This window comes from Streptomyces sp. NPDC058620 (assembly GCF_042717135.1).
Taxonomy (GTDB): Bacteria; Actinomycetota; Actinomycetes; order Streptomycetales; family Streptomycetaceae; genus Streptomyces.
In genome coordinates, this window is the sequence record NZ_JBHXQO010000005.1 from 149,614 (window position 1) to 258,852 (window position 109,239).

103 protein-coding genes and 2 pseudogenes (1 of these 105 only partly in view) are annotated in these 109,239 nt (G+C 69.1%); 68 read left to right on the plus strand and 37 right to left on the minus strand.

The annotated features are described in order from the left end of the window. From ACFWSK_RS08260 to ACFWSK_RS08335, 16 genes are all read right to left on the minus strand, one after another. On the minus strand, positions 1-668 hold the 5' portion of the coding sequence (locus tag ACFWSK_RS08260; protein WP_383783063.1) for an ATP-grasp domain-containing protein. Its footprint begins 556 nt before the window's first position; the window shows 668 of its 1,224 coding nt (coding positions 1-668); its start codon is at positions 666-668; the stop codon falls past the left edge of the window. Between the two features lie 56 nt (positions 669-724). Further along, positions 725-1,063: a hypothetical protein gene (locus ACFWSK_RS08265; protein ID WP_097242940.1), complete on the minus strand. Its 339-nt coding sequence runs from the start codon at positions 1,061-1,063 to the stop codon at positions 725-727. A gap of 36 nt (positions 1,064-1,099) precedes the next feature. Next, on the minus strand, positions 1,100-2,341 hold the full coding sequence (locus ACFWSK_RS08270) for an MFS transporter (protein WP_383783064.1): 1,242 nt from the start codon (positions 2,339-2,341) through the stop codon (positions 1,100-1,102). After that, positions 2,338-2,853 (minus strand): hypothetical protein, encoded by a 516-nt coding sequence (locus ACFWSK_RS08275; protein WP_383783065.1) that lies wholly within the window; start codon positions 2,851-2,853, stop codon positions 2,338-2,340. Before ACFWSK_RS08275 ends, ACFWSK_RS08270 begins: the two co-directional genes overlap by 4 nt. Beyond that, positions 2,850-3,743, minus strand: coding sequence for a winged helix-turn-helix transcriptional regulator (locus ACFWSK_RS08280; RefSeq protein WP_185300770.1), 894 nt, complete (start codon positions 3,741-3,743; stop codon positions 2,850-2,852). The genes ACFWSK_RS08275 and ACFWSK_RS08280 overlap by 4 nt, the downstream gene beginning before the upstream one ends. A 30-nt stretch (positions 3,744-3,773) precedes the next feature. After that, positions 3,774-4,193 (minus strand): hypothetical protein, encoded by a 420-nt coding sequence (locus ACFWSK_RS08285; RefSeq protein ID WP_383783066.1) that lies wholly within the window; start codon positions 4,191-4,193, stop codon positions 3,774-3,776. Between the two features lie 12 nt (positions 4,194-4,205). Further along, positions 4,206-4,634 (minus strand): hypothetical protein, encoded by a 429-nt coding sequence (locus tag ACFWSK_RS08290; protein ID WP_383783067.1) that lies wholly within the window; start codon positions 4,632-4,634, stop codon positions 4,206-4,208. Next, positions 4,631-5,089: a hypothetical protein gene (locus ACFWSK_RS08295; RefSeq protein WP_383783068.1), complete on the minus strand. Its 459-nt coding sequence runs from the start codon at positions 5,087-5,089 to the stop codon at positions 4,631-4,633. The genes ACFWSK_RS08290 and ACFWSK_RS08295 overlap by 4 nt, the downstream gene beginning before the upstream one ends. 61 nt (positions 5,090-5,150) lie before the next feature. Beyond that, positions 5,151-5,498, minus strand: a complete 348-nt coding sequence (locus ACFWSK_RS08300; RefSeq protein WP_053928736.1) for an SH3 domain-containing protein — start codon at positions 5,496-5,498, stop codon at positions 5,151-5,153. A gap of 198 nt (positions 5,499-5,696) precedes the next feature. Beyond that, the gene (locus ACFWSK_RS08305; RefSeq protein ID WP_383783069.1) at positions 5,697-6,416 is read right to left on the minus strand and encodes a hypothetical protein; all 720 of its coding nucleotides are present in this window, start codon (positions 6,414-6,416) and stop codon (positions 5,697-5,699) included. A gap of 57 nt (positions 6,417-6,473) precedes the next feature. Next, a complete protein-coding gene (locus ACFWSK_RS08310; protein WP_383783070.1) occupies positions 6,474-7,151 on the minus strand; it encodes a hypothetical protein in 678 nt (225 codons plus the stop codon). Next, on the minus strand, positions 7,148-7,609 hold the full coding sequence (locus ACFWSK_RS08315) for a GNAT family N-acetyltransferase (RefSeq protein ID WP_097242947.1): 462 nt from the start codon (positions 7,607-7,609) through the stop codon (positions 7,148-7,150). Before ACFWSK_RS08315 ends, ACFWSK_RS08310 begins: the two co-directional genes overlap by 4 nt. A 38-nt stretch (positions 7,610-7,647) precedes the next feature. Then, entirely contained in the window at positions 7,648-8,361 is a 714-nt protein-coding gene (locus ACFWSK_RS08320) for a DUF3631 domain-containing protein (RefSeq protein WP_383783071.1), read from the minus strand. Further along, positions 8,358-8,843 (minus strand): hypothetical protein, encoded by a 486-nt coding sequence (locus tag ACFWSK_RS08325; RefSeq protein WP_383783072.1) that lies wholly within the window; start codon positions 8,841-8,843, stop codon positions 8,358-8,360. The genes ACFWSK_RS08320 and ACFWSK_RS08325 overlap by 4 nt, the downstream gene beginning before the upstream one ends. Next, positions 8,840-9,472, minus strand: coding sequence for a DUF4913 domain-containing protein (locus tag ACFWSK_RS08330; protein ID WP_097242950.1), 633 nt, complete (start codon positions 9,470-9,472; stop codon positions 8,840-8,842). The genes ACFWSK_RS08325 and ACFWSK_RS08330 overlap by 4 nt, the downstream gene beginning before the upstream one ends. 204 nt (positions 9,473-9,676) lie before the next feature. After that, positions 9,677-10,432, minus strand: coding sequence for a DNA-methyltransferase (locus ACFWSK_RS08335; protein ID WP_383783073.1), 756 nt, complete (start codon positions 10,430-10,432; stop codon positions 9,677-9,679). A gap of 523 nt (positions 10,433-10,955) precedes the next feature. On the opposite strand from ACFWSK_RS08335, the gene ACFWSK_RS08340 reads away from it, so the two are divergent. From ACFWSK_RS08340 to ACFWSK_RS08575, 48 genes are all read left to right on the plus strand, one after another. Continuing rightward, positions 10,956-12,074, plus strand: a complete 1,119-nt coding sequence (locus ACFWSK_RS08340; RefSeq protein ID WP_383783074.1) for a C40 family peptidase — start codon at positions 10,956-10,958, stop codon at positions 12,072-12,074. Between the two features lie 140 nt (positions 12,075-12,214). After that, positions 12,215-12,532 carry a DUF6112 family protein gene (locus ACFWSK_RS08345; protein WP_383783075.1) on the plus strand — a complete coding sequence of 106 codons (318 nt, stop codon included), beginning with the start codon at positions 12,215-12,217 and terminating at the stop codon, positions 12,530-12,532. After that, a complete protein-coding gene (locus tag ACFWSK_RS08350) occupies positions 12,532-13,212 on the plus strand; it encodes a hypothetical protein (protein WP_383783076.1) in 681 nt (226 codons plus the stop codon). Before ACFWSK_RS08345 ends, ACFWSK_RS08350 begins: the two co-directional genes overlap by 1 nt. A gap of 35 nt (positions 13,213-13,247) precedes the next feature. Further along, positions 13,248-14,621: an ATP-binding protein gene (locus tag ACFWSK_RS08355; RefSeq protein WP_383783077.1), complete on the plus strand. Its 1,374-nt coding sequence runs from the start codon at positions 13,248-13,250 to the stop codon at positions 14,619-14,621. An 87-nt stretch (positions 14,622-14,708) separates the two neighbouring features. After that, the gene (locus tag ACFWSK_RS08360; RefSeq protein WP_383783078.1) at positions 14,709-16,181 is read left to right on the plus strand and encodes an SCO6880 family protein; all 1,473 of its coding nucleotides are present in this window, start codon (positions 14,709-14,711) and stop codon (positions 16,179-16,181) included. 57 nt (positions 16,182-16,238) lie between these two features. Beyond that, positions 16,239-16,709, plus strand: a complete 471-nt coding sequence (locus tag ACFWSK_RS08365; RefSeq protein WP_383783079.1) for a DUF6238 family protein — start codon at positions 16,239-16,241, stop codon at positions 16,707-16,709. Between the two features lie 23 nt (positions 16,710-16,732). Then, positions 16,733-17,275, plus strand: coding sequence for a hypothetical protein (locus ACFWSK_RS08370; RefSeq protein ID WP_383783080.1), 543 nt, complete (start codon positions 16,733-16,735; stop codon positions 17,273-17,275). 45 nt (positions 17,276-17,320) lie between these two features. After that, positions 17,321-18,835: an ATP-binding protein gene (locus ACFWSK_RS08375; protein ID WP_383783081.1), complete on the plus strand. Its 1,515-nt coding sequence runs from the start codon at positions 17,321-17,323 to the stop codon at positions 18,833-18,835. 530 nt (positions 18,836-19,365) lie between these two features. Next, on the plus strand, positions 19,366-20,133 hold the full coding sequence (locus ACFWSK_RS08380; RefSeq protein WP_383783082.1) for a hypothetical protein: 768 nt from the start codon (positions 19,366-19,368) through the stop codon (positions 20,131-20,133). Between the two features lie 125 nt (positions 20,134-20,258). Next, complete coding sequence (locus ACFWSK_RS08385) at positions 20,259-20,726, plus strand: hypothetical protein (RefSeq protein WP_383783083.1); 468 nt, start codon at positions 20,259-20,261, stop codon at positions 20,724-20,726. A gap of 291 nt (positions 20,727-21,017) precedes the next feature. After that, complete coding sequence (locus tag ACFWSK_RS08390) at positions 21,018-21,815, plus strand: hypothetical protein (protein ID WP_383783084.1); 798 nt, start codon at positions 21,018-21,020, stop codon at positions 21,813-21,815. A gap of 17 nt (positions 21,816-21,832) precedes the next feature. Beyond that, on the plus strand, positions 21,833-22,351 hold the full coding sequence (locus ACFWSK_RS08395) for a hypothetical protein (protein ID WP_383783085.1): 519 nt from the start codon (positions 21,833-21,835) through the stop codon (positions 22,349-22,351). 669 nt (positions 22,352-23,020) lie between these two features. After that, entirely contained in the window at positions 23,021-23,542 is a 522-nt protein-coding gene (locus ACFWSK_RS08400; protein WP_383783086.1) for a hypothetical protein, read from the plus strand. Between the two features lie 79 nt (positions 23,543-23,621). After that, positions 23,622-24,356 carry a glycosyltransferase family 2 protein gene (locus ACFWSK_RS08405; protein ID WP_383783087.1) on the plus strand — a complete coding sequence of 245 codons (735 nt, stop codon included), beginning with the start codon at positions 23,622-23,624 and terminating at the stop codon, positions 24,354-24,356. Positions 24,357-24,404: 48 nt separating this feature from the next. Further along, a complete protein-coding gene (locus ACFWSK_RS08410) occupies positions 24,405-25,214 on the plus strand; it encodes a DUF317 domain-containing protein (RefSeq protein ID WP_383783088.1) in 810 nt (269 codons plus the stop codon). A 54-nt stretch (positions 25,215-25,268) separates the two neighbouring features. Next, positions 25,269-26,453 carry a hypothetical protein gene (locus ACFWSK_RS08415; protein WP_383783089.1) on the plus strand — a complete coding sequence of 395 codons (1,185 nt, stop codon included), beginning with the start codon at positions 25,269-25,271 and terminating at the stop codon, positions 26,451-26,453. 68 nt (positions 26,454-26,521) lie between these two features. Then, positions 26,522-26,926: a hypothetical protein gene (locus ACFWSK_RS08420; RefSeq protein ID WP_383783090.1), complete on the plus strand. Its 405-nt coding sequence runs from the start codon at positions 26,522-26,524 to the stop codon at positions 26,924-26,926. Then, positions 26,923-27,273 carry a hypothetical protein gene (locus ACFWSK_RS08425; RefSeq protein ID WP_383783091.1) on the plus strand — a complete coding sequence of 117 codons (351 nt, stop codon included), beginning with the start codon at positions 26,923-26,925 and terminating at the stop codon, positions 27,271-27,273. Before ACFWSK_RS08420 ends, ACFWSK_RS08425 begins: the two co-directional genes overlap by 4 nt. 326 nt (positions 27,274-27,599) lie before the next feature. Further along, positions 27,600-28,343, plus strand: coding sequence for a hypothetical protein (locus tag ACFWSK_RS08430; RefSeq protein ID WP_383783092.1), 744 nt, complete (start codon positions 27,600-27,602; stop codon positions 28,341-28,343). A 49-nt stretch (positions 28,344-28,392) separates the two neighbouring features. Then, a complete protein-coding gene (locus tag ACFWSK_RS08435) occupies positions 28,393-29,649 on the plus strand; it encodes an MFS transporter (protein ID WP_383783093.1) in 1,257 nt (418 codons plus the stop codon). A gap of 125 nt (positions 29,650-29,774) precedes the next feature. After that, a complete protein-coding gene (locus tag ACFWSK_RS08440; RefSeq protein WP_124264746.1) occupies positions 29,775-29,996 on the plus strand; it encodes a hypothetical protein in 222 nt (73 codons plus the stop codon). A gap of 195 nt (positions 29,997-30,191) precedes the next feature. Continuing rightward, complete coding sequence (locus ACFWSK_RS08445; protein WP_383783094.1) at positions 30,192-31,334, plus strand: AAA family ATPase; 1,143 nt, start codon at positions 30,192-30,194, stop codon at positions 31,332-31,334. Then, positions 31,331-33,130 carry a hypothetical protein gene (locus ACFWSK_RS08450; protein WP_383783095.1) on the plus strand — a complete coding sequence of 600 codons (1,800 nt, stop codon included), beginning with the start codon at positions 31,331-31,333 and terminating at the stop codon, positions 33,128-33,130. Before ACFWSK_RS08445 ends, ACFWSK_RS08450 begins: the two co-directional genes overlap by 4 nt. An 82-nt stretch (positions 33,131-33,212) precedes the next feature. Further along, complete coding sequence (locus tag ACFWSK_RS08455; RefSeq protein ID WP_383783155.1) at positions 33,213-33,662, plus strand: hypothetical protein; 450 nt, start codon at positions 33,213-33,215, stop codon at positions 33,660-33,662. 109 nt (positions 33,663-33,771) lie between these two features. Further along, the gene (locus ACFWSK_RS08460) at positions 33,772-34,188 is read left to right on the plus strand and encodes a hypothetical protein (protein ID WP_383783096.1); all 417 of its coding nucleotides are present in this window, start codon (positions 33,772-33,774) and stop codon (positions 34,186-34,188) included. Beyond that, on the plus strand, positions 34,185-34,958 hold the full coding sequence (locus ACFWSK_RS08465; protein ID WP_383783097.1) for a hypothetical protein: 774 nt from the start codon (positions 34,185-34,187) through the stop codon (positions 34,956-34,958). Before ACFWSK_RS08460 ends, ACFWSK_RS08465 begins: the two co-directional genes overlap by 4 nt. After that, positions 34,955-35,851, plus strand: a complete 897-nt coding sequence (locus ACFWSK_RS08470) for a hypothetical protein (protein ID WP_383783098.1) — start codon at positions 34,955-34,957, stop codon at positions 35,849-35,851. Before ACFWSK_RS08465 ends, ACFWSK_RS08470 begins: the two co-directional genes overlap by 4 nt. 21 nt (positions 35,852-35,872) lie before the next feature. Beyond that, a complete protein-coding gene (locus ACFWSK_RS08475) occupies positions 35,873-36,586 on the plus strand; it encodes a hypothetical protein (RefSeq protein ID WP_383783099.1) in 714 nt (237 codons plus the stop codon). Positions 36,587-36,616: 30 nt separating this feature from the next. Further along, entirely contained in the window at positions 36,617-37,372 is a 756-nt protein-coding gene (locus ACFWSK_RS08480; protein ID WP_383783100.1) for a hypothetical protein, read from the plus strand. Then, complete coding sequence (locus ACFWSK_RS08485; RefSeq protein ID WP_383783101.1) at positions 37,369-38,031, plus strand: hypothetical protein; 663 nt, start codon at positions 37,369-37,371, stop codon at positions 38,029-38,031. The genes ACFWSK_RS08480 and ACFWSK_RS08485 overlap by 4 nt, the downstream gene beginning before the upstream one ends. Before the next feature lie 26 nt (positions 38,032-38,057). Continuing rightward, positions 38,058-38,462: a hypothetical protein gene (locus ACFWSK_RS08490; RefSeq protein WP_054102506.1), complete on the plus strand. Its 405-nt coding sequence runs from the start codon at positions 38,058-38,060 to the stop codon at positions 38,460-38,462. A 49-nt stretch (positions 38,463-38,511) separates the two neighbouring features. After that, positions 38,512-38,814: a hypothetical protein gene (locus ACFWSK_RS08495; protein ID WP_383783102.1), complete on the plus strand. Its 303-nt coding sequence runs from the start codon at positions 38,512-38,514 to the stop codon at positions 38,812-38,814. A gap of 30 nt (positions 38,815-38,844) precedes the next feature. Continuing rightward, a complete protein-coding gene (locus ACFWSK_RS08500) occupies positions 38,845-39,234 on the plus strand; it encodes a hypothetical protein (protein ID WP_383783103.1) in 390 nt (129 codons plus the stop codon). Continuing rightward, on the plus strand, positions 39,231-40,037 hold the full coding sequence (locus tag ACFWSK_RS08505) for a DUF317 domain-containing protein (RefSeq protein ID WP_383783104.1): 807 nt from the start codon (positions 39,231-39,233) through the stop codon (positions 40,035-40,037). Before ACFWSK_RS08500 ends, ACFWSK_RS08505 begins: the two co-directional genes overlap by 4 nt. Further along, positions 40,034-40,867, plus strand: a complete 834-nt coding sequence (locus ACFWSK_RS08510) for a DUF317 domain-containing protein (protein ID WP_383783105.1) — start codon at positions 40,034-40,036, stop codon at positions 40,865-40,867. The genes ACFWSK_RS08505 and ACFWSK_RS08510 overlap by 4 nt, the downstream gene beginning before the upstream one ends. Positions 40,868-40,915: 48 nt before the next feature. Then, the gene (locus ACFWSK_RS08515) at positions 40,916-41,266 is read left to right on the plus strand and encodes a hypothetical protein (RefSeq protein WP_097921932.1); all 351 of its coding nucleotides are present in this window, start codon (positions 40,916-40,918) and stop codon (positions 41,264-41,266) included. Beyond that, positions 41,263-42,090 carry a DUF317 domain-containing protein gene (locus ACFWSK_RS08520; RefSeq protein WP_383783106.1) on the plus strand — a complete coding sequence of 276 codons (828 nt, stop codon included), beginning with the start codon at positions 41,263-41,265 and terminating at the stop codon, positions 42,088-42,090. The genes ACFWSK_RS08515 and ACFWSK_RS08520 overlap by 4 nt, the downstream gene beginning before the upstream one ends. A gap of 68 nt (positions 42,091-42,158) precedes the next feature. Beyond that, positions 42,159-42,596, plus strand: coding sequence for a hypothetical protein (locus tag ACFWSK_RS08525; RefSeq protein WP_383783107.1), 438 nt, complete (start codon positions 42,159-42,161; stop codon positions 42,594-42,596). 158 nt (positions 42,597-42,754) lie between these two features. Beyond that, the gene (locus ACFWSK_RS08530) at positions 42,755-43,546 is read left to right on the plus strand and encodes a DUF317 domain-containing protein (RefSeq protein ID WP_383783108.1); all 792 of its coding nucleotides are present in this window, start codon (positions 42,755-42,757) and stop codon (positions 43,544-43,546) included. A gap of 46 nt (positions 43,547-43,592) precedes the next feature. Next, complete coding sequence (locus tag ACFWSK_RS08535; protein WP_383783109.1) at positions 43,593-45,386, plus strand: type IV secretory system conjugative DNA transfer family protein; 1,794 nt, start codon at positions 43,593-43,595, stop codon at positions 45,384-45,386. Between the two features lie 80 nt (positions 45,387-45,466). Continuing rightward, complete coding sequence (locus ACFWSK_RS08540; protein ID WP_383783110.1) at positions 45,467-46,231, plus strand: hypothetical protein; 765 nt, start codon at positions 45,467-45,469, stop codon at positions 46,229-46,231. A 121-nt stretch (positions 46,232-46,352) separates the two neighbouring features. After that, the gene (locus ACFWSK_RS08545; RefSeq protein ID WP_383783111.1) at positions 46,353-47,105 is read left to right on the plus strand and encodes a hypothetical protein; all 753 of its coding nucleotides are present in this window, start codon (positions 46,353-46,355) and stop codon (positions 47,103-47,105) included. A 266-nt stretch (positions 47,106-47,371) separates the two neighbouring features. Further along, a complete protein-coding gene (gene trpA, locus ACFWSK_RS08550) occupies positions 47,372-48,169 on the plus strand; it encodes a tryptophan synthase subunit alpha (protein ID WP_383783156.1) in 798 nt (265 codons plus the stop codon). Next, positions 48,162-48,635: a hypothetical protein gene (locus tag ACFWSK_RS08555; protein ID WP_383783112.1), complete on the plus strand. Its 474-nt coding sequence runs from the start codon at positions 48,162-48,164 to the stop codon at positions 48,633-48,635. The genes trpA and ACFWSK_RS08555 overlap by 8 nt, the downstream gene beginning before the upstream one ends. 96 nt (positions 48,636-48,731) lie before the next feature. After that, positions 48,732-49,604, plus strand: coding sequence for a hypothetical protein (locus tag ACFWSK_RS08560; RefSeq protein ID WP_383783157.1), 873 nt, complete (start codon positions 48,732-48,734; stop codon positions 49,602-49,604). Next, on the plus strand, positions 49,601-50,866 hold the full coding sequence (locus ACFWSK_RS08565) for a DNA cytosine methyltransferase (RefSeq protein ID WP_383783113.1): 1,266 nt from the start codon (positions 49,601-49,603) through the stop codon (positions 50,864-50,866). Before ACFWSK_RS08560 ends, ACFWSK_RS08565 begins: the two co-directional genes overlap by 4 nt. Then, positions 50,867-51,982 (plus strand): DnaB-like helicase N-terminal domain-containing protein, encoded by a 1,116-nt coding sequence (locus ACFWSK_RS08570; RefSeq protein WP_383783114.1) that lies wholly within the window; start codon positions 50,867-50,869, stop codon positions 51,980-51,982. It begins immediately after the preceding gene. 333 nt (positions 51,983-52,315) lie between these two features. Then, positions 52,316-52,666, plus strand: coding sequence for a hypothetical protein (locus ACFWSK_RS08575; protein ID WP_383783115.1), 351 nt, complete (start codon positions 52,316-52,318; stop codon positions 52,664-52,666). On the opposite strand, the gene ACFWSK_RS08580 is transcribed toward ACFWSK_RS08575, so the two are convergent. The 6 genes and pseudogenes from ACFWSK_RS08580 to ACFWSK_RS08605 form a co-directional block, all read right to left on the minus strand. Continuing rightward, entirely contained in the window at positions 52,661-53,089 is a 429-nt protein-coding gene (locus ACFWSK_RS08580) for an NUDIX domain-containing protein (RefSeq protein WP_383783116.1), read from the minus strand. The genes ACFWSK_RS08575 and ACFWSK_RS08580 overlap by 6 nt on opposite strands. Before the next feature lie 669 nt (positions 53,090-53,758). Next, positions 53,759-54,236, minus strand: a pseudogene (locus ACFWSK_RS08585) (DUF5655 domain-containing protein); the annotation flags it as partial. A 55-nt stretch (positions 54,237-54,291) separates the two neighbouring features. Then, complete coding sequence (locus ACFWSK_RS08590; protein ID WP_383783117.1) at positions 54,292-54,696, minus strand: NUDIX hydrolase; 405 nt, start codon at positions 54,694-54,696, stop codon at positions 54,292-54,294. A 104-nt stretch (positions 54,697-54,800) separates the two neighbouring features. Then, positions 54,801-55,739 (minus strand): FAD-dependent oxidoreductase, encoded by a 939-nt coding sequence (locus tag ACFWSK_RS08595; RefSeq protein ID WP_383783118.1) that lies wholly within the window; start codon positions 55,737-55,739, stop codon positions 54,801-54,803. Between the two features lie 4 nt (positions 55,740-55,743). Further along, entirely contained in the window at positions 55,744-56,313 is a 570-nt protein-coding gene (locus tag ACFWSK_RS08600) for an isochorismatase family cysteine hydrolase (RefSeq protein WP_383783119.1), read from the minus strand. Positions 56,314-56,338: 25 nt separating this feature from the next. Further along, positions 56,339-57,412, minus strand: coding sequence for a helix-turn-helix domain-containing protein (locus tag ACFWSK_RS08605; RefSeq protein ID WP_383783120.1), 1,074 nt, complete (start codon positions 57,410-57,412; stop codon positions 56,339-56,341). Between the two features lie 273 nt (positions 57,413-57,685). Here ACFWSK_RS08605 and ACFWSK_RS08610 point away from each other — a divergent pair, with 273 nt between their 5' ends. The 14 genes and pseudogenes from ACFWSK_RS08610 to ACFWSK_RS08675 all read left to right on the plus strand — a co-directional run bounded on the left by ACFWSK_RS08610 (position 57,686) and on the right by ACFWSK_RS08675 (position 69,623). Then, a complete protein-coding gene (locus tag ACFWSK_RS08610) occupies positions 57,686-58,153 on the plus strand; it encodes an NUDIX domain-containing protein (protein ID WP_383783121.1) in 468 nt (155 codons plus the stop codon). Between the two features lie 3 nt (positions 58,154-58,156). Further along, positions 58,157-58,804: a hypothetical protein gene (locus tag ACFWSK_RS08615; RefSeq protein WP_383783122.1), complete on the plus strand. Its 648-nt coding sequence runs from the start codon at positions 58,157-58,159 to the stop codon at positions 58,802-58,804. After that, complete coding sequence (locus ACFWSK_RS08620) at positions 58,801-60,600, plus strand: DUF4254 domain-containing protein (protein ID WP_383783123.1); 1,800 nt, start codon at positions 58,801-58,803, stop codon at positions 60,598-60,600. The genes ACFWSK_RS08615 and ACFWSK_RS08620 overlap by 4 nt, the downstream gene beginning before the upstream one ends. A gap of 45 nt (positions 60,601-60,645) precedes the next feature. Beyond that, the gene (locus ACFWSK_RS08625) at positions 60,646-61,221 is read left to right on the plus strand and encodes a phosphoribosyltransferase (RefSeq protein ID WP_383783124.1); all 576 of its coding nucleotides are present in this window, start codon (positions 60,646-60,648) and stop codon (positions 61,219-61,221) included. Next, positions 61,218-62,375, plus strand: a complete 1,158-nt coding sequence (locus tag ACFWSK_RS08630; protein WP_383783125.1) for a glycosyltransferase family 9 protein — start codon at positions 61,218-61,220, stop codon at positions 62,373-62,375. Before ACFWSK_RS08625 ends, ACFWSK_RS08630 begins: the two co-directional genes overlap by 4 nt. Then, a complete protein-coding gene (locus ACFWSK_RS08635; RefSeq protein ID WP_383783126.1) occupies positions 62,372-63,508 on the plus strand; it encodes a hypothetical protein in 1,137 nt (378 codons plus the stop codon). Before ACFWSK_RS08630 ends, ACFWSK_RS08635 begins: the two co-directional genes overlap by 4 nt. After that, entirely contained in the window at positions 63,493-64,254 is a 762-nt protein-coding gene (locus ACFWSK_RS08640; protein ID WP_383783127.1) for an SDR family NAD(P)-dependent oxidoreductase, read from the plus strand. The genes ACFWSK_RS08635 and ACFWSK_RS08640 overlap by 16 nt, the downstream gene beginning before the upstream one ends. Next, positions 64,247-64,879, plus strand: a complete 633-nt coding sequence (locus ACFWSK_RS08645; RefSeq protein ID WP_383783128.1) for a histidine phosphatase family protein — start codon at positions 64,247-64,249, stop codon at positions 64,877-64,879. The genes ACFWSK_RS08640 and ACFWSK_RS08645 overlap by 8 nt, the downstream gene beginning before the upstream one ends. Positions 64,880-65,044: 165 nt before the next feature. Then, entirely contained in the window at positions 65,045-66,589 is a 1,545-nt protein-coding gene (locus tag ACFWSK_RS08650) for a serine/threonine-protein kinase (protein WP_383783129.1), read from the plus strand. Positions 66,590-66,694: 105 nt separating this feature from the next. Further along, positions 66,695-67,561, plus strand: coding sequence for a DUF317 domain-containing protein (locus ACFWSK_RS08655; protein ID WP_383783130.1), 867 nt, complete (start codon positions 66,695-66,697; stop codon positions 67,559-67,561). Beyond that, positions 67,513-67,686, plus strand: coding sequence for a hypothetical protein (locus tag ACFWSK_RS08660; RefSeq protein WP_266396823.1), 174 nt, complete (start codon positions 67,513-67,515; stop codon positions 67,684-67,686). The genes ACFWSK_RS08655 and ACFWSK_RS08660 overlap by 49 nt, the downstream gene beginning before the upstream one ends. A 9-nt stretch (positions 67,687-67,695) precedes the next feature. Next, complete coding sequence (locus ACFWSK_RS08665) at positions 67,696-68,907, plus strand: JmjC domain-containing protein (RefSeq protein ID WP_383783131.1); 1,212 nt, start codon at positions 67,696-67,698, stop codon at positions 68,905-68,907. Beyond that, positions 68,817-69,179, plus strand: a pseudogene (locus ACFWSK_RS08670) (aldo/keto reductase); the annotation flags it as partial. The gene ACFWSK_RS08665 and the pseudogene ACFWSK_RS08670, both read left to right, overlap by 91 nt. A 60-nt stretch (positions 69,180-69,239) precedes the next feature. After that, positions 69,240-69,623 carry a hypothetical protein gene (locus ACFWSK_RS08675; protein WP_383783159.1) on the plus strand — a complete coding sequence of 128 codons (384 nt, stop codon included), beginning with the start codon at positions 69,240-69,242 and terminating at the stop codon, positions 69,621-69,623. Here the strand turns inward: ACFWSK_RS08675 and ACFWSK_RS08680 are convergent. The 9 genes from ACFWSK_RS08680 to pglW form a co-directional block, all read right to left on the minus strand. After that, the gene (locus ACFWSK_RS08680) at positions 69,611-70,450 is read right to left on the minus strand and encodes a hypothetical protein (protein WP_383783132.1); all 840 of its coding nucleotides are present in this window, start codon (positions 70,448-70,450) and stop codon (positions 69,611-69,613) included. The two genes, ACFWSK_RS08675 and ACFWSK_RS08680, sit on opposite strands and share 13 nt — an antisense overlap. Positions 70,451-70,983: 533 nt before the next feature. Then, positions 70,984-72,150 (minus strand): helix-turn-helix domain-containing protein, encoded by a 1,167-nt coding sequence (locus ACFWSK_RS08685; RefSeq protein ID WP_383783133.1) that lies wholly within the window; start codon positions 72,148-72,150, stop codon positions 70,984-70,986. Between the two features lie 6 nt (positions 72,151-72,156). Beyond that, entirely contained in the window at positions 72,157-72,960 is an 804-nt protein-coding gene (locus ACFWSK_RS08690; protein ID WP_383783134.1) for a hypothetical protein, read from the minus strand. 156 nt (positions 72,961-73,116) lie between these two features. Then, the gene (locus ACFWSK_RS08695) at positions 73,117-75,276 is read right to left on the minus strand and encodes a DEAD/DEAH box helicase (RefSeq protein WP_383783135.1); all 2,160 of its coding nucleotides are present in this window, start codon (positions 75,274-75,276) and stop codon (positions 73,117-73,119) included. A gap of 53 nt (positions 75,277-75,329) precedes the next feature. Next, entirely contained in the window at positions 75,330-76,679 is a 1,350-nt protein-coding gene (gene brxD / locus ACFWSK_RS08700; RefSeq protein WP_383783136.1) for a BREX system ATP-binding protein BrxD, read from the minus strand. A gap of 121 nt (positions 76,680-76,800) precedes the next feature. Further along, positions 76,801-79,719, minus strand: coding sequence for a BREX-2 system phosphatase PglZ (gene pglZ, locus ACFWSK_RS08705; RefSeq protein WP_383783137.1), 2,919 nt, complete (start codon positions 79,717-79,719; stop codon positions 76,801-76,803). Continuing rightward, a complete protein-coding gene (locus tag ACFWSK_RS08710; RefSeq protein WP_383783138.1) occupies positions 79,719-83,612 on the minus strand; it encodes a phage resistance protein in 3,894 nt (1,297 codons plus the stop codon). The genes pglZ and ACFWSK_RS08710 overlap by 1 nt, the downstream gene beginning before the upstream one ends. A gap of 23 nt (positions 83,613-83,635) precedes the next feature. Beyond that, positions 83,636-87,394, minus strand: a complete 3,759-nt coding sequence (pglX, locus tag ACFWSK_RS08715; protein ID WP_383783139.1) for a BREX-2 system adenine-specific DNA-methyltransferase PglX — start codon at positions 87,392-87,394, stop codon at positions 83,636-83,638. A 63-nt stretch (positions 87,395-87,457) separates the two neighbouring features. Further along, positions 87,458-92,110 (minus strand): BREX system serine/threonine kinase PglW, encoded by a 4,653-nt coding sequence (gene pglW, locus ACFWSK_RS08720; RefSeq protein ID WP_383783140.1) that lies wholly within the window; start codon positions 92,108-92,110, stop codon positions 87,458-87,460. A 465-nt stretch (positions 92,111-92,575) separates the two neighbouring features. Here pglW and ACFWSK_RS08725 point away from each other — a divergent pair, with 465 nt between their 5' ends. From ACFWSK_RS08725 to ACFWSK_RS08735, 3 genes are read left to right on the plus strand one after another with little or no spacing between them, the layout of a single operon-like run. Continuing rightward, a complete protein-coding gene (locus tag ACFWSK_RS08725; RefSeq protein WP_383783141.1) occupies positions 92,576-93,775 on the plus strand; it encodes a hypothetical protein in 1,200 nt (399 codons plus the stop codon). Further along, on the plus strand, positions 93,772-97,131 hold the full coding sequence (locus ACFWSK_RS08730; protein WP_383783142.1) for a hypothetical protein: 3,360 nt from the start codon (positions 93,772-93,774) through the stop codon (positions 97,129-97,131). Before ACFWSK_RS08725 ends, ACFWSK_RS08730 begins: the two co-directional genes overlap by 4 nt. 5 nt (positions 97,132-97,136) lie before the next feature. Beyond that, positions 97,137-99,905, plus strand: a complete 2,769-nt coding sequence (locus ACFWSK_RS08735) for an RNaseH domain-containing protein (RefSeq protein WP_383783143.1) — start codon at positions 97,137-97,139, stop codon at positions 99,903-99,905. A 417-nt stretch (positions 99,906-100,322) separates the two neighbouring features. Here the strand turns inward: ACFWSK_RS08735 and ACFWSK_RS08740 are convergent, their stop codons facing one another. Then, positions 100,323-101,216, minus strand: coding sequence for a DUF5655 domain-containing protein (locus ACFWSK_RS08740; RefSeq protein ID WP_383783144.1), 894 nt, complete (start codon positions 101,214-101,216; stop codon positions 100,323-100,325). 748 nt (positions 101,217-101,964) lie between these two features. On the opposite strand from ACFWSK_RS08740, the gene ACFWSK_RS08745 reads away from it, so the two are divergent. Continuing rightward, entirely contained in the window at positions 101,965-102,222 is a 258-nt protein-coding gene (locus tag ACFWSK_RS08745; RefSeq protein WP_383783145.1) for a helix-turn-helix domain-containing protein, read from the plus strand. Positions 102,223-102,981: 759 nt separating this feature from the next. Here the strand turns inward: ACFWSK_RS08745 and ACFWSK_RS08750 are convergent. The 5 genes from ACFWSK_RS08750 to ACFWSK_RS08770 form a co-directional block, all read right to left on the minus strand. Continuing rightward, the gene (locus ACFWSK_RS08750) at positions 102,982-103,527 is read right to left on the minus strand and encodes a GNAT family N-acetyltransferase (protein ID WP_383783146.1); all 546 of its coding nucleotides are present in this window, start codon (positions 103,525-103,527) and stop codon (positions 102,982-102,984) included. Between the two features lie 40 nt (positions 103,528-103,567). Next, positions 103,568-104,458, minus strand: coding sequence for a hypothetical protein (locus tag ACFWSK_RS08755; RefSeq protein ID WP_383783147.1), 891 nt, complete (start codon positions 104,456-104,458; stop codon positions 103,568-103,570). Positions 104,459-104,782: 324 nt separating this feature from the next. Beyond that, complete coding sequence (locus ACFWSK_RS08760) at positions 104,783-105,988, minus strand: hypothetical protein (protein ID WP_383783148.1); 1,206 nt, start codon at positions 105,986-105,988, stop codon at positions 104,783-104,785. Next, positions 105,985-106,338 (minus strand): helix-turn-helix domain-containing protein, encoded by a 354-nt coding sequence (locus ACFWSK_RS08765; protein WP_383783149.1) that lies wholly within the window; start codon positions 106,336-106,338, stop codon positions 105,985-105,987. The genes ACFWSK_RS08760 and ACFWSK_RS08765 overlap by 4 nt, the downstream gene beginning before the upstream one ends. Before the next feature lie 16 nt (positions 106,339-106,354). Further along, the gene (locus ACFWSK_RS08770; RefSeq protein WP_383783150.1) at positions 106,355-107,101 is read right to left on the minus strand and encodes a tyrosine-type recombinase/integrase; all 747 of its coding nucleotides are present in this window, start codon (positions 107,099-107,101) and stop codon (positions 106,355-106,357) included. A gap of 289 nt (positions 107,102-107,390) precedes the next feature. On the opposite strand from ACFWSK_RS08770, the gene ACFWSK_RS08775 reads away from it, so the two are divergent. Continuing rightward, positions 107,391-108,644: an IS256 family transposase gene (locus ACFWSK_RS08775; RefSeq protein ID WP_383783151.1), complete on the plus strand. Its 1,254-nt coding sequence runs from the start codon at positions 107,391-107,393 to the stop codon at positions 108,642-108,644. A 14-nt stretch (positions 108,645-108,658) separates the two neighbouring features. Further along, entirely contained in the window at positions 108,659-108,985 is a 327-nt protein-coding gene (locus ACFWSK_RS08780; protein WP_383783152.1) for a hypothetical protein, read from the plus strand. The last annotated feature ends 254 nt before the right edge of the window (positions 108,986-109,239 follow it).

The following is a 109,239-nucleotide window of genomic DNA, read 5'->3' on the forward strand; positions in this document are numbered from 1 at the left end:
AGGGTCTTGCGGGTGACGGCGACCGCGGTGGTGTGGCCGCGGTAAGTGACGCACTCGACGCTCACTTCCGGGCCGTCGAGGAATTCCTCCACCAGGACGTGGGTGCTTTCGATACCGTCGCGCGCTCCCGCCGAGGCGAACTCGAAGCCGGCGGGCAGTTCCTCCACGCGGTCCACGCGGATGACGCCGATGCTGGCGGCGCGGGCAGCGGGCTTAAGGACGATGGGGTAGCCGATGGTCTCGGCGGCAAGCGCTGCCTCCAGCAGTGTGCGTGCGGTCATGGAGGAGGCCGAGGGGACTCCGTGCCGGGCGAACAAGGTGCGGGCGGTGGCCTTGTTGCGGGCTGCCTCCATCACCTCCGGGCTGTTCGTGGGCAGGCCGAGCCGGCGTGCGAGGCGGGCGGTCTGGGTGAGGTACCACTCGGTCCACGTCGCCACGCCAGCCAGCTGGTGGCGGTCGGCCAGGGCCCGACCGGCCTGGGCGAGCGCCTCGGCGTCGTCGGGGTCGGCGATCTCGAAGTCGCTGATGAATTCCTTTTCCCACGTGGGCTCGCCGGGGGTGATCAGCACGATGTCGTAGGACGCGGCGACGCTTTCGAGACAGTAGCCGCGGTACGCCTGCGCCTCCGATCCGGAGGTCGTCGTGACGAGGATGGTGCGAGAGGGCATGGAGGCACTCCAAAGTGGATGAGCTGAGGCGTAGTTGAGAGATGACGCGCAGGAGTTCAGGGGGTGCGGCGGCGGCGCAGCTCGAAGGCGGGAGCCCAGTGGGGGTGGTCCTCGATCAACTTGCGGGCGTAGAACGCGGTGTAGTTGTTGTTGAGGCCGCGCACGCCCTGGGGCAGCCGCCACCGCAGTTCTTCGAAGAGGCCCTTGAGCCCGATGCGGGTGGCGCCGGCGGCTATCCGCTCGGCGGTCAGCCGCTCCAGGGCCCGGTAGACGTAGGGGTGCTCGCAGTCGAAGGCCAGGAACTGGTCGGTGAGCGTGGGCCGGGAGCCGGCGCGAAGCGAGGGACGAAACACCGGCAGTACGGTCTGGGTCGCCGTGGCGTCGGTCGTGGGCATCGGATAGGTCTCCAAGGTGAACGGTGGGGCGGCCGGTCAGGCGAGGGAGGCGCGCAGGCCGGGAAGGGTGCGCAGGCGCGCGAAGGCGATGAACAGGCCGAGGGCCTGCAGAACGGCGCAGCCGATGATCACGTGGCCGAGCAGGGTGGGTGGCACAGCGGCAATGAGGACGCCGGCCACCGGAAAGGGCAGCAGGAGGACGAGGATCGTCAACGAGAGGGTGCTGCCGAACACCTCGGCGGGGATGAGGTGGGAGCGCAGGGTGCGCAGTACGACGGTCATGCCGCCCTCGCCGGCCATGAGCACCGCGATCAGCACGAGGTACGCGGTGTAGGTGTGGGTCAGTGAGACGGCCAGGCAGGCGCTGGCGGCGATGGAGGCGGAGAGAGCACCGACCGGCCATAGGCCCCACCGGTCGATGGCGCGTCGGCAGACGGCGACCGTGACCAGTGTTGCTGCGGCGGCTACGGACCAGATCACACCCACGTCGGCGCTGGAGTGTCCGAGCTGCTTGACCACGATGACCGGGGCCGCGGCCTGGAGGAGGCCGACTGCCAGGTTCGACAAGGTAAGCCCGGTGATCAGCCAGGCCAGCGCGGGGAGCGACTTGAGCGTTGTCCAGCCGGTGTGGAGCCCTTTGAGGATGGGCTCCGGAGCAGTGGTGCGCTGCTGGGCGGGTTGCCGGGGGGCGAACGCGCAGGCGAGGAGGGAGAAAGCGGCGATCGTGGTCAGCATCCCGGATGCCCCGGCCTGCTCCAGGAGCAGGCCGGCGAGTGCGGGGCCGGCCAGGGTGCCGACCTGGTCGATGCCGAGCAGTACGGACTGCACGCGGTGGGCACGCTCGCCGGCCGCGCGGCTGGCCACGCCGCCCGCGGTTTCGGCGGCGATGTAGGAGAACTCTGTGAGCACGCCGGTCAGGGCGGCGAGCGCCATGACCGTGATGGTGGTGCTGAGACCGCCCTGTAGTTCGGGCAGGGCCAGCGCGGCGGCCAGGACGACGACTGCTCGTGACCCGGAGGCGAGGCGGAAGACGCGGGTGGTGCCGTAGCGGTCGGTCATCGCCCCGGCGAGAGCGAAAGCGCCGAGGCGCGGGATCCACTCCAGCGCGAACGCGAGACCGGTCAGTGCGGCGGAGTTTGTGGTGGCGAGCACCAGCAGGGGGATGCCGTACGTGGTCATGGCGAACGCGCCGGCGTCCATGCTGCGGGGCAGGTAGATGCCGCGCAGCAGGGTGGGGACCGGGCGGCGGGCATGCCGCGGTCCGACACGGGTTCTCACGCAGCGCGCCCGCCTTCCGCCGGCTCCTGAGAGGAGCGGGCGTCGGCGTGATCCAGGGCGCGGGGGTTGGACTGCAGCCAGTCGGTCAGGGCATTGCGAGGTGCCGATGGCTCCGGCGACGGCCCGCTCGGGTGCGGGTCGCGGCTGTGCAGCTGGAGGGTGTGCTGAACCCGGGTGACGAAGTCGACGGTGACGGCGGGGAATTGGCGGGCGCGGGCCCAGCGGGCCGCGGTGTCGTAGACCTCGGCGAGGGCCTCGCCGCTCTCGGTGAGCCGGTAGCGGTCGGGGGTCGTTTCGTCGGAGTGGACCAGGTGGAGGGCGCGGGCGGTGTCGATGGCGTGGCGCAGTTGCCCGGGAGTGAGGTCGCCGAAGGCACCTTGCAGGCTGCCGCGCCGGTGGCTGATGGGCCCGTTGTCGTCGATCTCGGTGATCAGGCGTATCAGGCCAGGCAGGGTGAGGGTCCGAATGGCGCGGCGTTCGCTCAGGAGGCTGTCGTGCAGGGCGCGGGTCATCGGCGCGGGCCTCCTGTCGGGGAGACCGGACGGGCGGGTATCTGGTGGGAGAAGAGGTCGCCCGTTTTCCACGCCGGGCTGTCCGAGGCCGTGGTGGTCAGGGCGGGGCCGGCGGACCGTACTGCGGGAGCTGCGGGTGTCGTACGCCGCGACGGGGTGGTCGCCCAGGGGCCGGAACGGTTCTGCGACGGGGCCGGGCCCTGCCCCCGAGGTCGGCGGGCATCGGTCTCGGCGGGCGGGGCGGCGGCCCAGGCGGAGATCGCCTGGAAGACGGGGGAAAGTGCCCGGCCGCTGGCGGACAGCTGGTAGTCGCCGGAGCCGCTGGCCGTGATGAGGCCGTCGGCGGCAAGTCGCTCCAGCGGCTTGTAGACGGCGGTCAGCCCGTAGCCGGGCATGGCTTCGGTGGCCAGGGTCTTGGCGGTCGCGCTGCCCCGGGCCTGCAGGGACCACAGGATCGGGGTGGCGTGCCGCGGCGCGATCAGGGCGAGCGCGTCGTCGATGTTCTGGGCCGGCGGGATCCGCTCGGGCTCTATCTCGCCGGTGGTCTTGTTGGCGACCGTGTCCTTCTCCAGATACGTGTCGCCCCAGGACGCGATCGTGGCGAGGACCGGCATCAGAGCAGCGCCGCGGCTGGTGAGGCCGTAAGTGACGTGGCGTGGGGCGTACTCCGTGCGCTCGACCACGCCGGCGCTGGTGAGGTGGCGCAGCCGGGGGTGGAGCTGGCCGTCCGCGAGCCACGGGAGCCGGGGCTTGATCTCGGCGTAGCGCAGTGTCTGCGAGGAGAGGGTCATCAGCACCCACACGCTCCAGCGCGGGGCGAGGAGATCCAGGGTCTTGGTGACGCCGGAGAGGTCGTGCGATGCGGAGGGGGGCGGCGCGGTGGTGGCCAAGGAAGGGGCTCCTCAAGCGGTACGAGTGGATCAGCGGGTGCGGGAGGCGGCGGCCGTCGGGGCTGCGGGCACGGGCGGAGCCGGGGGTTGGGTGTCCGGGGCCGTGGCGCGGCGCAGGCCGCCCAGGACGGCGCCGGTGCTCTTGGCGTAGGCGTCGCGGGTGGCGACGGACTCCGCGATGCGGCGGGCGCAGTCGAGGATGTGGCCGGCGTCGAACTGGCCGATCTCCCTGTCGGGGGAGGTGAGTTCGCGCAGGCGTTCCAGCTGGAAGGCGATGTTGCGTTCGGCGAAGGCCAGGGCGCTGTGGTTGCCGGTCAGGGCGGCGAGCAGGGTGCTCTCGGGGGCGTCGGCGAGGGCTTCGAGTTCAGCGAGCGGCTGTCCGTACAGCGCCTCGATGCGCTGGGCGAGGATCTGGGAAACGGCGTGGGCGGGGTCGTCTGGCTGGGGCAATCGGTGTGGCTTTCAGGGGCGTCGGGCCTGCACCGCCCCGGCTCGGGGTCCGGGCGGGGCGGGTGGCGCTGTGGCGGTGACCTTGGGTCGCGGCCCGGCGCGCGGAACGTTCGGGTGGCTCGGCGGCGGCATGGTGAGGAGCAGCTCGTCGAGGGCGGATCCATAGAGGTCGCAGTTGGCCTCAGCGGCCTCAATCCACTGGTCGTGACGGTGCAAGTCGTCGCTGGACAGCTCGCCCATCTGGCAGTCGGACTCGGCGATGTTGTGCACCCGTTCCAGGTGCTCCTCGGCGACGGCGAGGAAGCTCCGCAGCTCCAGTGCGCACTGGAGTGCGGCATTCGCCTCACCGCAGGCTGACTGCGCGTACAGCGCGTCTACTTCGGTGCCGAACGCTTCCTGCAGTGCCGCATCGCGGCTGGTCGATTTGTCGATGACGCTCACCGTGCTGTCCCTCGCGCTGTCGTGTTCCGCGCGCTGGGCAGTGTGGGCGGGGAGGTGGGCAGGGCCGGAGCACGGCGGGTGGCGGGGGACGCGCCGCGCCACGTGCCGGGGCCTCGCTTGCCGGGTGCGTTGGGGTCGAGGAGGTAGTTCACGACCATGGCGCGGCCGTCGCGGGAGGCGACAGCGGAGTTGACCTGGTGGGCCAGCTCCATGACGGGATCGTCGAGTACGTCGGCCGGCTGGGTGCCCAGGGCCTCGACGAGCGCGTCTTCCGCGGTGTCGAGTGCCTGCTGCGTTTCGGTGAGCAGGCCGTGCCAGTGCACGAGGGTGGTGGCCTCGGGGTTGGCCTGCGGTGCCGCCTCAACCGCCCGGCGCAGGTCGGCGATCGGCATCTGGAATCGGTCTTCGATGCGCTCGGTGAGGACGCTCATCACGTCTTCGCTGGTGTCGGGCACAGCGTGGCTCCCTTCATTTCGAGGATTCCGGTGCAGGAATGGGAAATTGGGGCGCGGCTGGTTAGTCCAGGCACATGTAGACGGTCCGGTAGACGTACGTGCCGGACACCCAGCCCGTTACGCCGGTCTTCTTGTCCGTGATGTAGACCCACGAGCCGGTCTTGGTCTTCTTGTGGACGGTGAACTTGTGGGTCCGGTAGAGGACTCCGACGGCAGTCGATTTCGACGACGCCTTCGAGCGGATGGTGACCGCGCTGGTCCCGTGCACCTTGTACGGGTCTGCCTTGTGGCACGAGGTGGAGGCAGCGACGGCGCCCGGAGCTGCGGCGTTGGCGGCCGTAGCGGTGACGGCGGGCAGCGCGAGTGCCGCACAGACCGCTGCGGCAGCGGCAACGCGAGTAATGCGCACGGAGTTTGTCCTAACTGGCGATGGAGAGGGGATGCGAAAATAGCCCCAGGCGGATGCCGTACGGGCTGATAACAAGAGTCCGCAGAATCCCCGGTTTCGGTAACCGGGGATTGCGTGCTATGTTCCGCGCCGCCTCACACGCATTTCGCGGCATTCTGTCGGTCTCGAAGAGAGAAAGGGGTGTGCGCTGAGGGGAGTTCAGCGGCTCGGTCCGCGCGGCGGTGCGGGGCGGGCCGGCACGCCGGTAGCCGCAACAGTGGTGTGCCGGGCCGCAGGTGAGGCTGCGGGCAGCGGCGGCTTGTCGCCCCTCCAGTGCGCTTCCCACCACTGGGTGGCGGCCTCGAACGTCTGGAAGCCGCCTTCGCGCAGCGTGTGTGTCCATGCGTCGCTGTCGACTTCTTCCAGCAGCACGCGGAAGGGCAGCGCCGCCTTCTCGTCGAGGGCCCGCAGCAGCACGGTGGTCTCGATCGGCTCGCTGTCGTACGTGTAGCTGGTGAGCAGCGCGAAGTGGTCGCCGTCACTGCGCAGACGCTTCTCCAGCGCGCGGGTGGCGTCGTTCGCGGGGGCGGTGCCCATACCGTCGGGCAGGAGGATCTCCTCCTCGGGGCAGCCGCGGGCGACGAGCCAGGACTGCGCCATGGACGGCAGCGGCAGCATCTCGGTGGCGAAACGGAAGGTGCGGGTCGCCCGGTCGCGCTTGAGGTGCAGGGCGGCGATCTGGGGTTCCCCGGGGATACCCCAGGTGACGGCCCGGTTGTGCATGACGAAGAAGCTGTGCTCTCCGTCCGCGCTGTGGTGCTCGGCGAGCACGGTCATGTCGTCCTGCTCGATGCCGATGCTCCCCCAGAACTGTTCGGCGACGTTGTTGTTGACGGCTTCGTATCCGTCGAGACGGAAGTCGGGTTCGTAGCTGGGCATCGTGGCTTTCGTTCGATGACGCCTGGGCGCCGTGCGCGTGGCGTGCACGGCGCCCGTTCAGCGGCGGGGACGGGAAATGGCTGGAAGGGCCGGTGGCGGAGAGGGCGCGGCACTGGGTGGGCCGGCGCGGCGGGGAGCGGTCAGGGCGGCTCGGCCGGCGTCGGTGAGGGTGACGGGCTGTCCGGCTTGCATCGGGTGCGAGCTGTCGCGCTCCACGAGGCCGTGCGCCTCCAGGCGCTGCAGCTGGGTGTAGGAAATACGGGTGCGCGTGGGCGTCGCCACGGCCAGCCGGTGGGTGACGAGGTGTTCGTGGAGCTTGGCGCCCTGGGCGATGGCCAGCAGGGCCGCGACGTCCTTGGTCGGGATCTGTCGGGGCACCTGCCGCAGAGCGCCGGCCTCGATCGGCTCCAGAGCGGCGGCGGCAGTGGTCTGCTTCGCCTCTCGTAGGCGGGCGGCCTGGGCCAGCTGGTCGAGGGTGCGGTCGATCCGGGCGAACAGTGCCTGGTCCACGGGCAGATCGCTGGAGGCGAGGCGGGCGAGCCGGACGCGGTAGAAGCCGACGTCCCGCTCGGCCGCCACGAGGTCGCGGTGAGCATCTGCCAAGGCGGCGTGCGGTGCGTCGAGGAGACCGTCGTCGCGGTGCTGCCGCAGTTCCTCGACGCTCCGGCCCATTGCGGTCTCGATCCGGTGATCGAGGGCGGTCCGGGTGAGCCGGTCGGAAGGGGATGAGGTCATGGCGGAGGGATTTCTGGATCCGGAGCAGACGCGTCCAGAGCGACGCGGACCTCGACGTACGCGCCGTCGCGGGTGTGCCGGGTCGGGCCCAGCCTGTCCATGAGGCGGAGCATCGCTGTGTTGGACGCCTGCGTGAACGCGGCGAGGGTGTGCGCTCCGCGCGCGCGGGCGACGGCCGATGCCTGCCAGGCAAGGGCCGTGCCGATGCCCTGACGGTGCCGGTCGTCGGCGACTTGCAGTCCGAGGTCGGCGACGCCTGGCTCCCGGCTGACGGGCCCGACGCAGACGAGGGCCAGTGGCCGCCCGTCGGCGCCGAGCCCGATCCAGCATCTGGCCTGGTCGAGCAGCCGTGTCAAGTCACGGGGCAGGAGGCGAGTCCGGCCCCAGCGGCGCAGCAGGTTCGCCTCGGAGCACTGCTCGTGGAAGGCGGCGACCAGGTCCCCGTCCGCCGCCGTCACCAGGCGGGTCTGCGCAAGGGCGGGGTGCGTCAGCAGGGTCAGTCCGCGAGGGCGCCCAGCAGGTCCGCGCGCCGGAACGCCCGGTAGCGGCTGCCGTCGGCCGCCCGCGGCCTGTGGGACTGGACTCCGTGGGAGCGCCGCAGGATCAGGGACAGCCGCAGAGCGTTGAGGTCGGAGTAGCGCCAGCGCGCATCGGCGTGACCGGGCAGTTCACGCAGGCGCTCGACCAGCTCCGCGGAGCTGACGTACTCCGGGGAGCCGTGGGCGTCGAAGACATCGAGGCAGGCGTGGACGATGGTCTGCGGGCGACTGGGACAGGACAGGAAGTCCTCGACCGCCTCCTCGTGGAGGTCGTCGAATTCGTCCATGCCCTCCATGCCCTCCAGGTCCTCGAAGTCGTCGAAGCCCTCGAAGTCCGGGTCGAAGTCGGGCTCGTCGTCCTCCGCCGGGTCGTACTCGCCCGGCGGGTCGGGCTCGAACGCGGCGGCGCAGCAGCAGGAGGTGGACAGCAGTGCGCTCAGCTCGGCCCCCGCTGCCATGCGCTCGACGAGCAGGTCGGTCAGCGTGTCCAGCTGCTCGCCGGCGCTGACCCCGGGCAGGTCGGCGGCGGCCAGCTCGGCGAGCTGCCAGTCGAGTTCCTGGATCTCGACGAACACGTTGAGGATGGCGCGGTGCTGCGGGTTCTCGGTGACCTCGGCCGGCGCCAGTACGGCGGCGGCGATCTGGTCGATCAGGGTGGGGAACTGCGTCAACGAACAGGGCCCTTCAGGGGTGGGGAGGCGGGGCGGGGAAGGCCGGGCACCGCATAGGGCGGTGGACCGGGCTTGGGTACGGGCTGCCGCGTGGTCAGCTGCGGTGAGCGGGTGCGAGCGGCATGGGGGCGCTCTCCGAGCGGGCGCCGCCTGATGCCCAGGCGGGCACGGGCGGTGTCGTACACGTCGTGGGCCTCGCGCGGACGTACGGCCACGACGTGGATCTCGGTGGTGTGCGTGGAATTCGCGGGCGCCGGCCGCTGGGCGTAGACGATGCGCCAGGCGTTGCGGTGATCGACGTAGACCTTGCGGCATCCGACGAGATCGCGGGTGAGCTTGGTGCCGAAGAGGCGTGCGTCGACCACGTCCTGGAGCTGGGCGAGGGCCAGGTCCCGGATGTCGCATGGGGCTTGGAGCAGGTCGGTCAGGGCGCGGGGGTCGAAGGAGAGGCCGAAGGCCGGCCGGTCCTCGCGGCCCGTCATCCGTCGGCCTGGCCGAGTTCGCTGTTCTCCTCGGGCTCCTCGGGCTCCTCGGTCGTGGTGGTGGTCCGGTTCGAAGGCGGCGGGCCGGGCAGCAGGCGGTGCGCGGGCCGGTCCGGGTCGGTCATGCACGCGGACAGCGGACCGCCGGCCGCCCGCACGGTGGCCATGGCGTGGGTGAGAAAGTCCCGGTGCCAGACGAACAGACCGGCCGGCCCCGCCTCCGGGTCCTTGTGCTGCTGGTAAGCGAGCCATAGTGCGTGGAGCCAGGCGACGACATCAGCGTGTTCCTGCCACTGCTCGCACCACGGGGCGGCGGTCGTGACCTCCGCCCCGTAGACCCGGACGAGGAAGTCATCCACCCAGTCGGACAAGGAGTCCAGTTCGTCTTCGTACTCCTCGCCCTCCAGCTCAAGGATCGGGCGGGGCTCGGGCGGGGCTGCCGGAGACGGCAGGCCCGCGAACCCCGACATGCCCGGCATCCCGAAGGCGCCGAACGGCGAGTCCGCAGGCGGTGGCGCGGAGGCGAGGCTGTCGAGCTGGCGGGCCTGCTCCGCGGACTGGTCCAGCAGTTTGCGGACGCTCGCCTCGATGCTTTCCAGGTCGGAGTCCGGAAGCCGGACCGGTTCCATCTCCCTGTCGTCCGGGGGGTTTATGGATTCAGGCACGAAAAGGGGCCTCCTTGAGCCGCAGCCATAGGGCGTGAATTACGGCTCCTACCATCCGGAGAATCACCGGTTTCGGTAACCGGGACTTGGCTGGTATAACTCTGCGCGCGGCACGAGCGGGCACATACAGAGCGCGCTCCGAGGCGCGCCGCCTCAGCAGAAGATGCCTCAGACCGTGAGAGTCAAGTCATCCTGGGTAAGGGTCTGTTGCTGCGCCTCGGTGAGCCGGTCGGCAGCGATCTCGGCATAGGTCTTGCTCTTCTCGACACCGATGAAATCGCGGCCCTCCAGCAGGGCCGCGACGCCGGTCGAGCCGGATCCGCAGGTGAAGTCGAGCACCGTGCCTCCCGGTGGAGCGATTTGTACCAGCTCACGCATGACGGAGACGGGCTTCTGTGTGATGTGCTGCCGAGCCTTGCCGCTGGGCTGCGAGGCGCTGTAGAGGCCGGGCAGATAGACGGGATTGCGCGCTGCGTCGATCGGTCCGTTGCTGGCCCAGATGATGAATTCGCAGTTCTGGGTGAAGCGTCCCTTCTGCGGCCTGGCCTGCGGCTTGTGCCAGGCGAGCACGCCGCGCCAGAGCCATCCGGCGGCCTGGATGGCATCCGTGGTGATGGGCAGCTGCCGCCAGTCGGTGAACAGCAGCGCCGTGCCGCCGACCTTGGTGAGCCGGTGCGCCTCGGTCATGATCTGGGTCAGCCAGAAGCCGTAGCTCCTCTGGTCCATGTTCTCGCCTGTGAAGTCCGGCAGCTCGTGCCCGGCGTCGGCGGAGGTGTACTTCTGCTTCGCGGACCGGGAGGTCCTCTCCTTCGCCGTCCGCCCGCCGCTGTTGTACGGCGGGTCGGTGATCACGGAGTCGACGCAGTTGTCCGGCAGCTCGGCGAGGACGCCGAGTGCGTCGCCCTGGTGCAGGGAAAAAGGCAAAGAGATACCCCAATTCGGTTCGGGTGGCGTGGGATAGACGCTCCGGCTCGCCTGGATGAGACCCGTTGGACCGAATGCGGGCAAGAAGGCTCCGCGGTCCGCGCAGCGGGGAGGCGAGGGAGGAGCCAAAACTGTAGGGCACGATCCCCGGTTGAGCGCTATCGACGCCGAAAACCCCGAGATAGAGCCTCGGCCAGAGGCGATTTCGGCAACCGGGGATCCGCCCTTACTGTTTTGGAACTGCCCGACGAACACCGTCGATGGCACATCCCCGTCCCTGCCTTCACGGAGATTTCCCATGTCCTGGCACACCTGACCCGACGCCCCGTACCGGTGCGAGCGGCAACTCGCACTAGTGCACCCGGGCCCCGATCTACCCACCACCCCGGCCGTCGCGCCCTTTCCTCAACGACGCACGCGCCGCCGGGACTTCACCAAGGACCTCGCTTGTGACATCGCTCTACCCTCCCCTGCCCGCTCACCGTCCGCCGGCCCATGACCGTCTGCCGGGAGGCAGGCCGGATTGAAGGGCATAGCCGCCGGCATCGGCGTCGTCGTCCTCTCCCCCCTGCTGCTCGCCGGCACCGCCATGATGATGGCGTCCTCCAGTGAAGCCGCGACCACCGCTTCGTTCAGCGGATGCCTGACCGGCCTCGACACCGCCGAGGTGACCAAGGAAGTCACCAAGATCCTCGACGGTGCCTCCGGCAAGGACATCCACATCCAGGGCCTGGACCTTCCGGCCGAGCAGATCCCCAACGCACAGACCATCGTGGCCACCGGCCTGAGCCTCGACGTGCCCAAGAAGGGCCAGTTCGTCGCCATCGCCACCGCGATGCAGGAGTCGCGGCTGCGCAACCTCAACTACGGAGACCGGGACAGCCTCGGCCTCTTCCAGCAGCGCCCCAGCCAGGGGTGGGGCACCGCACAGCAGATCCGTGACCCGGTGTACGCGTCCGAGCAGTTCTACAAGCATCTGCTCAAGGTCGACGGCTGGCAGCAGATGAAGGTCACCCAGGCCGCACAGGCTGTCCAGGCATCTGGCTACCCGGACGCGTACGCGCAGTGGGAGGACCTCGCCACCGCGCTGCAGAAGGCCATCGCCAAGACGTTCCCGAACGCCGACAAGGACGAGCCCGCAAAGGACACGGAGTCCGCGTCCGGCGCCGGCACCTGCACACCGGATAAGGACGGGACATCCTTCGGACGGATCCCCGAGGGCAGCGTCCCGAAGGGATACAAGATCCCAAAGGATGCCGACCCCAAGGCACGCACGGCCATCGAGTGGGCCATGCACCAGCTCGGCACGCTCTACCAGTGGGGTGGGTCGTGCACCGACTCCCACGGCCCTGACCCGATGGGGCGCTGCGACTGCAGCTCGCTGATGCAGCAGGCGTACGCGCACGCCGACGTCAAGCTCACCCGCACCACGTACACGCAGGTCAACGAGGGCAAGGCCGTCTCGGCGAAAAGCCTCAAGCCCGGAGACCTGATCTTCAGCCGCGGCACCGCCGCCCGGCCCGAGCATGTCGGGATGTACATGGGTGAGGGCCTCGTCATCGAGGCACCACGCACATCCAAGCCCGTCCGGATCACTCCGATCAAGGACTGGGACATCCTCGCCGCGCGCCGCGTCCTCTGACGCCGCACGCCGCCCGGACACCACCCGGGCGGCCCCCGCCGGGCCCACCTCTGGCGCCCCGCGCGCCGATCCCCCCTTCCTTCACCTCTCTTTCGCCGGCCTCTGGCCGGCCCGCGCACGCAAGGAGCCCTGCCACACCCATGCCCATACCTCTTGCAGACCGCGCCGTTGTCTTCCTCGCGTACGACCCAGGCATCTCACCCCAGGGCGGCGGACTGCCCGGCCTGGCCGTCCTGAAGAACGTCGTCAACTCGATCAACATGTTCGGGATCATCGCCGTTGTCGGTGCCCTTGCCGTCTCACTCGGTGTGTGGGCCTGGGGACACCACACCGGCGGTCACCAGGCCGAGGCCAACGGAAAGAAGGGTGCCGTCGTCGCGGCCGGCGCCGCGCTCGGCCTCGGTGCCGCCAACGGGATCGTGGCGTTCTTCTCCGGCCTGGGGTCGCAGGTCCACTAATGCAGAGACGATTCCCCTCCCTGTCCGGGTACGGCGTGACCTGGTCGGCCAACAAGCGCGTCGCGATCGTCGCCCTGGTCATCACCGTGCTGCTCATCATCGCCGCCACCACCGCGTGGTTCACCGGCCGCAGTGAGCGCAGCCAGAGCACCAACGCACCGTCCCAGGAGCGCAGTTCCTCCCCTTCCGAGGCCGCCCCTAAGCCTGCGGCCGGGTCGGGTTCGGTTCCCAGGCCCCCGCAGATCAGTGAACCGGTCGCCTTCGCCAAGGCGGCAGCCCAAATGCTGTGGTCGTACGACACCCGCGATACCGACCGTGACCAGCAGCTGGCAGGCATGGGCGCGTGGATGACCAAGGAGACCAAGTACGCCGACTGGGCGTCCGTCTCCGGCCAGGTACCCGACCCACTGCTGTGGTCACGTATGGCCGACCAGAACCAGCACGCCACCGGCACGGTCGCCGAAGGCCACTACCCCGGCGCGTTCAAGCAGGCGCTCGCCGAGGACCCCTCCGCGATCACCGAGGCGTACATCTACGTGGTCACCGTCAACGGGCGGCAGCAGATCGAGTGGAAGAAGGGCGGCGGTGGAGCCGAGGAGCGCGCCGTGACCCTCGCCGTGCAGTGCCGGCCCAGCCACGACTGCCGCCTGGCCGCCATCGCCCCCAGCGTCACGCAGTAAACCCACCCCGCCGATAAGTAAGGAGGCCAACTTCCTTGGGTTTCTGCGACTTCCCTCTCGCGGACAAGCTGTGCACTGTCGGTGAGGCCGTCGACTTCGCGAGCGATCCCGGCAAAGCCATCGGCGACTGGATGGCCAAGAGCGCCGGCGAACTCGCCGCCGCGGCAGCCGACCTGGCCGCCAAGGCCGTCAACGCCACCACCAAGGTCGATCTGCAGGCCGGATGGTTCGTCGACAACTACGAGATGCTACTGCCGATCGGCCTGGTCATCCTGGTCGGGACGTTCTGCGCGCAGCTCATCCGGGCCGCCGTCAAACGCGACGGACAGGCCCTTGCCCAGGCGTTCACCGGCACCATGTCGGGCGTCTTGTTCGCCTTCTGCGCCATCGCCCTGACGACGGTCGCCATCGAAGTCGTCGATGCCTTGTCCGACGGCCTGTTCGCCGCATCGCACCTGAACATCGAAACTGCCGTCCGCCGCATCGTGAAGGTGTCCCAGATCGGGGCCCTGTCCGGCCTGGGCTGGCTGGTCGCGACGTTCGCCGGGCTCGGGGCCGCCTGCGGAGCCTTCCTCTTTTGGTGCGTCATGATGGTCAGAAAAGTGGGCATTCTGGTCATGGTCACCCTCGCGGTGTTCGCTGGCGCGGGTGGCGGCTGGGAGGTCGCCCGCCGGTGGCGCCGGGGCTGGATCGAAGCCACGGCCACCCTCGTGGTCAGCAAGCTGCTGATGACCATCATCTTCGTGCTCGGCATCGCCGCCATGGGCAAGACCGAGGCCAAGGACGGCCTCGGAGCGCTCGCTGACGTCATGGCGGGCATCGTGATCATGGTTCTGGTTTTGCTCTGCCCGTACGCCACGTTCAAATTTGTGCACTGGGCGGCCGAGGGCACGGACGGAGAATCGATTCACCGCGCTGGTGGCGCCGGCGCTCAGCTCGCCCGGCAGCACGCCGAGAAGGCCGGCCGCAAGGCCGCTGCCGCTGCAGCCACCGCCGGAACGGGCGGCGCGGCAGCAGGAGCAGGAGCGGGCGGCGCCCCGCAGGGCCCCGATGCCGCCGGAGGCGGCGGGTTCCCGGGCGACATTGCCGCCAACCCCACCGGGGGCGACAGCGGGAAGGAAGGCCAAGGTTCGCAGGATTCTTCCGGGGTCGAAGGGCTCAAGAACGGCCTGGAGAAGGCCGTCCAGCCGCCCCCGACCAGTCCCAGCGACGACACCAGCGGTCAGGTAGGCGGTGCCCCCGGAGGGGGCGGCGGTTCCGGATCGCCCTCCGGCGGAGGCAGTGGCTTCATGTCGCAGCCCGGCGCCGGAGCGTCCTCGCCCCCGCCCCAGGGCGCTCCACCGGCACCGGACTCAGGCAGTACCTCCAGCGGGGCCGGCGCGCCGCCGCCCCCGCCCGCCGGCCTGTAGCCCCTGCCCGACTCCGGGGCGGCACGCGCCGCGCACATGCCGCCGCGTGCCGCCCCGGCCACCGCCCGCGCACCCTCGGAACGGCCCTTGTCTGATCTCACCGTCACACCACTCACCGTCAAATTCCCCCACCGGTCGAAGCGCGGCATCCTGCTCGGCCTGTCGCTCCCCCAACTCCTGCTGGTGTCCAGCGCGTTGGCGCTTCTGCTGGCCACGGTGGTTTCCACCGGTCTGCTCGGCGCCATCGCCCTGACACCGCTGTGGGCCGTGGTCACCGCCTTGGTCGCCATCCGTCGACACGGCCGCTCGCTGATCGACTGGGCGCCGATCGTCCTGCGCTTCGTCCAGAGGCGCCGCACTGGCCAGACCCTGTGGCTCGCCCGGCCCGTCACCCGGCCCCGTCAGGACGGTGTCCTGCATCTGCCCGGCACCGCCGCCTCGCTGCGGGTGGTCACCCCGGGCGACTCCGCCAACGGCGCCGCCGCCGTCCACGACCCGCACCATCAGACCCTGACCGCCGTCGCCCGGGTCTCCAGCAGGGCCTTCGCACTCCTGGATCCGGCGACTCAGAACCACAACGTCGCGGGGTGGGGGCGAGCCCTGGCGGGCATCGCCCGTACCGGACACGTCGCAACCGTGCAGGTTCTGGAACGCACCGTGCCCGACAGCGGCGACACCCTCTCCCGCCACTGGAGCCAGCAGGGCCACCCCGAGACACCGGTCGCCGGGCAGGTCTACAGCGAACTGGTCGCCTCCGCAGGGCCCGCCGCCGCCCCGCACGAGGCATACGTGGCGATCTCCCTCGACCTCAAGGCCGCCAAGCGCCTCATCAACCAGGCCGGCGGCGGGCTACCCGGCGCCTTCACCGTGCTGGAACAGACCACCAGCTCCATCGCGCAGGCCGCGCGCAGCGCCGGACTGATGGTGACCGGTTGGCTCTCGGCGCACGAGATCGCCGCCGTCATCCGCACCGCCTACGACCCCAAGGCACTGTCCGCGCTGCAGCAGTGGTCGGAGTCCGGACGGGCCGAAGCCGACCCGGCCGCCGCCGGGCCCGTGGTCCAGGTCGAGGAATACGACCGACTCGCCACCGACTCCGCCCGGCACGCCACCTACTGGGTAGAAGACTGGCCCCGCACCGAGACATCCGCGGGCTTCCTGCACGGCCTGATGTTCACCGCCGGAGTCCGGCGCACCCTCTCCCTTATATACGTGCCCCAAGGGCTCGAATCAGCGATGCGCGACGTCCAGCGCAAGAAGGCCGCCATCATCGCCGACGCGAACGAGAGGTCGCGCCGCGGACAGGTCGACTCCGAGGCCGACAGCGTGGAGTACGCGGACGTCAAAACCCGCGAGCGCCAGCTGATCGCCGGACACGCCGATGTGGCCCTGACCGGGCTGCTCACCGTCTCCGCCGAGACCGACGCCCTGCTCGACGCCGCCTGCGCGCAGATCGAGACCGCTGCCGTTACCGCCCAGGTCGACCTGCGCCGCTTGAACTTCCAGCAGCCCGACGCCTTCACGCTCGGCGCCCTCCCGCTCGCCCGCACCGCCCTGTAACCCACGCCCGGCACCAGTCGACGTCCTGCCACCGCGGCAGGAAGGAACTCTTCCCCTTTGACCTCTGCCATCCCCGTCGGCGACGCGTACCCGTACCTGCGGGCCGCCAACGCCGGCATCCGCCACCACACACGCGCCCGCGCCCCGCGTGCTGAACGCCACGCCTCGCCCGCGGACCGCGTGCACCTCGACGTGCTGCACGCCCATCTGACCTCGCTCCACCAGCTGCTCGACCAGCTCGCCGAAAGCACCCGGCCGCCGCATCCCGCCGCCGGCCGACATCTGGCCACCGCGCACACCCGGCTGTGGCAGGCCACCGCCGCCGTGCACGACGCCTTCCACCTCCTGCCCGTGGCGGACGCGGTCCCGACGGACACCGAGTGCCACCCCGAGCGGCTCCCCGAGGGACCGCCCGTCCTGACCATTTGCCAGCGCCACCTCGCCGCCGGCCACGTCGTCCGCCGCAAGACCACGCCGAGCGACCTCAACACCCCGGCGCCCGGCCACACCACCACCTGCAGCCAATAACCCGCTCCACCGAAAGGCCCTGCATGCGCAAGCTCAAGCGCTCCGCCTCCACCGCCCTCATCGTCGCCACGCTCGCCGGCACCGCCGCCCTGGCCACCGCCGCGCCCGCCTCCGCCGCGAGCTACCACTGCAAGACCAGCAGTTACACCATCGACGACCCGTCGTACACCGGCCCCGACTCCGACAACTGGGACTTCGACGTCACGCTCTGCGCCAAGCGGAGCGGCGGCTACATCTCCACCACGGCCAAGGTCAACTGGGACGGCCCCTACGCGGCCAAGCAGCGCAGCGGCCTCACCTTCAACAAGGCGAGGTTCCACCTGCAGACCAAGAAGTCCACCACCGGCACGGACCCGGTCGTGAAGTACGCCAACTACACGGGCCTGGAGCACGCGCTCGAACACAGCAGCGGCAACGGCAACGGCTCGTATGAGACCGGGACGCTCAAGACCAAGGCCAGCGGCCGGTACCAGTACCTCGCCGACGGCTACATCGAGCTGGACTGGTCGGGCGACGGCACGGGCTACCGCAAGCCGCTCCTGTTCAGTGCCTCCCCGCGCGTCTGACTCCCGTACCGTTCCAAACCGCCATCTTGTGAAAGCTGCCCTGCCATGAGTCACCGGCCCGCGCGCCGAGCCCGCCGCGCCAGCGCCAGCCCCCTGTTCACCCCGCATGGCACCGACCGCGCCGCCCGGAAGGCCGCCCGTCGGCAACTCGCCGAGGCCGCCGCGAAGGCCCGCGTCGAAGCAGCCGCCCACACCACCGGAGCCGGGGCGGAGGAGCAGGAGATGCCGTCGCCGCTCTTCCCGGCCACAGGCCGCCCCGGCCCTGCGTCCTCCCGCCACAACAAGATCAAGTTGCCCGCCCACCGCATGACCACAGCCACCGCGAGCGGGGCGTACCCCTTCCTCGCCGAGGGCGGGCTGGGGGCCGAGGGCATCTACATCGGCCGCGACGTGCACGCCGAAGCCTCCTTCTGTTTCGACCCGTTCGCGCTGTACGGCAGGATCGAGGGCTTCACCAACCCCAACGTGCTGTTGGCCGGGGTCATCGGACAGGGCAAGTCCGCGCTCGCCAAGAGCTTCGCGCTGCGCTCCATCGCCTTTGGTTACCGCGTCTACGTCCCATGTGATCCCAAGGGAGAGTGGACGCCTGTGGCGCAGGCGCTGGGCGGCACCTCCATCGCGCTCGGACCGGGGCTGCCAGGCAAGCTGAACCCGTTGGACGCAGCGCCGCGCCCCAACAGCGTCTCCGAGGCCGACTGGGCGGGCGAGATCCGCAAGAGGCGTCTGCTGCTGCTCGGCTCCCTGGCCCGCACCGTGCTCGGGCGGGACCTGCTGCCGATGGAGCACACCGGCCTCGACGTCGCCCTGGACGCCGTCGTCACCTGCGCCGCCGCGAGCGGACGCACCCCCCTGCTCGGCGACATCGCCGCCACCCTCAACAACCCCGACGAACTCGACACGGCGGGTGGCGTCATGTCCGGCCGCCTCGGCGACGCCTCCCGCGACCTCGCCCACGCCATGCGGCGCCTCGTCCACGGCGACCTCGCCGGAATGTTCGACGCCCCCAGCACCGTGGCCTTCGACCCCAACTCGCCCATGCTGACGATCGACCTGTCCCGTCTCGGCGGCTCCGGCGACGACACCGCACTCGTCCTCGCCATGACCTGCGCCTCCGCGTGGATGGAATCCGCGCTATCCGACCCGAACGGCGGCCGGCGCTGGATCGTCTACGACGAGGCGTGGCGGCTGATGCGCCACCCCGGCCTGCTCGCGAGGATGCAGTCCCAGTGGAAGCTGAGCCGCGGCCTGGGCATCGCCAACTTGATGGTGATCCACCGGCTGTCCGACCTGCTCACCGCCGGCGACGCCGGATCCCGCGGACGCGCCTTGGCCGAGGGCCTGCTCGCCGACTGCTCCACCCGCATCATTTACCGGCAGGAGACCGACCAACTCCACGCTGCCGCAGCACTGTTGGGACTGACCTCGGTGGAAGCCGACGCGATCTCGCACCTCAACCGCGGCAGGGGCTTGTGGAAGGTCGCCGGACGATCATTCATCGTTCAACATCTGCTACATCCTCACGAATTGGCCCTTTTCGATACGGATGCCCGAATGCATTGATCGCCCGTCGAGACGTGCCAACCGTCCCTCAATCCCCGGATCCCCACCTTCATGGACAACCCAACCAGCCTTCCACCATCCGCCGGCCCCGGCTCCCAGATGGTGCACGAATCCCTCGGCGCCTCACCTCGGTTCCTTGGCCGCCTGCACACCGAAGGCCCCGAGCTGGTCATCGCCGATCTCGTCCACACGGCCGCGCGCCACCTGGACCACGTACACGAGCAGTTCACCGCCGCCGCCCAGAACGCGGCATCCGTTCTTACGCGCGCCGCTGCCGGGAACACGTCGATCAACTCCCTGGGTGTCCTGCAGAACAGAGGCACACAGATCGACATCCTCGCCGCACGGCGGGACGACGCAGTCGACCGGCTCAAGGAAACCATCGACGCCTACCGGCAGGTGACAGCCTCCGAGGGCGCCGCCTCCCGGGCGTACCGCCCAAGAGCCGTGCCCGCTTCGGCGCCCACGATCACCACCTGCCCGCGTGGCGCGCGGCAGATAGGCCCGCCTCACCACTCCGTCAGGAGCCCATGCCCTCAGCACGCACCGACCTGGACATCTTCGCCGCCGGCCTGGCCGACCGCCTGCCGGGCGCTTGGACCAGTGAATACCACCGTCACCTCACCTACCCCGACCAGTTCCCCGTGGCCGAACAGATCTGGGACACCGGCCACGTCAGCTACGTCGCCACCGGATTCGTGCTCGGACACGACGCTGTACTGCACGGCCCGGATCAGCAGCACCTCTACCTCGCCGACCGGCCGCGCTATCCGCACCAGTTCGTCGTCGCCCCGCTCGAGCCCGACAACGCCGCCATCAAGCCGCACCATTTCGACGGGGTCGACGAGCCGAACGGCATCGTCGTCCCCAACGATCCCGCGCGCGCCGCAGCCCTCATCGCCCGCAGGGTCCTGCCCCGCTACGAGCAGGCCCGCCAGGCGGTACGCCGCAACGCCGCCGAGCAGCCCGAGCCCCCACACCGGCAGGCTCCGCCGCAGGTCGCCCAAGTGGTAACGCTGACCTGGTACGACGACGGAGCGCTCGGCACGCCGTACACCAGAGTGCCGGAAGAGGCGCGCATGACGCTGTACGCCCATGGCTTCCAGTACCACCCGCACCAGGCAGCCTTCCTGCTGCCCGCTGCGTACGGCGAGGACGGTCGCGCCCGGCGAATCCAGGCAGTCGCCCTCCGCCTCGCGGAGAAGGGCATCGGCGTGAACCTGCGCCACGCCGCACCGACCACGACCACAGTGCCACCGGCCGCGCCACCCACGGCTGCACGCGGCCCCGTCCGCTGATCGCACCGTCCCGTTGCCCCGTTCAGGAGCCCTTCCTGCCCTTCAATTACGACGACAGCAGCCAGCTGCACTCGCTGGCCGAGCACATCCACAACACGGCCGACGAACTGCCGCTGACCAACGCGGTGCACTCCGGCAGCGACAACCTCGACGACCTCGACGACCGGGTCCGCGACATCGCCGGACTGATCACCCACATCACCACCGCGGCGGCCTTCGCCGACCGCACCGTACGCCGCGACCGCAACCCCGAGTCGGACACCACCCGGCTCAAGGTCACCCAGCTCACGCGCGCGGTCGGCGCGCTGGGACACGCCCTGGCCGACCTCGGTGAAGCCGTCGGCCACGCCGGAGCCCTCCACCAGCTCGCCGCCTCACCCCGCTCGACGCAACGCAGCGAGTCCATCGAATCCACGCGCGCCCTGCTGCACGCCCGGATCGAGAGCGCCCGCGGTCGGCTCAACAAAACGGGAGCCCGACTCCACCAGGCAGCCGACCGGCTCACCGCTCCGCCGGCCCCGTCCCGCAGCACGAGCCCGAGCGTCACCACCCCCCACCCTCGGCCCAGCCCAGCCGCCTCCCGCACCCACTGATCCATCCGCCCAAACCCCTGGAGCACCTCCATCCGCACCGCCCTCCGCGCCCTGCCCCTGCTCGTCTCCGCCGCGCTGCTCGCTACTGCCGCCACCGCCTGCACCAGCGGCGACGACACCCCGGCCGACGCGAAGTCCGCCTCCACGCCTGCCGCCCCGAAGCCGACTCCCGCACTCAGTGACGCGCAGGCACGCGCCGTCATCACCAACTACTCGAAGATCAACAACAAGGCCAACGCGCAGCGTGACCGCGCCCTGCTCGACACCGTCGAGGACGGCCCGACGTACGCGATGTCCGTCTCCGACTACACCGAGACCGAGGGCCTGCCCAAGGCCGACCGCAAGCCGTACAAGCCGTGGTCGTACGACACCTCCAGCGCCAAGCTGTACATCCCGCGCTTCACGGCCGGCCAGGACCGCTGGTTCGCCGCCGCGCTCTCCGGCGAGAAGGGCAAGGACCCGAGCCGCATCGCCGTCTTCGCCGAGCAGCCGAAGGACAAGCGGTGGGAGATGGCCACCGTCGTCAACCTCGACAGCACGAAGCTGCCGGACATCGCCCTCGACGGAAGCGGCTACGCCACCGCGGTCGCCGCCACCGGCAACAAGCAACTCGCCGCCGACGCCGACGTGCTGCGCACCGCGGTGATCGACAACTTCGCGACCGGCGGGACGAACACCGGCACCAAGGTCTTCGCCCCGACCAAGGCCAGCCAGCAGCAGATCAAGGTCCACGAGGAAACGACCCGCAAGTTCGGGAAGTTGGGCACCACCACCTTCGCCGGCGGCACCAACGCCTTCAAGGACGCCTACGCGCTGAAGACCGCCGACGGCGGCGCACTCCTGCTGTTCGCCCACACCCACACGCAGACCGACGCCGTCGCGCACTCCGGGCTGCAGATCAACCCGGACAAGGACGACAACGCCTGGCTGCACGGCATCCCGCGCACGTCGGTGACGTACACGTTCGTCTGCGCCGACGCCGCCACCGTGCCGGCGAAGGCCGCCCCGTCACGCCTGATCGGCTACAAGTGCGCCCGCACCGACGCCTCGGGTCCGCCCGTCGGCTCCGCTCGCACGGACCGCGCCTAGCCGACCGGGAGAGCCCCTTGTCCCTGCCCCACCCTGACTTCGAGCTGTACGACAACGTCGGCCGCACCACCGAGCAGGTCACCGCCCACCGGGAGAACCGACCGACCGTCGACGACCTGCACCATTGGGCCGCCTACGACGCGCGAGAGTTCAGCGAATCGCTCCCCACCGGGGACACCGGTCACAGCATCAGCAACTGGACCCAGCAGGTCTACCGTGCGCGCTCGGCCGCCGAGTTGAACACCGTCGCGCAGGCCGTCCTCGGCGACGGGCACAGCGGTCTCGGCGAGCTGCACCTGTTCTTGGAGACCGCGGCCGAGTGGTGCGAGCGCAACCAGGAACCGGGCTTCGCCGCCCGCTACCGCCAGCACGCCGAGGAGCTGTCCGCACTCGGTGATCAGCTCGCCTACCTGAGCGAGGACCACCTGGCCAGCATCTACCGGCGCCCGAACCGGTCAGCGCCCGCACAACCCGCGCCGTCCGTGGCGGCGGCACCTGCCACGCCGGCAGTGCCCACGCGCCGCACCTCCCGCTGACCCACCCGCCCACGACAGGAAGATCCTCTGTCCACTCGTTCTGTCATCGCCCGCCCCACCGGCACTACCGGCTACGCCGGATCGTACGTTCACTGGGACGGCTACCCCAGTCATCAACTGCCGCTGCTGCTTGCCGCACACCAGAACCGGTACGCCGGCGACACCGACGCCCTGGCCGCATACCTCATCGACGACGCACCAGAAGGCTGGTCCTACCTCGGCACCGAACTCCTCGACGGAGCACCCGAGGCCCTGCGCCAGCACCTCGCCGGCGGGCACGACGAACCCGGTAAGCGATACCCGGCCCGCGCGAACGAACCGCCGCTGATCTACACCGAGCGGACGGCATCGCGACTGAACTGGGCTTATGTCCTCCACCCGCACGGCATCGAGGTGATCGGCGAGCGCGGCGCGGGACGCGGCCCTCTCGTCGCGTGGGGCACCGACCCCCGCGTGCGGTTCCGCGACACCGCCTGCCTGTGGCGGCCCGACCGGCCGATCCCCGCCACCACGCCGCCTCGCGCCACCACCCGTACGCCCGGCACCCCAGCCCAGCCGATGACTGCCCCGATGGCGCGCCCCCGCTCACACTGACCAGCCCCACCCCAGGAGACCGATCTGTCCACCCGTGCGGTCATCGCCCGCCCCACCTCCACCGGCTACGCCGGCATGTACGTCCACTTCGACGGCAATCCCGACAGCAAACTCCCGCTGCTGCTGGCCGCCTTCCGATACCGGTTCGCCGGTGACCTGGAGGCGATGGCCCGGCACCTGATCGACGAGGTCCACATCGGCTGGGAGGAGCTGGGCACGGATCTCCTCGACGGCGCACCCGACGCGCTGCGCCGCTCGCTGACCGGGGGCGATGAGTTCCCCTGCCGTCAGCTCACCAACGTGTACAACACCGACGGCACCCCGGCCGAGCGTGAACTGATCACCCAGGACGGCACCGGCGACCTGGAGTGGGCCTACGTCCTGCACGAGACCGGCATCGAAGTGATCGGCCTGCTGGCGTACGACCGCGGACCTGTCGTCGGGTGGGACACCGACCCGCGCAGCCGTTTCCGCACCGACCCCGGCGCATGGAACCCGGATTCCCAGGCTCCGGTCGTGCCGCCGCGCGTCGCCCCGCGCCTGTCCGCCACCGCTCCCTCGTCGGCCCCGGCGTCCCGCAAGTCCGCCCGCCGGTAGCACCCGGAAGACCGCACCGTCCCGATCCACGCCTGTCCGGAGAAGCCCTCTGTCCCCGCACTCTCACCCGAAGATCACCGTGGTCATAGCGACCCAACTCCGCCCAGAGCGACTGGCGTTCCTCACTGCCATGCGCGCCAGTCTGTGCCGCCAGAGTGTCCCGTGGGAGGCCATCGTCGCCCTTGATGGGGCCGACCGCACCCGGCTGCCCGCCGCCCTCGCCGCCGACCCGCGCGTCCGCATCCTCGCCCTGCCCCGCCCGGTCGGCGCCGCATGCGCCCGCAACCTGGCTCTCAACGACGTCCGGACCAAGTACGTGAACTGGGCGGATGACGACGACGAGTTCACCGACTGGGCCATGGCGCTGCGGCTGCGCACCTTGGAGGAGACCGGGGTGGGCTGGTGTGCCGGATACAGCGAGGACCTGCACGACGGTTCCACGACACTGTGGCGGTGTCCGACACCGCCCGGCCGGCATGAGGCCGGAGACGTGTGGCGGTACTGGAAGGACCCGGCCGACACCATCCCGCTCGGCCCGACCACCCTCCTGGCCCGAACCGACCTGGTGCGCGCGGCGCCCATGGGCGGCCTCGTGCAGGGAGAGGACTACTGCGCCCTCGCCGTCACCTGCCTCGCCCCGGGGATCCTGCTGCCCGTTCCGGTCTACCGGTACCGCAAGCACCCCGCGCAGATGACGGCGCAGGACTCCTACGCCGAACTGGAAGAAAGGGCGCGAGTCTTCGCCCACGGTTTTGGTGCCAGCCTGCACGCCGCAGCGCACCCTCGCCGCGATGCCCCCTCCTCCCTCGCGTAGTTGAGGCCCCCGTTTCGCCACCCGCTACCCGATCCCACCGGAAGAACCATGCCCAACGACCCCGACCAGGACAGGCCCCGGGAGAAGATCCTCATCTCTCCCCGCTATCTGGCCGCCAGCCTCCCCACCGACCACCAGCAGCTCCTCGACATCTTCGCCGAGGAAACCGCGTGGAGCGCACACACCGACGCGTCGTCGTTGACCGTCACCAGCCCCTGCCGGCGCATCACGATCCGCCACGACCAAGCAGCCGTGGGCCGAGGCCCTCACATGGTGATCACGGCACGTACCGACGAAGAAGCGGCTGAGCGCTGGCGTGCGGATATCGGGGGTTTCGTGCCGATCGAATGTGTCGCCAGGCTCCTCGGCACCCTGGCCGGCGAACTGGCCACCGATCCGGATCACGTCGTCTACGGCATCGGCGCCGACCCCGGCCTGCTGGAGCTCTACGTCGACGCCGACTCCTGGACCCACTTCGACGACTTCGGACTCTCCGGATTCATCTCGCACGACGGACACGCTGCCGTGGTCAGCCGCCCCGTGGACTCGTCAGCGCCGCCCATCCACGGAGACACATCCGTCACCTGGCACCTGGCCGCCTCCCCAGAAGACCTCGGTCACCTGTGGGACATCTCGTTCACGGACAAGACGCCGCCCTTGCTCCTGCACGCGGTCGCCGCCGAAACGCTCGATCCCCGGCCCACTCTGCGCTCCACCTCCTTCCCGTTCCCCGCCGCAGTCGCCCCACTGGTGACCATCGAACGCCTCTCATCGCCATCCCGGCGTCCCACGGCGCAGCCTCCCCACGGCGGGCCGCCACGCAGCCCCGAGCCCAAGCGCGCCCCGAAGACCCGCTGAGCCCTGTCCCTCTGGACGAACACGCTCCTGCGGACTCGACCCACCAGGACCTTGATGCCCAACCCCACCGCCGAGATCACCCTCACCACCAGCCGCCACCTGGGCCTGGTCGCCATCACGCACGGCGAGAAGTACCAGCAGGCCAACCGGGCACTGGAAGAAGCCGGATTCGCGCGCCTGCCCAACGGTGCGTCCACCGCCCCGCTGACCGATCCGCAGGCCGCGCGACGCACCGCCAGCGCTCTGGTGCATCACGCCCACGCACATGGCGCCACCATCACCACCAGCACCCGGCCCTACCTCGGCGACTTCGGCACCGAGATCGCCGCACAACTGCCCGGCACCTGGAGCGCCGAACTGGAGATCCACTCCCACCCGCTGTGGCAGGAAGACCTCTGGCCCATGCTGTGGGAGGCCGGCGAGATGTACCGGGCCCTCGAAAACCACCGCATCCCGTTCGCGTCCGTCCTGAAGAACGGCTCGGGCACCGAGCTGCTGCTGATCGAGCGCCCCGGCCACCGCAGCGGCTACCTCCTGGGCGCGCTCACCGACCGGGAGCAGGAGGACCCGCACGATGACCCGACCACGCCGCACAGCATCGTGCTGCCCGCCGATCCCGGTCTCGCCGCCCGCGCCATCGCGGGCACGTTCCTGCCCGCCCACCGGCGCGCCCTGCACCACCAGGACCTGAACAACGTCCTGCGTGCCCTGGAGCGCATCCGGGAAGAACACGAGACCCTCCAGGTGATCAAGGAATCCGGCCGGTACAGCGATGGCGTCCCGCTCCGCGACTCCCGCCTGATCGGGGGAATGGAAAGGGACTTCGCCGACCACGCCTGGCTGTCCTACCGCGCCGTGCTCGAACACGCGCCGCTCCTGCTCACCCGCTGCCGTCCAGCCGCCACCCCCTGGCCCGAAGACGCCGCGGCCCTGACCCGTCTGCGCGAGGCGCTCGCCTTCAGCCAGGACGCCTGGGACGAATGGAACGACCTGCGTCAGGAGTTGTACTCGATTCCCCGCACGCTGCCGGCCCATGAATGGAGTCAGGTCCGCGGGCAACTCGGCCTCGCCGTCCTGCCCGCGATCGAGACGTGGCTCGCCGACAGCAAAGCGTTCGAGCGCCAGGCCCGCGCCACCGTACCGGGTGGGCCGGCCGCGCTGTCCGCGCCCACCCCGCGACTCCTTACCGCCCGCCCCGCGCCCCTGCCCGCCCCGCGCTCCGCGCCGGCGCACCGCTGACCGCTCACAGAAAGGATTCGCCCCTGTCTGACCACTTCCGCTTCGGCGCCCATCCCGACCACGGCTTCGTGGCCGCCGCGACCGCGAACATTCCCGCGCACCTCGCCGACTGGTTCCTGGTCCGTGAACAGTTCGAGCCCGTCCCCGACACCCCGGGCCTGTACCGGCTCACCCACCCCGAGCAGGACGGTATCCGCCGTACCCGCCAGGCCGTGCACGACCTTCGTCGGCACGGCTACGAGGTCCAGGCCGACTACTCCCTCGACCCGGGCCGCAGCGCCAGCCCACCGCAGCCCGCTGTACGCAACGGGCTGGTGGAGCGCCGCAACCGCATCGCGCAGGCGGCAGCCACCCGGTCCCCGCAGCGGCTCACCACCCCGACCACCACGATCCCCGGGGCTGCGCCGCCGCAACCCGCCTCCGTCCCCGTCAACGGCCGCGCCCAGACGGCCGGGAAGGGGCTAGGCCGATGAACGGCGAACCGATCCGCATCATCCGTGGCCGGGGCGGCCAGGTCGAAGTCGAAGGTGCGGTCGACGCCTTCGCCGCGAGCGTCCTGGCCCGCGCCGGATTCGACACCTACCCCACGCTGCGGGGCGTGTGGATCCGGTTGCCCTTCGACCTGGGCCGTACCTGGGAGAACGAGCACGCCAGCTGGGCGGCCGAGATGCTCACCGCCGCCCGCTACCACGTCGACCTCGACCAAGACCTGCGCGTCGCCCCGCCCTCGGCGAGCGCACCGCCAGCGCAGCGCCGCACGAAGGCCGCCATGACCGTGCAGACCGCACCCCCGGGCACCTCGCGGCGGCAGCGCCGCTGATCCGACGCCCCCCCGAACGAAAGCCCGCCGCCCTGACTTCCTCCGCCGCCATCACCCTCCACCTCGCCGCAGGCAACACCATCGTCGCGCTCCCCAGCGGCGAGCGGCACCGGTGGGCCACCACCGCCCTGGAACTGGCCGGGTTCACCCGGCACCAGGACGAGGCCCATCGGCTGCCCCTCGGCGACCATGCCCAAGCACGTGCAGCGCTCACCCAGCTCCACGAGACGGCCCGCGACTGCCAGGCCAAGGTCATCACCAGTGAGCGTCCCTATCTCGGCGACATCGCGCACGTCGTCGCCGAGGGCCTGCCCGGCCCGTGGGAGGTGGAGATCGAGCACTACCCGGACGGATCCATCCCGGCGCACCTGCTGGACTGGGTGTGGGAGGCCAGCCCCGTGCTGTCTGCGCTGTCGAAGTACTCCACCACCTCCGGTGCGGCGATCTTGCGCGACGGCGGCGGCACCGAACTCCTCCTGACCGAACGGCAAATCGACGGCAGCTACTTGGTCGGCGCCCTGCTGCCCTCCCCGGACCACGTCCACGTAGTCGGAACCGGTGCGCCGCGCACCATCATCGCCACCACCGCCCACGGGGCCGCTGCCGACGCGCGCTCACGCCTCCTGCCGGAATTCGAGCAACTGGTGCTCCTGGCGCGGCTGCGAGAAGTGCAGGAGGACCTGCACTGGGTGCGAGATGCCGAGCCGGGGACCGTGCCCACCGTGGACCAGGACACCGCGCTGGACCGATTCCTCACCCACGCGCCCTACCTGATCGAGGCAACTCGCCGGGGCGACGGCAAGCCACTGGCCGTACCGGAGACGGGTGTCCTCGTCCGCTTCGAAATCCTCCTTGCCCGGGTTCAGGCCGACGTCGGCGCCCGAGACAACGGGGAGCCGGGCGGCAGGGACGAAGCGATGGCCCTGTGGCTCAAGTCCGGTGAAGACCTGGTCGACGTGGTCCGGGCCACCACCGTCGGTCCGGCCGAGGAGCCCTCCCGCCCGGCCGTCGCCACCGCCACGCCGCCCAAGACTCCGACAGCGGTCGCTGCTCCCGGACGGACCCGCTGACCTTCCACTGCCGCCGCGCAGCCCAGACCGATCACGGAAAGCACCCGCGTTGAATTCCCGTACCAGCCGCCCGCCGGCCCGCTCCGCCCCCCGGCCGCTGCTCGCCGAGCGCCACGTCGCCCGGCTGCTGGTGGGCACCCTGGCCGGGCGGCTGCCCAACGGCATGGCCCCCGTCGCAATCCTCCTTCTGATCGCCGAGCAGGGCGGATCTCTCGCGGCCGGCGGGCTGCTGTGCGCGCTGTACGGGCTGGCCAGCGCCATCGGACAGCCGGCCCTGGGACGGATGGTCGACCGTCGCGGGCAGACCCGGGTCACGGCCGCCGCCGTCCTGATCACCACGGTCTGTCTCCTGCTGCTGCCGTACATCGACGCCGTCCTCCAGCCGGCGCTAGCGGCCGGCCTCGTGGTCCTCGCGGGTCTGAGCACGCCGCCGCTGGAGGCGAACCTGCGCGCGCTGTGGGGTGCCGTGCTGCCGGACCCTGAGCGGCGGCGTGCCGCGCTCGCGCTCGACACCGGAGCCCAAGGGCTGATCTACGTCGCCGGCCCGCCGCTGGTCGCCCTGCTGTCCGCCGTGCACGGTCCCGGCGTGGCCTTGACGGTCACCGCGGTGCTGGGACTGCTTGGCGCAACCACGGTGCTCAGTGCCGCGCCGTCCAGGGCGTGGCTTCCCGCCGTCGCACGTGCCGGGGGATTCCTCGGGCCCCTGCAGCACGGCGGGCTGCGGCTGCTGTTCCTCGCCGTCGGCGGTGTCGGCTTCGCCTTGGGTTCGATGAACGTGTGGGCGGTGGCGATGGCCGACCGGCACGGCGTGGCGCTGCTGTCCGGACTGATCCCCGCAGCGCTGTCCATCGGCAGTCTCGTCGGCGGCATCCTGTACGGCCGACGCCGCTGGCCGGGCCGTCTGAGCAGTCAACTCGTCACCACGGCGCTTCTGTTCGCCGCCGCCTGGGTGCCGCTCACCTTGGGCCCCGGCCCGCTCGCCGCGACCGCGTTCACGGCGCTGCCGGGCCTCTTCCTCACCGCGCTGATCACCAGCGCGTTCCTGGCCGTGGACGCGCTCGCCCCCGTCGGCACCCGCACCGAGGCGTACGCCTGGCTGATCGCTGCGGTCGGCACCGGGCAGGCCGCGGGCACGGCCCTCGCGGGCGTCCTGTCCACCGGCCCGTCCGCCGCCGCGCTCCCGGCCGCCGGATCCGTCGCCTGCCTGGGAGTACTGCTCGGCGCCCGCCGTCGCCTCGCCACCCCGGGCAAACCGCGTCCCCGTGGACGGCACCGCCGCGCCCCGGCCCACGCCGCGCATCGCTGACCCTCGCGGGAATGGAAGCTCCGGGCCCGCCTCGCCTTCGCCCAACACCCCACCGCTTTCCCGCCACCACCGATAGGAGATCCGCCTTGCCCGAAGCACAACCCGAAGCACAAGCAGAGCCGTTCATGACGATCCGGCACACCATCACCGGCGAGATCACCACCACCGGCTACAACGCCGCCGCCCGGCGGATCCTGCTCCAGGACGGCTTCGAAGAGACGCCAGGCTGCGCCTGCCGAGCGACGGAACCTGGTACGGAGCGGACGCACGGGCCTGCTCGGCAGCCAGCGAGCTGCTCGTCGTCGGCCATCCCCTGCACCTGGACCGAGCCCTCGGTCGGCCGGTGAGCGCCGACGGTACGCCCCGGTTAGTCCGGTCGCCGATGTCGGCACAGTCCGTGATCCGCTCCGAGAACGGCCAGCCTCTCCAGCGCCTCGCCAACCCCGCCCGCACCCGCACCTGTTGAAGGGGCCTCGCTTTTGACCACATCCGCAACGCCTACCAGTCCAGCGCGCACCAAGGGCGGCGAACTACGGGCCAAGGTGGCCCGACTGCTGGCCGACCGGCCCGCGGACACGCTCACCATCGGGGACATGGCCAGGCAGCTGGGCCACTCCCACGGCGCCGTCCGCAACGCCGCCCTCACCCTGGTGCGACGCGGCGAGGCCGACCAAGGCGGATCCGGACAACCGGAGTTCCGCGCGAACGCGAAAACTGCCCCAGCCGCGCAGACCGCTGTGATCAGCCCACCGGGCACCCACTCTCCCCGCGCCCAGCCGGCCACGGCCCGCACGACCATTACCGCAGCAGCCACGCCGAAGCAGACCGGCCCGATCCGCCGCGCGGGGGGCCAGCTCTACCACCCTCGGGAGCTAGCCGATCTGCCCGACGTCGAGGCGCTGAATCGCCTGCGCGACGCCGACGTGCCGGTGCTGCTCTACGGCCCTCCGGGCACCGGCAAGACATCGCTGGTGGAGGCGGCGTTCCCTGACCTGCTCACCGTCGCTGGCGATGGCGACACCACGGTCGGCGACTTGATCGGCGAGTACACGCAGGCCGACAGCGGAGGTTACGTCTTCCAGTACGGTCCGCTGGTCACCGCGATGACCGAGGGCCGTGCCCTGCTGATCGACGATGCCACCTTGATCTCACCGAAGGTGTTGGCGGCGCTGTATCCCGCGATGGACGGGCGCAGGCAGATCCAGGTCAAGGCCCACAAGGGCGAGACCATCAAGGCCGAGCCGGGCTTCTACGTGGTGGCGGGCCACAATCCCGGCGTCCACGGGGCGGTGTTGACGGAGGCGCTGTCGTCCCGGTTCAGCGTGCAGATCCAGATCGGCACGGACTATGACCTCGCCCTGGCGCTGAGGATCGATGCCCGGGTGGTCCGGGTCGCCCGGAACCTCGCCCGCCAGGTCGAACTCGGCGAGTTGGGCTGGGCCCCCCAATTGCGAGAGCTGCTGAGCTACCAGAAGACCGAGGCCGTCCTCGGCACCAATGCCGCGCTGGCGAACCTGGTCGGCATCGCTCCTGTGGAGGATCGCGACATCGTCGCCGACGCCGTCATCAAGGCTGTCGGCGTCAAGAAGATCGCGCCCCTCACCCTCGGCAAGCAGCTCCCGGCTTCGGCTGCCCGGCAGCCCCCGGGCAGCACCGGCTCCGCGCACCGGGGCCGCTCGCGATGAGCGCCCACCACCACGTCCAGTCACCCGCCACCACCCGGGACGACGACGCCGACCTCGCGCGCTGGGACGACGACGGCGCCCCGCCCGCGCAACCCCGTTCCTCCCCGGCCGCGTGGCTGCGCGTGGGAGCCGAACTCGGCGACCGGCTGGTCGCCCTCTCCGGCCGCCAGGACCTCCTCGTCACCTGCCGCCCCGGCACGCGCAGCGGCGCACCGGCCGCGTTCTTCCCCACCCTGGGTGAGGTCGAGTTCGACGCCGGCCTGTTCGCCCCGCTCCAGCCCCACGAGATCCATCCGCGGATCGTGGGCGACGAGGAGCGGTATCCCGCCGCCTGGGGAGTGTTCGTCCACGAGGCCGCGCACGCGGCCCACTCCGTCTGGACGCAGCCTGCCGGAGCGAACCCCCGCGTCGTCGAGGCCGCGCTCCTGCTGGAGGAGAGCCGCGTCGAAGGCGCACACCTGATCACGCGGCCCACGGACCGCACGTACCTGCGCACCAGTGCCCGAACCCTGGTCATGCCCGACATCGCCCACCCCACCCTCCAGGGCATCGAGCACGCCGCCGCCGTGGCGGCCCTGGTCCTCGGCCGCCGTGACGTCGGCATCCTGGACGCCGGCGAGACCCGGGCCGTCGCCCATCTGTGCGAAAAGGTGCTGGGCGCGAACCTGCTGGCCACACTCACCCGCATCTGGACCGCAGCCCACCAGTGCGCCGACCACGACGCCACGACCATGCTCACGCACGGTCAAGAATGGTGCGACGCTCTGGACGCCGCTGCCCCCGCCCTGCCCGTGCCGGAGAACCTCACCGATCTGCTGTCCGGCGCCGTGGGGGTCGTCATGGACAGCACGGCAGCCACCGACGCCGCCGACCTCGCGGCACAGGACGCAGCGGCCAACGCTATGGCGTCGCGGTCCAAGGCGCAGGCACAGGACCGCGCCCAGCGGACCGGCCAGCGACGCAAAGCCGCCGCCACCGCCAAGAGCGTCTTCAACACCCGTGGCACCACCGTCAACCCCGACGGCACACCGGCGCCCCACAGCACCCCAGTCACCGGCACCCGCAGGCCCACCGCCGCCGAGCAGAAAGCCGCCGCCCGCCTGAGCCGCGCCCTGCGCGCCGCCGCCTACCGCGAGCGGATCGAGGAGCGGACCACCAGCCCCACCCCGCCCGGCCGCCTCAACATGCGCGCGGCCCTCGCCCGCGACGCTCAGCGCGCCGCCGGGTCGGTCCCCACCGCGGAACCGTTCACCCACACCCGCCGCCGGAACTCTCCCACCCCACCGCTGCGTGTGGGTATCGCCGTCGACGTCTCCGGCTCCATGCGTGCCGCCTGCGCGCCCGTCGCGTCCGCTGCCTGGATCGTGGCACGCGCAGCAGCCCTGACCGACCCCGACTCCCTCACCGCCACCATCGCCTACGACAGGCACCTGACCGCATTGACCCGACCCACCCACCGAGCACCAGAGCGCGTGACGACGTTCGCTGCCAACGGCGGCCACCACAACCTCGGCGACGCCATCGACGCACTCGACCACGGCCTCGAACTCAGCCGCCCCGGCGCCGGCCGCCTCCTCGTGATCGTCACCGACGCCCGGTACGGCAGCGACGAAACCGCTCAAGCCGTCACCCGCGTCAAGCAGCTCACGACCGTCGGCTGCGCCGTAATCCAGCTCACCCTCACCGCCAAGTCCCAGCACCTGCCGGGGACCACCTTGCTCCACCTGCCCCAGCCCTCCAGCGCTCCCGTCGCCATCGCCAAGGCGGCCACAGACGCCATCCGCAGGACACGCTGAGACGACGCAGAAGACAGAAAGCAGAAACAACCACGTGGCAGTCCGTACGACCTGGAAGATCGTCCACAGCTGTGGACACGAAGTGACGCACAACCTGTCCGACCGGGCCGCTGACCGGCGCGCCGGATTCGCCCGCTGGCTCGAAGGCCGCGACTGCACCGACTGCTGGAAGGCCGCCCGCGACTCCGACACGGAATCCAAGGAAGCCTGGCTCGCCGCCAAGCGCGCCGAGGAGCAGCAGGCTGCCCGCGAGTGGGCCGAGCAGTTCGACATGCCGCCGCTCGAAGGGCCCGAGCGGGCCCTCGACTGGGGCGAGCGCTCCCGGTCCCAGCTCGTCACCGCCGCGTACAGCGCGCTGGTGAGCGAGGGCACCTGGGACGAGGCCGACTGGGCCGTCCTGGAAGACAAGATCCGCACCGTCGACCGCGCTGGATGGTGGATCGACCAGCGGGACGCTGAGGGCTCTGACCTGCCCGAACTCCTTGACGCTGCCACGTCCGACGACATCGGTACCGAGAACCCGTTCCGGTAGAACGTGGGGGCATATACCCGACGATCCCCGGTTACCGAAACCGGGGATCGTCCGGATCCTTGTTCCTCCCACCGCCTCCCCGCGCACCTCGTGGAAGGAACCTCCTGCTGTGCCCGTCTCCCGCCACCCGCGTGCCCCAGGTGACATCGTCACCCCCGAACGCGACATCACCCACGCCCACTTCCGGCCCGGCGACCAGGTCGTGATCCTCAAGGGCGTCGCCGGAAGCGAACTGTGGGGCGATGCCTACAAGGTCGTCACCCCCTCGTGGCACACCCCGACCGACGAGGACGGCTGGCGCCTGTTCGACCCGTCCGGAGGCGAGCGCACCTACATCACCGCGCACCCGCGCTACCTCGTCCACCTCTCCAGCCGGTGCCCCGACTGCCTCATCTACCAGCAAGCCCTGCGCACGTACCTGGTACCGCGCCTGGCCGGCGCCGACGAGGACATCGACTGCGGCTGGTACTCGGTCACCCACCTCAACCAGGTGGTGCACGTCGCCGACGCCCGGGGCTGGAAGTGACACACGCACTCGACTCGGAGCGCACCGCAGCCCTGACTGGTGCGGCTTCAGCGGCCATCGAGGCGATCACCGGGAGCGAGTGGCCGACGCTGCTCGCCGAGGCTCTGCGCGAGATAGAGGCGACGTGGCAGGAGTCGGCCGAAGTGTGCGCCGACATCGCCTGGCAGGCCCGCGCAGCCCAAAACAGCGCGCTGGTCGTACTCACCCCCGAGCACGTCACCGCCGCCGGCCCGGACCCGGTGATTCGGCGGACGTACCGGCACCTCTACCTCAGCACTTTGCGCTACGACTTCCGCTGCCGCGACATCGAGGACCTCATGAACAAGGTGCCGGTGAGCGTGCTGAACGAAGACCCTTACAGCGAAGCCCTCTACGGCTTCTCACGGTTGGGGCAGTCACGCTCCGACGGCCTCGCCGTCATGCACCGGGTCCTCGTTGCCGCACCCGGCCACCCCAAGACCCTGCACGTTCTGCTGCACGGTGTGTGGCTGGGCACCTTCCTTCCCGGCCGAGCGCCCATGCTGCTGATGCTGGTGGGGCTACTCCCCAAGGGCGGACTCAACGATCCGATCGCACTGTTCCGCATGGCCTCGGCCCGGCGCGCCCTGGGCCACTATCCCGAGGCCCTCACCGCCATCGACCACGCCCTGGAGTTGCTGGCGCCCGGCGAATTGGCAGTCCACGCCGACCTGGTACGCGAACGCCTCCTCATCACCGCCGCACACGACCTGACCCGCCTCATCCACAACCGTCCGGACGCCACCCCATGATCATCCGCGTCAACCCGCGCGACCTCAGCCCCAACGAGCCGCTCGCCGAAGCCCTCGGCCGCCCAGTCAGCGGCCAGGAGGGCCTGACCGACCACACGGTGGTCGCCCACTGGCCGGGGCTGGACTACTACACCCCCTTCGACGAACAGCAGATCTGGACGTCCGTCGAGTGGGCCGAGCACCTGGACGACCCCACCTGGGAGCACCCCTTCACCGCCAGCCCGCACGGTGACCGCCGCACCATCTGGCACGCGGACGTGCGCCTGGCCCCCGACGACCGCGACCTCACCGGACCCGAGTGGTCCGAGATCGCCCACCGGATCGCCCGTACCGCCGGCATCCAGCGCCCCGGCGACGATCAGGGCTGCCGTTGGATCGCCGTTCAGGCACAGCCCGAACGCCTCGATCTGCTCGCCAACCTCATCCGGCCGGACGGCACATGGACAGCGCAGCCACATCGGCTTCTCGCGCTCCTGGCCGCCGAGAGCCGGCGCATCGAGACCGAGCTGGACCTCATCTCGCCCCGGACCGGAGGCCCTGACCCGGATTCGGCCGCCCGGCGCGCCACCCCGCAGGCCAACGTGGCTGACGCCGCCACGCAACTCGCCGGGCTGCTAGGGCAACTCGCCGACGAGAACACCGGGCCGCTGTCCACCGTCCGCGGTCTCGTCGAGCACGCGGCTCATCGCCTCGGCCGCCTCCCGCACGCTCACGCCCAAGGCAGCGGGCACCAGCTGGAGTGGATCGCACGTCGCCTGCACGGCATCCAGCAGGATCTCGACGCCACCGTCGCCGCCCTGCCCACCGCCCCAGCGACCCCGGCGCGACCGACACCCCCGCCGTGCCGGGCAGCGGCAGCCCCCGTCCCGCCCGGCGCCCGCCTTGCCCGCTGACCCGTCAGAAAGAACCCCCACTTGGCCCTTGCCGATCGTTGCCTGACCCCGGGGCGGGACGAGCACTCCGGGGAAGTCGTCGCCCGCGGCGGCGATCCCGAAGCCCACAGCATTCTGCAACGCACCGGCTTCGTCCCCGTCGTCCGCCTCCACGAGACCTATCACCGCCTGCCCGTGGCCCTCGACGCAGCGCAGGAGAAACGTCTCGCCATCCGCGCCGTCGCCCGGCTCCGCGCCGTCAAATACCACGTCGAGGCCGACGAAGCCTTCGACACCGAAACGCGCGAGCCTCACTATCTGCCGCTCGGATCACAGGTCGCGCACCTCGCCGAGCAGATCCACGAAGCCACCACCAGCGACGAGGTCTCCGACGTACTGACCGAACTGACGGCATCCCACGACGGCGTGCTCATCGCCCTCGGCGAGGTCCTCACCGCGGCTGCCGCGTTCTATTCCGACCTCGGCCAGGCCCCGGATCCGCACACCGCCAAGCGGCTCCAGTACCTCGTCGAGCACCGGCTCGGCGTCATCTGGTCCGACCTCACCCACATGCGCAACGACCTCGCCGACCGGCACCAGGACCATCCCCAGCGCCGCGCCTGCGCCGCCGAGGTCGGACCGGACGAACGCGAAGCATCCGCCGTCTGCGCCTGCCCGCCTCCTCCACCGCGCCTGGCCACCAGCCCTGTCGCACCGCCGACCGCACCTGCCCCCGCGGCACGCCCCCGGCACTGACCCCGCTCCCCTTCCTTGTCTGAGGAGACCATGCACGACCCCACCCCCGACACCGGCCTCGGCTCGTTCGCAGCCGTCCTGGCCGGCGAACTGCCCGGCGACTGGACCAGCACGTACCACCCGGACCGTGGCGGCCTCAACGTCCACCACGTCCTCACCGACCGCGTGTGGGACATGAATGACGTCGCCGACGCCCTGGCCCAACGCAATGTGGACCACTGCGCCGTGCTGCACCGACATGACGGCACCCGCCTCTTCGTCGCCGAGCAGCCGGGCCGCGGCGACGGATACCTCATCGCCGCCATGGCCCCCGCCGACGCCCCGGAGGAGGCGTTCCGCGGCGTACGCGAGCCCGACGGTCTCGCGGTCGACGCCGATCCGTTCAGCGCCGCCGAGGACGTCACCGTCGACCTGCTGCCCCGGTACTACGTGGCGCTCGCCCAGGTGCGCGGCAACGCCGACCGGCTGGCGCTGCCGCCGGCCGACCCGCAGCGCGTCGTCATGACCTGGTCTGACGGCTCGCTCGTCGTCGACAAGCCCGACCGCGCCGACATCGCTCGGGCCCTGACGGACAACGGCTTCACTTTCGACCCGGCCCGCGACGTCCTCGTCCTGTCCGGTGACGACACCGCCCACCAGGCCGCCTCCGCACGAGCCGCCGGGGCCCGCCTGGACGAACTGGGCATCGGCGTCGTCCTGCGGCACCCGCAGGCCCGGCCGGCACTGGGCACCGCCTCGGTCGCGTCGCCGACCCCGACGGTCGCCGCCCCGCACCGAAGCCGATGACGCGCCGCGACGACGAACCGACTTTCTTCGCCCTGGACTACGTCACCATCACCCGCGACCCGCGTACCCAGCTGGTCGTGGCGATCGGCGGCGACCCCCGTGCGGCGGGCATCCTGCAGACCGCCGGCGGATTCCACTCAGCCCCGAGCGCCGGCCGCGACTACCACCGTCTCCCGCACCACATGCCGGTCGAGCACCAGCGCCATGGCGCCACAGCCGCAGCACACTCCCTGCTTCTCGCCGGGTACAGCGTCCATCTCGACCCCTCCCTGAACACCCTGGCCGCTCCCGACGGCGACCGGCAGGCGGCCCGCCGCTACCTCGACCGACTCGCCGAGCGCGCCCGTGCCGCTGAGACCGACCAAGACGTCGCCGCCGTCCTGGCCGAGATCACCGCCCCGGAGGAGGGGCTGCTCCCGCAGCTGGTGCAGTCCCTGATCTCCACATGGGCGACGTGGGGCGAGCGCCGCCGTGAAGCCGGCCTCGATGAAGGACCGGCGGACCAGCTGATGGAGATCACCAGCAGCCTGTCCAACCACGCCCGGCGGATCACGCAGATCCGCAACCAGGCCGCCCGGCACACCCCGTCGGCCGCCGCTCCCGGAAAGACCGTCCCGCCTCCAGCCCCCTCGCCCGCGCCGTCTGCGCGACGGCGATAGCCCCGACCCGTAGGAGCCACCCTCACGTGGGAAACCGTGCCGACGACGAAGGCACCGACGTCACGATCTACCGCAAGGCCCTGACCGACACCGTCCACGCCGACACCCCAACCGGCGCGCCCGAACAGCTCCTGACCCTGCTCGACCGCCTCGGCTTCGAACGCCAGACTCTGGCCACCGCCGGGCCGGTCTATATCTGGCACGAAGCGCCCGGCCACCTCGACGAGGCCGCGAAGAAGCAGCTCGCCACCCATGCGGTGCCCTGGCTGCACAAGGCCGGATACATGGTCCACATCACCGATGACGTCTGGGACTCCGCCGCCTACACCGACGCCGCCACGGCGATGCGCAACCAGAACGTCCCGGCACCGCCGCCGGCCGTGGCCGCAGCCCGGACCACCGAGCGTCCGCCAGGCACCCGGCGCCGGTGAGACGACCAGCACCAGGAGCATGCCCCGGCCTCCGCACCGCGTTCTGCGCGTGCGTGCCGTACCCGCTGGCCACCCGACCACGCCGGCCCCGTACTACCGGGGCCGGCACCCGCCCTCACCAGGAGCCCCCGTCACCGACGAACCCGACCGCACACCACCGCCCATCAGCACCAGCCGCAAACCCCGCCTGGCCACCGCTCTGTTCCGCCGATACCTGCGCGCCGTGACCGTCGGCAGCGGTGAACGCACCATTCCGCTGGCCGGCGGACGCCCCGAGGCAGCACTCGACGAAGCCCACCGCCGCGACGCCCTCCTCCTCGTCGACAGCTACCGCCTCCGCCACCACGACTAACACCCCCGAACCGCCCTGCTCAGGAGGCCCATGACCGACTCGAACCTCCCTTCCGTACAACTGGCTGAAGCCATCGCCAAGCAGCTCGGCCAGCTCCGTCGCCTCCTCGCCCTGGCGCCGCCGCACGAGGCGGCCCAGATCCTGGCAGGCGTCCTCGACTACGACACCGGCATCCTCGGCGAGGTCACCCAACTCGTCGAAACCGGATCGCGTTTCGCGAAGGTCCACTCCGAGGACGGCGTCCTGCCCCCCGAGGTCTGGCTGGCCCTCGGCCGCGCCGCCAACGAACTCGACAGCGTGGGCGGCGACCTCGCCGAACACACCGGCACGATCAAGCAGGTGGCCAGGCCCACCGCCCCCTCCAGCAGGCCGACCGCTGCGCCGGTCGCGTCCGCGATGGTCATCAGGCGGCGCCGGTGAAGAAGAACCAGCAGTGGGCCGGCTGGGGCCCCACCAGTCAGCAGCCCCAGCAGCACTACCTCGTCGAGCCCCGCCACCTCGCCGGCGGCGGCGACGTGCGCTACGTCACCGAGTTCCTGCGCGCCTCCGGGTGGAAGGACAGGTCCAAGAACGGCGGACCGGCCGTCTTCGACAGCCCCGACAAGTCCGTGCGCATCGGATACGACCCGTTCACCCAGCCCGGCGGCTGGACCATCAGCGGGAAGCAGACCGCGACGCAGGAGGCATGGCACGCCACCCTCGGCCGCCAGGTCCCCGTCGAGATCGTGGCCGGCGTCACCGACGCGCTCAGCCGGCCCCGATCCGCGCACGCCCCCAACGTGTGGGAACCCCTCCAGCAACAGGGCTGGGAAACCGAGCGAGGACAGCACTTCACCGCGCGCAGCCCCGACGGAGACGCGTTCGTCCGCTTTCACCAGTCCGCTCCCGGACAGGCGCACTGGTGGGCCGGCGCCCGCAATGAACACGGCCGGGTGTGGGAGGCCGTGTTCACGCCGACCACACCGATGCACCTCGTACAGGCGTTCAGCACCGCGCTCGCCGATCCGCAGCCGGTGATGCGGCCCCTCGGCCACGTGCCGCCCTCCCAGAAGATCCGCACCACCTCGGTGTCCGTGCTGCCCTCGCAGCTCAGCGCCTGGCAACAGGCCCGGATCACCGCGGCCCGCGCCGCCACCTGGGCCAGCAACGCCTTCGCCACCAACAAGGCGCGCCCTCAAGGCCCCGGAGCACGCCCGTACGCCAAGGCCGGGCGGACGCGGTGAGCCACGAACGCTTCTACTCCCGCGTCAACGGCCCCACCCTGCATCACGTCAACACCGTCCGCTGGCTGGACGAGGTCTCGCCGCGGCACCTGGCCGGCGGGGGCGATCCCCGGCATGTGACCGAGCACCTGCTCGCGTCCAGCTGGAGCAACCACTCGGTGCCCGGCTTCCCGCACGTCCTGCTGGAGAGCCCCGACCACCGCCTGCACCTCACGCTGGAGCCCCAACCCGACGCACACAGCGCCTGGTGGCGGATCCACCCGGCCGAGAACCGCATGTGGTCCGCCCAGTTCGGCGGCCATACGCCCGTCGAGATGATCGCGGGGTTCACCGACGCCCTCGACAGCCCAGCCCCGGACACGGACACGGACCTGTGGCACCTCCCTGCCGGCCGGGGCTGGTCCCGGCTGGCAGGCAGAGAGCAGGCCGCCCTGTCCCCGGACGAAACCGCCCTCCTGTCCCGGGTCTCCGCCATCTCGGAAACACCCCGCTGGCGCTGGACCGTCCAGGTCTCCGTCCCCCTCTCCGACGGGCAGCATCGGTGGATCTGGAACGCCTCCATCGACGAAACCGCTCCGGCCGCCGCGCTCGCCGGATTCGTCACCGCGCTCACCGAGCCCGGCCCGCTGCTGCGCGACGAGGGCCAGACCCCGGCCCTCACGTTCGGATACCTCGACTCCCACCGGAGCGTCGTCACCCCGGAACAGCACCGTCGCCAGCATCTGCAGCGTCTCGAAGCCGCTCCGCGTACCGGCCCGCCCCATCCATCACCGTCAGCACCGGCCCCGCCCCCTCCCCAGAGGCAGCCCCGCCACAAGAAGCACCGCTGACCAGGCGCGCCCGTACGCCCCCTCTTTCCCCTTTCACGAAGGACGTTGATGCCCAACCCCTCTGTGCCCAGCGCCGACCAGGTCGCGCAGGCGACCGCCACCCTGGCCCAGGCCAAGGACTACCTGCGTACCCATCCGCCGGTATCCGACGTACTGCCGCTTCTCGCCGGGCTCCTCGACGAGGACACCGGCGTGCCCATCCTGCTCGGTGATGTCCTGCGCAGCGCCGCGCGCCTCATCGCCCAGCAGACCAGCGCCGAGACCGACGAGATCCGCCTGATCATCACCGGACTCCGGGAGGCCGCCCAGGAGGCCACCGACTGGCATGTCCTGCACTGGGACGTGCAGCGCCTGCGCGGCTACACGTCCGAGGCAGCCGGACCGCCGCCGACCACGTGACGCGTCCCTACATCGCCAGCAAGGCCGACGACCCCTGGTCCCGAATCTGGTTCGACACCACACCCCGCCACCTCGCCGGACCCGGCGACCCGCGCCATGTCACTCAGGCGCTACGAGCCGGCGGATGGAAGAACTTCGGCGACCCCGACTTCCCCCACGTCGTTCTCGCCAGCCCCGATTACCGACACACGCTGGTCCTGGAACCCACACCGGAGACGTACGGATCCTGGTGGCGCATCTCCTCGACGCCGTGGGGCGGATGGCACGCATCCTTCGGCGGCAACACGCCCGCCGAGATCATCGCCGGATTCACCGACGCGCTCCTGCACCCCCCGCCCGAGACCGAGCCGGACATCTGGCCCGTGCTGCAGGCGGCTTGCTGGACCTACGAACGCGACGAACGAGGCAACGAGCACGCACGTCACCCGGACGGCATCACCACCATGGAGCGGTCGGCCACGCTGACCAGCGACCACTTCGCCTGGACTGCCGAAGTCGCTCTGCCCACCGGTCTCGGCGGCCACAACCGGCTGTGGCACGCGTACTTCGACGACCGCACCCCTCGCCACCTGCTCGCAGGCTTCGCCGCCGCCCTCACCGATCCGGCCCCCGTCTCCCGTGGCCACTACGACGTCCCCCACTCCCACCTGGTCACGCAGGTGGAACGCGGAGCCCAGGGTGATCAGCTCGCTGCCGCCCACGACGCGCGGCTGCAGGCCATCCGGACCGCCGCCCGCAAGACCCGCCGCACTTCCGCACCCACCACACGTCCGGCCTCGGCGCCCGGCGCCGAGGCGACCGCGCCTGCGGCCCGAAGCCGCTGAACGGTGCGGAGCGGCCCCAACCGCTCCGCACCCCGCCCCGACCACAACCGCACGCCCGAAGGCCCTTCTTGACGATCTCACTCGAACCCGGGAGCCAGGAGCACCGGCTCTACCTGAGCCAGCTCGCGCTCTACCTGCGGCACAGCCGGCAGATCCTCACTGCCTGGGACCATTACTCCGCCCGGCACTCCGACCCCGAAACGTTCCAGCCCCACGACGAGGACGCCTACGGCCTGCGCCAGCAGCAACGCGACGCCCACACCCTGGCCGCTTTCGGCCGCGTCTACTACCACGCCGACGAACTGGTGTACGTCGCCGAACAGCAGCTCGCCCAGCTGTCGGTATCCGACCGTACGCGGCGCTTCGCCTGGCAGGTACGGGAATTGCATGAGGCCACGGAATGCCTGTACGCCGTCTACGCCGACTGGCTTACCGTACGCGCCGCGCTGCCCAAGAGCGCCCGGCCCGGCACGGCGGCGTACGAGGAACCGCTCGCCGAGAGCTAAGGGGAAGCATGGCACTACCTGGACCAGTGGGCGATCCACGGCCAGGCCCTCTTCGCCGTCAACGCGCTGGCCGAACGGCAGTCGAGGGCAGCCGCACCCACGGCGGTCGCCGCCCCTCCGGCACCCGCCGCTGCCGCCGCGGTACGGCGGTGAGCGCCGTGACCGAGTTCATCGAGCAGACCCTCATCTCGCCCCGCTATCTGGCCGGTAGCGGCGACCCGGCCTGGGTCACCGTGCCACTGAACCGTGCCTGCGGCTGGAGCTGCGGCAATGACCTGCTGATGCCGCGGGTCATCCTGACCAGCCCCGACTGGCGTGCCCAGTTGCGACTCGACCCCACCCCGGCCCCGGACGAGCCCTGGTGGAGCATTCGCCACACAGGCCACGGCCAACAGCGCCCATGGTCCATCGCCTTCGACGCACAGACGCCAGTCGAGATCATCGCTGCAGTCACCGATGCCCTCACCGACCCTGGTGCAGCGCTGGGGGTTCCGTACGACGACCTTTACACACCACTCCGCACTGCCGGTTGGCATGCACCACGTCACCACGACGGGTTCACCTCGACCGAAGGCATGTCCTCCCCGGACGGGCTGGCTCGCGTCGACCGCATCCTCGACAAGGACCGCACGGCTAGCTGGATCGTCGAGACATCTGTCCACCATCTGCCACCTCTTTGGCGCGCGCACCTGGACGGCAACACCCCGACCCACCTGGTCTCAGCGCTCTTTCACGCCCTCGCCGACACCACACCGTTGATGCGCTCTCCGGAGCGCGTGCCCCACCAGGTCACCACACACGGCACCAGCAGCGTTCGGCCCGTGAACGCCGAGGACGTCGCACTCGCCCTGGAAGACCGCACGATCGCGCTCGCCCAGCGGGGCGCTGCCACAGTCGCCCAGCCGGGGCCCCCACCTCCGTCTGTCAAGGCACCGCGCCGCGTCCGGTGACCTCGCTGCTTGCCCCGCTGCCCCCACCCCCCTTGGAACAAGCCCCTTGCCACAGCCCAACTCCACGTCCACCGACGGATACGACATAGCCTTCCGCGTCCTGGGCGTCGCCCTTGCCATCGCGGTCCCCCTGGCCAACCTGGCCTGGGTGGGCGGCACCATCACCGCCCGGATCACCGACGCCGACACGGGTGCCCCGTACCAGCCCGTCGCAGCCCTGCTCCATCCCGAGCAGCTGTGGCCCCATCTCGGCGAAACGTCCCTGCTGATCGGGACGCGCATCGTTCCCGGCGCCCTGCTGCTGTCCCTCGCCGTCACCGCGGCCGTGCTCTACAAGCGGCACAAGGACGGCGGAAGTGGACGCAGGAAGCGCGTCGTGGGCATGGCCAAACACAAGGACATCGAACCCCTGATGTCCAAGGCCATCACCGCCAAGGCCCGCTCTTTGCGACCGAGTTTGAAGGACGCCAAGCACATCGACGCAGCCGATTCCGGCATCCTGCTCGGCAACCTCCAGGGCACCAAGTACGAGGTGCGGATGGGATACGAGGACGTGGCCGTCGCGATCATGGCGCCCCGCTCCGGAAAGACCACCAGCCTGGCGGTCCCCTCCATCCTGGCCGCACCCGGCCCGGTCCTGCTCACCTCCAACAAGGCCGCCGGGGATGCCTACACCGCGACGATCGACGCACGGGCAGCCGTCGGCCGGACCTGGTCGATGGACCCGCAGCAGATCGCCCACGCCGAACGGGCGATGTGGTGGAATCCCCTGGCCGACGCCAAAACCCTCGACGGTGCCGGGCGCCTTGCCGGCCACTTCCTCGCCGCCAGCGTCGACGCCAGTCAGCAGGGTGACTTCTGGTCCAAGGCCGGGTCGAACATCCTGAGCCAGCTGTTCTTGGCCGCCGCGCTCGCCGAACGGCCGATCACCGACGTGATGGCCTGGCTCGCCTTCCCCGCCGACCGAACCCCGCTCGACATCCTGCGTGACCACGGTTTCGCCGCAGTCGCCGCGCAGCTCAAGGGAACGGTGGAAGGGCCGCCCGAGACACGCGACGGCATCTATGAGACGGCCCGCCAGTACGCCGCAGCCCTCCTCAACACGGAGATCGCCGCCTGGGTGACCCCGCAGAAGAACGTGCCGGAGTTCACGCCGTCCACGTTCGTCACCTCGAAGGACACGCTCTACCTGCTGTCGAAGGACGGCGGAGGCGGTGCCAGTGCACTGATCGCCGCGTGCGCGGACAGCGTGATGCGGGCCGCGACCGCTCAGGCCGAACGTGCTGGTGGACGCCTCGACCCGCCGATGCTCGCGATCCTCGACGAGGCCGCGAACGTGTGCAAGATCTCAGACTTGCCCGACTTGTACTCCCACCTCGGCTCGCGTGGCATCATCCCGATGACGATCCTGCAGTCCTACCGCCAGGGCCAGAAAGTGTGGGGCGACGCCGGCATGGACGCCATGTGGAGCGCCTCCACGATCAAGGTCATCGGCTCCGGCATCGACGACCCGGACTTCGCGGACAAGCTGTCCCGCCTGATCGGCGACCACGATGTCGAGACGACCTCGACCTCGACGTCGGAGTCGGGGAAGTCCACCTCCGTGTCGATGCGGCAGGAACGCATCCTGGCCGCCGACGCCATCCGCGCCCTGCCCAAGGGCACCGCGCTCGCGTTCGCCACCGGCATGCGCGCGGCCATGCTCGACCTGCGCCCCTGGTATCTCGAGCCCGGCGCCGGCGAACTCTCCGCCGCCTCCGCCCGCGCGTCCAAGGGCATCACCGAACGCGCTGTCGCCAAGGCGGCGCCGAAGCAGAGCGACTTCGGCCCGGCCGCTTAACCCGTCACCGCGCCGGCGGTCCCGCCCCACTCGACTGGAGAAAAGATTCATCACCCCTGCCCGCCCGTACGGCGGCGCTCATGACCGAGCCGCCCGCCGAAGCTCTGCTGTTCGACGTCCCGCCGCCGCCCACCCCCGTCGAGCGGCTGCTCCATCTGGCCGACCAGTACACCCAGCACAACGACGCACTCGATCTCCTCCTGCGCACCACCGCCCCGTCCGGGCCGGACACCCACGCCGACTCGGCGCTGCGCCTGGCAGCCGACACCCAGTCCGCGATCAAGGCGATCCAGGGCGAACGGCTCTACGAGAGCGTGGAGCTGACCGAGACGGTCATGCGCCTGCAGCAGCTCGCCTTCCTCGCCACCGCCTCCGGGGACCTTCGTGCCGGGACGGCTCGCGGGCTGACCGCCCTGGCCCCGGAAGCGGCCGTCAGTTGCGCGGTGACCTTGGCAGCCGAGACGCGCCGGCGCCGCTGGGCCTCCGCTCCGGTCGCCGATCAACGGCTGACTGCCGTTCAGTGCGACGCCCTGGCCGAGATCGCCCGCGGGCACGTAGTGGCCGGCAGTTCTCTGGACCGCGAATTCACACGCTCCCGCGAGCCCAAGGTATTGATGAGCACCCTGCGTGCTCTGGAGGCGAAGGGCCTGGTCGAGAGAACCGCGAACTCGGCGCACGCCGCCTACGTCGGCGGCCCGCCCCAGGACCGCGTGCGCCTCACCGCGGCAGGCATCACCTCCCTCGCCTCGGTCATCGAACTGCCCCCGGCAAGGCCGAGCGCCGCGCCCGGGACGACGCCCCACCCCCTCCCGGCTACCGCGCAGGCCACCGCCCGAAGCCGCTGAACCACCCCAGGAGCCACCCATCCCCACGCCCCCGACCGATCTCCACGAACAAGCCCGCCAACTCCGTCAATTGGCCCGTGACTTCGAAGCTCTCAAAGCGCGCGTGCACGACGTTTCGTACATGCCCGGCACGGACGCGCTGCGCCGCATCGGCCCTCTCCTCTTGCAGGCTCAGTACCTCACCGCCACCGCCATGGTGCGCCTGACCGCGCTCGACGACAGCGCGTACACCCACGTCGCCGGCAGCCGTGCCAGCCTGGACCTGCTGTCCTCGGTCGTGTCCTCGTCGTCGCTCGCCGGCACGGACCTTGCCCACGTACTGCTCGCCAACCCCTTCGAAGGGGCGCAGTTCGCCGGGTACCCGGCCGGCGACGAAGCGGTACGCGCCGCCCGGCACGCCGAGGCCATTCCGAAGATGAGCGGGCACCTCAACGATGCCGTCCATCAGCTCGACCTGTGCGCGACCGGCTGCCACTACCTCGCCCACGGCATCGCCGAGGACCTCGCCTCAGCTCAAGATCACAAGCCGCCGACCGTACAGCAGACGGCAGGGGCCGCACTCAGTCCCGCCCAGTACGACGCACTCACCGCACTGGCCGTCGGCGGAAGGCTGTATGAGAGCTCGACGCGTGGGCTGGGCATCACCCGGGTCGCCACCCAGGACGGCACCCGCGTCTCCATCGCCACCTACCGCGCTCTGGCCAAGCGCAGCTTGGTCATCGCCGACACCGGCACCTCTCTCCTCCAGGGGCAGAAGATCACCGTGACCGAGGCGGGACAGCGCGCCTTGGCCGAGCCTCGGCCTCGCGCCACCCTGTCAACAGCGGCGGCCACCGCCCCGAAGGTCACCGTGGCGGCGGGCGTTCGACGCTGAGCCAGTACGCCGCAACCACGTCCACTGGCGTCAACTCCCCAGCTTCGCCTGGGAATGGCTTCGCGACGGCACGGACCGTATGCGCGTCCTCGCCGACGGCCTCGACACCGTTTATCCCGCCTTCACCGCCGAACCACCTGCACGCGGGGCGCCGCCCCAGCCCGCCCCCCATCCCTCCGCACAACGCACCGCCGCAACTACGTCCACCCCGTCAGTCGGCCGTCGCCGCTGACCTGCGACGTCCCAATCACTGAGAAGGACACATCCTGGCAACCGCCAACCGCCTCCACACGCTCCTCACCCAACCCCAGTGCGCACTGGGGGTGTTCCTCCCAGCCGGCGTGCACCAGACGGACGTCCAGTGCCGCCAGCTCGATCACCTCGCCCAGTCCGGGGCCGACCTGTTCGAGATCGGCCTGCCCTGTGCCAACCCGGCCCTCGACGGCCTCCTCATCCGGTCCGCCTACCACCGCGCCCTGTTCAAGGGGGACGTCATCGACCGCACCGTCCGCGCCGTGGCACACGCCGCGTCGCTGCGGCCGACGGTGGTCATGACCTACTGGGAACCCGTCCGCCGCCACGGTCCCGAACACCTGGCTCGCCTGCTCGCCGACGCGGGAGCGGCGGGAATGATGGTTGTCGACCTGCCTCCCGACGAGACGCTCCGCTGGCATCACGCCGCCCATACCGCAGGACTGTCCGCACCGCGCCTCGTCCCGCGCGCCACTCAGGACACCGACCTTCCTGCCGCGGTCGACGGCGCGTCCGGCTGGCTCTACGCACCCGCCAGCACCGGCCCCACCGGCTACCAGGGCCCGCTCGACCTGACGGCCCTCGACACCTTCACCCAGCGGCTGCGCGCCGCGAGCCCACTGCCCGTGGTCTCTGGCGTGGGCATCTCCAGCCCCGGCCTCGCCGCCCGCGTGGCGCCACTGGTCGACGCCGTCGTCATCGGCACGCCCATCGTCCGGGCCCTGCTGTCGGACCCGGCCCCGGCCGGATCCGTGACGGCCGCCTTCGCCCAGGCCCTGCGCACCCGGATCGGCACGGCACCCGATGTCTGAGACCCTCGGCGCCCACGATGCTCTTGATCAGATTGCGGCCGACGCACGCTCCCTTCAACAGTCCCTGCGCCACACCCCCATCGACTGCGCCCGGGTCCTGACCGCCCGGGTCATCGAAGCACAGGCACTCGCAGCTGACGCGCTCCACCTCTTCCTCGGCTTGGAGCAGGAGCCGTCGCACGACTCGTCCGCGCACCTGCTCCGCCTCGACCGTGTGGCACGCACCGCCAAGGCGGCCCAGGACGCAAGCGCGGAACTGACCGCCGCCCTGGCGCGCGCCGTCGAGAACCAGCGCCGCAGAGCCGACGCCGCGACGTCCCCGCCGGTGCTTCTCCGGCCCACTCCGCAGCAATTCGTCGCGTCGGCCGCCGACCTGCTCGACGGACTCCTCACCCTGTGCCATCCGCCGCGCCGAGACCACTGCCAGCCGCCCGCCGTACCCGTACCCGTACCGCCTGCGCGCTGAGGCTCCCTCCGCTCCCCACGCCCTCCAGGACCCACCATCACCGAACAGCCCCAGTTCCGCGCCCTGTCCCTGGGTGCCGGAGTCCAGTCCAGCACCCTGCTCGCCCTGTCCGCCGCAGGTGTCCTTCCCAAGGTCGACTACGCGATCTTCGCCGACACCGGATGGGAGCCCCGCGCCGTCTATGACCACCTCGACCGCTTGGAGCGAGAGATAGCCGCCCCGGCCGGCATCCCCGTCCTGCGCGTGTCTTCCGGCAACATCCGCGACGACGCCCTCGACCCGCACCACCGGTTCGCCTCCATGCCGCTCTACATCCTCAACCAGGACGGCAAGGCTGGGATGACCCGACGGCAGTGCACCGGCGAATATAAGATCAAACCAATAAAGAAGCAGGTCAGAGCACTCCTCGGCTACCCCTACCCCGCTCGGATCCCGCGGGAGGTTTTCGTCGAGCAGTGGGTCGGCATCTCGACCGACGAGTTCCACCGCGCCAAGGACGCGGACGTGAAGTACATGCGCAACCGGCACCCGCTCATCGACATGGGCTGGTCGCGCACCGACTGCATCCGGTACCTGGCTTCGCTCAACCTGGCGGACACCCCCAAGAGCAGCTGCCTCGGATGTCCCTTCCACGGCAACGCGCAATGGCGCCACATTCGCGACACCTCGCCTGCCGAGTGGGCGGACGTGGTGGCCTTCGACGACGCCATCCGCCAGGGCAACGCCCGCGCGAACGCCAGCGGCAACCGGCTGCTGGGCGAGGCGTTCCTGCACCGCTCCCGCGTCCCGCTCGGGCAAGCCCCGATCGATCACGTCACGGCCGCCGAATGGGCCGCCATCCGCCAGGAACTCGGAGGTGACGAAGACCCCGCCACTCTGGAAGAAGGCGTCACAGACGGCTGCTCGCCCTGGGCCTGCCGCGGCGACGCGGACCCGCTAACGCAGGACGACTTCGGGCTGGCCACGTGATCGTGCTCGACCTGTTCGCCGGCCCCGGCGGCTGGAGCCACGCCCTGACCATCCTCGGGGTGCGCGACCTCGGCCTGGAATGGGACGTGTGGGCCTGCAAGACCCGCGCGGCGGCACATCAGTTGACCATCCGCACCGACGTCGCCATGTACCCGGTGGGGCCCTTCCTCGGAAGAACCACCGGACTCATCGCCAGCCCGCCCTGCCAGGCATGGTCGATGGCCGGCAAACGCCTCGGACTCCTCGACCAGCCCTTGGTCCACCAGGCCGTCGCCGACCTCGCCGTCGGCCGCGACACCCGCGAACAGCTCCTCACCGCCTGCCAGGACGAGCGCTCCCTGCTCGCTGCCGAGCCCATGCGCTACCTGCACGCCCTGCACCAGCACGGCCAGCCCGAATGGATCGCGATGGAGGAAGTCCCCGACGTCCTGCCCTTGTGGCGTCAGTACGCCGCGATCCTGCGCAGCTGGGGCTTCTCGGCCTGGACCGGAATCCTGAACGCGGCAGACTACGGAGTGCCGCAGACGAGACGGCGCGCGATTCTGCTCGCCTCCCGCACCCGCACCGCCGAGCCGCCGCCGCCCACACACGCCAAGGTCGCCGAGCCCGAGTCGTTGTTCGGGCCGGGCCGCGCCCGGTGGGTGTCCATGGCCGAAGCCCTCGGCTGGGGCGCCACCGACCGCCCGGTGCCGACCGTGTGCGCCGGCGGAGGCCCCGGAGGCGGCCCGGAGCCCTTTCCGTCGGGATCACGCAAGACCCTCAGCGACGCCCGCGACCGCGGAACGTGGAAGCCCCAGAGCACCCTCGTCCTGCAGTCCCGCCGGGAAGGCGCGGGGTGGACGGCTCGACACGGGGCCCGGGAGAACCGGCCGGCCGACGAGCCGGCCCCCACGTTCACGGGCGAAGCACACCGCTGGTCATGGTCACTGCGCAGCAACAACCAGACCAACGCGACCGTACGCCGGTCTGACGAGCCAGCCGGCACCCTGTTCTTCGGTCATCGAGCGAACGAATGCGTCTGGATCGCCGAACCCGCTCCCAGCACCACCGGCGAGCAGCAGCCGGCGCCGGAGTCCATCCGGATCACCGCCCAGGAAGCCGGCCGCCTGCAGACCTTTCCCGCCGACTACCCCTGGGCCGGGAACAAGGGCCAGGTCTTCGGCCAGATCGGCAACGCGGTGCCGCCCCGGCTCGCCGCCCATCTGCTGGCCCCGCACCTCGGCAAGACCCTCCACCCCGACGACTTCACCCTGGCCGCGTAGATGCCCCACTCCACCGACCCGTACGAGGACGACCTGGACGACCTCCCCTCTCCGCGGCTCGTCCACTACGCCGAGCAGTCCCTGCTCGGTGCGCTCCTCCTGGATCCCCACCGGCTTCCCGACATCCGTGGCCTGGAAGCGGAGCAGTTCAGCAACCACGCCCACGGCGCCCTTTTCCAGGCCATGCGCACGGTGCCGCCGCCCGATCCGGAGGCCCACCGCTCCAATCCCGCTTGGCTCAACTCCGTCCTCGACGCGGCCCGCCCCCATGCCCCCGGGCTGACCGCCTCCTACCTCCACACCCTCGTCCAGGTCTGCCCGTGGCCCCAGCACGCGCCGACGTACGCCCGGATGATCCAATCCGATCACGCCCGGCGCACGCTGCTCATGCACGCCCAGCGCCTCGCCCAGACCGCGGCCGACGCCACTCTGCCCCACCGGGCTGTCGCCACCCTGACCCAGGCCGACGGCCTCGCGCAGTTCCTGGACACACTCGCCGGACAGTTCGCCCCGCACCCCGGCTCCCTGCCGCGCACCGCCCTGCCGAAACAGCCCATGGCGCGCAGCAGCGAGGAAGCCCTCGACGAGGAACAACTCCTCCTCGCCACCGCCACCGCGCACCCGACAGCTCTGAAGGACATGCGCTGGCTCCAACCCGACGACTTCGCGCACTCCCTGCACGCAACCCTGTGGCAGTGCCTGACCTCACTGGTCCACCGCGCAGAGCCCGTGGACCCGGTCACCGTGCTCTGGGAAGCCCAGCACCGCGGCCTCCTCGCGGCCGGTGACCTCACCGCCGGGGACCTGATGGCTCTGGTCTCCACACCCGTCGGGTCAGCCGAGTACTGGGGCGAACGCATCCTTCAACGCGCCCTGCTGACCAGCGCGTGCGACGTCGCCACACGGATCGCCGCCTACGCCGAGGACCCGGCCAACACGACGCACCAACTGATCACCGGCAGCCGCCGTGCCCTGGCCGACCTCACCGCCCTACGCACCCGCTGGCAGCGCAGTACCGCCCCCACACCACCGACGACTCCTCGTGCCCCGCGCAGCCCGGCCGTCTCCCGCGCCGGTCCGCCGCCCCGAGCCACCACAGCACGAGCACTCCGATGACCCCCGCTCCGGCAGTCCCGCGCCGACCGGAGCCGCGAAACGAGAACAGATTGCCGCAACCCGAAGCCGACCCTCACATCCGCCTCGACCTGTACCAGGACCGCTCCAGCGCCGTCACCGCCACCATCACGGGCACCCCCACCCGCACGATCCACGCCCTTCTCACCATCCACGGCTTCGAGCCGCTGGACGAACAGACCATGGTCATGGCGCGCATCGGACCGCGAGGAACCGCACTACGCCGAGCAAGCCGCACGCGCCCTGCGAGCCGAGAACATCACCCCCGAGCTGCGCGACGAGATCGACACCGAATGGACATGGGCCAACTACCCCATGCCCTGGTGCTCGCGCGAGGAGATCCGCGAGGTTTTCAACGACGCCCAGAAGATCTACGACGACATCCGGCACGGGCGCCTGATCATCCACGCCCACGACGGCTGGACCACCGTCGCCGTCGGCACCTACCTCAACGGCCCGAACATCCACCTCCACGGGGAAAACCTGGGCTCCTCGCGGAGCGTGGGCGTGCGCCGGGTGCGCGACCCCCACACCGATGACGCCGCCCGGCTCGGCACCTGGGAGCTGGCGCAGCGGCTCAATCAGTGGGTCGATGCCGCCGAGAGCTCCGCCCGGTCCACACCGGGCGGGCTCGACCGTCTGCTGCTCAGCGCGCTGGGTTCATAGCCCGATGGCGGACTTCGGCCCCATGTACAACCCGGCATCCGGGAAGCGGTCCCGGCACAGCTTCACGAACACGTCACTGAATCCGCGGCTCGGCAGGTCGTCCAGCGCCACGAACTCGACGCCCCGGATCGGCCGCGTGTCCGCACCCTCCACTGCATCCCCGACCCGCCCGCCCACGAGGCGGGCCTCGAAGGTGATGTGCACGACGTGAGCACCCGTGTTGTCGCACAGGTACAGAAGCCGGCCGATCTCCACCTCGGCGCCGGTTTCCTCTCGCATTTCCCTGACCAGCGCTTCTTCAAGGGTCTCGCCGTCCTCGACCTTGCCTCCGGGCAAGGACCAGGACCGAGGGCCGTCGGTGTCCTGGTTCAGCAGGAGGATGTTGCCGTCCTCGACGACGATGCCCGTCACACGTGTATGCATCCGCCGACGCTACCGCTCGCAAACCGGGCGCGGAGTGAACGCCGACATCACCTCGTCGCTGAAGGGTGGACCCCACACACCGGGCTCTGTCCTGGTTAGCGAGCACCGCATCACCAGGAATCCCACTCGTCCTGGGCGCACCTTTTCACCGTGCCATCAGCGAGCCACCACGGCGTCATCGTCTGCGCTGGACAGGAAGAAGAGCCTGACCCTGCACAGGCCGCGCAGCTCGCTGCTGAACACGGGGCCGCCAACTTCCCTGTCCTCCAGGGCCGGATGAAAGTGACACCAGCTATTCTCAGTCACCTGGAGAAGGCGGATCTCTGGTTGACCAAGCCGGCAGTCCCTGACCGTCGATAGTCCACCGCCGCGGCCCTTCGACGCTGGCCGTATCGCCGACCTCCAGCGACGTCACCGAGGTCCGCGTAGCGGCGCCCCACTCACGGCGGCAGCGAGAGCCGCCGGCCATCCTCGATGACCAACAGCCGCCAGCTGTACACGCCGTTGATCATCAGCAGAGAGAGCGGCGCGGGATCGCCGGTTAGCCAAACCGGCGATCCCGCCCATCATTGAACTTCCACCGCCACGCCCTGCCCGTACGTCGACAGGCGCTATCCGACGACCGCAGACCCAACGCGAAACGCTCATGACCAATGTGCCGTCAAGCGATCACGCAGCCGCATAGCTCGCGCGCGGAACAGATCCTGCGCACGCTCCACCTGGGCGTGCGAAGCTGCACCTCCAAGTCGCCCGTCCCGTGGTGGCCAAGCCCGGACACGTCCCGGGTATACCCGGGAACGAGGTCGACGTGCTTCGGGTCGGCCCTCAGGTAGACCAGGAGCCTGCTCCGCTGGGGCGGACAGACGCAGGCGAAGTTCCGCAGCCGCTGATACGCCCGGTACCGCTTGCGCTCCACGCGGTTCACGCCGTCCCCGAGGCTGAGCAACGCCTCGTCGACCGCCTTCCCCAACTCGGATATCGGCGTGCCCTGAACTTCGGTGGCCGCCCGGGTGGTCACCTGTCGATACGCCCGCCGGAGTACAGGTGCCCTGCCACTGACGGATGCCACGGTCTCAAGGCCGAGGAAGTCGTTGCCGAAGAGTCGGTAGCGGACCAGGTCGATCGACCTTCGGTGCTCGCGTACCGAGTCCCATCACTGTCAGCTGTCGCTACTGTGTGCCGCACATGGGGTGGTGGGGTGGTCATCGTTGGAGCGTCGTATCCAGATGCTGCTGGACCGGTCCGAAGAGGCCGTACGGTACGTACTGCGGGATCTCGCCGTGCCTCACCCATGCAAGTTCGGCCAGTTCTTCGACGCTCGCGACAAACGCCTCGCCGCCCAGGGCCCGGCAGGCGATGTAGTGAATCTCCTGGCCCGTCATGGGGTGAATCCGCTGCCCCAGCGCGCGGATCGGCGCCACCAAGAGCCCGGTCTCCTCCCGGGTCTCACGTACTGCGGCTTCTTCAGAGGTCTCGTCGGCCTCGATCTTCCCTGCTGGGAACTGCCATGAGAGGGCTCCTTCCGCGATGCGTCGCCGTACGAGCAGGACGTGCCGGTCCTGGACGACGATGGCGGCTGCGACTGCCCTCTGGACATCAATCGGCACCGTGATTTCCTTCCGGTCCAAAACGCCATCGGCACCACATCGCGGTGCTGGGTCGAGCCCTGTTCCGGCGTTCGGCTCAGTGTCGGGCTGTTCTGACGGGTTTCTCAGTTCGTGATGGGGAGGTCTCGCGCCGCGTAGTAGGCGTGCAGCGCGGCCTCGCTGCCGGAGCCCAAGGCCGTCATGATCCGCTGGAAGCGTGCGGAGCGCAGGTCGCCGGCCACGATGACACGGGAATGCTGATCGGTCGGTGGGCAATAGCCGTCGGCGCCTCGGACAAGGTCGCCGGGTGGGGCAGCGGGCGCGTTCCCGATGCTGAGGTAGGCAGTGTCTGCGGTGACCGTGCGCCGTGCGCCGTCATGACTCACCGCGTCCCCGGTTACCGCACCCCTTTCGGAGGGGGCCAGGGTGAGGTGCTCGACGGGCAGGAGCGTGACGCGGGGGTCGTTGCGGATCTCCTCGATCTTGTACGCGTCGGCCTCCGGGTAAGCCACAAGCAGGCGGGTGTCGGTGGTCGGGTGCGCGCGGAGGAAGGTGCCGATCGGGCGGTCGCCGCCGAGGATGAGGAGGGTGCGGCCTTCTGCGTCCTCTACATCGGCCTGCCAGAGCGGGGACAGCGTGAGGCCGCTAGGGGCGGTGATCCAGGAGACGTCGCGGGGCTGCAGGGGACCGACGCCGGTGGCGACGACCGCGTGCGGGGCGGTCAGGCGAGTACCGGTGTCCAGGGTGACGGTGACGTGGTCGTCGTCGGCGTGGAGTTCGACGACGTGGCGGCCGAGTTCCAGGCGGCACAGCTCCGTGCTCTTCAGCTCTGTGGTGATGGAGTCGGCGAGCGCGGGGCCGCTGGTGTAGCCGCCAAGGACGTTGTTCAGGGCCGGAATGCGGTAGAGGTTGCGGCACAGGGCGTCCGGCTCGATCAGGACCGATCGCATGCCGACGCTGGCGGCCATGCGGGCGGCGGCGCAGCCGGCCGGTCCGCCTCCGATGATGAGCAGGTCGGTGTCGTGTGCTGCGGGCGAACCGGTGCGGGACGGTGTGTCGGCCATACGGCTATTCCAGCACCGGGGTCCCTGCGTACGCAGTGAGTTGTCCCACCACGTGCTCGGTGGTGACGAGTTGGCTGGTTCCGATCAGGCGTCGGGCGACGACAAGGCCGGCATCGTGGACGTCCGGGCCGGCGTCGGTAGCGCAGGCGTCGTGGACGATCCAGGGCGCGTAGCCGCGTTCGAAGGCATCGGCGGCGGACTTCAGAACGCAGCTCTCGGTGGCAATCCCGCAGAAGGCCAGGTCGGTCCAGCCTGCTTGGCGGATCAGTTCGGTGGCCTCGGGGGTGAAGAGCGTGTACCCGGTCTTGTCGATGACCGCGTGCGAGTGTTCGACGGCCTCGGCGAGTTCGGGGACGATGTCGGTCTCGGGCGGTTCCTGGAGCTGATGCCATTGGAAGAAGCGCTCGTAGGAGCTGCCGGGGTAGTTGAAGTAGCGGGTGAAGATCACGGGCCGGCCTGCGGCGGACCATTGCGCGACCAGGTCGGAGACCGCTGGCACAGCCTGGCGGCTGTGGTGGTTCACGAACCCGTTCTGCATGTCGACCACGACCAGCGCGGCGCTGCCGATATCCATGTGCGGTTTCTCCTGCCTACTGTCCTCAGCCGACGCTCTCGCGTAGAGCGTCCTGTGCGGCGCGCAGCCGTTCGGCCAGCCCGCTTGTCTTCATGATGGCCTCTCGCATCAGGAGATGCTGAGCTGTCTCTTGGGCGCGGGCCGCCGTGAGCCGGGAGTATGCGGCGCGCAGGAAACGCCAGCCGTACTGCTCCGGCATGGAGGGGTCCTGCCCGTCCTCGATCATCTGTTGGATCTGTCGGGTGAAGCACCACAGGGCCTGGACAGTGAGTTCGCAGGTGACCAGCTCGTCGACGGTGAGGCTGCGCTCGTGGGAGTGGGACGCGTAGGCCACGCCGGACCAGCCCGCGTAGCCCGTGGAGACTCCCCGTACGCCGAAGGAAACGATCTCCGGGTGGTCGAAGCCGGTGGCGAGGAGCGACTCCTCGACTGAGCCGTCCAACGGCGCGGGACCGCCAAGGGCGCCGCGGTCGACCAGAACCGAGGGTGTGGACAGGAGGCGCAGGACGGTGTCGTAGGTGCTGCCGGTCCAGGGGCTGGAGGTGAGCCAGTACAGGGAGAGGACGTACTCGGGATTGGGGACGCCAGAATGATCTTCTCCCAGGAGGTCGCGGACTTTGTTCCGTGCCCAGGGGAGGTCAGAGGCGTACGAGCGGTAGCGCCACACGGCAAGTTCGGTGAGCGATGCCGGCTCGTGCGGCTGCACGAGATGGAACACAGCTACGCCGCACGCGAAGACGTACAGAACACACTTCTGCGCGTCGGGGTGCTCCACACGTGCAGCCGAGGACTCCAGCCAATCTGTGCCCGCACTCGGTGTCATGTGTTCGCGGATTCGGCGGGCGCGCTCGACGCCGATGAAGACCGGCAGGAACTTGTGGGAGTGCACTTCGATCACGCCGACGACGGGTGCGGCTCCGCTATTCGATCCGAAGGCTGCGGCGAACCGCGTCTTCGCGTCGTCCGACGCACGGCTGAGTGCCGTGTCGAGGACAGCCTGCGACTCGGCACGAGGCAGGTAACCGGCCCCACCGCCTTCCCAGTTCGACACGGTCCGGTCGCTGACACCCAAGTACGCGGCGAAATCCCGAAGGCTCATGCGCAGGGCGTCGCGTAACAGCCGCGCCTCGCGCCCGGACCATCGCTGCACCGTGACCACCGTCGTACCCCCGTCCGCAGTCCGATGAGATGTCGAAACACTCAGCGTAGCCAGGCAACTGCGGCAGTGGTGCGGCATTGCTGCAGCGCTCCTACCTCACTCCCTGGGCCAGGTCTGCACCATGCTGAGTCCACCGAGCCGGGAAGCACCGACCGCCACCAAGCGGCGCTCCGCCCGTTCTCTCCAGTACCGCGTTCAGAAGGAGCCAACGGAATGACCGACATCGTCAAGCGCAACGCCCGCGCCATCCTCCTCGACGGCGACGAGCTGGTCCTGATCAAGCGCACCAAGCCGGGCAGGGAGCCGTACTGGGTCTCGGTAGGTGGCGGGGTCGAGGAGAGCGACGCAACCATCGAGGCGGCTCTGCACCGCGAGGTGTTCGAGGAGCTCGGAGGCAAGCTGGAGCGCGCCGAGCTCGTCCATCTGATCACCGACCAATTGGAAGACGGCATCGGCGTCCAGCACATCTTCGCCGCCCGTCTGGGGTCGATGGACCTGTCCGCCCGTACGGGCACGGAGTTCGCCAAGCCGGAGCGGGGCGGGTACGAGGTGGTCCAGGTGCCATTCACCGCCGAGGCCATTCGTGAGCTGAACCTGATGCCCCCGGAGCTGGCCGACTTCATCGCCGCGAACACGGACGCGATCGTCTCCGTCCTCGACACCCCGATCCGCGAGGCGTGAGCGATGACGCGGGCCCCGGACTTCATCAGCCTCAATGGCCCTGACAACGTGGGCAAGACGACCCACCTCGTGCGGCTGGCCGAGCGGTGGGACGGCTGCCAGCCGCTGGGCGCCGTCCACGAGCACGACCCCGAGCCGTGGGCGCGGGTGGCGGGCGGCGACTACGCCCGCTGGTGGTTCGAGACGTCCACGACCGTCGAGCTGACCGAGATGCTGCTGGCAGGCCACGCCAAGCGGGCCGCCGCCCGCGAGGCCGGGTGTACGGGCCTGCTCGACCGGGGCCTTCCCATGCTCCTCGCCGTGTCCACCGCGACCTGCGTGGTCAAGGACGGGCTGACGGTGGGTGAAGCGCTCAAGACCGTGACGAGCATTGCTGGTTCACGGGCAGGAGCGTCAGAGATCTCCATTCTGCTGGTCCCATCCCTAGACGTCGAGCGCAGCTACGCAATCGCCAGCGCACGCGAGGGCCGTCCCTGGACCGGGATCTACCCGGAGTACCAGAAAACGCTGCACGCGGTCCTCCTGCACCAGGTCGGCCACGGCGCCTACACCGACGTCGTGGACTGCGAGGGCCGCTCCCTGGACGACGTGCACGACGAGGTACGCGATCACCTCGGTCTCACCCGAATCACTGACGGGAGTCCCCGATGACCCAGAACTCCCCGCCCCTGGTCCTGCCCGCGGGCCTGGCCCGAACCCTGGCCACCCTCCAGAACAAGGACCAGCGCCGTTTGGACGACACCATCACACGGCTCCACACCGTCAACGGACGCCTGTGGGACACCGAGGACCAGGTGCGCGGCGCGTTACTGTCCGCCGCTCAGGTCGCTGACTGCAAGCGCGAGATCGACCAGCTCAACGCCGAACGCAATATGCTCGCCGAGCGTGCCGACGAGGTCCTCGGCACGCTGGCGGACGCGGGCTGCGCCGACGCGCCGCTGCACACCGAGACGCTCGCCTCCGTCGTCGACCGCCTGTCGGTACTGACGCTGCGGATCTGGCACAGCGAGCAGACTGCAGCCAGGGATGAGCTGGCCCACCGTCGCGTGCCGGCCCTCCACGGTCAGCGAGAAGAGCTGTGCGCCGCCCTCGACTCGCTGATCACCGACGTCGTCGCCGGGCGACGACGACTTCCCGTATCCGCCCGGTTCAAGCTGTACGGCCGAGACGACGTCGCCCCCGCCGAGGTCAAGCCGAGCCGACGCCTGGACCGTGTTCTGGCATTCGGCGGGCTGAGTGAGTGCGGCAAGAGCACCAGCGCCGAGTTCGTCCGACGCATGTGCGGTGCCCAGCGCCTCAAGATCGGCTTCCTGTTGCGTCAGGCAGCCCACCGGGAGGGACTCGCGGACCCGTACGCCCTATCAGCCCGGCGGCAGGCCGAACTGCTGCTCGGCGAGCTGAACCGCTTCGCGGAGGCGCACGTCGACACGCGGCTGTTCACCATCGAGTCCGTGCACGACGACGCCTCGATCGCCGAACTCAAGCGACTCATGAGTGACAGGCTCCAAATCGTCTACCTGGATGCCTCATTCGCCGTCCGCGTGGAGCGGTCCGGTACGACGGCCCCGACCGTCGCCGCGAAGGACGAGATCAAGATGAGCCGTGGCGCTCACCAGGTCGCCGCGCTCGCCGACCACGTGATCGACAACTCCGGCAGCATCGCTGCCCTGCGCGCCCGGCTTCGGCGCATCGCTGCCCCACCCGCCTCTGCGACGCTGCGCGTGGCCACCCCGTTCGGGCTTGGTCTGCCGGCCGCTGTCGCCTCGGCGACGGCCGACTTCACCGACGCGGTACGGGCATACGGCCCCGGCGTACGGCTTGCCGCCCTGACCGGCAGCCCTGGCGAGGGCACCTGGATCGCCGGCTGGTCCGACCTGGACCTGCTCGTGGTCGCTGAACACGAGGTCACCGACCGGGTCCACGAGGCCGTGAGCCAGTACCGGAGCGCCCTGAACGGTGCGGCCTCCCTCGGCCCCACCCTCGTCACCCCGGGCGAACTGACCGCCAGGCGCCTCACTCCCCGCCTGGCCTTCGCCCTGTACCAGCTCCAGCAGGGCCAACCCGCCCTGCACGCCGCACCCGACACCGAACTGCCGACAATCACACGCGACGAGCTCGCCCTGGCCGCCGTCCGTGAACTCCCCCAGGTCATCCTCACCATGCGCCGCCTGCGTGCCGAGGCTGGGCCGCACACCCTGCGGCAGCTCTACAAGCACCTCGTACTGGCCTGCCGCCTTCTCCTGCGCGAGCACGACCAGTGGGAGTCGGGGCCCAACCGGATCCTCTCCGCAGCCTCCCGGATGCCGGGTCTGACCGCTGCCTCCGTGCCCTCCCTGGCCGAAATCTCCAGTGCCTGGCGCGACGGCGACACCGAGCCCGTCCTCAAGCCCGTCACCGCGGCCGTCGACCAGCTCCTCGCCTGGTACGCCACCCAGCTCGCCGCCTGAACAACCTCGCCGATCTCTTCCCCTCCATCCGACAGGAGCTTCGTCATGCCCGAAACCGTCGCCGTGCAGCCCTTCTCGGCCCGGATCGTCGAACGCCTGAGCGTCGGTGCGACCAGCCGCCGCGAGCGCGTCATCCACTCCCTGGACGGCCTTGAGGACCCGGTCCACCCCGACACCCTGGCCACCACCGGGGCCTGCCTGTGGCGACGCCTTCAGCAGCAGGTGGCGGACGGGCTCGAGGCAGTGGACTACCTCCTCGGCCTGGACGCCGGCGGCATCCTGCCAACCGTCTCCCTCGCCTGCGCCGCCCACCTGCCGTACAAGATCGCCTGGAAACTACACCTCCCTCTCGACGGCGCGGTCCGCTTCAGCGAACCCCACGCGATGCGCACCGACGTCTTCGCGTACGGCATCACACCCGGACAGCGGATGGTCCTGGTGGACGACGAGATCACGACCGGCCGGACCCTGGCCGACCTCACCTGCCGGCTCCGCGAGGCCGGCGCGGTCCCGCTGGCTGCGGTCTGTCTGGTGGAGGACACCACGCGCGGGGCCCGCGACCTGCTCACCGGCCTCGATCTGCCACTCGTCTCCCTCACCACGATCGAGGGCACGGCGTGACCGCGGTCGCCTCGGCGGGGATCCGGTTTCACCCCGGTTCACAGGTCATCCCCGCCGGGGCCGTCCACACCACTCCGCTCGGGTACGACCGGGACAGCCTCCTCGTGGGCGCCCCGCTTCCATTTCCCGCCTCCGCCGAGCTCGTCGACCGCCTGAGCGGGTGCGGCGAGATCGAGGTGGCCTTCGAGGGCAAGCTCGGCGACACCCTCCTCGGCCTCTCGGCTGTCCGCGCGCTCGTCGACTGGCTGCGCGCGCGTTCGGTTCGCGTGGCCGTTCGGGCGGGAGGCCCATACGCGGGGCTGATCGCTCGCACCGGCCTGATCACCCAATCACCGGTCACTACACCCAGCGGCTGGCGCGCCGTAATCGGCGACCGCGTTGGGGTCGAGGCACGCGCTTCGGGAGCTGCGGTGAGCCTGGTGCTCGATCCGGCCGCCCCACCCTGCTGGTCGAGCGACGGCCGCGCCCACCCGAGCCTGCCCGCCCGCCACTACCTGGCGCTTGAACGCCGCCTCGGTATCCGGCTGCCCGGCACCGCACCGTTCGCGCCCCTCCTTGCAACCGGACCGAACGAACTCGTGGAAGAACTGGGCTCGGTGGGCTGGCTGAACGGCCTGACCATCGCCGTCATCACCGCCACCAGCTGGCCGGAGCGCAAGGACTACACCGCCCAGCGTTACATCGCCCTCGCCGAACAGATCGCCGAGGCGCAGCAGTCACAGGCCCGGCTCCTACTCATCGGCGGTGTCCCGGGCGGCGGCGTCAAGATCTCCACGGAGCCACCGAGGCGCCACGTTCAGGCCCTGCGCCTCGACGGAGTGCCGGCCGACGACTTGACGGACCTCTTCCCGCGCTGCCATCTGATCGTCGGCAACGACACCGGCCTCACTCACCTCGCCGCGCTGGCGCGCGGCAGCGGAGACGACGGCCCGCCGGTCGTCGGCCTGTACGCACGTCACAGCCACAGCAAATGGCGGACCGGCCTGCCCCACCACCACGCCGTCGCCACCGGCCAGTCCGACCGCATGCACCAGGGCGACCTCTGCCCCGTCCGCGACGCCATTGCCCCGGACACGGACGTCCACATGGATACCTTCCCGCCCGCCTCGCTGGCCCGAGTCTGCCTCGACCTGCTGAACGGGGTAGGGCGATGACCGTCCGGCCTCGTCTACGGATCGGTCCCGTACGTCGCTTCACTCGCAACCTGCTCTGCCCCGTCGACTTCCTCGGCCGCCCGCTGCTCCTGAAGTACACCCGCAACCCGGCCGAAGCCCGCCAGGAGATCCGCGGACACGGCAGCCTGGCCCGTCACTACCGCGTCCCCGCCCTCCACGCCCACCTGCGCGTACCCGGCGGACACCTCCTCGCGTACGAACGCCTCCCCGGCGGAACGGATCAAGGGCTCCTGCTCGACCTCCTCAACACGGTCGAGCCGAGCAGCGGCCTCCGCGACTACATGGGCCAGCTCACCACCACGTACCGCGAGGTCATCCTCACAACCGCGCGGCCGACCGATCCGACCCGTGTCGTCCGCAAGCTGTACGGGGATCGCGCGGCGCCAGGCGGGCGGCTCGACACGTACTACGCCGGGAAAGACTTCCCGGTCGCCGACGGCCTCGTCGATATCCCTGTCTCTCGCCTCGGCACATACACCCTGAGCATCAACGGCCGCCGACACCACATGGACTGGGCCGCCACCCTCCGCTGGCTGCGCACCCACTTCGCCACTGCGGAACCGGTCTGGGCGGCCCTCACCCAGGGCGACCCCACGGACGTGAACCTCGCCCACCCGCTCGCCTGGTTCGACTACGACACCGCGGGAGTGAACAGCATTCCGGGGGAGTTCGCGAACTTCCTCTGGTACGCCTCCACCCTCGGCGGCTGGCTCGTGCCCACGTACAACCCAGCCGCCTTCACGGACCACCTCGCGACCTTCGATCGCGTACCGGCCAACACACCCGAGGTCGGGCGAGCGGCCGTCGACCACACCACGAGCACCATTCACATCGACTACACCCCGCGCCTCGCAGCTCCCCGACGAGCCGCCGTGACCGCGTACTGGGACCGGCTCGTACGGCCGGTCGCGGACCGCCTCTGGCCCGGCGCGGACCTGTCGAACCTTCTTCGCCCCTACCTGGCCATGCGCATCCTCGGCGTCTACAACCTGGCCGACCTGGTCCCCGAAGACCGGCTGGTCCTTCTCGCCCGGCTCGCCGAGGCCATGAGCCCCGCCTTCGACCCCGCCACATACTTCTGCCCATCGGAGTTGCCATGCACGACCCTCTGAACGGCCGCACCGCCCTGGTCACCGGAGCCACTGGCGGCATCGGATCGGCCATCGCCCGCCGCCTCGCCGACGACGGAGCCGCCGTAGCTCTCGCCCACCTCGACGACGATCGGGCCGCAGCCGCACTTGCCGCCCAGATCACCGGAAGAGGCGGTACTGCCATCCTTCTGAAAGCTGACCTCCGGGACCCCGATGCCGTACGCGCACTCTGCCACCAGGCCCACGACCAGCTCGGCCCCATCGGCATCCTCGTCAGCACCGCCGGTGCCTACCCGCGCCGACCGTGGACGGAGACGACGCCCGCCCACTGGGACGACACGCTGGCCACAAACCTGACCAGCCACTACCTCCTCGCCCACGAGCTGACCTCCGCCATGACCACCGCCGGCTGGGGCCGGATCATCACGATCGGATCCGTCCTCGCCACCGCAGGCCGCCACGACCTCGCCGGCTACATCAGTGCGAAGGCCGGCCTCGAAGGACTCACCCGCGCCCTCGCCCGCGAACTCGGCCCCGCCCGCATCACCGCGAACTGCGTCGCCCCAGGCTCCATCCGCGTCCCCGCCGAGGACACGGTCGTCGACGACCCGGAGGCCATGACCGCCCGGCAGCTCGCCCGCCAATGCGTCCAGCGCCGGGGCCGCCCCGACGACGTCGCCGCAGCCGTCGCCTTCCTCGCCACAGACGACGCCAGCTTCATCACGGGCCAGACCCTGCGCGTCGACGGAGGCTGGATCCTTGGCTGACATCTGGCTCATGCGCCACGGCGCCTACGAAGGCCACCGCCCCGGCTACCACGCCCCGCACGAGGCCACCCTCACCGCGGACGGCCGCGACGGAGTATGCCGCTCGCTGCCCCTCCCCGACAGCATCACCGCCATCGTCACCAGCCCGATCCCCCGCGCCCGCCAGACCGCGTCCCTCATCTCGCACCTCACGGGCCTGCCGATCGTCGCCACCTCCGGCCTCCTCGCCGAATGGCGCGCCCCGAGCATCGTCCTCGGCCGAACCGCCGAGACCTATCCGCCGGCCTACCGGGCCTGGCGCGCCCGCCGACTCACCAACCCCTCCCTGCGCTGCGAAGACGGCGAAAGCCTCACCGACCTTCACGCCCGCGCCAGAGATTGCACCCAGCTTCTACACCGAACCGCCCAGAGGCACGGCCCCCTCCTGGCCGTCTCCCACAAGCTCCTTCTCGGCGTCCTCACTCGCCTCCATGAGGGGCCGACCGTGTTTGCGGCTGCAGCAGCCGGCCCCTGGCCGTTCGCCGAGCGGCGCCTCTTCCCCACCCACGATCAGGCCCAGCAACACCCATCGGCCCACCAAGAGCCCGGCCCTTGGACACCCAAGCACCACGGGCATCGGTTGTGACCCGCCATGCGCTGGATCCAGGAAACGGCCTGTCATGTCGCCGACCAGCGGTGCTCCTGCGACATAGCGATGACCCTCAAGGCCAGGTACACCTCGCTTAGTTGGAGGCGATACTGGGGGCTACAGTTATAGTTGACCTCTCCTCAATGAATAAGGACGGGTCGGATGCGCTTGGGTGGGGTCGCCGAGGTTGCAGCAACTCTCGGGGTGAGTACGCAGAGGCTGGCTATTCTGCGGCAGCGGGGAAGCTTCCCCGCTGCCGCGGCCGACATTGCCCAAGGCCCCATCTGGGACCTGGACGTCATCGAGGCTTGGGCCTCCTCCGGTTCGCGACGCAGCCGACCAGGGCGACCGTCGGCCGCTGAGGCCCGTCGACTGATCGGCGATCGCTTCGAGATCGAGGAACCCCCGATCGGCCGGGGCGGATTCGCGGACGTCTACCGGGCGTTGGACCGGCAGACCGACCAGACCGTCGCCGTCAAGATCCAGCGTGATGTCCACGACCTTGGCGGCGACGCCGTACGTCGCTTTCAGCGTGAGCTGCGGATCCTCAGGAATCTGTCCCACCCCAACGTGATCCCCGTCATCGCCCACGGGAACATGTCGGAGCAGAACGACATCTGGTACGCCATGCCCCTCGCCCAGGGCAGTCTCCAGAACTACATCGCGGAGTTCGAGGGCGATGAGATGCAGATCGCCGACGTGATGAGCCAGATCTGCGCCGGACTTACCTACGTGCACGACGCGGGTATCCTTCACCGCGACCTCAAGCCAGCCAACGTCCTCTGGACGGCTGAGGGCCAGTGGGCGATCAGCGACTTCGGACTCGCCCGTGAGCAGGAACGCGTGACGACTGCGCTCACATGGACGGGAGAGGGCTTTGGCACCCCGCTCTACTGGGCACCCGAGCAGCGGAACGCGGCCAAGACTGTCGACGCTCGCGCCGACGTCTTCTCACTGGGCAAGATCATGCATCACCTGCTCGCCGGCCAGCCCCCCTTTGAGTACGACGACATCCCGGAAAGCTCTCTTCGGCCGGTGATTCAACGCGCGACGGCGAAGTACGCTCAGCGATACGAGTCCCCTCACGCGTTCCTGGAAGCGATCCACGCCGCTCTCTCCACGAGCCCGGAGTGGCAGACGGCAGAGACGATCGCCAAACTCCTGGCCCCCCGCCTCGCGTCGGATTTCCCCGACCTGTCCGCGATCGACGAGTTCCTGAGCTGGGCACAGCAGGTCCACGCCGAGGAATACGGGGAAGTGGCATCAGTCCTGGTCGTCACGCCGTCCGAGACCATGTCCGTTGCCTGGGAGCGCAACAGTGTCGGCTTCACGACCATCTACGAGAACTTCTGCGGCTACATCGAGGACACGAGCTTCGACTTCGGCTACTGCGACGGGCTGGCCAACACCTGCCACCGAGCCGTCACCGCAACCTCAGACTTGCAAATCCTTAGGCACACCGTCCGGGCGCTCCCGAACCTGGGATGGCACCACAGTCGGTGGCATGTCCGCGACGTCCTCACGGGCCTCCTGCAGGGCATCACATCCCCGGACCGCGCATTGGTGGCATTGGAAGCTCTGCGGGATGCCGCGTCACAGGCAGGCCCGGTTGAGTGGTCGTTCGAAGAGTTCACGATCCGATCGCTGCACCCCGTTTTGCGAACTGGCATCCGCAAGATCATTGAGTCCCACCAGGTCGGGGAATGACGTCTCCGCCCTGACCAGGGCGCGCGGCTTGATCAACACGCTGAACTTGGCAGGGAACGGACCTGGTCGGACGAGACCACCCACGCAGTCCACGAATCCCTCGTCATGCGAGCCGAGTTCGTCCACGAAGCCGCCCCTAACGATGCCCAGTGGAAGATCGCGGCGTACGAGAGCCCGGTCGGCGAGCGCCTATGGCACGCCACCGCGACTGCCACGGTCCCCGTGCAGATCATATGCGCGCTCCTCGACAGTCTCGGCTCCGGCGACGCGACGAAGATCGCGGCCGGCAGCCCGGTCTCCGAGGAAACCATCAGCGAGGCCACACGCCCGCTGGCCGACGCCGGCTGGGAGCACACCATCGACGGCCGCCGAATCCGCTGGCAGGCCCCCGGCGGCCGTCACGTCGGGGTCCAGTTCGACGCCTTTGCCGCACAAGCCCATCCCTGCACCCAGGCCGCGTGGACGTTCTGGGGCGGCAACGTCGGCAGCCCCAAGTGGGCGCTCCGCTTCTCACCGCATGCAGCAGCCTCTGTACTGCAGAGCGTGGTGTTCGAGGTAGCGATGGGCGCACGCCAACCCCCATCACGGCCCACGCCCGGCACCACAACGTTACTGACCGCGCCAGCACCCACGCCCCACCCGCACCACGCGTCAGCTCGGCACGGAGGGGGTAACCCGTGCCGGCGGTCTCGCATCGCCCTAGGCAGCGTGGTCCGTCTGCGATTTTCCTCCGCCGCAGGCCGCGAGACCTGCAGGATGACTGCGCTGTATGGCCGACCTGTAGCACCACCGGGGGAACTGGCTCACATGGCACACGTCACCGCACACCTGTCCGAATTTTGCTCTACTGCCATGCGGCGGACGCGGGTTAACTCAGACCTTTCGCCCGGAGCTGGGCGGGAGAAGCCGAGAGGAGAGCACAGATGGCAGACGGGACATCCACACAAGCGGGGGCCAGCCCCGCCCTTCTGATCGCCGTCGAGGAGCTGGCGACTGCTCACGACCGCAGCGAGTCCGAGCGGTCCGACGTCACCAGCTCGCAGAACAGTGCCGGAGATGACGGCGACAACCGCGACCTGAACCTCCCGAAGGAGTAAGGAGAACCCATGGAGCACCGGCTCGTCACCCACATCGAGAAGGCTCTCGGCTGGGACGGGCCGGGTTCCGTGGGGACCGCGTTCGCACGCGGCCGTCTCACGGACCCGGAGCTACCCGCACGGCTGTTGACCCCAAACAAGCTGCTGGACCTGATCAAGCGCCGCCACCTGGCCAATCCGCAGCTGCGCTGCTACGCACAAGGCGACGAAGTGCACCCGTCCACGTTCCTGTCCACCAACGTCAACCGGCGCAGGCAGGCCGTGAGCCAGGCCGACATGGCGGCCCTCGGACGGATCCTCAACGACGGCGGCACCGCAGTCCTGGACCACGTGGACTTCTTCGACCCGACACTGGAAGTCGCCTGCCGAGCCCTGGGCTGGTGGTCAGGCGAACTGACCTCTGCCAACGCCTACCTCGCGGTCGGCGAAACCGACGGTTTCCATCTGCACTGGGACGACCACGAGGTCATCGCTGTACAGATTTCGGGCGAGAAATCGTGGGAGGTGCGCGGCCCCTCCCGGCCGGCGCCGATGTACCGCGACGCGGAACGTAACCGCACGCCCTCCGAGGAAGTGCTGTGGAAGGGCACAATGCGGGCCGGGGATGTTATGCACATCCCCCGCGGCTTCTGGCACACCGCCACCCGCCTCGGCTCCGGCAGCAGTGGCCACTCGCTGCATGTGACGTTCGGATTCACCAAACGGACCGGCATCACATGGGCCAACTTCCTCTCCGACGCAGCCCGCGCCGATGAGGCATTCCGCCAAAATCTGGAGAGTGCGGAAGGGACCGCGCACAGGGTGCTGGCGGACAAGCTCAGCGCCCTGGCCGCCAGCTACAGCCCTGAGCGCTACCTGGGCGAGCTGAGGTCCAGCACCCCGCCCGCACGCCACATGCCGCACGTGGCCGCGTTCGGCCGGCCGGATGGAGTCGTAGCCGTCACCGAGTTCGCGCCATCCATCGTCCGATCCGGTGACACGGTCCAAGTCTGCGGCGGCGGCAAGCGGCTGACCTTCCACGAACGCGCGGAGCCGGGTCTCCGAGCGCTCCTGTCGGGCCACCCGGTCCACCTCGAGGGCGCCTCCGAGGAAATCACCACTCTGGCCGACCTGCTGCTCACGGAGGGGCTGTGCGAACCACTGACGGAAGTTTCGTCCTCGGGCTACACCGGTCTGGTCACGCCCGTGACCTACTCGAAGCAGCCGTCGACCTCGGCGTAACGCGCCTGGACACCGCGTCCAACTATCTTCGCCATCGCTCTCACGAGGCCCTGAAGACAACGGCTGGCGACCTGCTGCCGAAATTCTCGGTCTCTACCAAGGTCGGATTCTTCCCCGAGGGCCACAGCCTCGATCCCGCCCGGCTGCGGACCGCCGTCGAGCAGGCAGTCAAGGATCTCGGGCGCGAGCCCGATCTGGTGTTTCTCCACAACCCGGAGCACTCGGCCTCCGACGCTGGAACGCTTGGGCCGGCATGCGCGGCCCTGGCCGACACCGCGAAAGCGGGGCTCTGCCGTTCCTGGGGCGTCTCGACCTGGGATCCTCGCCCTCTCATGGACTTCGACGTGCCGTGCCCTGACGTCCTCATGGTCCGGGCGGGGCTGCTGGTCGGACTCGACGTCCTCGAAGCAGCCGAGACCCTGGCGACACGGTGGCGTCCGTCGCAGGTCTGGGGAATGAGCCCCTTCGGCGGAAGTACAGCCCAGGAGGTGTGGGAGCGATTCGATCCGAGGGTCTTCCTGCGGGGACCCGCCTCGGCCACGAAGGTCCAGGCCGCGCTCCGCTCCTCCTACGGCTTGCCCCGGGTCGACGCGGTCGCGGTCGGCACGGACAACGTCGACCACCTGCGGGAGCTGACCGAGGCCGTGGCGTACGAGGTCGACGAGAACGTGGTCCAGGAGTACCGGCAGCTCCTCAAAGCCCGTCAGCTTCCCTGAAGCTCCTGCAGATGCTGCTCCGCCATCTTCCGCGCGGGGACCAGGCGGGGGTCGTCGGGATCAGAGTAGGGGCCGAGGATCTTCGCGGCGACGAACAGCGTCATCAGCTTGCCGTCCCGGCTCGCCAGATCATCGCGCCGCTCTCTGCGGACGCGGTCGGCCAGAGCCGGGACGGCAAGGGAGGCCCCCCACAGATTCGCCGCATCCAGGCCACACGGGGCCATACCCCAGTCCTCCCAGTCGAAGACGCAGAACACCGGCGCCGTCACATTCGCCCAGTTCAGATCCGCGTGGGCCGGACGCCAATCGGCCACCGCCGTATCGACGCCGGGAAAGACACTGTGGATCGTCCCCGTGACCAGTCCCTGCGTGAGGGTCTCGGTATCCGGCGTCGCAATCCGGTTCGTGTGCTGCGAGGCGAGGGCCTCCAGTGAGGCATTCAGTGAAGCCCACCACTCCTCAGTAAGTCTCGGGTCCTCTGCCACCACGGCGCTCCCCACGGGGGCACCCGGCAGCAGTCCCGTCTCGTCGGCCCGCCACATCACCCGTTCGGTCTCGTCCCGCCACGCGACACCGGCGAGCCAAGCCGGCTTGGCGATTCCGCGCAGTGCTTCAGCCGACGCGGTGCCGTCCCCGCCCTGAACTCCAATCCGGTCGAGCCCTCGCCGCTCGATGCGCACCCACGTGCCACGGTCTGTACGCGCGCCCACAGACCGGCGCTTACGCACCACAGTTTCGTGCTCAAGGCGCACCCCCAGCATGCACTCCACACGGTCCAGCACGACTTCCACAGGCTCTTTGCGCAGATCCACCGAACGCAGCGTCATACGCCAGAACGTACCAAGTTCCGGCCGCCATAGTCTGGCCCTTCAAAGCAGCTTGGCGACGGCCCGCGGTGCGGCATTGCGGGTCGGGACACTACGTCAGGCTGATTTGAATGCAGCGCTATCCGCATCTCTTACCGCGTGGGCGGAAGCCGGGGCCTCCGGCCCGCCCGTCTCCCGCCTGATCGGTGTCCCTACCGTCTCCGGCATGAAGGACCTATACACCACCCGCCCGCACGTCACGACATGCCTGACCGGGTCCGGTGGCTGGCGGGCAGACTCGCTCCGGACGCCGAACACCAGGTCACGGTCGACCACGACCGTGACCTGGTGTTCGCGCACTACGACAAGGAGGCCGCTGCCGTGACCTGGAAGACAGCCTGTGGCCATCACTCCCTGACAGCGTTCGTCGACGATAGCCCGGGGCGAAGCCGGAGAGCCAATCGACGCAATCCAGCACGCGCTTCCGTGTTTCTTGTGACGTTCGCGATTGACTGGGAATTCACACTTCTGCACTCCTGGCTTTCCGGCCAGCGCTAGTAGCCCGGAAAGAGCTGAAGCACCTCGGGTCCGTCCGTCGCCACATCGCCCTCATCAACGCTCAGAGCGAGGCGGGGACGAGTCATCGTGGCCGTCGCATAAACCTCGTTCGCGAGCCCAAAGGGAAGACCCGACCGAGCAACGAGCTCGTCGAACGAAACACCGGTCTCATCGCAGAGGCGGACCGCCCTCTCCAGTAGAAGGGGGGCTTCCCGAGGACCCAGGTCACATGGCTCCGGATCCCCGTTCTGGGAGAGCATCATCATCGCGCGCTTGTACGTTGCGTCACGGAAGGTGCCGAGAGCGTGAGCGCGATAGACGATCGCCTTCAACGACGTTCCCCAACGCCGCTTCAGTCCGTAGAGCGTCTCCCAATCGAGCCGTTGCGGTAGCTCCGCAAGGATCTCCCCACTCGGCATCAAGAATTCCGCCGCAAAGTCATGCGCCTGATTCTCGATGATCCGACTACCGGGCTCTGCGTCAAGGTGCATAACCAAGTGCCCAGCCTCATGTGCGGCATCGAACCGAGAGCGAGCCTTGTCGTTCTTGGCAGGATTACGGAAGACCATGGGCCTGCTTCCGTACCAGTGAGAGAAGGCGTCCACTCGTTCGGACATTGCAGGGAGCTCCAGCACTACCGCGCCATGAGCCTCCAGAAGCCGTGTCATGTGGGGAATAGGTCCGGCGGGAACCCCTAGCGCATCGCGAGCATCCCGGGCCACGGCTGCGATGTCGGCCCGGCTGGGCTCGGATGGCAGAGCCAGGCGAGGTAGCGCAACAGGAGGCAGCTCCACATAGTGCTCAATAGTGGTAACCAACCTCCATGCAATCTTGCCGAATGCGACAGCCTGGTCACGTTGGAGTTGAGTCGTTGCCCGAAGGCTTCGGAAATGGGCAGCGCTGGGCACGGTCGGGTGCGGGTGGCCAGCCGCGAAGAATGTGGCTGGCACCCCCAATGCCATAGCCAGCTGCGCAACCACCGCAGTCGACGGCCGGCTCTGGCCCAGCTCGTACTGACTAACCGCCGCTGGCGTGAGCGCAACCTTCTTGGCGAGCTCGTTCTTGCGGAGTCCTCGAAGCTGACGGGCCGTCGTCAGGGCTTCAGGTTCGAAGGAGCGGGAGGCGAGCTCAGCGCCTCTCGAGCCTCGCAGCGGTGTCGGCATGATCTCTCAGTCTGTCTTCTCGCGCTTTTCACGCGGCTCTTCGGTACGCCGCCGCAGCGGCAGCTCGTGCTCGTCCAGGTCGCTGTAAGCAGGCGCCTTCGAAGCCTCCTCGGCAGTGCTCTCGTCGATGCTCGGCTCCGGCAGCTTCCGGTCCAGGCCCGTGCTGACTTCTTGGGGCGACCCGTCCTGATCGACCATGACGTCTTCGGCCGAACGGGGAGCCGGAAGGCCAACCTGGAGATCGTTGTGGATCTCGACCGTGCCATCAAGCCAAGGCGACCCGCCCTCGCGGTTATCTCGCGGTAGTCCCACCTCAATGACACAGTTGCCCGTCTCGGGGTCGCCCATGTGCATGACCCGCACGTGGCCCTGGCGAACGGCCTCAGCGAAGCTCTCGGCCCAGTCCGGGTCTTGATCGAAGGCCAGCTGGCCCTTCACTGCACTATTCGCTACCGCACCCCTGAGACGCGCAGCGCTACCGTCCCAGCTCAGCTGCTCCAGCTTGTCCCGCACCTTGCCAGGTGCAGCCAGAGGAAACTTATAGATCCTCAGGACCCACGGGCCAGAGATGACCTCGATCGCTCCGCCGGCGACCTTTCGGACCGGAATACCTGCTTGGTTGAGCCTCTGGAAGGAGAGGTTGGCGACGTTCCGCCATACCAGTTGGGCAAAGGTGCCGTTGTCATCCCCATGCGACGGGTCATGACGGTCGGCGTTGGTCGCGTACACCTCGCGCGCGACATCCCGGATGATCTCCAGCGCACCCGCCTGCCGGAGATCGCTCACTGCCTGCTGCAGAGTGATTTCCACGCGCCGACGATAGCAGAACCCACCCATATCTGCGTGAAAATCAAGTAGACGGGTCCCCTGGATGTCATTCCGCAAGCACGTACGCGAATCTGGAGGCTCGCCAGGTTGGTCGTGGGGAACCACTGCCAGCGGTCGGCGGGCCTTGACCTTGGTTGTTCAGCCGCCCCATTCCAGACGCACGGGTTCCCGAGCAGCGGCTAGGGCGCCGTCTAGGTCGGCCAGTCGTTCGGCAAGTGTGGTGGTAGCGAGTCGAGGCGGGAGGGCGGCTGAGAACTTGAGGCCGCGTACGGCACGTGGGTCGACGGTGGGCAGGGTGAGGGAGTCGGGGAGTTCGGCGCGGGCGGTCTTCCAGTCGCCGGGCGCAAGGTCTTGGCGCAGCCGGACGTGGGTGTCCGTCGGGCGCTGAATGGGGTCTGCGAAGTTGCCGAGGGAGGCTGCGAGAGTGGCGTTGGCGCGGTAGCCGGCCCAGGTCCACCAGCGTGTGGCGTCCGCGTCGCGGACCAGGAGGGTGCCTGCCGGGTGTACTTCGTGGGGTGCGCGGTCCATACGAAGTTCGGCGAGGGCGGCGCTTGCGCGGCGGGTGAGGCGGACGTCCGGGTCGGTACCGAGGAGAACATCGCGCATGGCCCGGGTGAGGTCGTAGGAGAGGCCGCGGGCTTCGCTTCCCTGCCATTTGGCGATGCCGCCGTCTTCGACGGGTTCGACAAATGCGCGGCGTCGGGCCCAGTCGATGAAGGTGACCTGCCAGCTGCGGCCTGCCAAAAGCAGGCGGCGCGGGCCTGGGCGTTCCTCGGTGAGGACGGCGGGGTCGGTGGTGCCGATCTCGGTGCGTCCGGCGAGCACGGTGAACTCGGGCGGTGCAGTGAAGGAGGCGGTCAGCTCCATGAAGTGCCGTCGGCCGAAGTGCTTCTCGGCTTCGGCGCCGATAAACAGCATGCCGCCGTCGCTGTCGAGGAAGCCGCCTTCGACGAGGTGGGACAGGAGAGGGGCAGCGGAGCGGTCAAACGGAGCGAGGCCGTTCCATTGTTCGGGCCACAAGCGATCGCCAAGGCGGTGTTCCTGCAGAGTGACGGCGAGGAGTTGCTGTGCGACGAGGTGGCGAGGCGAAGGGGGTGGGGTGACGGGTTCGACCCAGCCGCGGGTCCACAGGGTCAGTAGGCCGGCGGCTTGGAGGAGGGCATCGGGCCGGGTGGCGAGGAACAGGCAGTTGCGGGAGGTTCCGGTGCGACGGCCTGTGCGGCCGATGCGCTGCAGGAAAGAGGCCACGGTGCTGGGCGAGTCGATCTGGATTACGCGGTCGAGGTCGCCGACGTCGATGCCGAGTTCGAGGGTTGAGGTGGAGACGATGACGCAGTCGCGTGCTTCGGCGAATGCCTGCTCGGAGCGGGCGCGTTCGTCGGTGGAGAGGGAGGCGTGGGAGAGAAACACGGTGACGTCGCGGGCTCGTAGTGCCGCGCCGAGCTCCTCGACCTGCTTGCGGGAGTCACAGAAGACGAGCCGCTTTTCGCCCTGGTGCAGGGCAGAGATCACCTTGGCAGCGTTGGCGAGAGATCCGACGTAGTCAAGTTCCACCTCTCCTGCGGGGCGCGGGAGACCTTGGGTTTCGGTTGCAGCAGCGCTGGCCGCTGGCAGGGTGACGCCGGGGGCGACGACTCGACCGGGGCGGTCGGCGGGGCTTGCGCCCTGGAGCCAGGTGAGCAGGGTGTCGGGATTACCGACAGTGGCGGAGAGGCCGATGCGCTGGATCCGGTGGCCGGCCAGTCGCTCCAGGCGTTCGAGTACGGCGAGCAGGTGCCAGCCGCGGTCGTCCCCGGCGAAGGCATGCACCTCGTCGACGACGACGGCACGCACCCGACCCAGCATGTGCGAGTGGTCGGTCTTGACGCTGATGAGCATCGCTTCGAGGGACTCGGGAGTGGTGAGCAGGAAGTCGGGGGACTCGGTGCGGATGCGCCGGCGTACGGACTCGGGGGTGTCGCCATGCCAGAGGGCAGCTCGGCATCCCAACCACTGGGCGTAGGTGTCGACCCGGTGCACCAGGTTGTTGAGGAGCGCCTTGAGCGGGGCCAGGTAGAGGACGGAGGTGCCGGTCCAGCGTTTCTCCCGCATTGCGGACAGCATGGGGAAGGTGGCGGCCTCCGTCTTCCCACCTGCGGTCGGCGCGAGCAGGATCGCGTCCTCACCGTCCATCAGCGGGTGCACGGCCGCCTTTTGCAGGGGGCGTAGATCGGGCCACCCGAGCGTGTTGACGATGTGGTGCAGGACGACCGGGTCGAGGCGTTCCACTGGGTCGGTGCCGCGCGTCTGCTCCTGCACGTCTGTAACTCCTGCACTGATCCGTCAGAGTCGGGTCTTCGGAGAATTGGACTTCAGATCTCAAGGTCGAGATCGTCCGCAGAGGCGGCTGGCGCGGGCGCGGCGAAGTTCCGTTCGGTGGCGGTGAGATCGCCGCTGGCCACTGTCAGCTTGTAGTGCGTGCGCGGGTCGAAGTCAGCGAACTGGTCGATCCGGTCGAGCACGTCCCCGACGAGCTTCTTCAGGTACAGCCGTGGTGCTACTCCGACCTTTCCGCCGAGAGCCCCACCCACTGCCCGCGCCAGGTCCGTGAGGTACGCGTCGTCCGCGAGCTGCTTGATCCGGTCGGGAGACTGGGAACCTTCCGCGTACAGGTCACGGATGGTGGCACCTAGACTGGTCAGTGATTCCTCGGTGAATCCGGGCAGCCGGATCTGGACAGCCCGAGGGTTGTCGAAGCGGGGATCGGTCGTGAAGTCGGTGGCAAGGCGCTGGGCGAGCGGCGCGAGTCGCTGTACGCCCTGCTGTCCGTCGTAAAAGGCGGGCGTGCCGGTGATGACGAGGTACAGGCCCGGGAAGCGGCCGGAGTGGACCTCGTCGATGAGCTGCCGGAGCGCGTTGAGTGCCTTGTCGCGGGCATCGGAGCGAACCCGTTGCAGAGTCTCCACTTCGTCCAGGACAAGGACGAGTCCGGCGTGCCCAGCGTCCCGGAGCACAGTGAGCAGGCCCTGCAGGAAGCCGAAGGCGCCGAAGTGGTCAAGGTCGCCGCGGACGCCTGCGCTGCGCCTGGCGGCTGCGGCGACGTGTGGCTGGCCCCCAAGCCAGGCCATGACCGCGGCGGCGGTGGCCTCGTCTCCGGCGTCCAGGGACTGCTTGTATCCACGCAGGGCGGTGGCGAACGCGGGTGCGTGCCGGGACACCTCGGTGAGGCGGGCGGTGAGCAGCCTCTCCACGGCCTGCGGCAGCTCGTTCTCGCTCGCGCCGTCGGCGAGTGCATCCTCTTCCAGTGCGTAGAACCAGGCGTCGGCGACCGGCCGCAGGGCGCTGGGCGGGAAGCTCGCGGTGGTCAGGCGTTCGGTGAGTCGCCGGTAGACGGTCTCCAGCTTGTGCAGCGGGGTCTCGGTCTCCGACACCTGTACCTCAGCTACGGCAAAGGTGCGTCGTTTGGCGCGTTCGCCGAGCCAGCGGGTAAAAAAAGTCTTGCCGGATCCGTACTCACCGCGCACGGCCTTGAACACCGAGCCGCCGGCAGCAACAGTCTCCAGTTCCTCGTCGACTGCCTGCTCGAAGCGGCCGAGGCCGGTGGCGAGCAGGTCGAGGCCGCTCTCAGGGACGGCGCCGCGCCGTAGCGCGTCCACCACGGCGCGCCGCCTCACGGCGCCGACCGGGGTGGCCCCGGATGCTGAAGATCCAAACGCGTTCACCCGAACAGTCTCCCATCCTGCCGCCCACCTGGCCGGACACCAATGCGGACGCCAGGCCGCCAGCGCGCGGACCGGGCGGGACGGGAGACCGGCCCGCCCGATGCAGGCGCACTGCGCCGGTTCACAGCCCGAACTGCTCGATCAACTGGGCGCGGTGCAGGCGAAGGGTGCGGTTGTCAGGGAGGATCTCCAGGATCTGGGCCCCATCGTAATTGAGGAGCTGGGCGAGGGTCGCTGCGAAGCCGGGTGCACGGGTGGCGGGCTGGCCCGCTCGCTCGGCAAGAGCGGTCATCGGCAGGGTGCCGGCCTCGACAAGCGCGACCAGCGCCTTTGGGAGGACGGTCTTGTCGCGTGGCTTACGGGCGAGGAGGTCCAGCTGTGCCTGGTACAACTCGGTGGCCATGAGCCGCTCGACCAGGGCAACAGCAGGGTCTTCGGACTGCTTGGAGGAGGGTGCGGCCTCGGGCGCGGCCGCCGACTCGGCGGGTTCCTGCGCTACGGGGGGTGCCACCTCGTCCTCGCTGAACAAACTGATGGCGCCCTCGGGGGCGGGCGGGGCGGCCTTCCTGGTCTGCTTCCGGCGCGAGCTCGCCACGACTGCGTCGGGCACGGCACCTGCGTCCGCTTCGTTCTTGGCGCCGGCCTCGACGACGCCACCGCCCTCGGCGTCCTCCGTCCACCAGGAGGGTGTCGGGTCGCCTAGCTCCCGCCATCCGATCGGCGGCTCGGCGCCGAAGGGAAGCAGGGCGAGGAGCGGGATGGTGAACTCGGCGAGGGTCGCCCCGCCGTGGTAACCCGCCTTGAGCGCGGTGTACCGGGTGTCGTGGTCCCGCAGCGCGATGATCCGCGATCCGGGCTCCGGCCAGACCACCCGAGGTCCGGACAACTCGATCTCGGCCGGAGCAACGGATCCACCCGGAGTGCGGTGGCGGGCCGAGCCGATCGTGCCGCCAGCCACATCGAGCTTGGTGCCGCGCCGCTCGACTACATGGCCGTGGTCGGAGGTGAGCAGCACGGTCATGCCATGCGCGCGGGCAGCCCGCAGCAATGGTTCCAGACCGCCGATCTCCTTGGCCTGCCACGCGCCGTCGCCGAGTTTCTGCTCCTTGCCGAGGCGGTCGTCGACCGTGTTGAGTACGACCGCGACATGGGTGCGCTCGTCGGCGAGGGCTTCGGTGAGAGCGGTAGAGAAGGGCGAGCCGGTGTCGGGGCCGCGCAGGTCATCCTTGTGGAAGACGACCGCCGGAGCCCCGTTCCAGCAGGAGTGCTGGGGGAAGAGCCGCTTCTCGTCGCTCTGGTCGCCCTTCATCAGGGTGCCCGCGAACAACGAGGTTCGGGATACGGCCGTGAGGGTGGGCAGCGCGGCAGCCACGGCGCGCCGGACGGGCGCTCCGGTCGCAGCGGGCAGCGGGTCGAACTCGGCCCACTGTCTACGCAGTTCTTCACCTAGCTCCGCTGCTATCGCCGCGCTCATCCCGTCCACGAGGAGGAACAGCACCCGTCGGCCGGGGCTGGCCACGACGGGTGCGACGACGCGGTCCAGCAAGCTCTCCACGGTGAGCATGGTGCCGGGAGCGGTGCCATCCGCGGTCCACACCGCGAGCCGCTCGGAGAATGCCCGGTCCAGTTCGCGGCGCTTGTCCCGCGCCTGCGCGCCGATCCGGCTGTATGCGTCGGCGAGTATGTCATCCGGGTCGCCGCCCGCTTCGAGGTGTTCCAAGGCCCGGTCCACCCAGCCGAGTTCACAGATCTGGCGTGCGGTGCCCTCAGCGACCGAGGCGATGTCGGCCTCAAGCGAGCCCGCAAGCCACTGCCGCAAGCGCGCCGCCATCCTCACCCGCTCGATGCGCGCCCGGGTGGCGCCGTCGGCGGCCAGAGCGTGGTCAGCCAGCGCGGTGACGGCAGCGGTGATCGTGTCGGTGCCGCCGTCGGCAAGGGCACGACCAGCCGCAGTGAAGCGAGCGTCGAGTCCGGCCGAGAGCAGCGGGCTGGCAGTCGCGGCAGCCTGTGCCCCGAACTGTGCCACGAGCTGTGCGGCCCGAGTCAGGACCGGGTCGGCGAGCCGGTGCTCGCCTCGGTCGACAAGACCGCGGACGAACGCCTCGCCGCTGGATCCGAAAGAGGCCAGGAGCCTGTCGAGGTCGTCGCCCTGCGCGGGAGGCTGTTCGCCAAGCCACCGCTCAGCGCGCCCACGCGCCCGATACAAGTCGTGGTCGGCCTCCGCGTGCCCCCACAAGGCGGCGCAGACGACCGCGTATGCGGCTGCGTCTGCCCCATGTTCGGCGTTCACCAGGGCGGTGATGATCTTTCCGGTGGAGCCGCCCTGTTCGGGTTCGGCAAGGAAGCGGGCCAGGCCGGCCCGTTCCGGTCCGCGCAGGTCACGCAGGAGGTCGGGGCCGCCAGGGGTGAGGGTCCATCGGAACAGTGCGACGGGGTCGATGCGGTCTCCGTCGTCGTGTGCGGCCGGCCCGCCCAGCACATCCGTGTCGTGACGGCCGATCCTGAGACGGCGCCTGGCCAGCCGGGTTAGTGCCTCGTCTCGGGAGAGCACTCCCTTACCCAACGATGGCCAGCCGCGGGTGGCTGCCGCGTCCAGGAGCGCTTCGGCTGCCCAGGTCTCGCTGCGCAGTCGCCCGTCGAGGCCGCGTGCGTCGAACGCCTCCTGCACGACCTCCCAGTTGTCAACGGACCGGATTCTGCCGCCGTAGACGCGGGAGAGCAGCCCGGGGTCGAGGTCGGTGTCCTCGCGGTCGGTGAGGACGACCAGGACTTTGGGGTCGGGGGGAGTTGTCGCGTCGAGGTGGCCCAGGATCTGCTCGTGTACGGCCAATACCGAGGGCCCGACGGCCACGCGCGCCCGCAGACCGCCCGCTGCCTGTTGCACAGCGGGCCCATCCCAGGCCGGATCGGCCCGCAGCAGCAGGACGCGGACCGTGCCGTCGCCGAGCCGGCTGCGGGCGGCAAGGTACTGACGGACAGTCCCCGCCGGCAGCCGGGCGAGACCGGTAGACGCGGACGCTGTAGTGACGGCGTCGGACATCAGTCGACAACCTTCCAGACGACCTCGACGGTGGCGTTGGGGTTCTCGGCCGCGAGCGCCGCGATCTCCGCCTGCAGCTCGGCGGCAGCCCTCGCGGCGGTGGTCCGCCCGCCGCCGGAGCGGACAAGGGACCGAGACGGCGTGCGAGGCCCCGGCTGCACCACAGGCTCCGGCAGCACCTGCGGGTGAGCGGAGCCGCCGATCAGGTCCACACCGTCCGAACTCGGCGATGGAGTGGTGGGGGTTTGGGGCTGCTCGGCCGTGGTCTGTCGGGACCTCAGCAGAGACAACACTTCCCGGCCCCCCGCATTGAGTACGCCAGGCAGGTCGGGGTAGTCCCCCGGATCGCCGGCGGCAGCGTCCCGTACGCGCTCCAGGACGGCCGCGCCTCCCGCATCGAGAGTGTCGGCCAGGCCCAGCTGATCCCAGCTGGTGTTCTGCAGCGCGGTGGCAACCTTCCCGGCGCTCTTGAGGGACATGGCGTAGCGGTGTGCGGTGAAGTCGCCGAAGTCGAAGCGTGCGAGCCGGTCAACGACGGTCTTGGCGTCTATGCCGACCTCGGTCACCGACTTCACCAGCTCCTGCGCCCGCCGGGCGAGGACGAGGCGGGGCGAGTCGTCGTCGAGGCGCAGGAAGGAACGGTGCTTCTCCAGTTCTCCGACGAGCCGTCCTGCGTCCTGGGCGAGCACGGCGGCGGCCTGCTTGATCTGTCCGGCGAACTGGTTGACGATCCGCCCGCGACGCAGTTGCGGCGCCCGGTCCCCGAGCACGGTCTCGTGCCGCTTGCGCGCCTCGGTCCAGTCTTCCTCACTGGGCAGCGCCTGCTCGCGCAGGGCATAGTCCCGCTTCAGCTCATGCGGTGCGGGCGCCGGTTCAACGGGGACACCGCCGCGTACCCACACCCGGTCGGTCATCTCCGCGTAGGCGGCGGCGAGCAGCCGGCGAAGCGGCTCGGACAGTCCGCGCGGCTCGGGAAGGTCGCTCCAGTCGGAGAGCTTGACCAGAGTCGGCTCGGCGGCTCCGTCCCGGCGGGCCTGGCTGGTGAAGTGGTCAGGCCAGGTGGTGGACTGCCGGTAGTACGCCTCCCGCATGGTGCCGAGCCCGAGGCCGCCCGCGATCCGCGCCATGGTCTTGCGGTCTTTGCCATCAACCTCGACCTGTCCGTCGCGGTCCTCGGCGGCCTTGCGCACGTACTCGAAGACGGCCCTGATCTCGGCAGGCTTCACAGGCTTGCCGGCGCCATCGGGGTCCAGGTCGGGGTGGGCGGGGTACTGGTGGACAAGCAACCTGCCGGCCAGATCGCGGGCAGCAGCGTCCAGCGCTGCACCGAGCGGAAGCCGAAGCTCGGGCACATCCTGCTGGGCGACCAGGTGGGTGTCGAAGCCGATGTCGACGACCCCTTCCTGCTTTTGCGCGAGCCCGTACGCCTGCCGCAGCGCCTGGGTGACGCGCTCGGTGAGGATGTTGCGCTGCGACTGCAGCATGCTCTTGGCGCGCGCCTTGTCGTCAGCGTTGAGGCTGCGTGCGAATTCGGAGTCGAAGCGTGCCTCGTCGGCGAGGGCCTTGTCGATGACGACGAGACGCTCGAAATCACTGCGGGAGGCGTCGGTCAGGTGTGTGGGCAGCCAGGCCAGGGTGCGCGAGTCGCCGCCCGGCTTCTCCCGCAGAGCACGCAGCCGCTGCAGGTCGTCCATCGGACCGAACTCGCCCTCGTCATAAGGGAAATCGACGACGAGCCGCCAGGCGTCGGCCTGGCTGGGCCGCAAGGTCGCCTCGGACAGCGAGTCGACGTCGGCGACGTGGCCGAAGACCACCTCGATCTGTCGTTCGGTGCCCTTCCACACAAGGTCGAGCACGTCATATGCGTCGAAGCCCCCGGGCCCGTCGCCAACCCCGAGCGCGTCCTTGAGCAGGCTGCGCATCTTGGCACGCCGGTTGCCCAGGTTGTTGTGGACCTGGGCGTTGGCGAGGACGGCGTCCAGGTCGACGCCGGTGAGCTCCAGACGGACCACCGCCCCCGGCCCGGTACCGGCGACTTTGATCTCGGGGAAGGTCGCCGCCCACTCCTTCACCTTCTGCTCGAGCCGGCCGACCTCGGTGCCCGCGATGCGGGTGGTGATGGAACCGTGGTTGAGGGCGTGCAGCCTCGCCAAAGTGAGGTCGGCGAGCGCGGGCACGCTGGGTGCGAGTGCCGACAGCAAGAGGGTCTGCAGGAGTCGGCTGTCGCCGGTGAAGTCGCGGCAACGGGCCGCGAGCTGTGGGTCGCCCAGGCTCTCGGGAGAGCGTCGGTACGCCTCGACCTGGTCGTCGGTAACCTGGTTGGTCTTCAGCAGGTACGGGCGCAGCTTGTCCCGGTACAGCTTGTCGGCAGCCTCGAAGTGGACGTTGGTCTCCCCGCTGAACGCCTTGTCGCCGCCGCCCGCGATCGCCGGATACAGATCGCCGAGCGGCACGAGCTGTCCGAGCCGCCAGTCGTCACGGTGGTCGACGAGCAGCTGGCTCATCAGCTTCAGGCCGGTGCGGGAGCGCTGCAGCGCGGCGGAGATGTGCACCAGGGTGTCCATGAACGCTGGCGGGAACGGGTACGTCCGCCTAAAAGCGTCCTCGTCCGCGCCGGTGGTGGACTTGTCGTGGCCCAGCAGGGTGTCCCACACGTCGGGGCCAAGCTTCTTGGCTTCGGCGAACGCCGCGTCCACCTTCGCCTCGGCCCCCGGCACGGGCTTGAGCAGGCGAGCCTGCGCGATCTGAGGAAGGTTGCGGTCCTCCAGGACGATCTCGTCGTAACGCCCGCCGTTGAGCTTCAAGGTGTCCTGCACTGCCGCCTCGGCGGCACCCGACATCTCCTCACCGACCAGCTCGCGCAGATCGCGCTGACGGGCGATGAACGACACCACCGGAATGGCACGCCGCTCGTCACCGCCCTCCACGAAGTTCGTCACCTTGCTGGATTCCCTGCCCAGCACCTTCTGATCGTGGATGAGAGTGGCCAGCCACAGGATCAACTCGTCCATGAACAGGATGAGCCCGTCGTAGCCCAGCGCCTTGGCGTGCGCCGCGATGACGCTGAGGCCCCTGTCGAGGGAGATGAAGCCGCTGACGTCCTCGGAAGCTTTGCGCGCGAAGGCGGGGAACAGCGTTCTGGTGAGGTCCTGCACGAGGCGGGCACGCAGTTCCCTCGGCGTGGAGGGCGTGTCCAGATCGAGGCTCTTGGTGTTCTCGTGCTCCTCCACCGCGTCCATGGCCTCGTCGAGAAGGCTGCTGGTCCAAGTGAAAGAATCACCCCATTCGTCCTCCTGGCCACCGGCATCGGCGAGCTGTGCGATCACCCAGTCGTCGCCGTTACGGCGGCGCTGTTCGGCGAAGTCCTCGAAGATCCCGTCGGTCCGGTAGACCTGCGGCAGCGGGCAGTCCGGATGCAGCTTGCGTACGTGCTCCACGTACTTGCCGAGCACTCGCTGCTCCAAAGACTTGGAGCCGAGCATGTGGTACGGCACCAGCAGGAACTTGCGGTCGTCCGCGTCCAGCCAGGAGTGCCGGGCCCGCACCGGATCGAGCTCGCTACGGTTCCGAGCCGCCTGGTTACGCGAGAGCAGCGCGTAAAGCACCGCCATGAAGTGCGACTTACCGGAACCAAACGAACCGTGCAGATATGCCGCCTTCGACGAGTGACTGTCGAGCGCCGACTTGATCAGGTCCAGGGCCTCGTCGAAGTTACTCAGCAGCCGGTCGGTGACGACGTAGTCCTTCAGGGCCGCCTCAACCCCCTCGGGGGTGACCGCCTCGTTCAGCTTCAGCACGAAGTCGGAGGTGGACACCGACTCCGGGATGTCGATCAGCTCCCGCAGAAGCGGCCGGTCCTCGGGGCGAGAGTTGTTCCTACTCATGAACGCCATGGTGTTTAAGCTCCTCGCCCTGATCAGTCGGACTCTGCGCCGGTGACGGCATCGGTGACGTTGTCCGTGGCGGACATCTGGACGGCGGCTCTCGCGCCCGTTCGCTTCTTGGGCGCGGCTGCCTTCTTCGCGCCCCCTCGGGTGGCCGCGGCCGGGCGCCAGGCCCGCAGAACGTCGTCGGTCAGCCCGAGCTCGCCCTGCTTCTGCTGCCGGAATGCCAGGACCTCGGCGGCCGGCGACGCCCCGAACTCCGGGTCGTACTCGCCATGCCACTGCTCCAGCCACGGCTGCAGCTCAAGCAGCCCGGCCAGATACGGCACGATCTCGTCGTCGCCGAGCCCTGCCTGCTGGATATGGGAGGCGAGCGCGAGTGCCTGCTCCAAGTGGTCCCAGCCGGCCCACCCGTACAGCTCTGGCGACTGCGCGTTGGCCATGCCGTACGACACGAACCGCTCCTTGGGCACGTCGAGCTTGCCGCGCGCACGCCAGTAGCTCGGCTTCAGGAAGTCCGCCGTGGTGTACTTCGGCGGCACGGGCGTCTCCTTGCGGATCTGCCGCTTGGTGGGCTCGTCTGGAGCGGCGTCCACCTCGCGCTGCTTCTCCCACACGTACTCCCAGTCGGCGCGCTTCCTGAGCCCGGTCGGCTTGTAACGCAGCGCCGAGATGAACGGCACGTGCTCCTCGGAAAGCAGCTCCCGTACGGTCTTCGAGAGGTCCTGCCGAGGCGCGTAGAGCTCAGCAACGGACACGAAATTGTCGTCGGCAGAAAGGTCTTCTGCGAGGCGGGCGAGGGTGGTCACGGTGGGGTTGCCGCTCGCGTCGAACCAGTGCGCACGGTCCTCAACCCGGTCGAGCAGCCAGGACTTAAGAGCCTTCTGGCGCATCGCATCCCAGCCCTCAGTTGCCCAGCGCCGCTTGTACTCCGGGCGCTCCACCATGCCGATGGCGCGGTTCGACTCGATGACGTCGATGCGTTTCTGCACAAGTGCCCGGTACTCGGCGGGCCAGTGGGAAGGGATCTCGGTGATGGGGGTGGAGCCGTGCCGCTTGAACCACACCTCATTGACCTCGCCACCTGCCACCCGGCGCGCGAGCACGATCTCGAAGGCCCGCTCGCCGAGACTGATTTCGGGGGCGTCGGTTACGTCGGGCAGACGCAAGCTCTCGGGGTGCAGGTCGTAGAGGGAGTACACCTGCCAATCCAGCTCCTCCTGCAGCGCGATCATGCGGCCGCGGGTGGCGTTGTAGCGGTCCTTGGCTTTGCGGAGCGCAGCGGCTGTGGGGGCGGCCTCGACCAAGAGGGCGGCGGGCGTTGAGGCCGAGAGCTGCTGCGCGAGGGTGTCGAGCTCGGTGGCGAGGGCGGTGGGGTATTCGGCGGGGATAGGGAATTCCTGAAGCTTGGTTCCGGTGAACTCGTAAAAACGTTCCCACTCGTCATGCATGAACCCACCGGTGCCTGACTGGCTACCCTTATCGTGGCTCACCATCTTGAGCCAGAACCCGGCCGTGGAGCTGTTGAGCAACCCAAGCAGCGCCAGATGCTCTTCCGCCGTGGCGTCCTCACGGAGCTTGATTACCTGCGCCGAGTCCTTCACGGGGAGCCGGCCGTTCTGGAGGTAGAAGTGATTATGCGTCGTAACCTTTGCGTAAACAATCAGCTTCTGCGCCTTGACGCGGACGCCGTAAACCTCACGCCATGAAATCCAAGGAATTCCCCTGTCTAGCATCGTGATGCTGAAGCGCTTGCGAAGTTCCAGTACGTGACGAAGTGGCCACATGAAGCGCAGCAAGTCCTCAATTTCTGCGCCTTCGAGAAGCTCCATGTCCTGGCCGTACGGGCTGGTGAGCCAGGTCGCGCCAGCGAGTCCCCAGTCCCGTACCTCGTCGCCATTGGCGACAGCGGTGGGTCTGGCACCTCGCTGGCGGGCGGCAGCAGTGTTCACCGAGCCAAATGCGTTGTCCTCACCAGTAACGATAGACAGGCCGATTTCTTGTGACGCGGTTCGCAGCCGCTTTCCCGTGCTATCGACGATCTTCAGGATGTCCGGAGCGGCACCCCCTGTCAGACTCCATGGATGCTTTGACAGGTCGTCACGTCGCGTGTCTCGAACGCTGATCCAGTCACTCTCGGAGCCCGGGGAGTCGGTCTGGCGAGTGATAGCCCGCCAGACGAGTCCATCCTCCGCCCTCTCCGGAGCTGCTGGCTCCCCCTGAACACTCCGGACCGTGCGGATAGTGGCCCGGCGAGCGCCCGTGTAATCCAGCGGGCGGCCGACGAGGATGACCGTCGGCGTCCCATGCCCCGGGATGTACGCCCCCGACGTGTCGATGACCTCCGTCAGTTCGACCTGATCCCGGAAGAAGCTCTCGATCAGCCTTGTCCCGAACTCCCTCTTCATGAAGGAGTTCGCCGTGATCTGGCCGACCATGCCGTAGCCGAGCCCGGACTTCTCCTCCCCCCGAACCGCGAGCTCGAAGAAGCGCTGCGCGAATGGGACCGACAGCGCGTACGTACCCGCGCACGCGCTGTACAGCTTGCGATACAGCTCGTTGAGCGTTTTATCCTTGACCGTGATGTAGGGAGGATTCCCCACGACTACGTGGTAACGGCCCCGGTTCAGGATCTGCGGGTACTCGAACACGTCCTCCGTGCTCAGCGCGTAGTACGGGTCTTCGGCGTCGCCCGATTCCATACCGTCGCCAAGGCTCAACTGCTCGTCGCCGAAGAGCCCCTCCTGCCGGTGCTCCGTCGGCAGCAGCGAGTCACCCACCGCCAGCTGGACCGGCCACTCGTACTGCCGCGCCTCTGCGAACGTCCGCATACCGCTCGAAGCCATCGCCGCAACCAGCAGCCGGAAGCGGGCCACCGCAACCGCGAACGGGTTGAGGTCCACCCCATGCACAGACTCCAACGCCGCCCGCACCCGTTCGTACGGGCCCACTTCGGGTCGCTGCGACGCCCACATCCGCACCAGCCGCCGGAACGCCCCGAGCACGAAGTGCCCCGACCCACATGTCGGATCGATCATCTTCAGTTCTTCAAAACCGAACTCCCGCACTGCCGGGGTCAAAGTCCGGTCGAGAATGAACTCCTCCACGAACTCAGGCGTTTGCAACAGCGCGTACGTCTTGCGTGCCGCCTCGCTCAGATCCTGGTACAGGTCGCCGAGAAACCGGGTGTCCCATCCCTCGGTGCCGTCCTCGCTCAGCGGGTCGCTGAAGTCGTGTACGAGAACAGGGCCGCCGGCACCGCCATCGCCGTCTCCGCTGAGCTCTCCCTCACCGGCGCGCTGCTCCCGCCAGAACGCGAGCAGCGCGCCAGCCCCGTCGTGCGAAAGCGGGATCTGGTAAAGCGGGTTGTGGTCGCGATCGAAGAGCAGCCGCCCGGCCTGCCCGGCGCCCAGCTCTGCGAACGCCGTCTCCAGCCAGTCTCGGTACGTCGGGTCGGCGTTCTTCTCCAGGTACTCCTCGTACCGCGCCTGCGCGGTCTCGCGCCCAGCCACATCCGGGGCGGTGATGTACGGCTCAGCGATCAGCCGGTTGTCCTCGCTGAAGCGGACGAAGACGGTGCCGAGGACCCAGGCCACCGCAACCTGGGTGATCCGCTCCCCGAGCCAGGCGTTCCACGTCGCAGCCGTACGGCCCAGCTTCCGGGCCTGTTCATACTCACCGCGCAGCCGCGTCCCTACCTTGGGGACAGCTTTGACCTGCTTCTCAAGGTCGGTCTCTGCCGCCTTGACCTGCTTCTGCAGGTCGGCGAGGAGGCTCTTGCGGTCGATCACGGAACGGCTCCTGGAGAGAAATCGGAGAGGGCGGAAGAAGGCCGGGTCAGGAGGGGAAAAGGGTCAGGCGTCCGGCGCGAGGTGTTTGCGCGCGACCCAGGCATCGGGCACGACGATCCACTCATCGAACCCTGCCTGATACGGCACGCTCTGCCCTGCCAGCCGCGGTGCTTTCGCCGGGTCGGACTGGGCAACGAGCAGCCACAGCGGGCTGCCACCTTGCCGCGCTTCCTCCGCAAGCCTTACAAGCAGGTCCAACGCGTCGTACCGGGCGAGCACCGCAGTGTCAGTAAGGAGCAGCGGTCCCTGCCCCTGCCTCAGTCGCTCTCGCAGCTGCGGCTCGATGCGCCCCCACGCCTTGTCTGTACGGATGCGCAGTTGCTGGTGAGCCCGGCTTCCGGGTTCGGCAGCGTCGGCCTTGAGGACGGTCTCCCAGGTCGGTCTGGCCGCCTCGCCGATCACACTGCGCAGTTCGTTCACGAAGAGCCCGGTCAAGGACACCGGCCGCACACCGAACGGCTCGTCCGCCAGGTGCCGCACCGCGTCCTCAGCACCCCGGTGGGGCACCGTCAGGACCCGGAAGCCGTCCTGTCGCGCCGAGTGGCTGAGCCGCTGTTCGGCCTTGACTGCGGCGGCGACGGCCGCGTCCGCGTCGTACTGGGTGGGGGCGGATCGACGGGCCGCCGAGGCTCCCCAGCTCGCCGAGGTCAGGCCGGCGGTGGCGTCCCCAGCCGGACGGTCCGGGATGAAGCGGAGCACCTTGTCGTAACGCGTCGCCAGCTTCAGCTCGAAGCCAGCCTGCTTCAGGTGGCGGACCAGTGCGCTGCCCTTGGGCAACTCGCGTGGTACCAGCGGGTCTGTGCCCAGGTCAGGGAAGCGGGTCGTGACTCGCTTGTGCAGGGCGTCAACCGTGAGGCCCGGCAGTCGCTCCTCCTCGACGCCCGACTGCACGGCGACCACACCGGCCTGGGTGATCCTCAGCGCGCGAACCAGGTCCAGGTCGCGCGGGTAGATCTCCAGTCGGGGGGTGAGAGCGGCTCGGTTGGAGGCCGCCACCGCGATCTCGGCGGTGCGCCGCTCGTCCCAGCCGAGGTTTCCCGGCGGCCGTCGCACCGCGTCCAGCTCGGTAAGGACGGTGCTGGCAGTCGGCAGGGATTCCAGGTCCGCGAGTCGGTCGGCTCGCGCGCCCAGGTTGAGCGCGTATTCCTGCAGAGCGGGCAGCGTCGGGGTATCCGGGCCATCCACGCCCTCCCGGACATCGATGGCGAGCAGGCCGAGCACCGGATCGGCGCCCTTGGGCATCCGGGCATGGAAGTAGCGGAAGAGCGGCGGGGACTCGTTGTTGTAGCTCTCTCGCTCGACCACCGCGCGCAGGAGCGACAGGGCGAGCGCGCGCCGGTCGCGCCGTTCCACGTGCTGGGTGCCGCGCCGGGCGATCAGCGCGTCGGCGAGCTCGATCACCGGGGCCGCCCGTCCGCGCTCGGCAAGAAGCTCCACCACTTCCTCGCGCAGCAGTCCAAGGGCGGCGTCCTCGTACCAGCGCTCGCGCGCCTTCCTCACGATCTGCGGGATACGGCCCGCGGTCAGGCCCACCGCGTCTGCGACGTCCCGCTGCCGAACCCATGCCAGGCCCTCGGGCAGCTTGCCGGCCTCGTTGGGCAGCCGCAGTAGCAGCCGGACCGCTTCGCGCTCCTTGGCGTTGGAGCGGGCACTGCCGCTGGAAGGCTTCGGGACCAGGCGAGCGGCCAGCGCGTCCAGGCTCAGCGCGCCCAGCAGCTGCGGGTCAGTGACATTTCCGCCGCCGGCTGCGACCGATTCGGCGACCGCCTGTTCCAGTTCGGTGATTTCCTGGCCGGCTGCCTTGCGGGCTTCCGCGCTGAGTGGTGCGGGGGCCGCTTTGCCGAGTCGGAGGTTCCACTCCTTCTGCCGACGCTGAATCTCCTCCCGGGTGCGCGAGCCCATGCCCGGTGCAGTGAGGAACTTCCTCGCCGAGTAGTCCAGCACGTCCCCAACGGTGTTCAGACCCATGGCGAACAGCTGGGACTGCGCGGAGAGCGTCAAACCTGCCACGGACAGAGGCGTCGTGCGGTCAGCTCTGGCCGCCTGCTGGTCACGAACCTGCTCGACGGAAGCATCGTCGTCCTCGCGGCCGATCTGCGGCCCGGCTTCCTGCGTGGTCCCTACGCTTTCCGCCGTACCGTGCCCGGAGCTCGGAGCAGTTGTCCGCTGCGCATCCAGGAAGAGTGCCTGCCAGGCACGCTCCATCGGCTTCAGGTCCGAGAACCGGTCCTTCACTTCCCGCGCCAAAGCCTTGCGGAAGAAGGCGACCAGGCCGTCGCGAACTGCCGGCTCGAAAGCGTCGGCGGCGAGCTGCGGGTACGGCCACTCCGTCGGATCGGTCTGCCGGGCTGTAACGGCACCGTCACCCCATCGGGGGAGCTCGTTCGACGCCATCTCATGCAATGTCGCCGCGAGCGCGTACCGCTCGGCATGACCGTCGTACGAGCCGCGCGTGATGATGCCCAAGAACGGGTCGAGATAGCCCTCGGTGCCTGCGTCGATCTCCTTCGCCGGGTATCCGGCGAGGGAGAAGTCGATGAGCACGAGCTGTCGAGTGCCGTTTGGACGGATCCGAATGGCGATGTTGTCCGGCTTCAGGTCCCGATGCCAGATTCCTTCCGCCTCCAAGTGCTCCACCGCGCCAAACAGGTACTTTCCGTACGCCTCCAGCTGATCCATGCCCAGGCGGCCGTTGTCTCGCAGTTGACGGGCGACGGTGTCCTCACGCCGCCTCAGCCCCTTCCCGTCACCACGGTCCTGGTCCTTCAGCTCTCGGCTGTCACCGACGTATTCGAGAGCGAGCACCCGACGCCCCGCGAGAGTGATCGGCTCCCGCTCGTACAGCGCGATGATGCTGGAATCCCGGTGGATGCGGCCCAAGACCTGGGCCTCCCGCTCCAGGACCGCGTGCTTGGCCTCGCTCAGCGCGACCTTCAGCACAGCCATCGGCAGGGCGCCGCTACGCCGCGGCTCGCCCGCGAGATCTCTCACCAGGAACGCCCGAGACGTCGAGCCCGTGCCGAGCCGGCGAACAACCTCCCAGCGCCCGGCCAATACATCCCCGGCCACGGCCTCAAGCGGGTCCTTCTCTGGCTCCGGCTCGCCCCGATCCTCGTCCGTTTCCGATCCCGACCCGCCGTCGCCCGTGCCGACGGAGTCCTTTTCGGTGAATGCCTGCTCTACGTACTCCAACATCTCCAGGAAGTCGTCGACCGTGGACAGGCGACGGCCCGGTTCGTACGCCGTGGATGCCTCCACCAGGTCGTCAATGTCCGGGTTAAGTCCGTCAACCAGGGCGCTCGGGCGCATGCTCTCACCGGCTTCCAGGCGGGCCATGACCTCGCTCTGGCTCGCACCTGGTGCCTGCCCGGTGATCAGCAGATACGTGAGGACACCGAGCCCGTACACATCAAGGCGCACCGGATCGGCCTTCGAAATCCTCAGCTCCGGCGCCAGGTACGGATCAGCCTGCTCCGAGACATGGAACCCGGACACGTTCGTCGGAGCCAGGGTCAGAGGCCGGCCACGGCTGGCGCTCTGCCCGGTGGCGATCTGCCAGTCCGCGATCTGCGGCCAAGGACTCAGCCAGCGCTGTTCTTCGCTGAGCTCCCGGCCGCGCGGGCCGCGGTCACGCGGAATGATGTGCACCGCGTGAGCCGAGAGCGTGCGGTGATGGACGCGGCGGGAGTGCGCGGAGCGCACCGTCTCGGCTAGCTGCCGCACGAGCGCAAGGCGGCTGCGTAGGTCCAGCTGCTTCCCGTGCTGGACCAGAAAGTCGTCCAGCCGCAAAGTCTCCGGGTGGTAGTCGAACAGGATCGTCGGTCCGGCCGGATGGCCCGAGGGTAGGTAGCTCTTCAGCTGCACCGCACCCGGGTGCCGAAATCGGCTGAGCACCAGCGCCTCGCGAGCAGCGGCCTGCTCCACCGAACGCCGCTCGGCGTCGGAAGCACCACGCTCGCTGAGAAAGACCCGTACCCGCGCCAGGTCGTGCAGCTGGGAATGACGGCCCAGATAGTCGGCCCAGGTAGGCCCAGTGTCGAACGCCTTCGCATCTAGGAGATAGGAGCCCACCTCGTGCTGGCGCCGGATCGGTGCGATGCCGAGCTTCTTCAGGGCGGCGTCGACGCGGCGAGACGTCTCGGCCGTTATCCGGCGCCGGGCATCCCCCGGCGGCTCGGCCAACATCTCCACGAGCTGCTTGACCGTGAAGACGCCGTTCAGGTCGGCGGCCGGAAGGTTCACGTGGAGCTTGTCATCGGTGAAGCAGACCGCCTCGCCCACCCAGATCTTCGGCCGGTCCCCGGGCCGGCCGGCGACGTCATTGATCAGGCCGGACAGCTCCTTGGCCTTCCGGTTCGCTAGATGCAGGGGGTTGCCGTGTCGCCGCTGGGTTCCACCGGGCGTGATCTGCACCCAGTCGTTGCCGCCGCCGCGTACCGAGCCGTGCCAGTCCTTCAGCTCGAGGAGGAACACTCCGGCCGGTGAGGTCACCAGAAGATCGATCTCGCGGACGTGTCCGCTGTTCGCGGTGAACGTGAAGTTCGACCAGGCGCGCCACGGCTCCTCGTCTGGCAGCCGCCTGCGGATCGCTTCTAGGCCGCGGCGCTCGTGCTCGTGCTCGGACTCGGTGACCGCCGTCCACCGGCCTTCCCGCATGCGACTCCCCGCCTATGTCTGTTCGCGCCCATTCGTGACTGCTGCGACCCTGCCCCCGCGCTCTGAAGCGTCGCGCTACCCCGCAGAATGAATCTTAGAGGGCGGGGCTGACAGCAATAGGCAGCCATTGACTCTGGACTTCGACGCCGGATGTTTCCCTCCGGCGCCACCAGCCTGCTACCGGACCTCCCGGCAGTTACCCGGGCCGGACTTCCACCGTCAGGTGACGGCGAGCTCCCGAACAGCAAGAACACTGCTACGTCTCGGTGTCACCTCCTGTTCCTCTGAGCGCACGAAAGAGCTCGCTGAATGCCTTACCAGACATCCTCGCCGCGAAGACGCGAACCGGATCACAGCGCCTGACCCCGAGACCGGGACCATGCGCAGTACAGGCAGCCCCGACACCAATCATCGACTACTCTCTGCTGTGTTTCAGTGGCAGTTGGTGATCATTGGAGAGTTCTCTTGGCCGCCCACACAACACTGCCGGAGGATCCGGCGCGGCTGTCACGTCTGAAGCAGGTGTCGCCTGACCTGGCCGACGACTACATGACGCTCGAACTTCTAGCTGCGGGTCTGGCGGGCATCCAGGCCAACCAGCACAAGGCGCTGTGGAGCTCCGCTCAGCCTTCCGGCGACCCCACGGGTTTCCCACCAGCGTGGAAGGCCGGTGTAGCGCGCCTGCTTTGGCGTGCGCTGGAGGACGGCTGCCGCGAGGTGACCTCACATGCGGATGTTTTTCGCTGGTGCCACGCATCTCTCGGGCAATGGCCCCTTGCGCTGTGGGTCGCTCCGAGCGATTCCGATCTGCTTCTGATCGAGAACGGACAGCCGTCGGCGTTTGCGGAACAAGCCGCGCGGCTCCTGCTGTCCAAGGATCCCGAAGCGGAGCTGGTCGAGAATCGGTGCTACGAGCTGATGATCGCTGTGGCGGACCGAAACGGGGCAACCGAACAGGAGGTCCAGGACAACTACGTGCAGCTCCGGGGCTTTCTGACGAAGCACGCGGTTGCCTCCGACATCGACCTTCTGGGTCTACTGCGGGCCTTCCCTGCCAAGGACGCAAACGGGCAGCCGTGGGTGAAGCACTGGTTCAGTCAGTGCTACCGGGCTCAGCCGGCCAGCAGCGCCGTCGTACTCAGCTTCTGCGAGGGCTGCGACAACCCGCTCTCCGGTCAGCGTGGTTGCGGCACGCCGGGCTGCACGGGCGGACGAGTGGCCCGAACTGTGGAGACCATGTCCGAATACTTCGTGCAGAACAGAGCTGTTCGGCGCTTCCTCCACGATCCCGGGCTGGCAGAGCAACGGATGTTTGCTGCCCTGGAGCCACAATTCGGACAGCGTCTGCGCCCTTGGTGGGGCATGGATGCGGTGGACGTAGCCATCGACTTCGAAGGTACCGGGAAGATGGGAGTCGGTGAGTGGTGGGCCGCCGATGTGAAGGATCACGCGAGCGCCACACTTCTCGGGCGCTCCTTTCGCTGGAACCCACGCGCTGCCTCGAAGCGGCGGATCCTCGTCATCGCTCAGCACCGCTTTGAACAGCCCGACTACGTCGATGACCTGACCACTTCACTGCAAGGGCGCGTACAGGGAATTGAGGTCATGAGTGAGACTGCATTCGTCGCCGCCGCACTGACGCACGACGGGCGGCGACGTCGATGAGCAGGGACATTGAAGGCTGGTTCGAAGCGCTGGAAAAGAAGGCGTCGTCATCAGGCGTGGCCGAGACCATCAAGCCCCTCTTGTCGGTCCGTGAGTTCTTCCGGGTCGAGCTCGGGCTGTTCTTCCTGTCCGAGTACGCGCCCGGCCAGCCGGCCACGCTGATGCGCAAGGTGCTCGACGGGTACACCCTGCCGGGGGCTGGCAACGAGACGGTCGTGCGGAACGTGCGTCGCCGCATGGGGCCTACGGCGCGGGGCGGGCAGTGGAGGTTGCGTCTCAACGACTACTGCAAGGTCCCCGCTCACCTGCGGTTGTTCGAGCTTGACGAAGGTGCCGGGCCTCGCGTGGTCCACGACAGCGTTTTTCGTCGCCGGGGGAGTTCGGCGCTGCCGGAACGGGAGCAGGCGTATAGGGACGCGATGTCGGTACCCGTGTCCTACAAGGTGGAGGCGGGTCATGATCCCGCGGCGCCGGGGGTGCGGGTGCGGCTCAAGCGAGCGGACGGCAGCATCGTCCGATTCCGGATTCCTGACTGGCTGGAGGAGGCCGCACCCGAGCGTCGTCTGGAACCGAAGACGCACAGAACCAGGCGTCCCTTCCCGCAGCTTACGGAGGACGACTTCCGCCAAGCCGCCAAGGAGATGGATCAGCGGCTCAGTACAAGTGAGCGATACCGAACGGAGAACTTCACAGGCCGTGTAGGGAGGATGGTCTTTTCTCGCACGGATAGCGAGGCTGGATGCCTGACGGAGGGCCTCGGCATCTTCACGATCGACGGACTGGCTCACGTCGTGGGCCTGATGAACTCGGGGAAAACCACCTTCAACGACGTTCTGGTCAAAATCTGTACCGACCGCGGGCTCAGGGTCGGATACCTGGTCTCCTCCGTCGGGAACGCACTGGAGAAGGTCCGCTTCTTCCGGAGCCTGGGCATCGACGCCGTTCCCTTGATCGGCCACAGGAACCGTCCCGCGCACATGGAACGCTACTGGGATGACCTTCTCTACGTACCGGACAATGGCCAGGCGCCACCCCTTCCGGACGGCAACGACGAGGTCGCTGCCTTCACTACCGATATCTGTCTGCTGGACAGTCTTCTGGAGCCTTCCGGCCCTGTTGCCACGCCGCTCTCCATGGATGAGCGTCCCTGCCGGGACAAGCTCCGCGTCGACACCTCGGGCAAGCGAGCACCGATTGTCGATTGTCCGCTCCTCGCGGTGTGCCCGGCACAGGCAGCTGTACGCCGGATCCCGACGGCACAGGTCTGGGTAGCGACGCCAGCCGCTCTCCTCGCCAGTAGGGCGGAGCCGGCCTCGTACAAGACGCAGTGGGTGATTCCTGCCCAGCACGAACTCGATCTCCTCGTAGCCGACGAGGCCGACCAGGTGATGACGCAGTTCGACAAGGCGTTCATGCACCACGAACCGCTGACTAGTCCCGACGGCTGGAGCAGTCGCATTGCGCTGGCCTGGCACGAGGGGCTGGCGCGCACCTGGTACCGGCCGATGGCGGACCGGCAGGGGCTGCGTTACCAGCAGTACGCGACCTATCACGCCGAGGCTCTGGCCGGGTTGCTGCCGCTGCTCATGAGGCCATCGGCCGAGGGGCACGAAGGGGCCCAGGCAGGCGGCGAACTGCTGGAGGAGATCACGGCTGACGGGCCGTTCAGCGGGCACACCCTGCTCATGCGGCTGGCGCGGGCCTTGCACGGCATCACCAGCCGCGTCGAAGAACAGCATCAGTCTCACCTGTGGGAGCGAGCCGAGGAGTACTTCCATACTCACTTCGCTCGTCTTGTCGAAGCCCCCTTCGGTTCACCCCCCGCTAGCCTGAAATCGCTGGTCGACACGATGACCTCTGGCTACGACACCGAGAAGAGCGCCGAGGAAGTAGCCCAAGACTGGCTCATGCACCACCTCCCGGAGGACATGTCTGAACCTGGCGATCGTTTGGCCGAGTTTGGACGAGTCCTCGTCGCGGCCTGTTGGAGTGCCCGCGTCACGACCACCGTGTTCGAGCTTTCCCACATGCAGGAATCACTCCGCGCGCTCATGGCCGTGGAAGACACGAACAATCTGCTCGCCCACCAGCCGAGGCCAGAGCTGCTCGCAGTTGTGCCCGAACAGCCGATGGGCAACATGATGGCCCTTCAGTGGAACCCCAGCCCAAAGGAGGGCAGAGGGTCCCTGGACCTGCTGTGGCTTCGCGGGGTCGGACGGTGGCTGCTCTATCACCTCCACGACCTTCTCGCCTGTGAGGGGGTCGAGGGCCCGCACGTGTTGCTTTCCTCGGCGACCAGCTACAACCCGCTCTCCGCCCGCTACCACATCGACGTTCTCCCCACACTGATTCTGCACGAGCCTCCCGACTGTGCCGCTGCCATCCGGGAAAGCCGGTTCTACACCCGCCCGCGGCGGCGCCCGGGGCACGAACGCGGCATCTACGTCTCCGGAGCCGGTGGCCACGGCGCCCGCCAAGCCGCCGTGCGGGCGATGACGGACGCGGTCTGCACTCCCGACCCCGGGGCGGCCCTGTCTCTTCTGGAGCAGGTTCTCCAAGGATGCGAACCTGAGCGCCGAAGGGCTCTGTTCGTGGTGCTCAGCACTGAGGACGCAGCAACCAGCGCCCACTACATGAACACCCGGACGGCCGTGCGTGCTGTGCACGTCGTACCCGACCGCCAGGCCCCCGGGCTCTACGGGCTCAACCATCGCCGCATCTCTGCCTTCCCAAGGACCGATGCTCAGGTCATGGCGGCAGCCGAAGGCTCTGCCGGCCGCGGCCACAACATGCTCAACAACAACGGGGTGGCCGCGATCCAGGCCATCTTCTACCTGGCACGCCTCCACCCCCCGCCCACCGATCTCTCCTTCCCTCTCGCGATTCTCAACGCCCAGGCTATGCAGCGCCTTCTGAAGCCGGTTCTGTGCGACACCCACGGCCCTGACGCGGCGGGCGAGATGAGGAAACTGGCGTACGGCGTCCGTGCCACCTGGGGCACGATGATGGGCCGCCCCCTCAACTTCCGGGCGATGAAGGACGACTACCTACGTCACGCCTTCATCTCAGACCAGTCGGCTTCCCTCTACCAGACAACAGGTCGAGGGCTGCGCGGCAATGTGCCCGTGCAGGTCTACCTCCTCGACGCGGCATTCGCCCCGCGAGCGGCAGACCCCCGCGACACCGCGCCCGACACCGAGCGCACCAGCGTGCTCGTCGCCTGCCGAGAACTCACACGCCGAATGCTCGCCGATCCAGGGCCGACGGCCGACGCCCACGTGCGCCTCAACCACCAGATCTACACGGCCACGTGGAGCCTGCTGGGGCACCTCCTCGACACCATCGACTGGGGATAAAAGACATGACCGAAGCCGACAGCACTGCAGCGGATTCCGACAAGAGGAAGCCGCCGCCTCGCTACGACCACATCATCACGCCCGGCTTCGTAGCACGCCGCGGAGCCACACTGCCCGTCACCGTACACACGGCTGAATTCCCACCGTCGCTCCTGGCACGGCTTGAACGCGCTTGGAACAGCAACCCGAAAGCGCGCTCGCCGTATCTGCCGACCTATGCCCTGCGCGAGTTGATCGAACAGGTGGAGCCCGCTGTCCTCTCGGTCGAAGGCCGACTGGGGGACGGCCCTTGGCTCCACGCCATGCGCACGCCTCAGAACGAGCTTCCCCTGCAACTGGCCCTCGAATTCTGGATCACTACGCACGTCGCGCCCCATCAGGACGACGTCGACTGGCCCACCATCGTGAAACGCGCCCTGCCACTGGAATGGGCACAGGCAGAGGTCGACCTTCTGGCCCACGGAAACGCCGCAAACGGAACAGCAACCCCGCCCAGCAGCACGTTCTCCCTGCTTGCCACCTACATTGCCGGACGCTGGGTGGACGAAAAGCTATCCCTGCCGGGCCATACCGCGGAAGGTTTCTCGGTTCTTGGCCAACTGACCGACCGCGGTGAGCGCAGCGTCTACAGCTGGCCACCACGAGAACTCGACGATGACGGAGCTTACGGCCTTTGGACCCACCGGACAGCACTGCGTGTGGTCTCAATGCCCCACGACAGCCGCCTCATCCTGCGAGCCGTTCCCCACATCGCCCGCTTCGGCGGTACCCAGCCTGCCTATATTCCACGCCGCGGCGACAGCCCTGCCACGGCCACCGTCCTGCTCTACCTGGCCAAGGGTGCACTGCGTGACGTCGAGCGCCCCATGCTGCTCCGCGCACCGGTCACAGTCAGCGGCAAGAAGCAGGACATGCGGTGGCAGTGGCAGCCCGGCATCGCGCGCATCCTGCCCTCCCTCCCCGCCAGCAACCGCTACCCCAACCCCGAGGACATCCGAACTGACCCCCGCCGCGCCGCCGGCGTCAACCGCAGCGCCGAAGAGGACAAGGAACCCACCGCGCTGCTGCTGCACGCCACCGGCTACACCTACCTCACCCGGACTGATCTCACTGACGCCCAACCGGAATTCAGCACACACGGCCACCCTGCGGAAAGCGGCCTGCAGCCCATCGACCACCTCACCCTCTTCGAGAACCTGAAGGAACCGCTCGCCAAGCTGAACTTCGACCCGCTCCCCGCCCTGGACAAGACACCCCAACGCCGAGCCCCTCGACTCACCCCAGCACGCGAGGACGCCCACTACCACTTCGAACTCTGGCACTGCGCACCGAAGACCTACCAAGCAGTCCATCTGGCCCTCACCAAGCTGCTCAACTACCAACACCTCGGTGAACGCAGCACAGAACCCGACGTTCACGACTACGCCGGACCCACCAAGATCACACTGGTCCTACGCAACCCCGGGACCCTCGTCTCCGGTCTGCCGAAGCCACCGCCACACACGGAGCCAGAGGCCCGCAAGGCTCACCGAAAGCAGGAACGGGCGCAGCGAGCCGAAGCACTGCGCAAGGAATTCCCCGAAGCCGACCACATGATCGGCTGCCTGGTGGAGATCGACAAACCAGTCAACTTCGCCATGGCCGGGGAGGACGACCCCAAGCGGTTCCTGAAGGACACCCTGCCGAAGCTGAACCGGCACGTGCAATGCCTGCACCCGGTCACAGCGGCTCCCAAGCCCGACGCCAAGAAGGCCGGGCTGAAGCCCTTCGAGGGCAGCGACATCCGCTGCGAGGACGTGCAGCGTGCCGCTTCCTCGGTGAAGGACCTCCTGCGCTCGCTCGGGCACCTGCCCCGCCTGCCCGCACCCCGCAGCGTCAAGGGCTGCTTCGAACTGGCTACAGTGCATGTCGCCCAGGCCGGGTCATGGATCGTCCCATTCGTCCTGCGCATGGACACCGACGGCAACACGACAGCCCAACTCGTGGCGGCTCCTGGCTATCCGCACGAAACGCCCATTCCCATCGAACACCTGCCCCGGGCCCTGGCCTCCGGGCGAGGGCGAATGCGGCGACGCGACAGGGCCCAGCTGAACGACTTCATCACCCAGGCACTCGCCATCGACTCCCACACCGAGCGGCTCTTCCTCGCCCGGGCGCAGACCCTGCGCAACAAGGATGTGTGGTCCTGGCTGCAGAATCCCCACATCACGCCGGACTCACTAAGGCTCCCTGGCGAAGACTGCGCCCACCCCAACCGCGCCGACGGCCGCGGCCCCGAAGACTTGCCCGGGCTGCGCATTATTCGCGTCAACGAGGAGTCCTACGAGATCCCACTGGCATTCGGCGCCAACCTCAACGACCAGGCCGAGTCTCCCGCCACCGCCGACGGCTCCCCCGACGTAGCGATCAGCGAAGAGACGCACTCCGAGCCGGCATCCGGTGCAGTCGAGCTGCCATACGAGGAGTGGGGCAGGTACTCCGGCGTCGTCCCGTGGAACGATCGCATCTTCCTGGCGATCAACCCAAGGCCGGACACGCATCAGCTGCCAAAGGCTGTCTCCAAATACTCGGCAGACGAGCAGAACGCCACCCGCCACGGAGCCAACCCCACGTCCCTCGAAATCCACGTCTCCTTCAAGCAACCCCATGACCACGCCTCCGACTTGGCCGCGTACGTGAACAACCTGCGTAGGTGCCACCTGCACACGGACACCGCAACCCGCATGCCGCTGCTCCTGCACCTCGCCAAGCTAATGGAGGAGTACATCAACTGAAGCGAGAAGAATGCACACCCGGAAACCCCTGGCCCTACCGCCCGACGTCCCTCTCGGGCCCAGGCCCTGGAGATCCATACAGCAGTGGTGAGTACGGCGGGCCCCAGCGCACCTGCCCACGCACAGAAGCATGCGCGCCACGAAGGAGGCACCGGCGCGCAACAGCGACTACGTGGTGGTGGACAGGTGCCCAGTCATGGAACCCGGGTGTGGGGACCGGGAAGCCCATCACCTGGTCGGCACCTGAATGCCTTCGAAGGAGCGGCAACGTAACGGATGATCGCCGGTTAACCAAACCGGCGATCCCTTGCGTCCGTGTTCACCCACCACCACGACCTGCCCGTACGTCGAGAGGCGCCTCCCGACGACCACAGACCAGTCGGCCGCGAAGCGCGCGCCCGAGAGGCCGACAAGCGATCACGCCACCGCGTAGCTCGCCCGGAACAGATCCTGCGCCCTCTCCACATCCTTCGGCGTACGGAGCTGCACCTCCAGGTCACCCGTCCCGTGGTGACCAAGACCGGACACGTCCCGGGTAAATCCCGGAACGAGGTCTACGTCCTTCAGGTCGAACTTCAGGTAGACCAGGAGCTTGCTCCGCCGCGGCGGACAGAGACAGGCAAAGTTCCGCAGACGCCGATACGCCCGGTATGTCTTGCGCTCAACGCGGTGCACCCCGTCCCCAAGACCAAGCAACACCTCGTCCACCGCGCTCGCCAGTTCCACCATCGACGCGTCCTGAACGTCGGTTGCCCGCGCGACCGCCTGCCGACGCTTCCGGCGCGTTGCCTGTATCCCGCCGCTCACGGACGTCACGGTCTCAAGCCCAAGCATGTCGCTGCCGAAGAGTCGGTAGCGGACCAAGTCGATCGACCTCCGGTGTTCGCTCGCGGCATGAACGTCGTAACGCGTGAAGCCACCGGCGACACAGATCAGACGCGGGTTGCTCCATAGCACCTGGGACGCGGCCGTCACCCCGAGCCGATCGCGAACCAGGTGATCAAATTCTGCCCGGTGGTCCATCAGCCATGAGAGATAGAACAAGCCCTGGTTGATGACGCCGGCGTCAACACCACGCTTGTACTCAACGATGACTGGTGATCCGTTCTCGTCGAGGCCCAGCGAGTCAATCCGACCGCGGTGCGTCGGCCCAGTGCCGTACTCGCTCGCCAGAAACCGAACGCCCAGCAGCGCCTCCATGTGCACCTCAACGAGGCCCTGCACCTCCGCCTCTACCTCAGCAAGATGCGGCATGACTTCAGCCATGCCGCTATTCGTCATGTCCGTACGGAACAGCTTCAGGTCCGACACCCCCACATCTACTCAGAGATCGACAACGTCGGGCGGGGGCAGATTGATTCCATGCGAGACATCGAAGCCGTGAAGAAGGTGTGTATATGGGCCACTCGACCAAGCGGGTCGCCCTCGAGCGGGATTACCGCCCGCAAGCCACCACCGGAGCCCCGCCGGTATCCAGCATCAATCCAGCACGGTGGAGGTGACGAGAGGGCGCATCGCACACATGAATCGGCGTCTCCCGACTGTATAGCGCGGCAGCATAGCGGCGGGGCCCCGGTTACCGAAACCGGGGATCCGCCGCATCCTTAAAGCTCCACCGCCACTCCCTGACCGCCGCGTCGAAAGGCCGCATCACGACAGCAACCCAAGCCTCATCCCAGCCATGGCACGACCGCACCGACCACCGGTGCGCTACGCCGCAGGGGTAGTTGACGCGGAAGCGCACTCCAAGCCCAGCTCCGTGCGCAGCTGAAGCTCCAAGTCGCCTATGCCGTGATGACCAAGCCGCGTCATATCCCTTATCTCATCCGAACTGCCGTCGGTCCGCCGGTTCTCCGGCCGCGCGCCGGCAAACCCGCCGGGAAACGACCAGCAGCCCAATGACCGAAGTTTCGGTGTCAAGTCTCGGTCACGCCGCCCTTCACGTGAACAGCCAGTCCCACCACTCCCCTGCGCAAACACATAACCAGATCGGAGCACCGTGAGTCTCAGGGGTACTTCCGCACCGAAACCCGTCGTGAGAAGGACAGAACAAACACACATGCACCCACAGAACAGCGAGATTCAGGGTCCCCGGTACAGCCCCACGCAAATCCGTGCGACCTGGGGCGGGACCGGAAGCGTGGAGGAAGCCTCGAAGGCGTTTGGATTCTCACGGGCAAAAGGCTATGACCTGGTTCGCCAGGGAAAGTTTCCGTGCCGTGTGCTCCGCATCGGCCGTAGCACACGGGTAGTCACCACGTCCTTGCTGCGGGTCCTCGAAAGCGGCGAGCCGGAGTACAGCAGTGCCCGCACCTGACCCTGCGCACCCTCACAACCCGCCACGCGCGAACCCCCGCCGGAGCATGCCAGTGGGGGTTCGCGCGTGTCACGCCCAAATCACATCGGCGTCACAGACCAAGCGGACCCCGCTGACTAGAAGGCGTCTGACCTGGGCTTATAGGACTGTCCTGGATCAGCTGGACGTCCTGAGACGGTTTCTACGACATGTGCCATGTGGTACCCAGCGACGGGCCTATGACCAGGACCGGGGCGTCTTCTGGCCCGTCAAAGCGGTATTTCAGGGTGTTCGGGGGTGTCTCGCTCACCCGTCCGACCCTCTCATCTGTCACGAGATGTCACATCGCCGGGGTGGGCCTAGCGGGTCTTGGCTCTCTCGCGACGCCAGGTCCGGCGCTGCCGGAAACCCTCGAGAGTCCAGGTATGTGCTCGCCGGCGTGTACTCGTGTCCGTGCGGACAGTGGGTCATCCGGGCACACGCCCTTTCCCCAGGTGGCTCGGGTTGCGCGCCTTCCCCTGGTAGGGCACTGGACCGTAGCCGGATGAGCCCTCTCGGACTGCTGCCGTCCACAACCAACAGCCGGACTCCGAATCCACCTCAATCTTGCTGGCCATTCGGCTCAGCGAGACGCTCGGCACGTAGACCGCGTGGCTCACGCTTGCCCCTCCTCCGCAGCCCCATGCAGGCCGTCCCATGTGGTGGCGGCTCCACGAAGATCCTCTACATCCGGCTTTAATGGCGGAGTCGGGTATTGGAACTCCCGGAATACCTCCGCGATCAGAGGGGATCGAGGAGCATCAGGACCTCGTCCCGGGTGTCGTGGGGCGCGAGGCGGAGGGCCCCGGGCCAGCGGCCGACCTCACGCCATCCGAGCCGGCCGTAGAAGTCCTCCAGCCCCTCATCTCCCCGGGCCGCGAGATGGAGCTGTTCGAGCTCAAGTTCATCGCGGGCAATCCTTCGCAGATCGATCATGAGGGCGGAGCCGACACCGCGTCCGCGTAATTCGGGGTGGGTCTGAAGGTGGTTGACCGTGCCCCAGTGCCCGACGAGGCGGTAGGGATCGCGGTTGAGGACAACCCATCCGGCAAGAACATCGTCGAATCTGGCAGTGATGAGGCGGCTGTGTTGTGGGTGGAGACGGCCGAGGAGCTTGTCCGTGACCGGCTCGACCTTGTCGTCCCGGACTGGCGGGAACGGGAACCCGGCGGCACCGCCCGAGTTGGTGACCGCTATCCAGCAGTCGATCAGCTGGCGTCGGAGCTCGGGGGTAACCGCGCGGGCGTCGGTGACCTGGGCGAGGTCGGGCATGCTTGCGTGGGCCATGGAAGGAGCATGTCAGCGGGGTCTGACATCGGTGCATGGGTCAGGTTGTCGAGGTCCGGCGGCTGATCTCGGCGGCGTAGCCGCCCCAGTCTCCTGCGGCGGCTCGCTGCCATTTGACGGCGACGGTGATGTCGATGCCGAGGGTGCGGGCGAAAACCGCGGTGGGCAGCTCGGTGGCGAGCTGGAACAGCGCGGTCGAGCGGGCCTCCGCGAGCCGGATGCCGAGTTCGCGGAGTCGTTCGCCCATGGCCCAGGCACTGATCGGGCGGCCGGGCTGGCCTCCAGGGAAGAGCCAGGGTGAGTCCGTGTGGCCGAGGACGGCATGGCTGCGGCGAACCTCGACCTGTTGGAGTGCCAGTTCCGCAACGGGCGCGGGAAGCTCGACCGGCACGGCGCCAAGACGGATGCGGACCGCTCCGTCCATCTCCTCGATGTGGTCGACGGTGAGCCGGGAGATGGCAGCGGGCCACTGGGCATAGAGAAGCAACAGCAGTCCAGCGAGGCGGTCTCCGGGCTTGAGGGTGTCGTCGTGCAGCAGGCGTCGGGCGGTGGCCCAGCGGGCTTCGTCGTCCATCGGCTTGGAGGGGCCGTTCCATCGCTCGGCCGGGAAGCTGAGATCGCGGGCGATCTTCTGGGCCAGGGCCCAGCGCACGAAGTGGCCTGCCTCCTGGCGAAGACGGGCGTCCTCGCTGGTCATCCAGCGTTCGAGGTCGGTCTGTCGGCAGGTGGCAAGGGTCAGGTTCTGGCCTTCGAGCCAGTTCAGGAGGTAGACGCCTGCCCGCTGGTGTTGCCGCGCGACCTGGAGCTGGTAGTACGTGGTCTCCTTACCGCGACTGCGACGGCGAAGCCGTCGAAGGAGGTGCCAAGTCGCGTACCGGTGCAGGTTCTTCCGCCCCTCGGCCGTCGCATGGGAGGTGACAAGGTCCTTCACGTTTCGTTCGAGACGGACCATCTGCTCGTCCCGCGTGGGCAGGGCGCCGCTGGCGACGAGGACACTGCGGATGTGCTCGACGACCTTGCCTTCGGGGAGTTCGTCCAGGGCTTCGTGAGTGAGGAGGCGGCGGCCGGAGCCGAGGTCGGACAGGACGGTGGAGACGATGCCGCCAGAGAGCCAGCGCAGCCCAGTTGCGGCTCGTTCGGTGCTGGCCAGGGCCTCATGGAGGGCTTGAAGCTTCGGGGGTATGGAGCCAGAGGCGTTGGCGAGCAGTTCGTGGAGCCGCTGCTTGAGCGTGCAGCGAGGGCACGGACCGGAGGATCACAGTCGTTCCGCTTCCCCGCAGGTGGGACACGGGCGCCAGAGCTCGGTGTCCGGTGCGGTGCAGGGTCCGCAGATGGGGGCTTCGGCGGTGCCGGAGAGGATCCCGCGGAGCCTCCCGCAGGCGGTGCAGTGAGCTTGGCGTCTGTCGCAGCCGCCGCAGCGGGGCAGTCCGGTCAGGCGGGAGTGGGTGCCGGGCGCGGTGCGACCGCAGATCGAGCAGACCAGGATGGGCAGGGGGCAACAGTTGGGGCAGAGAGGGCCGTCAGAGGTGCGGTTCTGTACTCGGCGACGCTTGCCGCAGCCGATGCAGACCTCGACGTTCGCAGGGTCGGTGACCAGGCAGTTCGGACACAACGGCCGTCCCTGAGCGTCGCGGATGGCTGGCTCGCGCCGGGCTCCGCAGCGTACGCATTCTTCGATGCGGGACTTGGCGATGCAGTTGCGGCAGACCCGCTGCCCGTCGAGCGGCTTGTCGATGCGGACCACCCGGCGGCAGCGAGGGCAGGCGGGCCTCACGATCCCGGCGACACCGGCCTCGTGCAGAAGGTCGATGAACTTCAGGATGGCGCGGTGCGGAGCCAGATAGCCCTCCCCGGTCAGCAGACGAGGGTTTTCCACCAGGGCCCAGACCAGTCGCTGGCGATAGTGGGGGCGGTGGGGTGCCGTCCGGCGGAGGGCTTCGGCGACCGCGTCACGGTCGGCGCCCGGGGTGATCACGGCGATCAGTTCGTGGACGACTGTGACGGGATCACGGTCGTCGTTGTCGGGACACATCGAACAGCGCGGCAGGCCCTTGCGGTCCCGGAAGCCGACGCGTCGGACGTTTCCGCAGGTGGTGCACTCGGCGGTCCCCTGCCCGCAGACCGAGCAGAACCAGTCCTGGCCCTTGCGCTGGAGGGTTCGTAGCTGCTTGCCGCACTCGGCGCAGACCGGCGCCGCGATCGCCGAGGCGCCGGTCTTGCGGAGATCGATGAGGAGATCACCGATGGCCCGGGGGGCTGGGGACCGGCCGTCGGTCAGGACCGCGGGCCTCATCGCCAGGGCCTTGGCCAGGTGCCGCGACTTCGCGCGGCCTCCGACGACGGCGGTGACCACGGCCCGGATCGTGTCAGCGTCAAGTGCCCTCTCGACGTCGGCGACGAGGTCCGTGATCAGGCCGATCGGGTCTGCGACGGCGCGATCGAGATGGTCAGCGGCGGTCATGACCGGTCAACACCCCTGATCCTGGCCCGCTTTGGCCGCAGCCCACCAAGTCCCTCCGAACCGGATGACGGGCCGCCGCCGACGGCCGCCTTCTTCGGCTTCTTCACGGTCCCAGCCGCCGCGATGGGCTCGATGAGGTCGTCCATGGTGCTGTCCAGGATGTCGAGCAGGGCCATGAAGATCTTCAAGCTCAGTCGCTCCGGTCGCTCCACGACGAGCCGGTAGACCTGACTCGACGACAGGCTGATGCCGCGTTCGGCGAGCGGAGGGATGAGGTCGGTGGTGGAGAACATCCCCCGGTCGGCCATGACTTTGCGCAGGTGCCAGTGGTAGTCGAGCTTGGCGGCCATCGCCGGGTCCTTCCTGTCAGACCCCGGCGAATGCCGGCGCCAGTGCCTTGTGCAGGGAAGTGTTCATGAAGTCATCGCTGACGTGCGTGTAGATGGCCAGGGAACTGTCGCACTCATGGCCGACCTGCTGCTGGATGAACCGCCGGTCCACCCCGTCCTCGGTCAGATGCGTGACGTACAAATGGCGAAGTCCGTGCGGGGTCAACTCTTTGTGCAGCCCCAGGGCATCCCGGTATGCCTCGAAGCGGTCGTTGATCGATCCGGGCTGCAGGCGGCCCCCGCGCTCGGTGATCCACAGAGCAGGCTGATCGGGGAACCCGAAGCGCGGGCGGACATTCTCGACGTAGTCGGCGACCGCATCGACGGCCCAGTCCATCACCGACAGCACGTTCCGGCGCCGTGGCGGCTGACCCTTCTTCGCCTTGCCGTAACGGACGTTGAGCGTGCCGTACCGGCCGAACTGCCGGGCTCGCGGGTTCCGCCCGAAGTCGACCACATCGAGCTTGGACGTCTCGGTTCGCCGAAGCCCCCACCCGTAGATGACCTTGAACAGAGTGGCGTCCCGGTAGGCGGCGAGGGCTCCCTTGCGCTTGGACTTCACCGCGCGTGAGACCTGGTCGTCGGCGTAGTCGAGGAAACGCTGCAGCTCTTCCCTAGTGAACGGCCTCGCCTCCGGGTCGCCTTCGTAATCCTGCAGGTGGGGGAGGGTATTCCACTCATGACAGATCGCCACCGGAAAGGTGCCGAACGCTGCAAGATCCACAGCAGCCGGTGCCACCGCAACAAGTCATACCCGTAGCTACGGCACGTCAGGGGACTGACATCCCCCAATATCAAGTCCCGCAGGTAGACGCTGACGGGCTCAACCTCCCTGCCGTCACCGTCCACCACGACGAACGGAAGGTGAAGCGAGGACCCCGTGAACCACCGGAGCAATGCTCGGAACCTGTGGATCGGTGCCGGGAGGAACGCGGAGGGCGTACCTTCCCGATGATCCCTTGAAGGTCTCCGAGTAGGCCCGCGTTCGCAGCGCGGGTCGGGAAGGCACGCCCGTGCTGAGCGTAGTGAACGCCGAAGGCAGTATCGCGTCCGGCTCCCTGATCGACGAGATCGTCCGCGAGGGCGCCCGCCGGATGCTGGCCGCCGCGCTGGAGGCGGAAGTCAACCAGTACATAGCCGAGTTGGCTGCCGAGACCGACGAGCGCGGACGGCGCCTGGTCGTACGCAACGGCCACCACCGGCCCCGGACAGTCGTCACCGCGGCCGGGCCGGTCGAAGTCACCGCGCCGCGCGTCAACGACCGCCGCGTCGACGAGGCCACCGGCGAGCGCAAGCGGTTCTCCTCCAAGATCCTTGCGCCGTGGTGCCGCAAGTCACCGAAGATCTCGGAGGTGCTGCCGCTGCTCTACCTGCACGGACTGTCGTCCGGAGACTTCGTGCCCGCGCTGGAGCAGTTCCTCGGCGGCACGGCCGGACTGTCGGCCGCGACGGTGACCCGGCTGACGAAGCAGTGGAGTGACGACCATGCCGCCTTCCAGGACAGGGACCTGTCCGACCGCGACTTCGTCTATGTATGGGCCGACGGGGTCCACCCGAAGGTACGGCTCGGCCAGGCGCACTCGTGCGTGTTGGTCCTCCTCGGCGTCCGCCTGGACGGCACCAAGGAGCTGATCGCGCTGGCCGAGGGGCTGCGGGAGTCCACCAAGTCGTGGGCCGACCTGCTGCGCGACTGCCGCCGCCGCGGTATGCGCGACCCCGAGCTCGTCATCGGCGACGGTGCGATGGGCCTGTGGAAAGCCCTGATCGAGGTGTTCCCGACTGCTCGGCACCAGCGCTGCTGGGTCCATAAAGCCCGCAATGTGACGAACTGTCTTCCGAAGTCCGCACAGCCGGGCGCGACGAAGGCAATGCAGGAGATCTACAACGCAGAGGACAGGGCCCACGCCGAGAAGGCGATCGAGGCGTTCTCCCGCACTTACGGCACGAAGTGGCCCAAGGCCGTCGCGAAGATCACCGACGACCGGGACGAGCTGCTCGCGTTCTACGACTTCCCGGCCGAGCACTGGGTCCACCTGCGGACCACGAATCCCATCGAGTCGACCTTCTCCACCGTCAAGCTCCGGACCAAGGTCACCCGAGGCGCCGGCAGCCCGGCCGCGGCCCTGGCCATGGTATTAAAGCTCGTCGAATCCGCCCAAGCCCGCTGGCGGGCGATCACCGGAGCCCACCTGGTCCCACTCGTCCGGGCCGGGGCCCGGTTCGAGAACGGCATCCTGGTCGAACGCACCGAGAGCCACGCAGCCTGAGGAAGAATGCCCAGATGACCGTCTCCGACACCTACTGCACGAACTCCTACACGGCCAAGGAGTTGGCCGGCCTGCTCGCCGACCGACTCGACGTGACCTTCACCAAACGCGAGAGCGACTACCTCGGCGTCTACTTCCTGGCCACCCTCGCCGACACGACCCGCGTCCAGGTCCAGCCGAACGCCATTCCCGGCGACGACGGGGAAGACGATCTCTACGACGACGAGCACCCCGACGTGTCGGTACTCCTGCTCATCACCTCGCCGACCGCCGCCGAGCCCCTCAACGACGAACTCTCGGCGCTCGGAGGACTCACCAGGCTCCGATCAACTCGAAGCTGAGCAACTGCCGATCCACAAGTCTTAACTATGCTCGACCACCGCGCCAACCTCTGGAACTGAGCGCTTTCCCTCCATCAGGGCACGTCTCACGTCTTCCACCACACCACGCTCCAGGAGGGACCAAGCGATCCGCTTGGTTCACGATCAAGACATGGTGCAGTTACTGAGGTTTAACTCGTGGTGTCGTTACGCAGATCTGATGGTCAGGCCGGTCTCGGCTAGGCAGCCGTCGATTAGGTTGCTGCGGTACTGGA

What these genes read in the sequence shown, in the direction of transcription:
- ACFWSK_RS08265 (WP_097242940.1), bottom strand. Translation starts at nt 1,063, where the DNA reads ATGCCCACGACCGACGCCACGGCGACCCAGACCGTACTGCCGGTGTTT.
- ACFWSK_RS08275 (WP_383783065.1), bottom strand. Translation starts at nt 2,853, where the DNA reads ATGACCCGCGCCCTGCACGACAGCCTCCTGAGCGAACGCCGCGCCATT.
- ACFWSK_RS08305 (WP_383783069.1), bottom strand. Translation starts at nt 6,416, where the DNA reads ATGCCCAGCTACGAACCCGACTTCCGTCTCGACGGATACGAAGCCGTC.
- ACFWSK_RS08310 (WP_383783070.1), bottom strand. Translation starts at nt 7,151, where the DNA reads ATGACCTCATCCCCTTCCGACCGGCTCACCCGGACCGCCCTCGATCAC.
- ACFWSK_RS08325 (WP_383783072.1), bottom strand. Translation starts at nt 8,843, where the DNA reads ATGACGGGCCGCGAGGACCGGCCGGCCTTCGGCCTCTCCTTCGACCCC.
- ACFWSK_RS08330 (WP_097242950.1), bottom strand. Translation starts at nt 9,472, where the DNA reads ATGGAACCGGTCCGGCTTCCGGACTCCGACCTGGAAAGCATCGAGGCG.
- ACFWSK_RS08345 (WP_383783075.1), top strand. Translation starts at nt 12,215, where the DNA reads ATGCCCATACCTCTTGCAGACCGCGCCGTTGTCTTCCTCGCGTACGAC.
- ACFWSK_RS08350 (WP_383783076.1), top strand. Translation starts at nt 12,532, where the DNA reads ATGCAGAGACGATTCCCCTCCCTGTCCGGGTACGGCGTGACCTGGTCG.
- ACFWSK_RS08370 (WP_383783080.1), top strand. Translation starts at nt 16,733, where the DNA reads ATGCGCAAGCTCAAGCGCTCCGCCTCCACCGCCCTCATCGTCGCCACG.
- ACFWSK_RS08375 (WP_383783081.1), top strand. Translation starts at nt 17,321, where the DNA reads ATGAGTCACCGGCCCGCGCGCCGAGCCCGCCGCGCCAGCGCCAGCCCC.
- ACFWSK_RS08380 (WP_383783082.1), top strand. Translation starts at nt 19,366, where the DNA reads ATGCCCTCAGCACGCACCGACCTGGACATCTTCGCCGCCGGCCTGGCC.
- ACFWSK_RS08390 (WP_383783084.1), top strand. Translation starts at nt 21,018, where the DNA reads ATGTCCGTCTCCGACTACACCGAGACCGAGGGCCTGCCCAAGGCCGAC.
- ACFWSK_RS08400 (WP_383783086.1), top strand. Translation starts at nt 23,021, where the DNA reads ATGTACGTCCACTTCGACGGCAATCCCGACAGCAAACTCCCGCTGCTG.
- ACFWSK_RS08410 (WP_383783088.1), top strand. Translation starts at nt 24,405, where the DNA reads ATGCCCAACGACCCCGACCAGGACAGGCCCCGGGAGAAGATCCTCATC.
- ACFWSK_RS08415 (WP_383783089.1), top strand. Translation starts at nt 25,269, where the DNA reads ATGCCCAACCCCACCGCCGAGATCACCCTCACCACCAGCCGCCACCTG.
- ACFWSK_RS08425 (WP_383783091.1), top strand. Translation starts at nt 26,923, where the DNA reads ATGAACGGCGAACCGATCCGCATCATCCGTGGCCGGGGCGGCCAGGTC.
- ACFWSK_RS08440 (WP_124264746.1), top strand. Translation starts at nt 29,775, where the DNA reads ATGACGATCCGGCACACCATCACCGGCGAGATCACCACCACCGGCTAC.
- ACFWSK_RS08450 (WP_383783095.1), top strand. Translation starts at nt 31,331, where the DNA reads ATGAGCGCCCACCACCACGTCCAGTCACCCGCCACCACCCGGGACGAC.
- ACFWSK_RS08470 (WP_383783098.1), top strand. Translation starts at nt 34,955, where the DNA reads ATGATCATCCGCGTCAACCCGCGCGACCTCAGCCCCAACGAGCCGCTC.
- ACFWSK_RS08480 (WP_383783100.1), top strand. Translation starts at nt 36,617, where the DNA reads ATGCACGACCCCACCCCCGACACCGGCCTCGGCTCGTTCGCAGCCGTC.
- ACFWSK_RS08485 (WP_383783101.1), top strand. Translation starts at nt 37,369, where the DNA reads ATGACGCGCCGCGACGACGAACCGACTTTCTTCGCCCTGGACTACGTC.
- ACFWSK_RS08500 (WP_383783103.1), top strand. Translation starts at nt 38,845, where the DNA reads ATGACCGACTCGAACCTCCCTTCCGTACAACTGGCTGAAGCCATCGCC.
- ACFWSK_RS08515 (WP_097921932.1), top strand. Translation starts at nt 40,916, where the DNA reads ATGCCCAACCCCTCTGTGCCCAGCGCCGACCAGGTCGCGCAGGCGACC.
- ACFWSK_RS08540 (WP_383783110.1), top strand. Translation starts at nt 45,467, where the DNA reads ATGACCGAGCCGCCCGCCGAAGCTCTGCTGTTCGACGTCCCGCCGCCG.
- ACFWSK_RS08545 (WP_383783111.1), top strand. Translation starts at nt 46,353, where the DNA reads ATGCCCGGCACGGACGCGCTGCGCCGCATCGGCCCTCTCCTCTTGCAG.
- ACFWSK_RS08555 (WP_383783112.1), top strand. Translation starts at nt 48,162, where the DNA reads ATGTCTGAGACCCTCGGCGCCCACGATGCTCTTGATCAGATTGCGGCC.
- ACFWSK_RS08570 (WP_383783114.1), top strand. Translation starts at nt 50,867, where the DNA reads ATGCCCCACTCCACCGACCCGTACGAGGACGACCTGGACGACCTCCCC.
- ACFWSK_RS08575 (WP_383783115.1), top strand. Translation starts at nt 52,316, where the DNA reads ATGCCCTGGTGCTCGCGCGAGGAGATCCGCGAGGTTTTCAACGACGCC.
- ACFWSK_RS08580 (WP_383783116.1), bottom strand. Translation starts at nt 53,089, where the DNA reads ATGCATACACGTGTGACGGGCATCGTCGTCGAGGACGGCAACATCCTC.
- ACFWSK_RS08595 (WP_383783118.1), bottom strand. Translation starts at nt 55,739, where the DNA reads ATGGCCGACACACCGTCCCGCACCGGTTCGCCCGCAGCACACGACACC.
- ACFWSK_RS08600 (WP_383783119.1), bottom strand. Translation starts at nt 56,313, where the DNA reads ATGGATATCGGCAGCGCCGCGCTGGTCGTGGTCGACATGCAGAACGGG.
- ACFWSK_RS08605 (WP_383783120.1), bottom strand. Translation starts at nt 57,412, where the DNA reads ATGAGCCTTCGGGATTTCGCCGCGTACTTGGGTGTCAGCGACCGGACC.
- ACFWSK_RS08610 (WP_383783121.1), top strand. Translation starts at nt 57,686, where the DNA reads ATGACCGACATCGTCAAGCGCAACGCCCGCGCCATCCTCCTCGACGGC.
- ACFWSK_RS08615 (WP_383783122.1), top strand. Translation starts at nt 58,157, where the DNA reads ATGACGCGGGCCCCGGACTTCATCAGCCTCAATGGCCCTGACAACGTG.
- ACFWSK_RS08620 (WP_383783123.1), top strand. Translation starts at nt 58,801, where the DNA reads ATGACCCAGAACTCCCCGCCCCTGGTCCTGCCCGCGGGCCTGGCCCGA.
- ACFWSK_RS08625 (WP_383783124.1), top strand. Translation starts at nt 60,646, where the DNA reads ATGCCCGAAACCGTCGCCGTGCAGCCCTTCTCGGCCCGGATCGTCGAA.
- ACFWSK_RS08635 (WP_383783126.1), top strand. Translation starts at nt 62,372, where the DNA reads ATGACCGTCCGGCCTCGTCTACGGATCGGTCCCGTACGTCGCTTCACT.
- ACFWSK_RS08640 (WP_383783127.1), top strand. Translation starts at nt 63,493, where the DNA reads ATGCACGACCCTCTGAACGGCCGCACCGCCCTGGTCACCGGAGCCACT.
- ACFWSK_RS08650 (WP_383783129.1), top strand. Translation starts at nt 65,045, where the DNA reads ATGCGCTTGGGTGGGGTCGCCGAGGTTGCAGCAACTCTCGGGGTGAGT.
- ACFWSK_RS08655 (WP_383783130.1), top strand. Translation starts at nt 66,695, where the DNA reads ATGCGAGCCGAGTTCGTCCACGAAGCCGCCCCTAACGATGCCCAGTGG.
- ACFWSK_RS08660 (WP_266396823.1), top strand. Translation starts at nt 67,513, where the DNA reads ATGGCAGACGGGACATCCACACAAGCGGGGGCCAGCCCCGCCCTTCTG.
- ACFWSK_RS08665 (WP_383783131.1), top strand. Translation starts at nt 67,696, where the DNA reads ATGGAGCACCGGCTCGTCACCCACATCGAGAAGGCTCTCGGCTGGGAC.
- ACFWSK_RS08675 (WP_383783159.1), top strand. Translation starts at nt 69,240, where the DNA reads ATGGACTTCGACGTGCCGTGCCCTGACGTCCTCATGGTCCGGGCGGGG.
- ACFWSK_RS08680 (WP_383783132.1), bottom strand. Translation starts at nt 70,450, where the DNA reads ATGACGCTGCGTTCGGTGGATCTGCGCAAAGAGCCTGTGGAAGTCGTG.
- ACFWSK_RS08685 (WP_383783133.1), bottom strand. Translation starts at nt 72,150, where the DNA reads ATGCCGACACCGCTGCGAGGCTCGAGAGGCGCTGAGCTCGCCTCCCGC.
- pglZ (WP_383783137.1), bottom strand. Translation starts at nt 79,719, where the DNA reads ATGTCCGACGCCGTCACTACAGCGTCCGCGTCTACCGGTCTCGCCCGG.
- ACFWSK_RS08710 (WP_383783138.1), bottom strand. Translation starts at nt 83,612, where the DNA reads ATGGCGTTCATGAGTAGGAACAACTCTCGCCCCGAGGACCGGCCGCTT.
- pglW (WP_383783140.1), bottom strand. Translation starts at nt 92,110, where the DNA reads ATGCGGGAAGGCCGGTGGACGGCGGTCACCGAGTCCGAGCACGAGCAC.
- ACFWSK_RS08730 (WP_383783142.1), top strand. Translation starts at nt 93,772, where the DNA reads ATGAGCAGGGACATTGAAGGCTGGTTCGAAGCGCTGGAAAAGAAGGCG.
- ACFWSK_RS08735 (WP_383783143.1), top strand. Translation starts at nt 97,137, where the DNA reads ATGACCGAAGCCGACAGCACTGCAGCGGATTCCGACAAGAGGAAGCCG.
- ACFWSK_RS08745 (WP_383783145.1), top strand. Translation starts at nt 101,965, where the DNA reads ATGCACCCACAGAACAGCGAGATTCAGGGTCCCCGGTACAGCCCCACG.
- ACFWSK_RS08750 (WP_383783146.1), bottom strand. Translation starts at nt 103,527, where the DNA reads ATGGCCCACGCAAGCATGCCCGACCTCGCCCAGGTCACCGACGCCCGC.
- ACFWSK_RS08760 (WP_383783148.1), bottom strand. Translation starts at nt 105,988, where the DNA reads ATGACCGCCGCTGACCATCTCGATCGCGCCGTCGCAGACCCGATCGGC.
- ACFWSK_RS08765 (WP_383783149.1), bottom strand. Translation starts at nt 106,338, where the DNA reads ATGGCCGCCAAGCTCGACTACCACTGGCACCTGCGCAAAGTCATGGCC.
- ACFWSK_RS08780 (WP_383783152.1), top strand. Translation starts at nt 108,659, where the DNA reads ATGACCGTCTCCGACACCTACTGCACGAACTCCTACACGGCCAAGGAG.